The sequence below is a fragment of the Bifidobacterium sp. JNUCC 75 genome, assembly GCF_054819865.1.
In genome coordinates, this window is sequence record NZ_JBTHIF010000001.1 from 805,865 (window position 1) to 921,207 (window position 115,343).

A 115,343-nucleotide genomic window follows, 5' to 3' on the forward strand; every position below is an offset into this window, starting at 1 on the left:
AATGGGCGCGGCCGCGTGGATGGCATTGCTGCCCATCCAGGCCCGGGCGGAGTGGGCCGCCGTGCCGTGGGTGATCAGGTCGAAGCGCATGGTTCCATTGCAGCCGGCCTCGATGGTGCAGTCGGTTGGCTCGCCGATGATGGCGAAATCACCTTGCACCCAGTCGGGGTGGGCGGCCACCACCCGGCCCAGCCCGTTCAGGTCGGCCTGGACCTCCTCATGGTCGTAGAAGACGAAGGTCAGGTCATAGACCGGCTCCTGCAGGGTGAGCGCCAGGTGAAGAAAGACGGCATCCGAGGCCTTCATGTCGGCGGAGCCCCTGCCGTACAGCACCCGGGATCCAGGGTGGGCGGCGGCCAGGTCGGCGCGGATGTCCGGGTCGCCGGGCTCCAGCCAGCGCGGGGGGAGGTTCCCATCCACGGGTACGGTGTCCAGATGCCCGGCAAGAACGATGCGGTGGGGACGGCCCAGCTGGGTGGAGGCCACGACCGTATCTCCCAACCGTTGGACCAAGAGGTCGGCTCGTGAGGACAGGGCCCTCTGGACGGCATCAGCCAGGGCGCCCTCCTGGCCGCTGACCGAAGGCAGGGCGGTCATGGACTCCAGTATCCTTGCCAAGGCCTGGGCAGGTTCAACCCCCCGGGTGCCGGCGAGAAGATCAATATCCGTCTGTGTGTTCTTGGCCATAGTGCCATGCTAGCGGGCCGGGAATCGCAGATGGACCTGCAGCCGCAAGCATGAGGTCCTAGTGGCACAATAGGGGCGACGGAAGCGGTGGCACTCCGCCTGGGAGGCCGCCGTTCACCATGCGAGACGAGGAGGATGCCGGAGTGCCTGGACTGCTCAGTGCCATGGAGGGGTTCTTCATCATCGGCGTGGTCATCGCCGTGGGCTATGTGGCCGCCCGCTTCCATGTAGGCGGTCCTACAGCACAGCTGGTACTGAACAAGTACTCATTTTTTGTGTCAACTCCCTGCCTGATGTTCGCCATCCTCTCCAAGCAGAAGCTGTCGGTAATCTTCCACCCCAGCATCATCGTGGCCTTCCTGTCGGCGGCGGCCGTGGGTCTGCTTTTCGTGGCTCTGAATGCGACCAGCTTCCACCTGCCGGCCGCCGAAGCCACCATCGGCGCTCTCGACTCCCTGTATTTGAACTCCAATAACATCGGGTTGCCTGTAGCCACCTATATTCTGGGCAATCCCACACTGGTGGCCCCTATCCTGGTCATGCAACAGGCCCTCTTCACCCCAATCGGGCTGACCGTTCTGGACGCGACCACCTCTGGCAAGCTTTCGGTCAAGACCATCCTCAAACAGCCCCTGAAGCAGCCGATCCTCATCGGCTCCATAGGCGGCATAGTGATATCGGCCATTAGCGCCCAGGCCGGCCATTTCGTCATCCCTGACTTCGTCTACAAGCCCATCGACATGATTGGGCAGTCGGCCGTGCCCATGATCCTCATGGCCTTTGGCATGTCCCTGCGGGGTTCGCGACCCATGGGCCGGGGCACTGACCGTCGTGCCACCCTTTGTGCTGTGATCCTGAAGAATCTGGTCATGCCCATGATCGCCTACCTGCTGGCCCGGTTCATGATGGGCTTCAGCGGGTCGGAGCTGTACGGGTGCGTGGTTCTGGCGGCCCTGCCCACCGGCCAGAACGTCTACAACTACGCCGCCCGGTACGAGGTGGGAACCACCTTCGCCAGGAACGGCATCCTGTTGAGCACGATCACCTCGCCCGTGATCATCGCTCTGGTTGCTCTGCTCCTGAGCTGATGCGCCCAGGCAGGCTGCCTACTCAGCCTTCGGCTGCCAGAACCTCCAAGCGTTGCCTGAAGTGCGGCCAGTCCTGTCCGAAGGCCTTCAGAAGGGGCAGGTCCGCGACCTTGTCCAGGTCCACCCATTCCAGGGCAATGCTCTCATCGTCATTCATGCGGGGATCGACTTGGTGGCCGGAACGCTCGAAGGCCAGTATGGTCGTGTAACCCCAGGGGCCGTGGTCCTCCAGGTAGGAGCCCACCACCTGAATGTCCTCCGGGCGGATGTTGGCTTCCTCATAGCTCTCGCGCAGGCCGCCCTCCAAGGGATTTTCCCCGTCGGAGATGGCGCCGCCCGGCACACCCCAGGTGCCGCCCTCGGCGCTCCAGCGTGCCCGGTGCTGCAAAAGCACACTGACCGGCGCGCCCGTGCGGGCATCACGCCGGGCCAGCAAAACGCCGGCAGCCCCGTTGAGCCCCCAGTGTCGCTTGCCGCAGGCGCAGTCCACCCACCCGTCGCCGGGCTGATGGACGTTCTCCACGGGAGCGACCAGTCCCTCAGGGCCATGCATCGATCCATCAGTCTGCTGCCGCTCGGGCATGACTCGTTCGGCCCACAGGTCAGGCCAGGAGACGCCCAGCTCCTGGGCCAGGGCGCGTAGGGTGGGCATACTCAATCCCATCACTCCACTGGGATCACCCTCGATGCCCTGGATGAAGGCGCTGCCCAATCCCTCCAAGGTGAAGGATCCAGCCACCTCAAGGGGTTCGCCTGTGGCTACATAGGCCTGCATGGATGCCCGGTCATAGTCTCCGAAGGTCACTTGAGCACTGCTGACCGCCCGGACCTTTCGTCCGGTGGCCAGATCGATCAGACAATGACCGGTGACCAGGGTACCTGTTTGGCCGCGCATGGCCATCAACCGCTCCATAGCATGTTCTGGCTTGTGAGGCTTGCCCATGACAGCCCCGTCCATGCTGAACAGCGAGTCACACCCCAACAGGAGGGGCCCGCGCCCGGCGCCGATCATCCCGCCCCAGGCCCCAATGACCCGGCTCATGGGATCCCGGGAGGATGCACCTGAATCACCCTGGCTCAGAGGCCTGAACGTAACCAGATCGCCCCGGGATCGTCTTTCGGCATCCTTGACGGCATCCAAGGTCGCTTGGACAGCCGAAGCCTTGGCCTCAGCCAAGACACTGACCCGTTCGCACACATCCAGGTCATCCAGGCGACAACCCAGTTTACGGGCCCGTTCCGCAAGCACAGCCGGCTCATCGACCTTTGAGGGTCGAATGATGGGGTCAATGCCGGCCTGGACCAGAAGCCGCCGCCTGGATGGAGAGGATGATGCCAGGATCAGCGGGATATGCCTGTCTTCAGTGTTCACGATTGCCTTCCTGGTCCCGTTCCACCTGGACCCCCTGGCAGTCCACGTCCAAGGACAGGATCCGCCAGCGACCGGAATCCAGATAGTCCCTGGCAAGGGTCCGCAGCTCATTTTCGGCATCCCCGTAGTGCAGGACGATAATGCAGGGTCCAGCCCCTGAGACGGCCGCCGCATAGCCCTGACGACGCAGGAGCTGCAGGAGCTTGGTGGAGGACGGCATGAGCCCGGCCCGGTATGGCTGATGGAGTCGATCCTGGGTAGCTACAAAGAGCAAGGAGTTAGCTTCGGCAGCCTGCCCGATCGTCTCGGTCCCCAGGTCATCCAGTGACCCTGGGTTCAGCGCGCCGGGAATCAGGGCCGCCCGAGAAAGGTTGTGGACAGCATCCGCATAAGGCACCCTGTTGGGCAGGGCCTGTCGGGCCTTCTGTGTGGACAGATGGGCGCCGGGAACGAAAACCGTGGCCTTGATGGCCGGGTCCACCTTGTAGCGCAGGGTGTGGTAGCCGCCTTCCAAGGGCGCGCCCCCGGCTATGGGCAGGGAACCCACCCCCTCGCCAGTGGCCAAATCATAGGAGACGGTCAGTCCCCCGTAAACGGCAGGCGCCACGTTGTCGGGATGCCCCTCGATCTGGGCGGCCAGTGCAAATACGGCATCACGGCGCAGGGGACCGGCGTGGGCGAAGGCAGCAGCAGCCGCAATCCCGGCCACGATGGCCTCAGCGCTGGATCCCAACCCCCTGGCCTGGGGGATACGATTGACGGCTCTCATGATGAAGCCGAACCGTGGCAGTCCAAAGACCTGGCAGGCCCGCCGGAATGCGGAAACAACCAGGTGGGTCTCGTCTCGGGGCAGGGTCCGCTCTCCCTCGCCTTTGATGACGACATAGGCGGTGGTGTCGCCCGGGTCAACGGAACGGGTGAAGACGATCTCGTCATGGTAGTTCAGCGCCAGACCGACTGCATCGAAACCCGAACCCAGGTTGGCGCTGGTGGCTGGCACACGCACCCGGACAGTGGATGGGCCCTCTGTGACTGCGGTCATCACTGGGCCTGCCGATCGAATACGCGCAGGATGGAGGCCTGACCGGTGACCGAGTCGAAGGTGGAGATCCGCTTGACCACCTGCCGCAGGGTCACCTCGTCGCATAGATGGGTGACCACGCGCAACTGCTGGATCTCGCCGCTGTAGCCCGGGTCATGCAGGGTGGGCTTGATGTCCTGGTTGACTCCGTTGATGGAAATGCCCGCCTCGGAGAAGACCTGGGCAATGGCCGCCAGCACGCCAGGCTTGTCGTGGATCAGAAAGCGGACAGCAAAGGCGGCCCGGGATGCATCCAGCGGAGCCATGGGGATGTTGGCGTACATGGGGATTCCCGGACCCATGCCATGCTGGACGATGTGGCGTGCCTCGGTGACCACGTCCCCCACAACGGCTGATGCTGTGGGCGCTCCGCCGGCACCCCGACCGTAGAACATGAGATCGTCGGCGGCCTTGGCGGTGACGAAGACCGCGTTGAAGCTGCCATGGACCGAGGCCAGAGGGTGGCTGTCGGGGATCAGCGCCGGGTAAACCCGGGCGGAGATGCCCTGCTCCCCGCGTTCAGCCACAGCCAGAAGCTTGATGACCCTGTGCTCGGTCTGTGCGGCCGCAATATCATCGGCGGTGATGGCGCGGATGCCCTCCACAGGGACATCATCCAGGCGCACATCGGTGTGGAAGGCCAGCGTAGCCATAATGGCGGCCTTGGCGGCCGCATCCAGCCCGTCCACATCGGCAGTGGGGTCCGCCTCAGCGAAGCCCTTGGCCTGGGCATCGCGCAGGGCCTGGTCGAATTGAAGACCCTTGGTGGTCATCTCATCCAGAATGTAATTGGTGGTCCCGTTGACGATGCCTACCAGACTGGTGATGCCGTCGCCCACCAAGGACTCGCGCAGGGGCCGCACGATGGGGATGGCTCCGCCCACAGCCGCTTCGAAGTAGATGTCGACGCCCCGTTCTTCGGCGGCCCGGTAGAGCTCAGGGCCGTGCTGGGCCAGCAAGGCCTTGTTGGCGGTGACCACACTGGCGCCGGACTCGATGGCCTTGAGCAGCAGGGTGCGGGCCGGCTCGATCCCGCCGATCAGTTCGATGACGATGTCCGCCTTAGTGACTAAGTCGGCTGAGTCTGTGGTCAGCAGGGACGGATCAATCCAATCAGCCTTGACCTTGTCAGGATGGAGGACGGCGATACCTACCAGCTGCAGGGGACGGCCCACTCGACTGGCCAGATCCTGGCTCTGCTCCACCAGGAGGCGGGCAGTCTGTGAGCCCACGGTCCCAGCCCCCAGAAGTGCTACGCGGATGGGCCTGACGGCCTCCTGCTGCTGCATGCGTTCAGGCATATGGTCCTCCATCCGCCCCAACGGGGCCTGTCTCCGGGTGTTGCTCCATCTTAGAAAGCCAATCCGACACCCCTACCCCAGCGGCTGGTTCCATCCGAGGGCGAGTCTCATCCCTGGTCCAAGGCCAGCAGATCATCCATGGTCTGCCGCCGTAGCATCAGCTGGGCACCAGACTGGTCCAGGCCCACCACAGGGGGAATCAAAGCCTGGTTGTAGTTACTGGCCATGGTCCGTCCGTAGGCGCCGGTCACCGGTACCAAAATCAGGTCACCACGGCGAATATCCGCGGGCAGAGGCACATCCTGCACCAGGATATCCCCCGATTCACAGTGCTTGCCCACCACACGGGCCTGGATCCGGTCCACGCTGCCATGTCGGTTGGCAAGGACAGCGGTGTACTCGGCTCCATACAGGGCCGGACGAATGTTGTCACTCATGCCGCCGTCAACCGAAACGTAGGTGCGCACGCTTCCGTCAGACAGGGGAACGGGCTTGACGGTGCCCACCCGGTACAGGCTCATGCCACATGGGGCCACGATCCAGCGGCCGGGCTCGAAGGCGATGACCGGCATGGGCATGCCCAAGCGGCGGTTGATGGCGGCCATGTCAGCCCCCAGGCTGGTCAGGGTCTCGTCCAGGTCCATCCGATCCTCATCTGGAGTGTAGGGCACGGAGAAGCCGCCCCCCAGATCAACCTCAGGCATCAGGTATCCGTCGGTGGCCCAGAAGGTATGCCGCAGGAGCATCATGCGCCGGGCGGCCTCGATGAAGGCCGAAGAGTCATGGATCTGAGAGCCGATATGGGTATGGATGCCCACCAGCTCCAGTTCCCGCTCATAGGAACGAATCTCCTTGAGCAGGGCGATAGCCGGTCCGTCGGCTAGAGCGGACATGGCTTTGATCCGGGCAGGATCGGCAGGTTCAGCAGGCTCGTTGGCAACCGAATACAGTGCCGAAGACGACGGGGAGACCACAGAATCACCAGGAGCCGAAGAGCTGTCATTCTTCGTGGCCGCCGGAGTCGCTGCCCCAGCCTGCCCTGAGGACCCAGGCTCAGCGCCCAGGTCCAGCAGACTCACGTCGGTGCCCTGGGGCAGCAGGGGGATGCCAAACTTCTGATCCTCGTGTGCGGTGGAAATGTACTCGTGACCGCCGGCGTGCACCCCCACGGTCACCCGGAGCATGACCTTGGCGCGACGGCCCTGTGCCCTTGCAGCAGCGGCGATTCGGGCAGGCTCGTCGGGCGCATCGATAACGATGGCCCTATAGCCCTCCCTCACAGCCAGGTCGATCTCCTGGTCGGACTTGTTGTTGCCGTGCAGGACCAGACGGCGGCCAGGGGCGCCGGCAGCCTGAGCAATCAGCATCTCGCCCAGGGAGCAGGTATCAATATCCAACCCCTGGCGCAGCATGATCCGCACGGTCTCCTTGCTAAGGAAGGCCTTGCCCGCGTAACTGACCCTGGTGGTCGCACCGCCCAGGTCTCGCAGAGCCGCCTGGCGGAAGGCCGAGGCCCGTTCCGCCATCATCGCGGTGTCCATCAGATACATGGGGGTGCCGTAACGCTTGGCCAGATCTTCCATAGAGCACCCGTGCATGCTCAGCATGCCCTCATGGTCCTGCTGCAGAGCCTCGGGCCAGAACCCATCGGACCCCAACCCGCACATCCCTGTCTCCATCAACGACCTCCCGGTGACCTTCAGGCTTACATACGGTCCGGGGCCTGGACGCCCAGCAGCTCCAGACCATTGGCGATGACCTGCTGCACAGCGTCATTGAGCCGCAGACGTGCCGACGCACGGGCTGGCTGTGGATTCCTGTCCTCGTCCTGGTCCAGATCTTTACGGCCGGTGGGTTCCATGGGCACCACGCGCTCCAGGTTGTACCAGCGGTGATAGACCCCAGCCAGCTGCTCCAGGTAGTGGGCCACCCGATGGGGAGCCTTCTGGTCGCCTGCAGTCTGAACCACATTGGGATAGAGGGCCAGGACGCCCAGAACATCGTTGTCGGCAGCGGTGTCCAACAGGGACAGGTCGGCGCCGGACCGGTCGATGCCCGCCTGGGCTGCGTTTCGATCCACATTCCTGGAGCGGGCGTGCGCGTACTGCACGTAGTAGACAGGGTTGTCGTTGGTGTGCGAAGCCAGCAGGTCCAGGTCGATGTCCACGCTCTGGTTGTAGTCAGTGCGGGCCAGGGAATACCGGGCGGCATCCACACCCACGGCATCCACCAGATCGTCAATGGTGACCACGTTGCCTGCCCGTTTGCTCATGCGCACGGCCTGACCGTCCTTGATGACGTTGACCATCTGGCCGATCAGGATCTGCATGTTCACACCTGGGGTGTCCCCGAAGGCTGCGCAGATGGCCATCATCCGGCCGATGTAGCCGTGATGGTCGGCGCCCAGCATGTAGATGGCCTCGTCGCAGGGATCCTTGGGCCTGCGTCGCTTGTTCAGATAGTAGGCGATGTCGGCCGCCACATAGGCTGCGTGGCCGTCGGACTTGATGATCACCCGGTCCTTGTCGTCGCCGTAGGTGGTGGAGCGGAACCAAGTAGCCCCGTCCTTCTCGAAGATGTCGCCCTTGGCCCGCAGCTCATCAATGGCCCGGTCCACCTGGCCGGACTCATACAGGCTGTTCTCATGGAACCAGACATCGAAGTTGACCCGGAAGTCACGCATGGACTGCTGGATCTCGGCGAACATCATGGGCACGGCCCGGGTGCGGAAGGCCTCGCGCTGGGGGCTGTCACCTTCGGCGCCGTCCTCGTCCTGCACCCTGGGCATAGCCAGGATGTCCTGCCCCTGGTCGGCGGCTTCCTTGACTACCCGCGAGGCAATCTCGTCAATATACGAACCCTTGTAGCCGTCAGCAGGCACGGGCTCGCCGTGGGCCGCCGCCACCAGCGAGCGGGAGAAGCGGTCGATCTGCGTGCCGTGATCATTGAAGTAGTACTCCCTGACCACCTTGGCGCCGTTGGCCTCCAGGACCCGGGCCATGGAGTCGCCCACAGCCGCCCAGCGTGTGCCGCCGATATGGATGGGGCCCGTAGGGTTTGCCGAGACGAATTCCAAATTGAGCGTGCGTCCGCTCAGATGATCGTTGCTTCCGAAGGCGGATCCCGCATCCAGGACCGCATCAACCACAGCAGCCGCCGAGGCCGAATCCAAGGTTATGTTGATGAAGCCGGGCCCGGCCACATCCACCTGGGCGATCCCATCGGCCTCTCGTAGGGCCTCAGCCAAGGCCTGCCCCAATTCGGCAGGCCTCATGCCAGCCTTCTTGGCCAGCTGCATGGCGATGTTGGTGGACCAGTCCCCGTGGGAGCGGTCCTTGGGACGCATAACCGCCAGATGGTCGGCATCAGGAACCATGTCGGGCTCCAGGTTTCCCAGGCGGCCCGACTGGGCCATCTGGACGGCGGTCGAAGAGATGATACGGGCAAGTGCTTCAGGACTCATGCCCTCAAGTCTAGCGACGGCGGGGACCAGCAACCGACCTGTCTCAGGCCAGGGCCACGACCTCGATCTCGACCAGGGCCCCCTTGGGGATGTCCGCGCCACCGAACGCCACGCGGGCCGGCCGCACCGAGCCGATGAAAACCTGGGAGTAGGCCTGATCCACCTCGGTGAAATCCTCCACACGCCGCATAAGGATGGTGGCTTTGACCACCTTTTCCATGCCGGTGCCGGCTGCATCCAAGATGTTCTTGACGTTCTTCAGAGCCTGGGTAGCCTGGTCAGCAGCAGTACCCTCCACCAGCTCGCCGGTGTCCGGGTCGATGCCCAGCTGTCCGGAGACAAAGACAAAGCCCCCGGCCTTCACAGCCTGACTGTAAGCCCCCAAAGCCTGAGGCGCATATGGCGTGCCGATCTCTTCCGGTCCATCTTCCATGAGTCCGTCCTTTCTTCAGGTCCGCCGCACCCATGTCGGGCCGAAGCCCCGGGCGGACACCGTCCACTATAGGAGTGCCCGCCCGGCAGAAGCGGTACCAGTCTCAGCCCTTGCGAGCCTCCTGACCCATCCAGTAGGCCAGGGAGCGCAGGTCGCCGGCCTCGTAGGTCTTGACGAATTTCTCGACCTGGTCCGGATCCGAGCAGGTCTCCGGGAACCGCATGTAGCGGGTGTCCAGAGGGCTGGCTCCTGTCAGCTTGATGTCGATGACCGAAGACCTGTCAGCCTTGCGGGCCTCGGAGAAGGCGTGGCGCGCATCGGCCACCGTGCGCACAGTGAAGCCCAAGGCACCCATGCCCTCGCCGACCTTGGCCCAGTCGGTATCGGGCAGGTCCACTCCGCTCAGAGGCTGATGGCTGTCATCGCGCTGCTCGGCCTCGATGTAGCCCAAGGATTGGTTGGAGAAGACCACGTTGATGACCGGGGCATGGTACTTGAGCTGGGCCAGCACCTCCTCGCCGAGCATGGCGAATCCGCCGTCGCCGCTCAGGGAGTAGACGGTCGATTCCGGATGCTCCAGCTTGGCAGCCAAGGCGGCCGGCACGGCATAGCCCATGGTGGCGTGCTTGCCGGAGACAGTCCAGCGGTTGGTGGGCTTCAGGTGCAGCAGACGCAGGAAGTCGATGTCCACATTACCCACGTCGGGGATGACAATGTCATTGTCCTCAAGCTGCTCATCGATGATGTGGTAGACGGGCTCGGGCCTCAGGGGCGTGCGGGTGTCTTCGTTAAAGGAGGCCAGCCACTTGTCCCAGTTCTCTTTGCTGCGCAGGCAGGCCCTGTAGAAGACGGATTCCTTCTGGTCCTGGCCGGCGGCGGTTATCGCCTTGAGGGCCTCGCGGGCATCGGCCTGGATGGCCAGGACCACGTTGGCCTGGAAGCGCTTGCCCAGCTTGACAGGGTTCAGGTCGATCTGGATGACCTTGGTGTTGGGAGTGACGAACATGGACCCGAAGGGGTTGTCCGAACCCACCCAGACCGTCAGATCCGAAGTGTAGATGGCCTCCGTGGCGGTCTTGGTGGCCACACGGCCGGCCGACTGCAGGTAGGCAGGATAGGTGTCCTCTACGATCCCCTTGGCCGGGAATGTGGAAACCATGGGCATCTTGAAACGCTCGGACATGGCGACCAGTTCATCGCGGGCCCCGGCAGCGCCTTGGCCGAAGTAGAGCAGCGGGGCCTTGGCGGACTGAATGATTTCAACTGCCTTGCTGACCTGGTCGGCCGCGGGCTTCAGCGGCTCCGGCTTGCGGAAATTAGGCGCAGATGCCACCGGGCGGTCGTTAATCTCGGCCCAAGCCAGATCCTTGGGAATGATGACCACGGAGACCCCGTGGCTGGCATAGGCGCGGCGGATGGCCTCATCCACCAGGGCCGGCAACCCCTGAGCGTTGGTGGCGGCCCGGGCGAATACGGCCACATCGGTAAAGATAGGCACCTCGTCCATGGCCTGGAAGAAGTCCATGTTCATAAAAGCCTGGGGCACCTCACCCACCAGGGCCAGCACCGGCACGCCGTCCTCACGGGCATCGTAGAGGCCGTTGAGCAGGTGGACCGCACCAGGGCCAGACGAGCCGAAGCAGACACCAATCCGGCCAGTCAGCTTGGCCTCGCCGGCGGCAGCCAGGGCTCCGGCCTCCTCATGACGGACCTGGATGAAGTCGATGCGCTCGCGTTCGTTGTGGATGGCGTTCATCATAGAGTCGAAGGAACCGCCGGGCAGGCCATAGATGCGCGGCACCCCCCACTGCTCCAGGACGTGAAGGACAGCATCCCCTGCATTGATTCGATTGGCCATGTGAACTCCTTTGCTTCACCGGGGAAAGGATGCTCCGCCACAACGCGGAAACGTCAGTCCTCCCCGACGTTCGGTCTTACCCTTTCACTATGGCACCTGAGAAGGAAGACACGAGCGGGCCAAGGGCCATGTTCCTCAAAAGCTTAGTGATTCACCACACATATCGTGACGCATAGCGTGCGCTTGTTTCATCCAGCGAGTGCCATAATCATGATCCTGTGCACGATGACAGACGGGAATCGTATAAAGAAACCCCCCGCGATCTTCCTTGCCGCAGGGATTTCATCCTGGTGGGCTCGAAGGGATTCGAACCCTCGACCTTCTGTTCCGGAGACAGACGCTCTATCCGCTGAGCTACGAACCCGACAGCCACCTTCCAGTGGACAACAGAGACCATACTAGGACACTTTGCGCATTTTCGCACCCATGCGCGTCCTGACGTGTCGGTCCGGCTCCAGCCACTCTCGGCGTGTTGCCGCAAGATTCCGGGCGTTTCATAGGTATCGTGATGGCAAGGCCTCGTGCCACCGCCCCGGTTGCGCCATTGCATCCTCATGCGGTGGCGCGAAGCCGCCAACATTCCCGGATGATCTTCTCTCGGGATAATTTACACTGTAGTTCCTTCACCCGGCCATCACAAGCGGCCTTCACATACCTGGACCATGAAACGGGCTGTGGACAGCAAATGGTGGCAGCAACCGGCCTACCGTACCATGGGAAGCATGGCCATGGATGAGGACGAGGACGATTTCGAGTTCGAACGCAGATTCTTCTGCCGGAACCTTCCTCGGGAGCTGCTCAGGGAGAGCCGACCGACCCTGATCGTGCAGAGCTACTACGTGCATGAGGACAACTTTGCCCTTCGTGTGCGTCTGCAGGGCCAGGTGGATCCAGTGGTACCCATGACGGCCCGGACCGATGCCCTCCACACTCTGCTTGAGGAAGGCGACCACTTCGACGCTGCCTCAATGACAGCCAAGGGGCCCTCCGTCGGCGGCACCCGCTACGAGGCCGAAAGGGCCATCGATCCGGGAATCGCCCTGGAACTGATTCTGCGCGGCGGCATTCCCATCGTCAAGAACCGGTATGGGGTCTGGCTGGACGAGGACTGGTGGAACCTGGATGTCTTCGGAGACGGCAACGCTCCCCTGGTGGTGGCCGAAGTGGAGCGGACCGGCCCGGTGACCGACCTGACCATCCCCGACTTCTGCGCCACGGAGATCACCGACGACCCGCGGTTCTCCAATGACGGTCTGGCTGACCACCCATTTGGCGACTGGGCGACCGACTTCGACCGAGAGTTGAAGGCCAGCGGACCGCGCTTCCTGACCAACTTCGACGGGAACCGCGAGTCCTGACCCAGGACCGGTTCAGGCCGGTACGCGGCAACCTAAATCAGTACATCAGCGTGGACAAACGGCGACGGGCCTTGGCCAGCCGAGGATCGGTCGGTTCAGGAATAACGAAGTACTCCAGCAGACGGCGACGGATGGGATCGGTCTGATCCCGGTGCCCGGCCAGAAAGTCCAGCAGGCGATCAAAGGCATCCTGGATCTGGCCGCCGATCATGTCCACATCGGCCACATCCAACTGGGCCTGCAGGTCGTCAGGGGCATCTGCAGCCGCCTGACGGACCTTACGGACATCGGCCTGGGCCGACCGGGCCATCAGCAGGCACTTGGCCTGTTCACGCTTGGCCAGGTCGTCGGTCGAGTCGGCCTGAACCAGCTTGTCATAAGCCTCGGCTGCAGCTGCATAGTCGCCCTCTTGGGCCAGTCGGTGGGCCTCCTGATGGGCAGGAGGGATGGCATCAGCCGCTGCTTGTCCAACCTGCTCGTCCTGCCCCTGGTCGTTGGTCTCCTGGTAGGGGGCGCTGCCAGTGATACCGGTCTTCTGCGCCATCTGGACCACCTGTGGGATGAGCTGATCGGTGATCTGGTTCATCTCCTCATCGGTGGGCAATCCTTGCAGGATGGGCATGGGCCTGCCGGCCAACAGGGCAAAGAGGGCCGGGGCATCCTGCACCTGGAAGGTCTGGGCGATCTGCGGATTGGTCGCGATGTCGATACGGGAGAGCTGAATGCGCCCCTCCAGGGCGTTGACGGCCTGGGCCAGGCGTGTGGCCAGGGGGAAGAGGCGGTCATCGGTGGGCACCCAGAGCAGAATCAGAATGGGGAAGGTGGCAGAGGTCTGAACCATGGCCTGGAAACTGGCCTCGGTTGTATCGATAACGTAGCCGCCGGCAGCGGGCGCCCCTCCCTGCTGGCCTGGCTCGGCATCAACCTGGTGCTTGAGCGCGCCCAGGTCGACTGCTCCTGCCAGCGAGACGCCCGGCTGCCCCTGCCCGTTTTTGTTCGCCATGTCAGTCCTCCTTAACCTGGCGGCCGCCGACTGCAGCTTCGGTCCGCCCTCGAATGCAAACTCCTGGAAGCCAATCTAGTCTAAAGTCCGGGCTTTCACCTAGCGCAATCCCGCCGTTCAGACCGCTTCCACCTTGATGGGCTCGCGCTCGGCGCCCACGGCCCTGATGGGCTCGTGCGAATCCGCCGAGGGCACGTAGAGGGCGATCACGTTGACATAGGTGACCTTCATAGTGCTGGTGGGCTTGCCCTGTCCAAAGAGGGCCTTCTCGGCATCCGAGGCGGGCGAGGACTCGCGGCCCTCACCCGCCTGCCTGGTCCAGACCGAATCAATCCGGGCCACGACCAGGTCGCCCCCATCGGAAGAGTGCATGACCCGCAGCTGCCCCTGTGCCGGGGTGAAGGTCTGCGACTGGCTGCCCTTGTTGGCTTCGATTCCCTGCTGAACCACCTGAGTCAGCGTACCCAGAGAGTTGCGGAAGTCATCCTGGGCGAACTCCTTGGCATACTTGCTGCCCTGGGGGTTCTGCAGGAGGTCGGCATAGCGGCGCACCGCCTCCACCGGCGTAGCCTTGAGACCCTGATCGTCGCCCTGACCCATCCTGGCGCCGATGGTGGCTACCGGGAACTTGGGCAGCTGGGCTCCTTGGAAGAGCCGTGCCACACCCCAGAGCTTATAGTTCTCATGGGCGGACTCCTGGTCCAGAACCAAGAGGCGCTTGGACTGCTGATCCTGCGTGGTGGTGGTAATCGAGAAGACTGAGCGCGGCCAGCCCGGATCGCCGGGAATGACCGTCTGGGCGATGGTGGTAGGGATGGCCGTCTTGGGATCCAGCTGCCCGGTGGCCTTGGCTATGGTCAGCTCGCTGGTGCGGATCTCCAGCTGGGGACCGCTGACTCGCTGGTCCAGCCCGGCCGGATCCTTGGCCTCATTGGCCCGGTCCAGAACAGCCCCGATGCTCTTGCGGATGCGGGCCTCCTGGGCCGGGGTCAGGTTGGGCGCAGGAGCAGTGGTTGCAGTGCTCTGAGGCTCGGTTCGGCTGGCCTGGGGAACCTGCCCCTCGCAGGCGGACAGCCCCGGCAGAAGGCCCAGGGACAAGGCCAGCGCCGCTGCAACCCCTACCCTGTTCATCGGTTTGTTCATACTCATTGGCGCTCCTCCTCCCCCTCGTGGGCAAGCCTGGCCAGGTAGGAGGCCATCTCCTGGCTGCTGATGACCCTGGTGGCCGACATATCATCGGCTCCTCGGTCGCCGCTGACGGTAGGGCCGTCGCCATCCTCCTGTTGGTCAGCGACCAGGTTCCGATTGCGCGGATCAATCACCACGGGTGGCCTGGGCGGGGGTCCTGGATCCCCCTGCCGCGCCTGTCCGCGAGCGTGACGCAGGCGTCGGCCTGAAACCGAGCTATGCCGATTTCCGAGACCAGGCAGAATGGCGCTGCCCAGGGCCTGAGCCACACTGACCTCGGGAGTCTCTTCAGCCTCTTGTTCAGGTTCGGTCTGCTTGCGGCGCTTGACCGGATCCATGGCGAAGACTGTTGCTGAAAGAACGGCCAGCAGGGCCAGCAGCCCGCCGGCAAAATAGAAGGGCATGGCGAAGTTGGGCAGCCTGTCCCGCTGCCAGAGCATTTCCAGACCCAGGGAATGGGAACCCTGAGGAACCGCCACCAGCAGGACGGCCTGCGGATCGTCGGTCTTCAGGGACATGGACACGTCGTTGTCGGAGCAGGTGACCTGTTTCCACATGTCCGAATCCTGAAAAGCCACGCCCTGATTACTTTTGACGGCCTTGCCGGGGCTGGTGTCCCTGCCGACGGACAGGGTGTGCCAATCATCCAAACCTCTCACACGTGCCACATCTTGCCCGGCCGTCCAACCAGCTGCATCCTTGGCCGTGGTCAGGGCCATACAGACGGTAGGCTTCTGTGAATTCGAATCTGCGGACGCGGCAGTTCCATTCGATGTTACATCCACTCGCATGGTCACTTTGCTGTCCACCAGGGGAAGCACGCCTGGATCGGTCACCACATAGGCTGCCTTCGTACGCGCATGCGCATCCACATGAGCCGAAGGCTTCCAGACCGTGGCGTTGAAAATACCCAGCACAATGGCCGTTACAGCCAGCAGTCCGAAGATGGGGGTGACGATGCCGCGCATGATCGTGCTATGACGCGATGGCTTTTCAGGCCGCGTCATCTCATCTTTTTCCTCGGATACTCGCTCCATATTATCGACATTCTACCGTCGGCTCCCTATGATCTGGTTCCAAGCACAGGGAAATCACCCATAAGCCCTAAACTGTTCTTCTATGACCATCATCGCAAGGAAATCAGGCAGCAAGCGTCTGCTGGGCGCCATGACGGCTCTGGCCCTATGTCTTGGGCTGTCAGCCTGCAGCGGGAAATCTGACGGGGACGCGCACGCGGGCGACACCATGCAGGGCGTATCAGCCAATGGCAAACTTGGCAGCAAGCCCGACATCAGTTTCAAGACCCCCTTCAAGGTCGAGAACCAGGCTCATCAGGTCATCCAGGAGGGCAACGGCGAGGTCATCCGCGACGGGGATCGTGTATGCACAAGGAGCCTGGCCCTGGATGCCAAGACCGGCAAGGTGCTCAACTCCACCTGGGACAAGAGCAGTCCGGAGTGCTCGATCGTCATCAGCAAGAAATCCATCCCGGCATACTACGACACCTTCAAGGGCCTCAAGGTCAACTCCACCGTGGCCGTGGGCATCGATGAGTCAGGCTCCGGCAGCAGCCAGGCGACCGACTCCTATATCATGGCCCTGACCTTCGTCTCCCGGTCCAAGAACCTGACCCGCGCCCAGGGACAGAAGGTGACCGATCTGCCCAGCGACCTGCCCAAGATCAGCCTGGACGACAAGGGCAAGCCCTCCCTGGATCTCAACGGATACAAGCCCGAGGCAGGATTGGTCGTCCAGCCCCTGATCAAGGGCAAGGGGGCCAAGGTCGGCCAGCATCAGAGCGTCAGCGCCAACTACACCGGCTGGCTGGCCTCCAACGGCAAGCAGTTCGACTCCTCCTGGGACCGGGGACAGCCCAGCGATTTCAGCCTGGACCAAGTGGTCAAGGGCTGGCAGCAGGGTCTGGCAGGCCAGACCGTGGGCTCTCAGGTTCTTCTGGTCATTCCGCCCGACCTGGGCTACGGCAGCCAGAAACAGCAAAGCATCCCGGCCAATTCAACCCTGATCTTTGTGGTTGACATCCTTGCCGCCTACTGATTCGGCAATCCATCGAGTCAGATGACAGGGCCCGCACCCATCCAGTCGCATTAGGATGGGTGCGGGCCCTGTCATAAGCCAAACGGCCAGGTCAGTCCTTGCCGCCCTCGACCACAATCTCGTCGGGGTTGGCCTCACTTCCATAGACCGGCTCCAGAGTCTTGCGGTAGTCCTCATGGAAGAACCGCTCCTGGCCCAGTTTGACCAGCTCTTTGTTGATGTAGTCCAGCAAAGGCTTGTTCCCCTTGCGCACGGCCGGGGCGATGACAGCCTCATCCCCAAGCTTGGTGATGCCCACCGAGAAGCCCTTGTTGGCCTTGGCCCAGGCCAGCACCTCGGTGTTGTCCGTACTCATGGCGTCGCCACGGTGGTCCAGCAGAGCGTTGTAGGCATCGGCGTACTGGTCGTACTTCTGCAGCTTGACTTCCGGGTAGTGCTGCTCGAAGTAGGGCTCAGCCGTGGTCCCCTTGGCGATGATCAGAGTCTTGCCGTTCAACTCCTTGACATCTTTAATCGGCGCCGAATCCGGGGAGACCACGCCCAGGAAGACCTTCATATAAGGCTTGGCGAAGTCCACCTTGCGAGCGCGATCATCGGTGACGGTGAAGTTGGCCAGAACCACGTCCACCTTGTTGCTGGACAGCACATCCACACGGGCGGCCGGGTCCACCGAGGTGTATTCGGGTTTGACGCCCAGATCCTTGGCCAGGCGCTCGGCCAGGACCACATCGTAGCCCTGGTTCTTGCCGTCCTTATCCACGTAGCCGAAGGGGGCCTTGTCAGTGAAGACCGCCACCTTGAGTTTTCCGGACTTGGTGATCTGCTCCGGGGTGCGTGCAGACCCGGATGCTGCCGAGGAGCCGGAGCTGCTTGCTGAGCCGCTTCCAGCGTCACTGGGGGCGGCCGCCGAAGGGCCGCAGGCCGCCATGGAAGCCATCATCGCGATCGTCGCCCCCGTGGCCAGCGTCGCCCGTATCAATCGGTTCACTACCCTTGCGGTCATGATCCCTCTTTTCCTCTTATCTTTCCAATGGCCGCCCCTGGAGGCGGTTCCGGCGAATACCACCGGACGAATATGCGAAGTCCTCATCAAGACTCCTGATCCTGGTCCTGATCCCGCCTGCGCTCATAGGTGAAGGTAGACAGGAAGCGTTGCGCCCGGTCACTGGCCGGGTGAGTGAAGAAGGCCTCCGGATCGTCGGACTGTTCAACCAGTGAGCCTCCATCCAGGAGGACGATGTGGTCGGCGATACCCCTGGCGAAAGCCATCTCGTGGGTGACGATCATCATGGTCAGCCCCTGGTCGGCCAGTTCCAGAATGACCTGGAGGACCTCGCGTACCATCTCCGGATCCAGAGCAGCCGTCACCTCATCGAAGAGCATGATCTCGGGATGGAGAATCAGCGCCCGGCAGATGGCCACCCTCTGCCGCTGGCCGCCCGAAAGCTGGCTGGGCCAGGCATCCCGGCGGTCGGCCAGACCTACCCGGTCCAGCAATTCCAGAGCCTCCTGACGTGCCTGGTCCCGCTTGCGCTTCTGGACCAAGACGGGCGCCAAGGTCACGTTATCCAGAACGGTCCTATTGGGAAAAAGATCGTAGCTCTGGAAGACCATGCCGATCCTGGTACGCAAGTCGGAGCTGCGACTGCCCGACATAAGGCCGCCAGGACCTCCGCTGCGCTTGCCCAGGGGGTGGCCGGTCTCCACCACCTGATCGTCCAGAATGATGCGGCCGCCCTGTATGGGCTCCAGTCCGGCTATGGTGCGCAACAGGGTGGACTTGCCTGAGCCTGAGGGGCCCAGGACAACAAAGACCTTCCCCTTGAGCACCTGGAATGAGATGTCATTGAGCACAGGGCTCTGCGCCTGCGGATACTGCTTGACCAGATGCTCCACGGTCAGCACCGCCCGTTCCTCCTGGTCATCCTGTGGCTGGTTCGCCGTCGTTTGCCCCTCAGTCATGGGCCCACCTCTTTTCCAGATGCCGGGCTGCCAGAGACAGGGGCCAGCAGATAAAGAAATACATGAAGAAGATCACCCCGTAAATCCACAAGGTCGCTTGAGGATAAGCGAATCGGTTGGCATCGATGATCTGCTGGCCGACCTTGATGACCTCAATGACGCCCAGCAGGGCAGCCAGAGAGGTGGTCTTGACGATCCTGGTGGCCAGGTTGACACTTGCCGGCAACAGTCGGCGCAGGGCCTGCGGAAGGATGATCCTAGAGAAGGTCTGCCAGGACCCCAGTCCCAGCACGTAGGCCGACTCCACCTGGGTACGGGGAATGGACTCCAGGGCCCCGCGGACCAGATCGCCCAGCTCGGCCCCGCCCCAAAGCACAAAGACCAGCAGGCAGGCACCGGTGGCGTCAAGATTCAGGTTCCATGCCCTGGACAGCCCATAGAAGGCGATGAAGAGCAGGGCCAGCTGGGGCATGATGCGGATGAAGTCCAGATAGACCCTCATCAGGAAGCGAATCAGGGGGTTGCGCAGGGTCATCAGCCATCCGACCACCAACCCCAAGGGCAGGGAGAGTAGAACCGAGACGCCGGCTATCCAAACGGTCACCCAGAGCCCCTGGAAGAGCCTGGGCATGACCCCTGGCTGGAAGAGCACCTCAACGCCGTGCATAGTCGAACCTCCGCTCAAGAATTGTTCCGATGACGGAGATAGGCAGCAGTATGACCAGATAGGTGACGATAAGCAGGGTCAACGACTCGTAGGTGTCGTATGAGGTACCCATCAGATCCTTGGTGACATACATGACATCGGCCAAAGCGATGGCCGAGACCACCGATGATTCCTTGATCAGGAAGATGATGTTGGCCACCACTCCCGGTATGGCGCTGCTCAAGGCCTGAGGCAGCACGATCCTGGACAGGGTCTGGCCTCGGGTGAATCCCAGAACGCGGGCTGACTCGATCTGCACTCGAGGCACCGCCTCCAGTCCCCCACGCATGGCTTCGGCCATATAGGAGCCGCCCAGGAAGGCCAGCCCGACTATGGCGCAGGTCTGGGCGCTCCAATTGACCCCGAGCTTGGGCAACCCGAAGTAGAGGAAGTAGAGCTGAACCAGGAGCGGGGTGTTTCTCGACAGTTCGATGTATATCCTGGCCACCTGCGAGAGCAGAGGGACCCTGAAGACCTCCAGCCCGGCGCAGACCAGCCCGATCAGCATGGAAAACACCACGCCAAAGAAGGAGATGAAGACCGTGACATAGGCTGCATTGACGAAGAAGTGCAGATTCTGCGCCATAAAAGTCCAATTCATGCCCTCACCTCCCTACTCGCTTGAGTCCTGTTCATCGTCTCCTCTTCACTGCTTTCCGCTCGCTTCCCGCCGACTGCGGCATATAGTCGCCAATCCTAGAGAAGACGAACCGTTTTCCTTTGCTTTTCGATATACGAATACCGGATACCGCGTTATCATCCGCTCTCACAGCAACCTGAACCGTGATTCGTATCCATGCCGCAGCCGAACGGCAGGAATGAGATGGCCTTAGCCCGCAAAGGCTGATCGACCGGTACACTCCACAGACGACAGATGATCGCTCTGCCATTGCAATACCTATCAACCGAACAGTGCCAAATCAAACAAGGCCAACTCATTAAGCACTTGCAGAACAATAATCAGCCAATTACTCGCCTACCCAACACCTACTAACCAAGTAGGCATACAAGGTGATTTTCACTGCCCCGACTGCTCGCCAAACTATCAAAAAAGCCCGGTCCACATATTCGTGAACCGGGCTCCGAGTGCTTTGATCAGGCAAAGACCTTGGCGCTCTGTGCTATCTTCCTGATCAGATCGGGGCGATACCCGCTCCACGTCTCCTGGTCAGTGACTACGATAGGGGTCTGCTTGAATCCCTGGGCGATGAACTGGTCAATCAAGGTCTGATCCTCGGTCAAATCCACCTGCTCGAACTCCAGCCCCTGCTTGGTCAGCTGACGCTTGGTGGCATCACACTGGGGACAGTGCGCCTTGGTGTAGACCGTGATGGACATAATCGCATCTCCCTTAAATGTAGCCGCGATATTCCGAGCTATATAGCCCTCTGCTCGGAACCTGTTGATTGCACTCTACACAATCCAAGGCGCGAGCACAATACCACCTGTAGTAGCGTGTCAGTCCGCAAACCCCAATATCTAGTAGCTTTTCTGCCCTTGCAGAGCCAGGCGGAATCTATGTGAGCTGCATGACATATTGACTATATGAAACGCAAAAACTGCCTCAGAAGAGGGTCAGTTCGTCGCTATCGGCGCCCTTCATGGCCTCGTAGTCCAGAATCAGGCATTCGAATCCCCTGTCCTCAGCAAGGACCCTGGCCTGGGGGGTAATGGTCTGGGCCGCGAAGATCCCGCGGACAGGGGCCAGCAGAGGGTCGCGGTTGAGCAGGCGGCAGTAGCGGGTCAGCTGCTCAACCCCGTCAATGCCGCCGTGCCGCTTGATCTCAATGGCCACATGCCGCCCCTGGCCGTCGACGGCCATGATGTCCACCGGGCCGATGGGCGTGGGATACTCCCGGCGCACCAGAGTGGCTCCTGGGCCGATGCGGTCGATCTGTTCGGCCAGATACCGCTGCAGATGCGCTTCCACGCCATCCTTGACCAATCCCGGATCCTCTCCCAGGTCGTAGCTGTCGTCGGCATATACCTGGTAGAGCCTGATGGTGAGCACATCGCTGGATTTGACAGCCGAAACGCGCAAAACCTTGCGTACATGCCGAGACTGGTCCTGATCCTGCTCCTGGGCAATCAGCGCATCGGGCGCGGCGGCTTCAGCTACCTCATCCGGACCGGTTCCAGCCACGGAACCAGACTTGACGCTCACGCCGTCCTGGCTTGCCTCTTCGGGTTCGATTTCCCTGATGGTACAGGGGGCGCACATCCAGTTCAGTGGCTTGTAGGAGCCCAGTTCCGAAAAGATCAGACAGCTCATGTCGGCCTTGATCAACAGGACGCGTCTGGCCGGCGGCAGGCTGGCATTGAGACGCCCGGAATATTCGGCGGAGCAGTCGGCAACAATGATTCGCACAGATGCCAATATATCAGTCGCTGCTCCGGGCGGAAAAGAAAAGCCCGGCCGATGCAAGTGCACCAGCCAGGCGGAAGAGAGAGAGAAAGTCAGGACTTTTGGCCCTGATCAGCGTCCTCCAGGTAATGGTCCACGGCCACAGTCAGCTTGTTGCTGTCGAAGGAGGCGAATCCGCTGTCCACATGGAAGGACAGACGACCGCCATCGGTGGCCTGAACCCGGATGTTGCCCTCCTGCAGCAGGGCCAGCACCGGCTCGTGGTCAGGCATGATGCCCATGGACCCCTGGGTGCCGGGCACGGTGACCGACCGCGCCTGGCCCGACCAGATGGGCCTGTCCGCCGAGACGATGTTGACCTGCATGGAGGCCTTGCCCGTGTCCGCCATGACTACCGGTATTCCTTCTGCATATCGTGCCACTTGTGTTCGAGGTCGTCGATGCCGCCGATGCCGGAGAATGCCTGCTCGGGCACGTCGTCGTAGGCGCCGTCACAGATCCGGGTGAAGGCCTCGATGGTCTCGTCCGCAGGCACGTAGGAACCCTTGCGGCCGGTGAACTTTTCGGCCACATAGAAGTTCTGGCCCAGGAACTGCTCGATCTTGCGGGCGCGGTTGACGGTGGTCTTGTCTTCCTCGCCCAGCTCGTCGATGCCGATCAGAGCGATGATGTCCTGAAGCTCCTTGTTCCTCTGCAGAATGGCCTTGACCCGGTTGGCGCAGTCGTAGTGGGCCTGTCCCACATAGCGCGGGTCCAGAATCCTGGAGGTGGATGCCAGCGGGTCCACAGCCGGGTAGATGCCCTGGGAGGCGATGTCACGGCTGAGCTCGGTGGTGGCGTCCAAGTGGGCGAAAGTGGTGGCCGGGGCCGGGTCGGTGTAATCATCGGCCGGCACGTAGATGGCCTGCAGGGAGGTGATCGAATGACCACGAGTGGAGGTAATCCTCTCCTGCAGGGCACCCATCTCGTCGGCCAGATTGGGCTGGTAGCCCACGGCCGAAGGCATGCGGCCCAGCAGGGTGGAGACCTCGGAGCCGGCCTGGGTGAACCGGAAGATGTTGTCGATGAAGAGCAGCACATCCTGATTCTCCACGTCGCGGAAGTACTCCGACATGGTCAGGGCGGTCAGAGGCACGCGCAGACGGGTCCCCGGAGGCTCATCCATCTGTCCGAAGACCAGTGCGGTCTTCTCCAGCACGCCGGCATCGTCCATTTCGCCGATCAGATCGTTGCCCTCACGGGTACGCTCGCCGACGCCTGCGAAGACGGAGACACCGCCGTGGTTCTGCGCCACTCGCTGAATCATCTCCTGGATGAGCACGGTCTTGCCCACGCCTGCGCCGCCGAACAGGCCGATCTTGCCACCCTCCACGTAGGGAGTCAGCAGGTCGATGACCTTGATGCCGGTTTCGAACATCTGGGTCTTGGACTCCAGCTGATCGAAGGCAGGTGGATTGCGATGGATTGGCCACCGCTCGGTGACCTTGATCTGCTCACCCTCCTTCTTGTTGAGGATATTGCCCGCCACATCGAAGACGTGCCCTTTGGTCACGTCACCCACGGGCACCGTGATGGGCCCGCCCGTGTCGGTGACGGTGGCGCCGCGGACCAGGCCGTCGGTGGGCTTCAAGGCCACGGTGCGAACCGTGGAATCGCCCAAGTGCTGCTCCACCTCCAGCATGATGGTGGTCAGTGACTCGCCCTCGGTGTCCGAAGACTTGCTCAGATTCACGGTCAGGGCATTGTAGATGTCCGGCAGATGACCTGCCGGGAACTCCACATCGATGACCGAACCCTGGACTCGGGTGACGCGCCCCTTGGAGGCCGAATCCGGCTTGTGGCTCGCTGTGGTCGGCTGTTCTTGCTGTGCAACCATTGGCGTTCCTACTCTTCCTCTTTGTTGAGCGCATCGGCGCTGCCGACGATCTCGGTAAGTTCCTGCGTGATGGCCGCCTGACGGGTGGCATTGAGCTTGCGGGTCAGGTCGTCGATCAGCCCCTTGGCATTATCAGTGGCGGTGTGCATGGCGTTCTGTCTGCTGGCGGTCTCCGAGGCGGCCGAGGTGAGCAGGCATTCATGGATGCGCGACTGAATGTACTTGGGCAGAACGGCATCCAGGACCTCCTGGGCGCTGGGCTCGAAGTCGTAGAGGGCCGCATAGCGGTCGCCCTGATGCCCATGCTCGTCGTCCGGCACCGGGGCATCAATGGCCTCCTCAGGCTGCTCCTGGTCAGGCCTGATCAGCTCCAAGGGCAACATGCGCAGCACCCGAACCTCCTGCACCACCATGTTGATGAATTCAGTGAAGACGATGTAGAGCTCGGAGACGCCGCCCTTGGCCGCTGGAGTCATATAGGTTTCCAGCAGTGCCTGGGAGATCTCCCTGGCCACATCCACACCGGGCCGATCGCTGTTGCCCTCCCAGGTCTTGGCGATGCTGCGGTTGCGGTAGCGGTAGTAAGAGACGCCGCGACGACCATAGACGAAGAGCTGGGGCTGTCGACCCTGCTGGTCCAGTCGAGCCAGCAGAGATTCCGTCTCTCGGATGACCGAGGAGGTATAGGCCCCGGCCATGCCGCGATCGGCCGTCAGAGCCAGCACAGCCACGCGCGGGTTCTTCTCGTCCTTCCTGACAATGGGATGGCGGATGTCGTCCGTGTGGGCCACCAGGGCCTGGACTGCATCGAAGATCGCATCGGAGTAAGGCTTCGCTTCCATGGCCACGGTCCTGGCCTTGGCGATATGCGAGGAGGCTATCATCTCCTGGGCATTGAAGATCTTCTCCAATGCCGAAGTGGAGGCGATCCTTGACTTGAATGCGAGTTGTGAGGCCATGGTCTACCGCTTCCCGGCCTTGCTGCCGCTCTTGCCGTCGGCCACCAGCTTCTCCTGCTGGACGGCCACCGGCTGCTCCTGATCCTGATCGGCCTTGTGGCCGTCCAGGGTCTGGCCCTTGTGGGTCACGAAGGTCTTGGCGAACTCGTCCACGGCCTTGTCCAGGGCCTTTTCGGTATCGTCGGTGAAGTCCTCCGTATCGCGGATGGTCTTGAGGATGTCGGTGTTGTGGTCCAGGTAGTCCAGGAGCCCGGACTCGAAGGGCAACACGTCCTCCAGGTCCAAATCATCCAGCTTGCCATGGGTCCCCACCCAGACCGAGACGACCTGCTTCTCCATGGAGTAGGGCGTGAACTGAGGCTGCTTGAGCAGCTCGGTCAGCCTGGCGCCGCGGGTCAGCTGGGCCTTGGAGGCCGCGTCCAGATCCGAGGCGAACATGGCGAAGGACTGCAGAGAGCGGTACTGGGCCAGGGAGATCTTCAGTGTCGAGGAGACCTTCTTCAGAGCCTTGGTCTGTGCGGCACCGCCCACGCGGGAGACCGAGATGCCCACGTCCACGGCGGGACGCTGGTTGGCGTTGAACAGATCGGACTGCAGGAAGATCTGGCCGTCGGTGATGGAGATCACGTTGGTCGGAATGTAGGCCGAAACATCGTTGGCCTTGGTCTCGATGATGGGCAGACCGGTCATGGATCCGCCGCCCAGGTCATCGGAGAGCTTGGCGCAGCGCTCCAGCAGACGCGAATGCAGGTAGAAGACATCACCAGGGTAAGCCTCACGCCCCGGCGGACGACGCAGCAGCAGGGAGATGGACCGATAGGCCTCGGCCTGCTTGCTCAGATCGTCAAAGACGATCAGGACGTGCTTACCGTTGTACATCCAGTGCTGGCCGATGGCCGAACCGGTGTAGGGGGCTATGTACTTGAAGCCTGCAGAGTCGGAAGCCGGGGAGGCCACGATGGTGGTGTACTCCATGGCGCCGGCCTCTTCCAGAGAGGAACGGACCGCTGCAATGGTGGTGCCCTTCTGGCCGATGGCCACATAGATGCACCGCACCTGCTTCTTGGGGTCTCCGGACTCCCAGTTGCGCTTCTGGTTGATGATGGTGTCGATGGCGATGGCCGTCTTGCCGGTCTGCCGGTCGCCGATAATCAGCTGACGCTGACCGCGGCCGATTGGAGTCATGGCGTCGATGGCCTTGATACCGGTGGCCAGAGGCTCGTCGACGGGATGCCGGTGCATGACGTCGGGGGCTTGAGCCTCCAGGATTCTGCGGCCCTCGCTTTTGATTTCGCCCAGGCCGTCGATGGGCTCGCCCAGAGGGTTGACCGTACGCCCCAGATAGCCGTCACCGACGGGTACTGAAAGCACCTCACCGGTCCTGTGGACTTCCTGACCCTCTTCGACACCTGCGAAGTCGCCCAGGATGACCACGCCGATCTCTCGGGCGTCCAGGTTGAAGGCCAGACCCAGCGTGCCGTCCTCGAAGGTCAGCAGCTCGTTGGCCATGCAACCAGGCAGTCCCTCCACGTGCGCAATGCCGTCACCGGCCGTACGGACGTAGCCCACCTCCTGGGTGGGGGTGTCCGTCGGCTTGTAGGACTCGACGAACTGGTCGAGCGCCTTGCGCACCACGGCGGGATCAATGGTCATTTCTGCCATGATCACTCCTTATTTCTGTTCTTGTTCAAGTCTGTCGGTTCCCCGCTCATCCTGCCACGGCCATCCGCCGCCGCAGGTGCTTCAGCTGGGTGGCCACCGTGCCGTCGGTGGAGACCGAGCCGTACTGGACCTTCATGCCGCCTAGGACCGAGGGATCGACCACCGAGTTGATGTGGACCGGCTTGCCCAGCTTGCGCCCGTAGACCTTTTGCAGGCGACTGACCTGTTCGTCCTTCATGGAAACCGCCGTGGTGACGGTGACCATGACCTGGTCCATGTGCTCGGAGAAGCGATCCACCAACCAAACGATGGTGTCAGGGAAGCGTCGTCCGCGCAGATCAACGGTGGCGTTCAGGGCCATTTGCTCGGTGACCGGATGCATATGCTGCCCAGCCAGGAGCGCCCTGAGCAGGTCGGCTCGAGCTCTGGAATCGCTGTACTCATCCGAGAGCCGGAAGAGCACAAGAGGCATACCCAGCAGGGCCGAATGAATCTCAGCCAGCTCGCCGGCCACTTGGTTGGTGATGCCCAAGGCATCGGCGTAATAAGCGGTGGCATCCACTGACATGTCCTCGGCCGCGTTGGCGATGTGCACCACACGGCTCCACTGATGATCAGTCAGATCATGGAGGATATCCACGGTCAGCGGATCGGCCTTGTCAGCCAGGATGGTGTCGATCACCTGCCACTTGTCCTCAGCTGGACGGGAGGGGTCGGTCAGCGCACGCTCCAGGGGCCTGTTGGCATCAAGCAGGGCCACGAAGGTATAGAGCTCCATGGCCACGCGGAGGTCATCCTTTCCCTTGCTCTTCAGCAAAGGGGCGTACTTGGCCCTGGTCTCCTTGTCGGAGCTCAGCGAAGTCTCTCCTCGCATGTCACCTCCCCTTTCGCGGAATCGACGTACCCATCGTCCGCCAATCAGTCATCATGCCTGCCGCTTGTCCGAGGACTGGCCGCCCTGGTCCGCAATGATCGAGTCGATCATGGAGGACTGCACGGCATCATCCTGAAGCTGCGAGCCCAGAATTTTACCGGCAAGAGCCGTAGCCAGTGTGCCCACCTCGCCCTTGAGCGAGACCAGCGCCTGCTGCTGCTGGGACTTGAGTGATCGCTGGGCGTTCTCGGTGATCTGGTTGGCCTCGGTCTCTGCCCGGGTCCTGGCATCCGCCACGATCCTGGAGGCCTCAGCTCGGGCGTCATCCCGGATCTGGGAAGCTTCCACACGAGCCTTGCTCAGCTGATCCTGATACTGCTTGCGGGCCTGATCCGCCTCTTCACGAGCCTTGGCGGCCTTCTGGATGTTGCCCTCGATCTTGGACGAGCGCTCATCGAAGATGGCCTGGAACTTGGGCATGAAGAACTTGTAGAAGAAGACGGCCAGGATGACCAAGATGACCAGCGACCACACAATGTCATAAACCTGGGGGATGAATAACTGGATCCCCTTGCCTGCCGCTAAAGCGTACATTGGCTCCTCCTTTCCCTTATCGAAGCCGGATCATGCAGGAATCGCACAGTTCACGCGATGAAGAGCGCCACGAAGCCCAGCAGGGCCAGCACCTCGATCAGAGCCAGACCGATGAACATGGTGGTACGCAGCTGCCCGCTGATCTCAGGCTGTCGAGCCATGCTCTCGACGGTCTTGCCGACGGCGATGCCCAGACCCAGTGCGGGGCCGAGAGCTGCAATGCCGTATCCCAGGATGCTCAGATTGCCGGAGACCTCAGCAAGTGTGATGATGTCCATTTATTTTCCTTTCCTCCACCGTTGCCGGTTCTTGGATTGTGGTTCGGCCCCGACCCCGTCTACTGGTCGGAACCGATAAATATGTGGGCTGCGACCGCCTGAAGCGCCGACCGCGGCTTTTCTTTTCGCTCAACCTTCCTCAGGGTAACTCATGGAGATGTAGACCGTGGTCAGGATGGCGAAGATATAGGCCTGAAGGGCCGCTACAAAGATTTCAAAGGCCGTCAGGGCGAAGCCAAGAACGAACCAGCCCACGCCAGCCAGGGCCAAGAGCTTGTTGCTGGCCTCTATGATGTAGAACTGGGTGAAGGCCAGGCTGACCGCCACCAGCAGATGGCCGGCGATCATGTTGGCAAAGAGTCGAATGGTCAGGGAGGCCGGCTTGACGATGACCATCTCCAGCAGCTGGATGGGCGTCAGAATGATATAGAGAGGCCAGGGCACTCCAGCCGGGAAGAGTTCCGACTTGAAATAGCCCCAGACGCCCTGCTCCCGGAATCCCGTCACCATGTACTGGCAGAAAGTCCAGATGGCGAATACCAAAGGCATGGTGATGGTCGCTGTTGCCGCGATGTTCATGCCTGGCACGATGCCGCAGAGGTTGAAGACCAGGATAGTCAGGAAGATGGTCGTAATCATGGGCACGTAGCGCTTGCCCCGAATCTCGCCCAGGGTGTCGTAGACGACCGAGTCGCGGATGAATTCAATGACCCATTCAATAGCCCCCTGCCAGCGGGAGGGGATCAGCTTGGCCCTGGCGGCAGTGATTCCCAGCACCAGAAGGATAATGACCATGGCCACGAACCTGATCAGGATGATCCTGTTCATGGCGAAGGGCGTTCCCTGGAAGAGAATCTCAGGAGGCAGGAAATCTTCGATGGTGGGTAGCTCGCTCGGCTTGGCCATGGCCAGACTGAAAGCTTCACTTCCCATTGCCTCTAGCATCTATCGCCTCCTGAACGACACAGTGAACACTATAGCGCGTATGTGACTCATAGCTGCACCGTATGGGTAGTGTAGCCCACACCAAGAGCCACGGTAACCATGGATTCATCCAGTGTGTCACAGATAGTGGCCACAGGTTGAATGCGCCCCGCGGTGTGGACAGTTTGATGACTAATTTAATTTAAACGTCATCAACTATTAACAACGCCAGGAATAAGCCCGTACCCGTCACCGGTCAAGGGACGATATCCGTCGGCGCGTGGGCTTCCAGGAGCGTGTCTGATGGATCGGTCGGTGCCTAGTTGGCCCGCTGCTCGCAGAGTCGGCACCTGGTTCAGGTCATAAGGGGTGGTCTCGTAGACCCAGTTCAGCCAATTGCGCCAGAGCAGGTTGGCATGGGCCCGCCAGGAGAAGACCGGCTCCAGTGCGGGATCGTCATGTGGGTAGTAGTTGACCGGGAAAGGCACCTGGTCCAGGCCCTTGGCCATGTCACGCTGGTACTCGTGAGCGAGAGTGTCACGGTCATACTCCCAGTGGCCCAGCACGAAGATTTCTGAGAAATCCTGGGTGCTGATAAGCCCTGGACCTGACTGAGGACCCCAGGTCAGCACCTGCAGATCCGGGCAGGCCCGCACCTGGTCCTCGTCCACCCCGGCCCAGCGGGAGTGGGGCTGCAGGGCAATCTCGTCGAAGCCATTGGTGATGAAGCAGTACTCGTCTTGCAAATACTGTGGGAAGACCCCGAAGACCTTGCGGTCCAGGTTGCGCTTGGCGATGCCATGACGGTAGTAGAGCCCGGCCATGGCCCCCCAGCACAAGTACATGGTTGAGAAAACATGGGTAGACGACCAGTCCAGAATGCGGGTCAGCTCCTCCCAGTAGTCGACCTGCTCGAAATCCATCTGCTCCACCGGGGCGCCCGTCACGACAAGACCGTCATAGCAGTTGTCTTTGAAGGAATCCAGATTCTCGTAGAACTTGACCAGGTGATCCATGCTGGTGTGCACGGCCTGATGGGTGGAGGTCTTCATGAAGTCAATCTCCACCTGAAGCGGCGACTTGGAAATCAGCCGCAGCAGCTGGGTTTCGGTCTCCACCTTGGTAGGCATCAGATTGAGGATGACCAGCCTGAGCGGACGCATCTCCTGGCGCTCCGCCTCGTGGCTCTCCAGGGCGAAGATACGCTCCGAATCGAGGATGGATCTGGCCGGCAATCCGGTGGGGATGGTGATAGGCATGACTCCATTATGGCCCAGCGTAGGCCTTCCCACACACGGACTTGACAAGCGCGCTGGAATCCGTAACATAGATAACTGCTGTGTTGAACAGCCGACGCGGGGTGGAGCAGTTCGGTAGCTCGCTGGGCTCATAACCCAGAGGTCTCAGGTTCAAATCCTGACCCCGCTACCAATAAGGCTCGGAACCGTTTGGATTCCGAGCCTTTATTTCTCTATATCGTTTTTCTGTCTCAGCGTATTTGCGGCCGTTCGGAACACTGGCCAGTATGGTGCAGTCAAATATGGACGGATATGGACGGGCGATGGACGGCCCAACCACAAACCAGAGATAGCCGTTTAGGCCCATCACCTCACATGACTGCACTGTTCATAGTCTCAGGCTTCTATCGCCTTCGACTTATTTAGTTCGTCGAATTTGGCTTTCATCGTCTCATTGTTTCTGGTCAGTCTTCGTATGGTCACATCCTGTGCCTTATTGTTGGCCAGACGAAGCTGGTTCTCAGAGCCCAGTAGGGCATCCTTTATCTTGTTCAGGTGGTTGATGGATTTGTCGATCTCCTCTACTGCATTCTTAAACTTTTTTGAGGCGATATCGTAGTTGCGTCCAAAAGCACTCTTGAAGGAGTCCAGCTCTTCCTCGAAATGCGTTATATCGATGTTCTGTGCCTTCACCTCTTCAAGTTCATTCTTGTATTGCAGAGAGTTCTTGGCGGCATCACGAAGCAGGGTGATTATAGGAATGAAGAACTGCGGACGGACGACATACATTTTCGGGTAGCGATAGGAGACATCCACAATGCCCGTGTTGTACAGGTCGCTGTCAGGCTCCAGCAGGGAGACCATAATGGCGTATTCGCAATGCTTCTCCTGCCTGTCCTTGTCGAGCTCCTTGAAAAAGTCCTCGTTCTTGTGCTTGGTGGAGGTAGTGTCCGTCTCATTCTTCATCTCGAACATGATGGACACGATCTCCGTGCCGAAATCGTCCTTGTCACGGAAGATGAAGTCGCCCTTGCTGCCCGTCCTGGCATCATTGTCCTTCTCGAAATAGGCATTGGGGAAGGCCGTGGAGCGCAGCTTGTTGAACTCGATCTGGCAATGCTGCTCAAGCGTCTCCCCCACCATCTTGGTGGACAGCTTCGCCTTCAGATCACGTAGCCGCTCAATCTGATCGTCACGATCCTGAATCTGAACCTCATAGCGCTCCTTGAGGGACTTGGCCTCGATCTTGCTCTGCAGCTCTGCCTTGTCCAGACTGCTCTTCAGCTCCGCTATCTCGGAATCCTTGTCTGAGACAACCGCCTGCAGCTGCGACTTCAGCTGCTCCTTGGAGAGCTTCTCCTCCGATTCCTTCTGAAGCTGCAGCCTCTCAAGCCTGCCCTTGAAATCATCACACTCCTTCTCCACCGGACTCAGCGCTTGGGCAAGCTCCTGCCTCTTCTGCAACTCAAAAGCATCCAGTTGATTCTGCAATTTGACGATCTCGGCATCTTTGTCTGCAGCCGCCTTCTGCAGCTCGCTCTTGGAATTGGCCTCGGCCAGATCGAGCGCCTGCTGCTTCTCAGACTCGGCCTTGTCCAGCTTGGCGCTCAGATCGTCTTTCTCTTTCTCGACCTTCCTCAAGGCTTCTGAAACAGCCAATTCCTTTGCAGCCTGCTCGGATTCCAGCTTTGCCTGCAGCTCCTGTATCTGGGCGTCCTTGGCACTTTTGGTCTTCTGCAGCGTCTGCTCGGCCTGTGCCTGGTCCAGTTCGCGGATCTTGCTATACTCGCGTTCAGCCTGCTCAAGCCGTTCATGAAGCTGCCTGTCAAAATCCTTGTCACGAACCTGCTTCAGGATATCGGCATATCCGGCCTCGTCAATAGTGAATGCGGTTCCGCATTTGGGACAAACAATCTCAGGCATATGCAACTTTCTCTTTCCAAACCTGTGTTAAAAACTACCTTTGCTCTAAGCAGTCTGCATTGAAAACTGAATACTTATGGCACTTAATAAAAAAGTATATTTGATCTACGTCGATATCATTACAAGGATTCGATAATCATGGACCAGGTAATAATCTTGCGGATCGCGCCACAAGCCCTGCGATAGTCTCCCGCCTGCCTTGCAGCCTCGAAAGCTGCTGCTACAACCGGCTCTTCAATGCCAACCGCCTCGGCAATCCACAACAACGACGCAGCGTTCTCCAATTTGTTGAAGCAACTTTTGGCGCTGTTATTCGGCTTCTGCCGGGAATAGGCGCCTGATCCATGGGTCGCATTGTCTGCAAACCAGTGCACCATATGCTGTTTTTCTGTTCTTGCATACGTATCCGGCGAATTGTTTACCTCGCTAAGGTACCTATCGGAATAAGGATAATGCGAGCGTTTGAAACGCAACAAATGCGAAAAAGCAACGCAGCTCATATCAGTTCTTCTTGCCACGTGAGCCCTCTTCGTTAAAGGTTAGCTTCAACTGTTACATCAATTATATCAACGGAGAATAATGACATATCCAGTTGGCGACTAGCCTGCCCGCATTGCTCGGATCACACCTATTCCAAAGAACAAAGTACGTATATGACCCACGTGCATAAATAAACATCAATCACGACCTGTCGAGACGGTTATATTCGCTATTCAATTTCACCGTTAACAAGACTCGAGACTGAAAGGTTGAGGACTTGCTGACCCCAAAACCACCCTCAGAAAATAAAGCAACCTGTATCGACGCATTCTGGGGCACTGAACAGAGCAAAAGGACGGAAGCGCAGAGGATCCCAAGGCAGTGTCCACTCGACTTCGCTCGCCCAAAAGGTCATTACACACATTCAACTGGGCAAGTATCAAGCCCAAAGCCCAACCCTTGCCATCAATAATGACTGCATTCACTCACATTCAAGCTCTTTACCTTCTTATACTGCTTGTTACGGTTCATAACAGGTCATCGATAAAAGGCTCAGACGACCTTTTCTCTGTCTTTGCTCACTGCCCAAACCAAAGAAGTAGACTTCCACCGACTCGAACTTGCTAGCATGATTGCATCTGCACCAAGGAAGGACAAGGGGCTTAAATGCAGTACACACAACTAGGCGAAACGGGCATCAACATATCGAAGATCTGCGTGGGGTGTATGAGCTTCGGCAAACCAGGCACCATGCACGACTGGACACTGAACGAGGAGGGGACTGACGCGGTCGTTGCGCACGCACTCGATCTGGGCATCACCTTCTTCGATACGGCCAACGGCTACTCCGCTGGAACCAGTGAGGAATACTTGGGAAAGGCGCTTAGAAAGCATACAAGCCGCGAGCGGGTGGTCATTGCATCCAAGGTCTATTTCAATGAGGGGCGCCTTTCGTCCAAGGCCATCCATCGGGAGATCGAGGGGACGCTCAAGCGGCTGGGCACCGACTACCTGGACCTCTATATCATCCACAGGTTCGACTATGAAACACCCATCGAGGAGACCATGGAAGCACTGAACGATCTGGTTCAGGCCGGCAAGGTGCGGGCGCTGGGCGCCTCAGCCATGTATGCCAGCCAATTTCAGGACATGCAGAAAGTCGCCCAAGACAACGGTTGGACCCCGTTCAGCGCCATGGAGAACCATTACAACCTGCTCTACCGGGAGGACGAGAAGGACCTGATACCCTTCTGCAAAAAGACGGGTGTCTCGCTCATGCCCTACAGCCCTCTGGCCGCCGGCCATCTGACACGTCCCACCTGGACAGCCGACACTCTGCGCAGCGCCACCGACAAGGTCTCGCGTGGCAAGTACGACCGGGCCGAAGACAACGACCTTACCATTATTGGCCGCGTGCAAAGGGTGGCAGAGCGACACAACGTTCCTATGGCCCGGGTAGCCATTGCCTGGCAGTGGGCCAAAGGCGTCGCTTCACCAATCATCGGCGCCACGAAGGCCCGGCATCTTGACGACGCTGCGGCTGCGCTGGATTTGGAGCTCACGCCTGAAGAAATCGCCTCCATGGAGGAGCCCTACCTGCCGCACGAGACCGTGGGAGCCATCGACAGCAATCCGCCCCAGGGAGTGGTGCTGCTGGACGCTGAGGAGAATTGACACCGTCACCCTTCGCGTCAGAACTTCTGCGGCATATGCTTGGAAGCCGATATCCCCAGCTATACGAAGATTCAGCCGTAACGCAGAACTGGCGGCAGTGGGGCCAAACATAAGGCGGGCGGTCCACTAAAGGATCGCCCGCCTCGACCGTTGGACGCTTTTCAGGCAAGTACGAACAGCCCAATCATTCACTTGCCCAGATGTTTACTTTGCGTAGTACTCGTCATAGGCCTTCTGCTCCAGCTTGATGTTCTGGTCCAGATTGGCCTTCTTGAGGGTGTCCAGGTACTGATCCCATTCGGCATCCACTCCCCCCTTGGTGGTCCATTGCGCAAACTTGGTCATGGCCGTATTGAGTATGGTCGTGTTGTTGTTCTGCAAGGTGCTGTTGTCAGCCGAAGAGAATTTGAGTCCGCCGGGTAGGATGTCACGCTTGGGATCGACATGGCTGAGGATGGGTTCCAAGGTCTTGACCTGGCTATGGGCCTCCTGCACATCCGCCGGCAGCTCGATCTTCAGGTCCGGGCGAATCCAGTATGGCGAACCATCGGCCAGGGTCTGCGACCACTTCCATGTCGAGGGATCCTTGGTGGAGTCTGCAGGCGGCAGAATCTTATAGGACTTCTCACCGGTCTTCTGGATATCCTTGCCCATGTCGCCCCAGAACTGCTGAAGAGACACTTCCTGGCCGTAGAGGGCGTTGACCACCTTGAGCACAGCATCCTTGTTCGAAGGCTTGGCTGACATGGCCAAGGCTGATTCATTGTAATCGTACTTGTCTCCTACGTGGTCGTAGACCAGCTCGTCAGGATTCTGATCAGGCTTGGCCTTGAGCGTCGACATGGTCACGTACTGCTTGGCCAGCTGAGCGCCGAACCGATCAGTAGCAGTCCAGCCCCAGGTGAACCCTACCTTGGCGTTGTCGCCCTGGCCGCGGGCGGTGGATTGCGCCGTGGAGTAATCGTGGGTGAAGGCATCCTTGGCGATGACCCCGTCCTGCCAGAGCCTGTTCATAAACTGCACGACCTGCTTGTACCTGGGATCAGTGAAGAAGGACTTGACCTGACCCTTGTCCACGTAATACCCTTGGGCGCTTCCCAATGATGTTACGATTCCCAGGCTATTAAGGAAGAGTACGGGCTCGTTCTTGCCGAATCCGGCCGGGGAGGGCGAGTAGAAGTCGAAAGGCACCTCGTCAGCCTCGCCATTTCCGTTGGGATCCTGGGTCTTGAAGGCCTTGAGCACATTCTCCAGCTCGTCCCAGGTGGTCGGCACCTGCAATCCCAGCTTGTCCAGCCACTGCTTGTTGATGAATGTGTGGCTGGCATCGGCCGGCATGATCCCCTTGGCCACTGAGGGCAGGATGTATATGGATCCGTCCTTCATGGTGACCGATCGCTTGGCGGCATGATCAGTGGTGAACATCTTCTTGACGTTGGGCATCTTGTCCAAGTCCTTGCTCAGATCCTCGAACAGGGTGCTGTAAGTGGCCAAATCGGCCAGAGTAACACCCTTGAGGATCAGATCCGGCACGTCCCCGGCTGCGAACATGGCCTGTTTCTTCTGATCCCAGTCGGAGCTCGCCTCCTGCCACTGGATCTCGCAGCCGCACTCCTTCTCAACCTGCTTGGGCCAGGCCATCTTGGACATCTTCTGCGTCAAGGGGTGCTTAGCCACGGCTATGGTGACGACGGGCTTGCCAGCAGCATTGGTTTTGGGCTTGCTGGATGAGCCGCCACACCCCGCCAGCAGCATGGACAGGGCGACTATACCCGTGCCCACGGCAGCCAAATGGGTGCGAATGCCCCTTGGTTCATGGTTTTTCATCATGTTTCCTTTCTCTCGACTGATGATTGGTTTGATCACGGCTATGCATTGCTGCAACGATGAAGCAGGGACCGGTCAGCCCTTGATGGCCCCGATCATGACACCTTTGTTGAAGTACTTCTGGATAAAGGGATAAATGACCAGCAGGGGCAGGGTAGAGACGATGATGACCCCATACTTGATCTGGTCGGCGTATTCCTGGCCGTATCCAGCCCCGGAGGTGGCCCCCGATCCGCCCTGGAAAGCCTGATTCGACAGGAGGATGTCCCTGAGCACTATCTGCAGGGGCTGCTTGTCATAGGTGCGGATGTAGACCAAGCCGGTGAAGAAGTCGTTCCAGTGGCCCACCATGTAATAGAGGCCGATGACCGCAACGATGGCACTGGATAGGGGCAGCACCACGCGGGTGAGATAACGGAACCAGCCCGCGCCGTCGATCTGGGCCGCGTCATGCAGATCCTCGGGAATGCTGGTCTCGAAGAAGGACCGGGCGATGATCAGATTGTAGACGCTGACGGCTCCGGGGATGACGAAGACGGCCCAGGAATCCAGCAGGCCCATCTGCTTGTAGAGCAGGTAGGTGGGAATCAGCCCGCCGTTGATGAACATGGTCACGGTGAAGAAGAGCATGATCAGACGGCGACCTCGCAGCTCGCGGCGCGAAAGGGCAAAGGCCGCAGGCATGGTGACCACCAGATTCAGGGCAGTGCCGACAACCGTGTACAACAGGGTGTTCCTGTATCCATTCCAAATGCGTCCGTCGCCGAGGATCTGCCGGAATCCATACAGGGAGAAACCCTTGGGCAGCCAGCTGACCTGCCCGGTATTGACCATGGTCTGGTCGGAGACCGAGGCGATGATGATGAACCATATGGGGTAGATGATGCTGGCGACCACCGCCAGGAGGAGAATGACGATGACCAGATCGGCAAATCGGTCCTTCCAGCTCTGAGGATGGGTGAGCCGCCGGATACCGCTGCTCTTGATGCCATGGTTGATGCTCATGTCGGCTTCCTTCCGGATTCAGAAGATGCTGGTGTCGGAGATACGCTTCGAGATTTGATTGGCGGTGACCAGGAAGATCAGATTGATCACCGTATTGAACAGGCCTATAGCCGTCGAGTAGGAGAACTGATTCTGCAAAATGCCGATTTTGTAGGTGTATGTACTGATGACCTCGGAGGCCGGCAGATTCAGGGTGTTCTGCATGAGGAAGACCTTCTCGAAGCCCACGTTGAGCACACCTCCCATGTTGAGGATGAGCAGAATGCCAGCAGTAGGCAGGATGGCGGGAATGTCGATGTAGCGGATCAGCTGGAAGCGGCCGGCGCCATCCATTCTGGCCGCCTCATAGAGGGCCGTATCCACAGAGCTCAGAGCCGCCAGATAGATGATTGAATTCCACCCCATATGCTGCCAGACTTCGCTGATCCAGTAGATGGGGGTGAAGGCTGCGGGATCTCCCATGAAGTTTGGATTCACCACATGCAGAAAAGCCAAAAAGCGGGTCAGCAGCCCTGAGGAGGGGGTAAGGAAGAGATTGATCATTGCCACAATGACCACGGTGGAGATGAAGTGGGGCATATAGGTGATGGTCTGCACAAATCCCTTGACCTTGCCGGAATGGATCTGGTTGATGAGCAGGGCCAGAATGATGGGTGCGATGAAACCCATGACCAGGGTCCACAGACTGATGCGGACCGTGTTGATCATCAGTGGCTTGAACATGGGTGAGGCGAAGAACTGGCGGAAGTAGTAGAAGCCCACCCATTTGCCACCGGTCAGGCCCTTGGTGAAGTCGAAATCGCGGAAGGCCAGCTGGATGCCGTACATGGGGCCGTAATGGAATATGGCCACAAAAACGATGGCAGGAAGCACCATCACCCACAGGGGCCAGCAACGATGCGCATATTCAGCGAAGCTCTCCCGACGGCGCCCACGCCTGTCCGAGGTCTGTTTCCGCCGGAAGCGGGATGATCCGCGCTCTGAGTTCAATGCATCCTTGTGCGAGGTCATGACATGTCCCTTCTTCATCGAGTGGGATGCGCAGGAGCCGAAAGGATCAACCTCGATCGCACTTGAAACCGGACCAGACGACCTGCGGCTCTAATGCCTATCGGCAACTCCGACATGGTCATGATAAGAAGGAAAGAAAAATTTGTCAAATGAAAAAGTTTCTTAAGATTAAAGGGCGAAAGACTCGCTTATGGCGGTGAAATTGCGATTGCAGTGATATCCGAAATTGAGCGACGGACTGCTTTAGAGCGGCATTCTGGTAGAGGCGCGCTGGACCAGCGTGCCCTTGACGCATTCGATACCTTGGTGACCTCGGCCGTCCAGCATGTCAGCAAGGCAGCTGGCCGCCCTGGTGCCGATGGCCTTCAGATTCAGGTCGACGCTGGTCAGCGGAGGACGCGAGTTGCCGACAATGACCGTACGATTGTCAACCCCAACCACCGATACCCTATCCGGCACGGCAATATGCCGATCATGCAGGATATCTAGGCACCCCCGGGCTATCTCGTCGTTGCCACAAGCCACGCCGTCGAAGTCGATGCCCTCATCCAGCAAGCCAATCATGGTGCGACGTCCGGTCTCTTCGTTCCAGCCCCCATACCGAACTGTACGCACAGCAGCCAAACCACGGCTATCCAGTTCGGCCATCTCACCCTTGAGTCTCCTGACCGAGGACTGGAAGGCTGGATCGCCAGCAATCAGCACGATTTTTTTGGATCCACCCTCGACCAGATGCCGTACCATCAGCCGCCCGATATCCTCGTTGTCAGTGATAACCGAGCAGTCATGGGGATCCAGAGACGCCTGATTGGCATAGACAACCGGCACCGGGCAGCTGGTCAGCGCTGGCCGCGGATCGGTACGCCATCCGACCATCAGCAGCCCTTTGACGCCATAGGCCAGCAGATTATCTATATGGTGCTGTTCAAGAGCCGGATCCCTGCCTGCGTTGCAGAGAAAAACCGGAATGGACTCGACTCCGAAGTAACTTTCCGCGCCGATCAGGATGGGCATGGAAAACTGACCGTCCAGGTCCGAAGTGACCAGCCCCACCGACTTTGGCAGGCTGGGAGGTTGGGACTGTTTCTGACGCTCATTGAGCGAAAAGGAGAGCTCCGCCGCGGCCTTGAACACCTTGGCCCTTGTCGGACCGCTGACCTGTGCGCTGTTGCGTAGCGCCTTGGAGGCTGTGGACACCGCAACCCCCGCCTTGGCAGCCACGTCGGCCAGCGTCACTTTCTTGCTCATCGGATCGCCTCCCGGCTCTGCTGGACTGTGAGCGTCTCCAACTATGGTAATGGAGAGAGGCGGCCATCGAGCACTGCCAGCCGCGTTCATCTTTTTGCTTATTGAAAATTTTCCTAATCAGGTGTTAGCCTATGGGTGTCCGAACACAGGCGGCGGAGCATCCGCCTGATCAGCAGACAGTGGGAGCGCCACCATGGTCACCTTGTTTCATCCCCAGCCCGGAACCATCCCAGTGAATGCCGGGTCGGGCGCAGTTCTGGCCGATTCAGGGGTCCAGCCTAATTGGCTGCTTGATCATGGTGAGGATTCGGCCGTGCAAATTGCGGCAAGCAACCTGATGAGGGATTTTGCGACCGTCACGGGCCGGACCCAGAGACCGACCAATCTGATCGACGAGAGCAGCCCGACCATCTGCCTGGGCACCCTGGGCCATTCCAGTTGGATCGACTCGGCTGTCTGCTCCGACCAGCTCGATCTGACCCCGCTCAAGGACCCCCAAGGAGAATATCGATGGGAAGGTTTCACCTTGCAGGTCATCGACGGCACCCTCTATATCGCCGGGACTGATCGGCGCGGAACCGTCTACGGGATCTACGCTCTCAGCCGGGCCATCGGCATCTCACCCTTGCACTGGTGGGGGAACGTGCCGGCACGTCACCATGAACGGATATGCCTGCCCGACGATCTGCGCGTCTTCGACTGGCCCTCGGTCAAATACCGGGGCTTCTTCATCAACGACGAAGAGGAGCTGGACGACTGGGCTCGCCTGCACACTCCCGACGGAACCATCGGGCCGACGACCTACGAAAAAGTCTTTGACCTGATTCTGCGGCTGGGCGGCAACTATCTGTGGCCGGCCATGCACGTCAACGCCTTCAATGCTGATCCGCGTAACGGCAGGCTTGCCCAGAGCATGGGGATTGTCATCGGAAGCAGCCACTGCGACATGCTCCTGCGGAGCAACCAGCATGAGTGGGACCCCTGGGTGGCCTCGCAGGGCACGCATGTGGACTATGACTATTCGTTGCCCGGACACAACCGGGATATGATTCGGCGCTACTGGTCGCAGAGCGTGGACATGAACCGGAACTACGAGGTCACCTGGACCCTGGGCATGCGCGGCATACACGACACAGGCCTGACCACGCGCGCCATCGACGAGGATCCGAACCTGGACCAGGAGGGTCGCCTGCGAGCGCGGGTCGATCTGCTCGGTCGGATCATTCGCGACCAGAGGGACATCCTGCGTCAGCACCTGGGTCGACCTCCACAGGAGGTACCCCAGCTCTTCATTCCCTACAAGGAGGTGCTGCCCCTCTACGACGCGGGCCTGGACCTGCCCGAAGACGTGACCATCATGTGGGTCAATGACAACTACGGGTATATGCGTCGCTTCCCCAATCAGGCCGAACGGACACGCAGCGGAGGCAATGGGGTCTACTACCACAGCTCCTACTGGGCGCCACCGAGGACCAGTTACCGCTGCACCTCATCCACTCCCCTGGCTCTGATGAACGACCAGCTGGGCAAGTGCTGGGATCGGGGCATCCGCCGGGTATGGATAGATAATCTGGGAGCCATCAAGCGCCTGGAGCTGGAGGGATCCTACTTCCTCCACCTGGCCTGGAATGCAGACGAGGATCACCACAGTCTGTCGGCCCGGGACTTCGTGGCCGCCTGGTTCGACCAGACCTTCGCCGACGATCGCGGCTCTGAGGTGGCCGACCTGTGCATGAGCTACTACCGGATCAACAATCAGACCAAAATCGAGCACCTGCACGAGGACTCCTTCACCCAGACAGGTTACGACGACGAGGCCGGCGGCCGCCTTGCAGCCTTACGGGAACTCGCTGAGCGCTCGCACAATCTTGGCAGGAGCATGAAGCCAGAGTTTCGCGAAGCCTATCGATCGCTGGTGGACCTGAAGATCGCCATGGCCTACTACGTGAACGCCCAGTTCTACCATGCGGACCGCAGCCGCCTTGAGGCCGCCAGAAGCGCCTTGCCAGCCGCCGACAGGCAGATGAAGATCTCCCATCTCTTCCAGGGGATGATCCGGGCTCTGCTCCATTGGTACAACAAGGAGCTGGCACAAGGCGGTTGGGACGGCATCCTCACTCCCAACAGGTTCCCTCCTCCCACGCTGCCTCAGTACCCGGCTTGCAGGCCGGTGAGGGTTCAACCAAACCAGGGACTGATCCTGACGCCACAGGGAGCACAGGAGGGCGTCATAGTCCCGGGCGATGGCAATCACGCCAAGCTGGTCTTCGATCCCTATGGCATCACCGACCGTTGGATTGACCTGGACCTTATGGGAAGCCCTGCACAGGAAGTGTGCATCAGCGCCGATCAGGACTGGATCCGTCTGCCAGTGGAACGACGAATTGTCAGGGATGAATGGCGAATCCATGTCCAGGTCGAAAACGCCTCAACACATGCGGGTCGCCAGGGTACTCTAACCATCATCACCCGTCCCAGCAAGCCGGAGACAACTGAAAAAGCCTGGTCTACCCCGATCAGGGTCGATGTTCTAGTAGGCGAGAATCCTGGCCTCAGACAAGGATTCACCGGCTACGTCGAGGCGGATGGCCACATCAGCATGGATCCCTCACGCGGACGCGTCAACCCCGACCTCACTCAGGCCACCGCTTGGCTAGCGACGCAAGACCTGGGACGTTTTGGCCCAAGCCTGATGCAGACCAAGGGCTGGAGCGACCCGGAAGCAGGAAGCGGGGCCTGTCTGAGTCTGGACTTCTGGCTGAAGACTCCCGGCCGCCATCGTCTGGAGGTTCACCGGCTGCCCACTCTAAACTCACGTGGGCGAATTCGCCTGCGTGTCAGCCTGGATGGCGACCAGGGCGAAATCCTGGAATCTTCCACCACTGACGAGTTCCGTGGCAACTGGCAGGAGACCATCGTATACAACGCCGAACAGCTGGCCATGATCCTGCCCTATTTGAAGGCCGGACCCCACCGGCTGCAGCTGATCGCCGTGGACGACTCCTTCGGCATCGACAAAGTCGTGATCAACACCGGCCGGGAACGGCCCAGCCGACTGGGACCGGCCTTCAGTACCTGGGTGACAGGTAGACAGCCCTCCAAACAGACCGACAACCGGAGCTCTCACACATTTCATAAAGACAAGGCTCAGACCGGCAATCAGATTACGGACCATCAGCCAACGCCCACGGCCGAGGTCTTGGACCGCCCCTTACGGAACCTGGCCATCAGTGATTACGGAATCGATCCGGACCACACCCCGGAAGAACCTGTACCCTACTTCGATCAGGACTACTGGCTTCACGGCGGTTTGTATACACGGCCGAAGCTGGTCTGGCCTGCCGGGCATCAGCATGAGCAGAAGCTCAGCCAGGACAATGACGCCAACAAGACCCCAGAGCATATCTACCTTGAGCCCGCCGACTGCCTAAGACAGGACGAAAACGCCTGGCTGTCACAGAATGGTCCACAGAATGGCAGGCGTCGGAAGGGCTGCTGGGTCCCTACCAACGCCCCCATTCACAGGGGCCGGGGCCTGGCCATGCGGACCGAGCCAAGGCAACAGCTCTGGCCCAAACCCGGCCGAGCTCCCGGCATAAACCTGGCCTTCCAGGTTGACAGGCCAGGCAACTACCGGATCTGGCTCCTAGCCCAGTTCGCCTCCGACCTGGAGGACTCCTGCCATGTGATCTTGGACGGCGACCCGCTGGCCCCGGACGACATCTTCCCCCGAGGGGGAAGACTGATGACCTTCGCCACGGAGCATGTCTGGGGATGGTCGGAGATGGCCGCCGTCCACCTGACCGGCGGTCGGCACGTGCTGACCTTGGAGCCGGAACGGGCCGGCATGCGCATCGCACGTGTCTACCTGTCCTGCGATGGATCACGGCCTCCCTTGGATGAGCAGTGGCCCAGCGAGAAAGACGACAGACCAGGGGACACGCATGGGCTGGACGTGTGAAATCAGCGGTCACTGCCGCCCCTACGGCCCTTGGACGCCCGCCTGACCAGGCCGAAGAGGAGCGAGCCAGTCATGACTGCCGCTGCAACGATGGCCAGAGGAAGAGCTACAGCTGCCCCTGTTCCGGGCAATGCTTCCCCAAGGGCGTTCCAATCGTCGCTATTGGAACGGACAGCCCGATCCGAACACAGCAGACGGCCGTCGACCATCACGCCCCGGGAATCAGGCCGTACAGAAGCCTTGCCGGCATCTTCCCGCTCAGGAAGGGTCGCATCCTCTTCTACCGGACAGGGCACCAGGGGACTGCCGATCACCCTGGCCCTGTCGGTGTGCCGACCTGATATGCCCGTCACCGTGGCATGCACGGCTACAGACTGGCCAGGTCGTAGCATCAGGGTCGACCAGTTGTCGGGATAGCGAATCCCAGTCACCCGCCCCTGACCAACGACTGTCTGATCCTCCAAACGCAGTTGCCGGGCGGGGAAGATGGCTCCGGTCCCATCGCCGGGATCGCGAGGAGAATCATTGGTGATCCGGAAGACAATGGGGACATCATCATGAGTTCGAAGGGCCTGTTCCGGCTGATCCCGATCACCCTTGGGCAAACCGCCGGCCTGATCAAACTTCTCGATATGCAGTGCCGGGGTCATATCGGGCGTTCTGGTCCAGACCGTGTTGGAGACCATGGTCTTGTCCTGATAGAACTCAGTAAATCGGTTCTCATGACGTTCAACTTTCTTCAGCCGTCTACATTGCAGGTAGGCCCTCCAGCCGACCGGGCGGTCGCCTGAAGCGCTGACCAATGCCAGATATCGCGGTGTAGCCTCCACTTTGACCAGACCTGCCGGGTCTGCGGTCATCGTGAACAAGGGACCGCCATGAATATCTGCGGACATATCCGAACCAGCCATAATCCGTCCATGATGAATCAGGATGCGCCCATTCTCGTAGAGATCCTGGTTGGCGTAGACGGCCCAATGGCCGGTGAACCGGTCCACAGAGGGGTCCAGCCGATCCTCGATCCGCCAGGTTTTCACCTGCGGATAGGCCCGTCCGGCCGGCAGCAGACTTGAGTCCAGACGATAGAGGAAGAGCCGGCCACGGTAGAGACTGCTGCTGTGAGCGCTGTCCCCGCCCACGTCCACTACCACATCCTTGGCGGGATTGAGCGGTTTGACCGGATTAGCGACCACATTGGTGGCTTTGCGCATGTCGTTGACTATCTGAGTCGCCTGGTTGCGCACCACGTGACCAGGCTCTGCACGGATGACCGTGTAAGGCAGGACCAGATCGTAGGTGCGCCCCAGCAAGCCTTGGTCAATGGCCGGCTCCCTGAGGGGACTATGGCCTCGGGCAGCGGCATAGGCAGCCAGATCGGGAGGCTGAGGATCTCCTTTGAGGGTCGCACCTGTGGCCGGAACATAGGTGTCCACAGTTTTGGCGAAGACCAGAACCATACCGTTTCTTACCTGGATATTGAAAGCCTTGGTGTAATCGCGGCCGTCGGAGCCCAGGACCTCAATGCTCTTGGGATCGATATCCAGATGCCGAGCGTCGTAGGCATCCGTCATGCCCAGCCGCCAGACCGGGTAGGCGGTGTCTTTACGGCGGGCGTCCAGACTAATTCGATAAACTCCCCGGTCACCCACAAAGAGCACCTTGCCGTCGATGCTGATGCCCGGATCATGCGCGCTGACATCGCTCTTTGAGGGATGGAAGTCAGCTGGTGGATTGCTCACTTGGTTGGAGGGGGTCAGTGAATTGTTCAGCGTCAGCAACCACTGATTGCCCACCCGATGATCCCTTGGAGCCTTGGGATCAACCCTGCCCTCAAAGCGCAGGCGGATTCTGGGTTTGCCCCCGGCCCGCCACTTGCTGATACGGGCGGGGTTGGTAATGGCCACCCGCAAACTGTGGTCCTTGTCCTTCCACTTTGTGGCGTATCCGGTCTTGGCGATGATATCGCCGCTCTGCAGGTCAGTAACCTCAAGGGTCTGCTTGTCGGGCACAAACCAGCGGTCATACACATCCGTCAGGATGATTGATTTGACAGGATAGGCCAGATTGTCGGGCAGGCTGGGCTGGGTATCCAACTGATATTCCAGTCGCTGACCGGGGAAGACCCCCTTGCCGTCAACGCTGGCCTGCTCCCCGCCCTGACCAGCCTCGGAGATTACATCCTTGCGTACCGGAGGCAGGTATCCGCAAATGCCTGGCTTGTTGGTCTCCACACTCTGCGTGTTGACTGTCTGGGAACCCGAGTTGGTCAGAGGCTCGCCTTGGCTGCCATGGCCATCAGGAGCCCGGCAAAAGGTCAGCTCCTGGTCAGGTGCTCCACCCATATCCTTGCGGACCTTGGCTGCGCCGCCGCCGTTGGCAAAGCGGACCGTGAAGGGAACCAGCATGGTGACCTGCATAGGGTCCTCCATCCCCTTTAAGCCGTTCAGCCATCCGCTTTTGGCTTGTGCCCGCGCTCGTGTGCCGGTCACGCTGATCTCGAAACGGTCGGTCACATCCCTGCCCTTGGCAGCAATGTCCTCGATGCTGCTGCGGCGGTAGTGCCCGTCTGCATCCGCCTTGGCCTTGGCAACGAAAATGCGAATGGCCCGAGCCCCGTCCTGATCGACCAGATAGTCAGCAGCGATCCAGTCGTCAGTCAGGGCGAAAACCTTGGGTGCCTCAATCAGATGGGCTTCGACAGTGGCGTTGACCACCGACCCCACTCGATCCCCATCCAGAAAGGCATGCCCGTCGGCCCCAGTTCCGTTACTCCACTGCGGGTCTATGACGCTCTTCCACACCCCCGTAGTCGTATCTCGCAGGATCCAGGATTTGTCGGGCCTGGGCTTCCATGTGGGTGTACGACGTTCCGGAGTCGACTGGTCAATCTGCCGGGCGGCGCCCTTCCAGTGGACTCCTCCCTGGTCCAGAATCACCCCGGTCTCTGGCCGCTCGACAGTCACATCCAGCTGCCACACCCAGCGGTGTTTCTGCGGCAGAGCACCGCCCTTCCAGGTTGCTGTGGCCCGGCCACCAGGCGGCCTAGCTCCTTCGGCGGTGTTGAAAATGAATTTGTCAGTCAAATCTTCACCGCTGGTCTGGTCCCTGACATGCTGGCCGCTTATACGGTACTGCTTGCCCTGAGGATTAAAGACATCGCTAAAAGTCAGTTCTCGCCCGCCGTGACCGGTTTCAGTGACGATACGGGTGCGATTGGTCATCCCATCCGCGCTTGTTCCACGATCTACTTCCTTGTCAGGGGGATCCGGCGGCAGATCTGCCGGCTTGGGCTCGTAGTCGTTGAGCATGATCACCACCAGGGAAATGTCATTCTCGTTGCCTGCATACTCGTCAGCAAATTTGTCCAGACTGTCCTCGGGCTGATCCCAGAATGGGTCGCCGGTTCGGTAGGTCACCCCGCGGTTGCTAAAGGTGCTGTTGGCCACCTGGCTTCGCCAGTTATCCATCCAAAGCTTGTGAATAGCCACACAGATCCCGTCAAAGATACGTTGGGATCCCCGATAGCCAGCAACCACTCCCACGCCGGTTACCCGGCAGTGGCCCTGTCCGGATTGGTCTGCATGGGCCTGGTTAAAGCGCGCCTGACAGTTGCCGTTAGCCTCATCCAGAGCCTGACGCTTGACCCGGGCCGTAGTGGCATTGCCCCCATCCACCACACCCATCTGGGACAACGCCCTGTCTATGCTGCCTATCTCATAACCGCCAAAAGCGCCCTGGTCGTCATCCTTGTAGGCCCAACCCTGCCAAATCCGGACATTTTCGCCGCCGGGGGGCACAGGTCCGCCACCGGCATGACCCGATCCTCCGCCAGCCACGGCAGGAGCCGCCGGACCGGCAAGGGTCGCCAAGGCAACCAGAGCCGCCAAGAGGCTGACCCGTCTATGCTTGTTCATACTCGTCCTCACTCTTCGCCCGCTCCATGCCTTGAGTATGAGCGACTGCCGGGCGTACAGGTGCGTGAGCGGGAGATTGTGGTCGAATGTGCCGCGGGACGGTTATGCTGTGTATAACACATACCTATGCTGTCCAGACCGAGAAGGAGACAGGACAATGGCAGAGACATTCGACGTGTTGGTCGAGATCCCCCGGGGCTCCCGCAACAAGTATGAGATGGACCACGATAGCGGCCATATCAGGCTGGACCGCACCCTCTTCACCTCTATGGGCTACCCCGACGACTACGGCTACATCGACGGCACCCTGGGCGAGGACGGCGATCCCTTGGATGCTCTGGTCATGATCCCCGATTCGGTCTTCCCGGGCTGCATCGTCGAATGCCGCGCCGTGGGTCTCTACCACATGGTCGACGAGGCCGGCGGGGATGACAAGGTCCTCTGCGTGCCTGCTGATGCCCGCTACGATGCCATCAAGGACATCGACGACGTCTCCGACTTCCACAAGCAGGAAATCAAGCACTTCTTCGAGCAGTACAAGGCTCTGGAACCAGGCAAGGAGGTCATGCCTGGCGACTACTGGACCAACGCCGAGGCTGCTGAGACCCAGATCAAGGCTGCACGCGAGCGCCTGGCCGCCCAGCACTGACCTCTCAAGGCCGACCAGTCGACACAATCACCCCGGCAAGGGCCCAATCGAGCGCCCGAACCGGGGTTTTGCATGCCCAAATCCTCCCAAAACGCGTCTGGCCGTCTACGATTGCCAATTGCGGGTGCGCGCGCAAGGGCAGGAGCGGCTATGACTTTCTACACGTACCAATACCTCAAGGGCGGTCAGACCAACTGGACCATGATCAGGATCATCGTGGTCGTCGTTCTGGCCCTGGCCTTTCTCTTCTTCCTGTTCATGTACTCCCGCCACCGTTGGAACCACAAGTACAAGGATCTGTCCATCATCCTGGCAACCCTGCTCCTGTTGGCGGCGGCCATCCAGTACAGCGACTACACCAATCTGCGCACAGCCAGCCTGCAGAGCGGACAGCTGACCACGGTCATCGACAAATCCGCCGCCAAGCTCAAGGTCGATCCTGAGCAGATCAGCATCAACGACACCTCGCGCAACAACGACATGATCATCAAGACCCCCAAGGGCTACTACACCCTGGTATTCAACAGTTCAGGCTCCGAATTCCTGTTGCAGCGCGCCGACCTGTACCACCCAGACATCACCGTGATCGGAGAGTGACCCATGGATATCAATTTCTACGTCAACGTGGCCCTGAAGCTGATTGTCGGGCTGCTCTTCATCACCCTGCTCATCAATGTGACCGGCAAGGGGAACCTGGCGCCCACCTCGCCCATGGACCAATTGCAGAACTACGTCCTGGGCGGCATCATCGGCGGGGTCATCTACAGCGACAGCATCTCCATGGCCCAGTACATTGTCATCCTGCTGATATGGGCGGCACTGATCCTCATCACTAGGTATGCCAAGACCCACATCCACGCGGTAGGCAAGTACATCGACGGCGAACCGGTCACCATCATCAAGAACGGCAAACTGCTGGTCCAAAACTGTCTCAAGGTCAACCTGACGGCCAAGGAGGTGGACTTCAAGCTACGCACCAAGGGCATCAACGACATACGCGACGTCAAGCGGGGCATCGTCGAACAGAACGGCGGCCTGACCATCATCTCCGAGGGCGACAAGGACGTGCGCTATCCGGTGGTCATGGACGGACGGGTCAATCCCGACGTTCTTGACACCATGGGACGGGACGAGGACTGGCTCGACGAGCAGCTGGCCAAGCAGGGCATACACAAGGTCAGCGATGTGTACATGGCACGCTTCCAGAACGGCGAGTTCTACGCCGTCACCTACCAGGACCAGTAAGACCAGCAATACTCGAAAACCGGCAACGGAATCCGTTAGTCACCCGACATCTAGATGTCATGAGCAATTGCTCTAATGTCTACTGTAGTGTACTCTTTTCTTGTGGGGAATGGGACGCATCTTCTCGAAAATAAGGGAGGGGAAGCGGTACCATGCCCCTGTCCATCATTGAAGTACTGGAGACTGAGGAATTCAGCCGGTGGATTGATGAAATGAAAGACACCCAGTCGGCAGTACGTATCCTGCACTGATGGGAACAAGTAAAGCTATCCGGGCACCTGTTAGGGAACTGGAAGGCTTTGGGAGAAGACGTATTCGAAATGCGTTTTCACTATGGTCCTGGTTACCGCACCTACTTTGGCCTGAAGAACAGACAGGTCGTGCTACTGCTTTGCGGCAGCAGCAAGGCTCGTCAGAAGAGGGACATAGACCAGGCAAAACATCTGTGGAAGTCATATCTGGAAAGCTGATGTCAGCCAACGGTCAAGGAAACGGACCACATAAGGACAGGGTTGTGATGATGTTGAAGATCAGGAAATTTCGTGCAGGCGACCATATACATAGTGAGCAGGCGGCCGTCACCTACCTGCAGGTTGCCATGGAAGAGGCCGACAAGGCCGAAAACCCTCGGCAAGGAGCTGCCATCATCGCAAATGCACTCGGCGAGGTAGCGCGAGCACAGAGGCATATGAGCGCCATCGCCTCGGATGCCGACCGATCCCGTTCGGGCATCTACAAGGCCCTGAGCAATCAGGGGGATCCGGCGCTGAGTACGGTCATCAGCGCCATCCACGCAGCGGGAGGCAGCCTGACAGTTACTATGGCTCGCTAATGGGCCTGTCCGATAGCCTGTCATGCTTGATTCTCCAGCGCTGACAGGTAAAATCTATGTCCATATTGTTATGGCGTAGCATGTGAACGGCATTCAACGAATTCAAAGCCGACTCCAGTCGGCAGTTCCGCGCTCGACGCTCCCGAGGCGTAGGCGGGTTTGAGGAGACCTGGTCGAGGCCCATCCCACCGGGGATGAACCCTTTCAAGGAATGCCGTGTTCTTAAGACTGTTGTTTATCGCTTTAGGTGTATCTTCTGACGCTTTTGCCGTCTCCATCAGCAAGGGACTGTCCGTGGACCGACTGCGGGCCCGCCATCATTGGCTGGTCGGACTTTGGTTCGGCGGATTCCAGACTCTGCTGCCCCTGCTTGGCTACTTCGCAGCCTCCATGCTGCAGGACTCCCTGGCCGCTGTGGATCACTGGATTATCTTCGGCATTCTGTCGGCCATCGGGGTCAACATGATCCGCGAGGGCGTCTACGGCAAGGAAGAAGGAGCGGACGGAGAAGAGAGCTTCTCCTGGCGGCAAATGCTTCCTGCAGCCATAGCCACCAGCATCGACTCATTCGGCGTGGGCGCGGGCCTGGCCCTGCTGGGCATCAACATCTGGCTGTCCGCACTGGTCATCGGATTGGTGACGGCTGCGGTCTCCATAGCGGGATTGCGCATTGGATATGTTGTCGGTTCCCGCTGGCGCAAGCCTGCCAGAATCGCCGGTGGCATCATTCTAATAGTCATGGGCATTCAGATCCTTCTGGATCACCTGATGAATGCCTAGCTCAGATCGTCGTCTGAAGGACGAGGGCCGCCAGTACCACGATGGCTCCGGACAGAAGTACCGACATCAGCGCCAGACCAATGGCTCCGGACTGATCAGCTGCTTCTTCGGCCCAGCGATAGCCTGCGATGATGAGCCCGATCAGCAGCAGCAAGGCCACAAGCACTACCAGGATTGGCATTAGGTCAGGTCCGAAGCCCCTGACCAGCTCTGGCAGGAAGACCCATCCCGAGGCGGCGACAGCAGTGACCCCGCCCATGGCGGTTGCAGAAATGCCCCGGATGACCATCCGCCTGTCCCTACGCAGCATCTGCCGAACAAACATGAACACGGCCAGGAGGGCAAGCAGGAATGCCGCAGTTGACAGCCAGACCCTGAAGGCGTCAGACCCCTGCACGACCAAGGCCGGAACCAGGCAGACCAAGGTCAGCAAACCGAACATGGCTCGGTCTGGGCCGGAGCGAATACCCCGACCCACCAAGGGCCAAGAGGCCAACAGGGCCAATGCCAGCACCAGAACCAGGAAGGCCTGCACCCATCGGGCGACCCGAGGCTCGGCCAACAAGCCCGCCGCCACGCCTGGCAGGATCAGCGCCGCCAGGGCCAGCAGCTGCGTCAGGGCGGGCGCGCGCCCATCCTGGGTTTCTTTTACGGTCTGCGCCATGGGTCCTCCTGCCTGTCCCCATCGGGGAGCCATACGTCACATCCTAGGGCAAGGCCATCCTGTGAACTCGAAGCCCTGTGACGGGCCGATTGTACAATGATGACGACTGTTCAACGAATCCACCCCTCTATGGACGAACGGACAGGGAAGAAGGTACCCCCGTGACGGATCTGACCTTGATGACCTGCGCCGAGGACCCGGCATCGGTTCTGCCAGCCTTGGCACTGCTCTCCCATCGAGTGCGTGTTCTGCCCCTGGACGCCGCCTCCCTGGTAAGAATGCCCGAGGATACGGTGCTGCTGATCGATGCCAGCGACGATCTGGCCGAGGCCAAGACCCTCTGCAACCTGACCCGAGCCTCGGGTCTGTCCACGCCCATCATCCTGATTCTGAGCGAGGGCGGCTTCACTGTGGTCAATGCCAGCTGGGGCGTGGCCGACGTCATCATCCAGTCCGCATCCCCTGCCGAGGTCGAGGCCCGGCTGCGTCTGGTCTGCCAACGCGAGACCCCGACACGCAAGCCGGATGCTCAGCCCGAAGAGGCTGAGGACCAGGTGCCCACTGGTCAGGTCCGCTCGGGCGATCTGGTCGTGGACACCGAAAGCTACACGGCCCGAATCCACGGTCGTCCCATCAATCTGGCCTACAAGGAGTTCGAGCTGCTCAAATACCTGGTTCAGCATCCAGGCAGGGTCTTCACCAGGGCACAGCTCCTCCAGGAGGTCTGGGGCTATGACTACTACGGCGGCACCAGGACGGTTGATGTGCATGTGCGACGCCTCAGGGCCAAGCTGGGCAGCGAGTACGAGCACCTGATCGGCACGGTCCGCAATGTGGGCTACCGGTTCGACCCGCCCTCGTCAGCACGGACGGCCTCAGCCCCCAAGCCTGAGCCGGATGCCGGGACCGACCCAGACCCAGCCAAGCAAGAGTACAGCCAGTCAAAACAATCACAGGACTCCAAGAAGAAGAAAACCGATCATAGTGACTGATGCATCATCAAATCGAAAGCGTCCCCAAGGCAGGGAAAGCAAGGCCCGGCGCCTGGCCCGCATGCACGAGGAGTACCGCATCCTCTGCCAGGTCTTTCCCGAGGCGGTCTGCGCCCTGCACTTTCGCAACCCCTTCGAACTGCTGGTGGCCACAGTTCTGAGCGCCCAAACCACCGATAAGCGGGTAAACTCAGTGACCCCTGAACTCTTCGAACGCTACCCCGATCCCGCAGCCATGGCCCAGGCCCAGCCGAACGAGTTGGAGGCAATCATCCACCCGGTAGGCTTCTACCACGCCAAGGCCCGCCACCTGCTGGGGCTCTCTCAGATGCTGACCGAAGACTACGGCGGCAAGGTCCCCCAGACCATGGAGGAACTGACCAGTCTGCCCGGCGTGGGACGCAAGACCGCCAATGTAGTCCTCGGCAATGCCTTCAACATCCCCGGATTCCCGGTGGACACCCACGTCACCCGGGTCACCGGCCGCCTGCGCTGGCGGACCGACTGGCGCAGCACCCACCCCGATCCAGTGAAGATCGAGCATGAGATCTGCGACTGTTTCCCGCCCGAGGACTGGACCAATCTGTCGCACAGGCTGATCCTCCACGGCCGAGCCACCTGCCACGCCCGCAAGCCCGACTGCCTCCACTGCCCCCTGGCCGAAACATGTCCCAGCGCCGAACTTCTGGCCGGACCGGCCTCTCGATAGAATCAAAACCATGGCACGGGGCAGACACACACAAATCAGATCCGGAATCATCTTTCTTCTGGTACTGGCGATCCTGACAGCGGGCATCTACATAGCCTGGCCGCTGGTGACTGGTCAGGGAAGCTGGCAGCTCCCCTGGGCCCAGGGGAGCACGGGCCAGATCGTGCGCATTCGAGCCCGCCAGGCCCCCGTCTCCCTTGACATCCGCACCGAACCCGGATTCGCCACCGACCAGGCCCTGATGGGCAATGTCTACCAGACTCTGACCAGGCCCGACGCCAAAGGCCGGCCGACGCCCGGCCTGGCTCAAAACTGGGAGGTCTCCTCAAACGGGCTGCTCTACACCTTTCATCTGCGCAATGACGCCCACTTCGCCGACGGACGCCGCCTGACCTCGGAGGATGCCCTCTGGTCCCTGCAGCAGATCATCGACCACCAGTACCAGGGCCATCGGGACCTGGACGGACTGGCCAGGGTCACCAACCCCGATGATGCCACACTGGTAATCGGCCTGAAGAGCCCGAACGCCAGGCTGCTGACCGCACTGAGCGGTCGGGCGGGTATAGTCTACGACCGCCGGGCCCGGGTCAACTATTCCACTCGATCAGCTGGTTCAGGCCCCTACCAGGTGGATGACTGGCAGCCGGGTACCAGCCTGACCCTGACCGCCAGCAAGTCCTACCAAGGCCCGGACAAGGCCGCCATCCACAAGGTGATCTTCAGCTATACCGGCAGCCCGCAAGATACCATCAAGAATCTGGACCAGGGACGCCTGGACGCTGTAGTGGACATGGATCCCGCCACCGCCAAACAGGCCGGCAAGGCACCGACTGCCACGCCCAGCACAAACAATGTGGTCCTGGCCTTCAACAACGCGGCATCCAGCCTGCTATCCGACCAACATGTGCGCGAGGCCGTCCGCTATGCCGTGGACCGCCAGGCGCTGGCCGATTTGGAAGGCGGCGGAGCCAGCGCGTTGGGCGGGCCGCTCAACGCGCTGAGCCCTGGCTATGATCCCGGTTTGCAGGCTTTCCCCTTCGACCGCATCCAAGCGGCACGTCGGAACTCCTACTATGCCCCGTCCTACTATCACGGCGGTCTGCGCCTGATCTACCCCCAGGAATTCGGCAACCAGGTGGGTGATCTAATCAGCACGCAGCTGAAGGCGGTGGGCATCCCCAGCCAAGTCTCCATGGTGGACCAGGCTGCATTCCGCGACCAGGTGCTCAACCGCCACGACTATGACATGACCCTGCTGGTCATGGACAATGATGAAATCGACCGCTTCGCTGACCCCGAATCCACCATGCACTTCGACAACATCGATATTCAGAACTCCTGGAAGCAGGTGACGGACTGCACCGACCAGAACACCTATGCCGAGCGACTGAAGGACTTTGCCCGACAGGTCAGCGACCTCTCCCCCAGCGACTGGCTGTATCAACGTACGCCCCTGGTCATCACCGCCCCCCGCCTGAAGGGCATGCCCAGCTCTCTGGTGGACCGCTACCTGCCCCTGTGGAACCTGCGCGTCCAAGGGTGAAAAGGCCGGTGCCCCTTGTCACTGTTCGTCCATAAAATGCTGGTATGTCTGCTGAAAACCAAGGAATCGTCAATGCCCATCTGACCCCCCTGCCCGACAGGGTGGGCGTGGATGGCCTGGAGGAAAAGTGGTGCCGTGACTGGGATGAGTCCGGCGTCTACCGCTTCCGCAACACCCGCGAGCGCTCCGGCGTCTACTCCATCGACACCCCGCCGCCCACGGTCTCGGGGCATTTGCATGTGGGGCACGTCTTCTCGTACACCCATACCGACGTGATCGCCCGGTTCAAGCGGATGCAGGGCTACGACGTCTTCTACCCCATGGGCTGGGACGACAACGGTCTGCCCACCGAGCGGCGGGTCCAGAACTATTACGGGGTCCGCGTGGACACCTCGCTCAAGTACGATCCGGACTTCAAGCCCCCCTTCCACGGGACCAAGGGTAAGAAGATCAGCGCCAAGGACCAGGTGCCCGTCTCCCGTCAGAACTTCATCGAACTATGCGAGGAACTGACCGCCGAGGACGAGAAGCTCTTCGAGCAGCTCTGGCGGTCGCTGGGCTTGTCGGTGGACTGGTCGCAGACCTACCACACCATCGGCGAGCATCCCCGCCGGGTGGCGCAGAAGGCTTTCCTGCGGAACTTGGCCCGAGGCGAGGCTTACCAGAAGGAGGCCCCGGGGCTCTGGGACGTGACCTTCCAGACCGCTGTGGCACAGGCCGAGCTGGAGTCGCGCGAATATGACGGCTTCTATCACCGTGTGGCCTTCCGGTTTGCGGACGGCACGCCAATTTACATCGAGACCACCAGGCCTGAGCTGTTGGCGGCCTGCGGCGCCCTGATCGCCCATCCGGACGACAAGCGCTACCAGAAGTACTTCGGGCAGAAGGTCTACTCTCCCCTGTTCAAGGTGGAGGTGCCCATCCTGGCCCACCCCGCCGCAGAGATGGACAAGGGCGCCGGCATTGCCATGTGCTGCACCTTCGGCGACGTGACCGACGTGCAGTGGTGGCGGGATCTGAACCTGCCCACCAGGTCCATCATCCAGCGCAACGGACGAATCGTCATGGATGTGCCGGACTGGATCACCGATGAAGGCGGACGGCGAATCTTCGAGCAGACCGAGGGCAAGACCACCTTCTCAGCCCGCAAGATCATCGTGGATGCCCTGCGCGAGTCCGGCGACCTGGACGGCGAACCCAAGCCCACCAAGCGCATGACCAACTTCTACGAGAAGGGCGACAAGCCCCTGGAGATCGTCACCTCCCGCCAGTGGTACCTGCGCAATGGCGGCACCGACCAAAAACTCAACCAGGAGCTGCTGGAACGTGGCAAGGAGCTCAACTTCCATCCGGACTTCATGCGGGTACGCTACAACAACTGGGTCGAGGGACTTAACGGCGACTGGCTGATCTCCCGCCAGCGCTTCTTCGGAGTCCCCTTCCCCCTCTGGTACCCGGTCAGGGAAAACGGCGAGACCGACTACGCCCATCCCATCACCCCGGCCGAGGACAGGCTCCCCATCGACCCCAGCAGCGATGTGCCCGAGGGCTTCGAGGAGTCCCAGCGCGACCAGCCTGGCGGCTTCACGGCCGAGAAAGACATCATGGATACCTGGGCCACCAGTTCCCTGACACCCCAGATCGTGACACACTGGGCCGAGCCGGGCGAACAGGACCAGGCCCTCTTCAAGGCGACCTTCCCCATGGACCTGCGCCCGCAGGGCCAGGACATCATCCGCACCTGGCTCTTCAGCTCCATGGACCGCGCCCATCTGGAGAACGGCTGCCTGCCCTGGAGCGACACCACCCTGTCGGGGTGGATTCTGGACCCGGACCACAAGAAGATGAGCAAGTCCAAGGGCAATGTGGTGGTGCCCGACGAACCCATCAAGAAGTATGGCGCTGACGCTGTGCGCTACTGGGCATCCTGCGCCCGGCTGGGCCTGGATGCCACCTACGATGAAGGACAGATGAAGATCGGCCGCCGCCTGGCCGTCAAACTCCTCAACGCCGTCAAGTTCGCGCTGGCCATCGGACGTGAGGGTGAAAACCATAAAGTCACTCAGGCAGCGGAGGCCACTTGGGACCCGGCTGATGTGACGGTCCCGCTGGATCGCGCGGTCCTGGCCGGCCTTGCCCAGGTGATCGACCAGGCCACCAAGGCCCTGGAATCCTACGAGCACTCCAAGGCATTGGAAGTGACCGAATCCTTCTTCTGGGACTTCTGCGACAACTACATCGAGCTGGCCAAGAACCGGGCCTACGGAACCGCGGATGCCACCGGCAGGACCCCTGACGAAGCACAGGTGCTGAGCGCCCGTACAACCCTGGGACTGGTCCTGGACGCTCTGGATCGTCTCCTGGCTCCCTTCCTGCCCTTCGCCACCGAGGAGGCTTGGCAGTGGATGCATCAGGGGGACGGATCGGTTCACCGGGCCTCCTGGCCACGTTCAGAATCCTACCGTGCAGCTGCCCAGGGCCAGGATCCGGATCTTTTGGCCTGGGCAGGCACGGCTTTGGCCTCACTGCGGCGAATCAAGTCCGAGGCCAAGGTCTCCATGAAGACCCCCATCCTCTCCGCCTCCTTGAGTGTGGCGCCGGAGGGCCTGGAAGCCGTGAAGGCCGCCTTGGATGACATAGCCGAAGCGGGTAGGGTCACCGGAGATCTGAATCTGGTCGAGGAGACCAATCAGCCCGATGCCAAGAGTGCCGGCGAGGATGAAACCGGCATCCGGGTGACCGCCAGCCAGCTGGGCGAGCCCCCGGCCAAGAAGCCTCGTAAGTAGGTTTCATTCCCGATGGCAACCGGGGTGGTTCGGCCATAGGCACCGCCCCGGTTGCCATCGGTTTGCACTCGTAACAAGGCCGTTATCAGTGCAACTAGCCTTACAGCCTGCAAGGCCGGACGAACAATCGTCACCCATGCAATAGCAGTACCAATCAGCATTCACGCAGTTTTGCAATCGAAAGCATGCCTGTTACGAGCTGCTCAGACCGAATTTGCCTGCGGAACAGCCTGATCACAACACTCTGTGGCTCGCGAAGATTGTAATGCTAAAGTAGAGTTAGTAGCGGGATTTTACATGGTGTGCGTCGACGCAGTTATGGGGACTATGACCTGGGAAGTCAGCACGCTTGGGGAGGAAGATTAAATGGGGAATGCTCATAGCACCCGTAGACTGTTGACCTTAACGGCTATGATTGGACTGGCGCTGCTCGTAGCTTCAACCGGAGCATACGCAAACACCGACGACATGGCGCCTACACCTACAGCAGGAAGCAGCAGCGCGAACTCATTGCTCAAAACAGGTGAGCAGGTAGGGGCTATGATGCCGACCGCATCACCATCGCCGCTGGCCAACAATAATCCCTCGCCGTTCAAGTCCATCCAACCATTCAATAAACAAAAGACCGACAAGTCGCCCCAGACCAGGGATTCATCCTCATATACCCTCACTTTCGACGCTGACGGGGGCTCGCCGGCATCCGGTTCGTCGGCCCTGAGCCAGACGATAGCCTCAGGTCATCTGGCATCCCCTCCCACCGTCACCAAGACAGGCTACCTGTTTGACGGATGGTTCGTCAAAGCAGCCGACGACAGCTCCAATGTGGCCTACGATTTCGGCAAGCCGGTCACCAGCACCAGCGCGAAGTCGCTGATAGCCCATTGGTCATCAGTCAAAGACTCCCAGTGGACGACAGCCAACGCCAGCGGCAACGACACAGGGGGCTCTTCAATCACTCTGACTCCCCCCAAGCCCAGAGGGGTCAGATTCGCACAGGTCAGCGCCGGCCACGACCACACCCTCGCCGTAGGCTCGGATGGTCATGTCTACGCCTGGGGCGACAACAGCAAGGGCGAGCTTGGCGATGGCACCAAAATCAACAAAAACGCACCGGTGCGGATCACCGAAAATGACGCTATAAAAGGAAAGACCTTTATAGCTGTCAGCGCGGGAACCACATTCTCCGTAGCACTGGCTTCTGACGGCAGCGTCTACACCTGGGGCGACAACTCACGCGGCGAACTCGGCAACGGTTCCACCACGGATCCCGATTCCTCAGTACCGGTAAAGGCGAATCTCAACGTCACCATCACCGCCATCAGCGCCGGATACTGGCATGCCATGGCCCTGTCCTCGGACGGGACGATCTACACATGGGGAGACAATCAATACGGCCAGCTCGGCAACGGGCACACGGGGGTCAACGTCAACCCTTCACCCGCGGCAGTGGCCTCTCCATCCGGCGTCACCTTCACCACCATCAGTGCCGGATACGATTTCCAGACGGCGCTGGACAGCAACGGCTATGCCTACGCCTGGGGACGCAACCAGGGCGGCCAGCTTAGCATCGGCACCATCGACGACACCAGCAGCGGTTCCAATGTCTACAAACCAACGCGCATTTACGGCGACTCGACCGGCAACCCAGACAGCACTGTCTACACCGACATCGATGCAGGGTACCTGCACGTCCTGGCACTGAGCAATTCAGGCAAGGTATATTACTGGGGTTATCTCCTGACCAAGACTGACACCAATCCCGGCGTTCACTCCCTCTACCCCAGTCTGTTAAGCCTGCCCCCGGAAGCGGCGACGCCTGTTTCAGTCAGCGCCGGGGACTACTCCTCTGCGGTGGTCGACTCTGCGGGCAGCCTGTACATGTTCGGCAGCAATTCCAGCGGTCAGCTGGGCGACGGAACCACAACTGCTAATTCAAAGATGACCGAGGTGAGCCTGACAGGCGTCACAGTCGCCGCATTCGATGTCTGCCGGCACAGTCTGGCCATCGGCTCGGACGGGCTCCCCTACAGCTGGGGGGAAGCGAAAAGCGGCAAGCTGGGACAGGGCAGCAGCGGACCTCAAAGCGGCTCACAGACCAAGCCTGCAGCGGTCAGCCCACCCCAGATAGATCTGGCCAAGGTGACCTTTGGCAAGACTGATGTTGCCAAGACCGACAGCGGCAGCCCAATCAACCGAACTTCAGCAGGTGACGACACTTGGAGTACGAATACCCCATGGACGGTCACTACCCCGCACCACACCTACGGAACCACCAAGATCAAAATCAATGAATGGGCCATTGGCGGTGCAGCGCAACAAGGCCAGGCCATCGCCGACTATACATTCACACCCACTGCTCAAAAGGTCACCTTTGATTCGGACGGGGGTTCATCGGTCTCGGACCAGTCCGTCACATCAGGCAAGCAGGCTTCACCTCCCAGCGTTACCAAGGCAGGTTTCCTGTTCGACGGCTGGTTCGTCAAAGCGGCCGACGGCAGCTCCAATGTGGCTTACGACTTCAGCAACCCGGTCACCGGACCGCTGAATCTGAAAGCCCATTGGTCGTCGCCAGACACCAAATGGAAAACGTCGAACGCCCTCCATGGCGATGACACCGGTGGCTCCACGATTACTCTGACTCCTCCCAAACCCAGGGCAGTGAGGTTCGCGCAGGCCAGCGCCGGGCGCTACCACACCCTGGCTGTAGGTTCGGACGGACACGTATACGCTTGGGGAAATCAGGCCAGCGGGAGTCTGGGGAACGACAAAACCTCAGGCACGGCGACTACACCAGTACGGATCACCGAAAATGACGCCATAAAAGGAAAGATCTTCATAGCCGTCAGCGCCGGCGACGCTTACTCCATGGCCCTGGCATCGGACGGCACCGTCTACACCTGGGGCAGCAACAGCAAGGGACAGCTCGGCAACGGCACCACAGGAGCCTACTCCGCCGAACCAGTAAAGGCACAGACAGGCAATGCCAAAATCACCGCCATCAGCGCAGGACGGTCATACGCCATGGCCCTGGCCTCGGACGGCACGGTCTACACCTGGGGCAACAACGATGTCGGCCAGCTCGGCAACGGCAGCTCAGACAAGAACAGCCATGCCTCCCCTGCCAAGGTCACGGCGCTGTCCGGCATCACCGCCATCAGCGCAGGGTTCACTACAGGTACTGCCCTGGACAGCCAAGGCCACGCCTGGGCCTGGGGCAAGAACGAAAAGGGACAGCTCGGCAACGGCACCATCGATAACAATCCGACGCCAAAACGTGTCCAAGACCTGGGCACCGGACAGCCTGATACCCGGTTCTATATCGCCATCAGCGCGGGCTATCAGCATGTGCTGGCGCTGGATACGGACCATAACGTCTATGGGTGGGGCTCCGGCACCGCCATCGGCTCCTCGACTGATACCAATGTCAGCACGAAAGGATCCACTAAGATCAGCTTCGGAGACGACGTTGTCAACATCACCGCCATCAGTGCAGGCGACGATGGATCCGAAGCCATAGACACCAACGGAAGAATCTACACCTGGGGCAATCAGAGTTACGGCCAGCTAGGCAACGGCAATAACGATGCATGGCAGACCAATCCGAAAGCCATCACTCTGGCCCAATCGGTGAAGGCCTGCGCGGTAGCCACCTCCGGCCATCACCAGACAGCCATCGGATCTGACGGATTGCTCTACACCTGGGGATACAACTACTACAACCAGCTGGGGCAGAACATATCGGCATCAACGCCCGGCACCACACAGCCACCACAAATCACCCTGACCAAGGTGACCTTCGGCACCATGGCCAGCAGCACCAAGCCAGCCACGAACCTGACCCAGACAAGCAAAGACACCTGGGATAAAAACCGGGATTGGACCTTCGTGACGCCAGCGTACCCGTACGGCCCGTCCAGTTTCACCATCACATGGAACATTGCCGGCGATGCCGGGGACTCAACGCAAACACAGCAGTTCGACTACACCTTCGATCCGACCAACAAGCGCATAGATCTCGACCCCGATGGAGGCATCGGGGCTGCATGGACAAGCAAGGACATCAAGGAAGGCGAATTGGTGCCCCGACAGACTGTCACCAAAGCAGGCTTCCTGTTCGATGGCTGGTTTATCAAAGCATCCGACGGCAGCTCCGATGTGGCCTATGACTTCGGCAAGCCGGTCACTGGCCCGCTGACCCTGGTCGCACACTGGACGCGTTCATCTTCAATGACTGTCAACCCAACCATCAGTCCATCCACCGGCGGATACCAGGTCACCATCACGCCGCCCTCGCAGCGCGGCATCCGTTTCGCCCAGGTCAGCACGGGCAAAAACCATTCCCTGGCTGTCGGCAGCGACGGCAACGCCTACGCCTGGGGAGGCAACGGCAATGGGCAGCTCGGCAACGGCAGCACCGATAGCAGCAAGACACCCGTTCAAGTGAAGAAGCCCGACAGTGTTGCCGACAAGGACAACTTCTCCTACATCCAGGTAAGCGCTGGTTATGGATTCTCGCTGGCCCTCGGCAGTGACGGCAACGCCTACGCCTGGGGAGGCAACGGCAATGGGCAGCTCGGCAACGGCAGCACCGATAGCAGCAAGACACCCGTCCGAGTGAAGAAGCCCGACAGTGTTGCCGACAAGGACAACTTCTCCTACATCCAGGTAAGCGCAGGAGGCTATCATTCCCTGGCCATCGGCAAGGATCATCAGGTCTACGCCTGGGGAGACAGGAGCAGAGGCGGACAGGTGGGCGACGGTAGCACGACTGGGAACGTCCCTACTCCAGTAGCTGTCAACGCAAGCGCCACTAGCCCTGGATTCCAAGTCAGACAGGTCAGTGCAGGATATCAGCACTCGCTGATCATCGGCATAAGCGGGCAAACCTACGCTTGGGGATTTGGCTACAACGGCAGACTGGGCAACAATTCCACAGCCTCACAAGCCAGCCCCGTATCGGTGTCGTCACCCAAGAAATACGAAGACGGATCGACAGGATTCTTCGCCACTCAGGTCAGTGCGGGAGGCTCACACTCCTTGGCCATCAGCAGAGACGGCAAGGCCTACGCCTGGGGTACGAACACCGACGGACGCCTGGGCACCGGAGACACCAACGATGCCGCAATACCGACTCTGGTGGCCGATCCTGATGGAGGCAGCGATGGATTCAAACCCACCGAGGTCAGCGCTGGAGGATACTTATGCACTGGAATCGACGATAAAGGGAAGGTATACACCTGGGGAAGCAACGATAAAAACGCCCTGGGCAATGTCTCCGTCACCGGATCCATCAGTGAATCCCCCGTTCTGGTAAGCAAAGACGGCAGCACCATACAGATCACTGCAGGCGAGCGCCAAGTCCTGGTCATCGACTCCGACGGCAAGGCCTATGGCTGGGGCGACAATAGCGGCATGCAACTAGGCACCAATTCCGACAACAGTTCCGTCAAGGCGGCCACCTTGGTCTGCCCGCCGCAATTGACCATCAGCTCGGTCACGGTCGGCACGGACCCGGATACCGTTGCAGTTCTCCAACTGACGCGGAACGGCACGGCAGACACCTGGGGATCCTGGAATACCTGGACTTTCTATACCCCAGCGTTCAAGGCAGGCTCGACTACGGTCAACATCACCTGGAACATTGGCCAAGGCAGCTCTCAGACCGACAACCTGGACTTTTCCTACAGGGATGTTCTGCCCCTGACAGGCAGCCAGGGCCTGCTCGCCATACTGCTTGTCGGGCTGTTCGTTACGGTGACGGTCCTGGCATCAAGGCAGCACTACCAGGAAACGGCTCATCAGACTAAAGCCAGCACTCGCTGACCAGGCGATCCCGTCATCGCTGATATCTAGTGGTCGATGGCATAGTAGTTCATCTACGCCATCGACCACTAGCGTGCTATGGATTCCCTCAGCGTGAACCCAGCTGGCTGGCCAACTGTTCGTGGCCCTGTTTAGCAGCGTCAGCCACCAGATGCAGATAAGCCTCAGCCAGATTCGGATCGAGGCCATAATTTTCAGCCTTGTTTCGCAAGGCCGCTATCTGTGAAGCCTCCCGACGTAGGTCAGCTGAGGCGAATCCCGCCTGGGCCTTGAGCAGACCGATGCGGTGGGTCACCCTGAACCGTTCGGCCAGCATGGCGACAATGGCGGCATCGATGGTGTCCACATCGGCACGCAGTTCCTCCACCTGGCGGGCGGCCTCGGCCTGGGGTCCCCCGCTCTGCGCCTGGTCATCGATCACTGTTTCCATCTTCTCAGAGCTCATGGCAACAGTGTAATCCTGCCACCAAAGTTCCGACGGCCTGGTCTAAGGACAGAGCGCTGTTAATGCAAATTTTGGACATTCCCGAAATCCGCAGGTTATAGATAGTTCCGCTGCAAATCGCGGATTCTCTCGTATTCCTGATGGGCCTTTATCGAGGATTCGATATGCGCCACCTCAGGAGTGGCCACCTCCCAGTAAGCGTCGGCTGCATCGTCACGTTCCACCGGTGCCACCTTTGCATAGATGGCGGTGATTTGATCACTGGCGAGCGCTTTTCGCAAAGCCTGACGCAGTTGGTCCGCATCCTCGACGGTATAGGTCTCGACCCCGTACCCTTCAAGAATCTTGGGAAAATCGACCTGCAGCGGTTCCTTAAGATTCTGCCGGCCGTTATTTCCCCGGTAGTAATACTTGGTCTCAAATCCTTGAGAGCCGACCTGCATGGACAGTGAATGAATCGATCCATAGCCGCCGTTATCCAAGAGCAGCAATATGATTTTCTCCCGCTCCTGAATCGCCGTCAGTACATCCTGGTGGTACATGATGAAGGAGGCATCGCCGATGAAGGAGAAGATCTCCCTGCTCGGATCAGCCATTCGCATACCCAGGGCTGCAGGGATCTCATAGCCCATGCAGGAATAGCCGTATTCGACCGAGTAGCCAAGCGGACTACCCGCCTTCCAGAGCTTCTGAAGATCGCTGGGCATGGACCCGGCGGCGTTCACGACCACATCCTGGGGACGGGCGAATTCGTTGACGATGCCGATGACCTCCTTCTGCCCCAGCCCCTCAGTGCCCGGGATATGCTGGACCATGCGGTCTACAGCCTGCCGTTGCTCGTCAGCCTTGGCCACGGCCTCACGGCGATAATCCTCGTCCACCTGCCAATCGCCCAAAACCTCCTGCAGCTCGCTCAGCGTCTCACGGGCATCGCCAATGACCGGAATAGCTGCCTCCTTGTGCGCATCGAATGAGAGGACGTTGATATTGACGAAGTGCACCTGGGGATTCTGGAACATCGTGTTGGATGCCGAGGTGAAATCCGTATAGCGTGTGCCGACACCGATGATCAGGTCTGCAGTGTGGGCCAGGCGGTTGGCAAAGCGCAGTCCCAGAGCACCCATGGGGCCCGAGTTCATCGGATGGTCATAGGGCAGGGCGCCCTTGCCTGCCTGGGTGCTTCCGACCGGAATCCCGGTCCTTTCGGCGAATTCCGCCAAAACCTTGCTGGCTGACGAATACACGACACCTCCGCCAGCAATGATCAGCGGGCGCTTCGAACTCTTGATGGCCTCAGCAGCCTGGGCCAGGGAATCCTTGTCTGGTCTGGTCCTGGGGATTCGCCAAATCCGCTCACGGAAGAGGTCAAGGTCGAAATCATAGGCTTCGGCCTGCACATCCTGGGGCAGACAAAGCGTCACAGCGCCGGTGGTAGCCGGGTTGGTCAAAGTCTCCATGGCTCTCATCAGGGAAGCCGACAGCTGCTCGGGCCGGTCGATCCGGTCCCAGTACCGACTGACGGCCTTAAAGGAGTCATTGGCGGAAATATCGTTGGACTGTTCATTCTCGACCTGCTGCAGAACCGAGCCTGTCCGTCGGGTCGAGAAATAGTCGCTGGGAAGCAAAAGGACCGGCAGACGGTTGACCGTCGCAGTGCCAGCCGCAGTGATCATATTCGCTGCACCAGGCCCTATCGAAGTAGTGACGGCCATGGCTCCCATTCTGTTCATCTGGCGGGCATAGCCGACGGCTATATGTGCCATGCCCTGCTCGTTCTTCCCCTGGATGAAACGGAATCGGTCGATCTCCTCCAAGAGCGCCTGCCCGACCCCGGCTACATTGCCATGGCCCAGAATGCCCAGAGCCCCGCCGAAGAAGGTGGATACCTGCCCATCCCTTTCCACTTTCTGGACCTCCAGAAAGCGAACGACGGCCTGTCCAACAGTCAGCCTGACTGTATTATCAGTCTTGCTCGTCCCTATCATTTCCTCGCACCTTTCCTATTAGCCGCCGTGACCCTCTCAAACTGGGGTAATGCAAACCCCGCGCTGTCCGCCATGGACTAGGCCTGCGGGGAACCGTCACCGCTTGCCCTAGTTCGCTAGGGTTAACGGTCCATAGGTCAATCATGGCCGTCGACGGCCGCGCTCTTGGCAACCAAGGTATAAGAGCAAGTGATTTCATAACTATCCTGCATTTTTTGTATATCGCCCCGGTACCCCGCAATGCCATGCCCTTCTTCCTGCCCTACGACAGCCCAAGGCAGAGGTTGAACCGGAATGAAGCCGTCTTAGAAAATGGCTAGGAATCTTATAAATACTTGCAGACCTGTCAGGATCACCCCTGGAGGATGCAAGGTCGTGGCCTAGAACTGGAGAACAACCAATGTCTGGAGACAGAGTCGTGCCAGACAGTATCAGCTGAAAGGAATGGCCATGTCGTCATTTGAAACGCTGGCTAAAGCCGAGAGCCCCGCTGAGCTATCCAAACGCCGCACCCATTACACCCGGCTGATGATATGCCTGGGACTGTGCGCAGGGGGGCTGTATGGATACACGCTGACAGCCCTATCCGGCGCACTGATAACCATGAACATAGGATCAGGCCAGCTGGGCCGTCCCACCGACTTCGAACAAGGGCTCATCACCTCGGCAATGCTGCTGAGCGCAGCGATAGGCGCCTTTGTGGGCGGCAACCTGAACAACCGCCTTGGGCCGAAAAAGATGATCCTGACCGGAGCAGTACTGGCAATCCCCGGGGCAGTAATCTGCGCTGTAACGCCCAGCATTCTTATCCTTTGCCTGGGCAGGGTCATTCTCGGCCTGGCAATCGGCTTCACATCGACCATCGTCCCTATTTATCTGGGGGAGATGACCGGAGCCGCCAATAGGGGACGCATCGTCTCGGTCAATTCAGTCATGATCGTGGTCGGACAGCTCCTGGCTGTGTCAGTCAACGCCATCCTGACACAGATTGGCATCGGCTGGAGGGCCATGCTGTGGGCGGCCGTCGTCCCAGGTATCCTGCTCCTGCTGATAGCCTTTGTCATCAAGGACAGCCCCGATTACCTGATTCGGCACGGTCTGCAGGATCAGGCCATCCAGCTTCTGACTGAAACCCGGGACCTGCCCGAGGCCGAACAGACCTTCAAATCGCTTTCCCAGGCCCGTGAGAACAGCAGTCAAACCGCCGCCCAGAACAACTCCGACAGCAGTTTTGCGACACCATGGCTGCGCAGGGTGCTGATAATTGGCATCGGGCTGGCTTTGATTAATCAGCTCAGTGGGCAGAATATGGTCAATTACTACGCCCCCACTATTTTCACCAAGACCTTGGGCTTTGCACCATCCATGTCCATACTGGCCACCGTACCTGTCATCCTGGTCTCCGCCATCGCCGCCACAATAGGCGGCCTGGGTTTCATCGACAAAATCAATCGACGGACCATTCTGACTGTCGGCCTGGTCGGCACGATTATTTTCCTGGTCGCTATCGGCATCAGCTACCGCTTTATCGATCCCTCCAGCAGTTCCCGTACTGCCTCCTGGGTCATGATCGCCATGATGATGATCTATCTGGTGTTCGTACAGGGCATGGTAGCGCCGGTCACATGGCTCTTGATGGCCGAAGTCTTCCCCACCAGCGTCCGTGGCAAGGGCATGGGATACGCCAACATAGCGCTCAATTTGGCCAACTTCCTCTTGTCGCTGATCTTCCCGCTCCTGCTCAACGGTCTGGGAGGCTCGGGAACCTACCTGCTGTTCGCCCTTATCAACATTGGGTGCCTGGTGTTTGCAATCACCATGATTCCTGAGACAAGAGGGAAGAGCCTGGAGGAGATTGAGGCCGAAGAACGCGCCTTGGGACAGCGAAAGTCAAAGAATTGAATAAAGGAGACAGGATGACTCATCGGGGGGACGGGTCGCCGTCGCATCAGCGCCCGCCAGCACCCACTACCCAGACCAGCTGGTCAAGGCGGAAGACAATGAAACCGTCCTCAGGGGCAATGGGCCCACCTCCAGGCAGGCCCGAAACTTCGGCATGATGAACAACACCGAAGCTGAACGACTACTGGTATGCGAGGTCATCACCCCCAGCGGCAGCTGGTCCTCCTACCCCGTCCACAAACATGACCGGAACAATGACCATGAGACCGCTCTCGAGGAAATTTACTACTTCCAGATGAGGGCGCTGCCGGGTGCCCCTGACCAGGCCCGGCCCCTGGCCTACCAAGGTGCCAGCACAGCCGACGAACGGCCTCTGAATATTATGACCGAAGTGCATCCCGGCGATACGGTGCTCATCCCCTACGGCTGGCATGGCCCCTCCATCGCCGCCCCCGGATACGACCTTTACTATCTGAATGTGATGGGCGGCGGCGGACAGCGCGACTGGAAGGTGACCATCCGCGACGATCAGACCTGGATCAATCAAGCCCTGCAGAGCCAGCCCCGCAATGACCGGCTGCCCATGATCGACTAAAAGGGGCTCGGATCGCAGATTTCTATTGCAACAGAACAACTCTAACCACCAACAAGGAGAGCACTATATGGACATCACCGGCGCTGTGCTGAGGACGATGGGTGCGCCAGGCCCTTATGCGCGGACCAGACCGCTGTCTATCGAACACCTTGAACTGGATCCGCCCCAGCAGGACGAGATATTGGTCAAGGTCACCGCTTCCGGCATCTGCCATTCGGACCTGTCGGTCGTCAACGGCAGCAGACCGAGGCCCATGCCGATGCTGCTGGGCCATGAGACCACGGGCATCGTGCAGGCCTTAGGGCCTGGGGTCGAGGACTTGAAGGTCGGGCAGCATGTCACCCTGGCCTTTCTGCCTCGCTGCGGCAAGTGCGCCAACTGCCTGACCGGAGGCCGGCTGCCCTGCACTCCTGGCTCCCAGGCCAATCAGGCCGGCACCCTGATGAACGGTGGCATTCGCATCCACAAGGGACCGGAGCGGATATATCACCACGTAGGTGTCTCCGGCTTCGCCACCTACGCCGTCGTCGATCGGCGCTCAGCTGTGCCTGTCCCTGAGGAACTTCCCTCTTCCATAGCAGCCGTCCTGGGTTGCGCCGTCCTCACCGGCGGAGGCGCCGTGCTCAACGCCGCCGATCCCCAGGACGGGCAGGATGTCATGGTGGTCGGACTGGGCGGAGTCGGCATGAGCGCCCTGTTGACGGCTGCAGCACTGGGCAGAGGCCGGGTCATAGGGGTGGACCGCAACAAGGATAAGTTCAACGATGCCTTGGGCATGGGCGCCACCGATGTCTACACGGTTGACGAAGCCCTAAGCAAGGGCATCAAAGCGCCTATCGTCATCGAGGCAGCCGGCGCTCCAGGAGTCCTGGACCAGGCCTTCGAACTGACAGACATCGGTGGCAAAACCATCACGGTAGGGTTCCCGGATCCCTCGGTCAGAGCGTCACTGCCATCCAGCATCATCACCGGTGAGGCACGAACCGTCATCGGCAGCTACCTGGGATCGGCGGTCCCCGCTCAAGACATACCCAGATATGCCCGACTATGGCTGGACGGCAAGCTGCCGGTGGAAAAGCTCATCAGCAATCACATCAGGCTTGATGACATCAACGAAGCCATGGACGATCTCGACAGGGGCCAGGCCTTGCGGCAAATCATCGAATTCGACTCATGAGCCAAGACCCGAACCGAACTAGCACCGCTTACGCCTTGATGAGAAAGGACACACAGTGAAGTGGACAAAGAAAATCGACACAGTGCTGCCAGAGGCATCGAACACCCTGTTTATTAACGGGCAATGGAGGAAATCCCGGACAGGAAGAACATTCGCCGTCGACAACCCATCAACTGGCGAGCGCCTGTTCGAACTGGCCGATGCCGGAGCTGAGGATGCCATTGATGCCCTGGATGCCGCAAGTTCCAGCGCCGAAGGCTGGGCAGCCTCTACGCCCGTCGAGCGCCGAAATCTGCTGGACAGCAGCTACGAGGCGGTCATGGACAACAAGAAGCTCTTTGCCGAGCTCATGACCAAGGAAATGGGCAAGACATACCAGGAAGCCCTGGGCGAGGTCGATTATGGAGCCGGCTTCCTCAAGTGGTTTGCCGAAGAGGCCATGCGCTCATACGGACGGACCTTCCACCTGCCCGACGGCCGCAAGGGCCTGGTGACCCACGATCCCGTGGGCCCCTGCTATCTGGTGACGCCCTGGAACTTCCCCTTGGCTATGGCTACCCGGAAAATCGGACCTGCGCTGGCAGCCGGTGACACCATGATTATCAAACCCGCCGGTTTGACGCCGCTGACAACTTTGGCCATGGTCGAGGTCCTCCGCCAGGCCGGCGTACCCGACGGAGTAGTCAACGTCATTACTTCAGAGCACTCCCCCGAAATATCCGATGCGCTCTTCGCCGACGGCCGACTGCGGAAGATCAGTTTCACAGGCTCCACCACGGTTGGCAAGACCCTGATGAAGCAGGCCGCCGACCAGGTTCTGCGCACATCCATGGAGCTCGGCGGCAACGCCCCCTTCCTGGTCTTCGACGATGCGGACATCGACCAGACAGTCCAGGGAGTCATGATGGCCAAGTTCCGAAACAACGGCCAGGCCTGCACCTCCGCCAACAGAATTCTCGTCCAGGACGGCATAGCCGATGAATTCGTCGACAAGCTGCAGCGGGCGGTCAGCGCTCTGAAAGTCGGGGACGGCATGGACCCCTCCACCGATATCGGACCGCTTATCAACAAGAAGGCAGTGGACCGCATGGAGCGCATCGTCAAAGATGCCGTGGATGCCGGGGCCGACCTGCTGGCAGGCGGCCATCGCTCCGATCTGGGCGAATGTTTCTTCCAGCCCACCCTCCTGGACCATGTGCCGCGGGAGTGCGAAGTCTTCCGTGAGGAGATTTTCGGCCCCGTGCTGCCTATCTGCCGATTCAGCAGCGACGAAGAAGGAATGAAGGCAGCCAATGACACCATCTATGGTCTGGCCGCCTATGCCTACACCAGATCGATCAAGCGCAGCGAGTGGGTCCAAGGCCATGCTCAAGCCGGCGTGCTCGCCATCAACTCCGGTGTCCTCTCCGATGCTTCAGTGCCTTTCGGAGGTGTCAAGCAGTCCGGCATGGGCCGTGAGGGCGGCAGCGAAGGCATCTACGAGTACCTGACCACCAAGTACACGCTCCTTATTCCCTGATCGCCTGCAAGACCGACCAACCTCCTTCTACAAGAAGCGAGCGCCGACCATCAATATCCTGGTTGGTGTTCGCTTCTTGTTGTTTCGGAAACGCGCACATCTGATATCAGTATTTATAGAAAACGCCTCTCCCCCTCATTGGGACGCTCAATTTTCCTTAGGCTTATAACAGTCAGATCCACCGCCGATAACGATGTCGGAGCATTGGATACGGCATCATGCCAACTTGGAGGAACACCCATGTCCACCACCTATAGGGAGATCAGCCGCAACCTCGACATAGAGAAGCTGGCCGCCAACCGACGGCGATACTCCAGACTCATGATCGCTCTGGGCATTTTCGGAGGCGGTCTGTATGGCTACACAACCGTGGTCCTATCGGGGGCCCTGGTCACCATGAACTTCCACGGACAGGGACTCAACGCCTTCCAACAGGGAGTCCTGACAGCAGGGCTCCTCCTGGGCGCTGCCGTGGGATCCTTCCTGGGAGGCTCGTTAGCCGACCGATACGGCCGGAAGAAAATGATCATCACCGGTTCCTGCATCTCACTGCTGGCTTGCGCGGCCTGTGCACTGGCGACCGACTTCTCCCTTTTCCTCATTGCCAGAATCTCAGTCGGACTGGGTGTTGGATTCACCTCCTGCGTGGTGCCTATGGCCATCGGAGAGCTGGCTTCGGCGGACAAACGCGGCCGCTTGGTGTCTGTCAACTCGGTAATGATCAATATTGCGCAGCTCCTGGCTACCTGCGTCAACGCCATATTGGCCAAGGTCGCCGACTGGCATGCCATGCTCTGGGCCAGCGTAGTGCCCGCGCTTTGCCTGGTCATCATCGCTTTTCTTATTCATGACACACCCAACTACTTCATTCGCCATGGCATGGACGATCAGGCTGTGCGCATCCTGCTCTCCACACGCGATGAGCAGGAAGCCAAGCAGACCTATGAGTCCATGCAGACCAGTCTGGCCTCCTCCAGCCGAGACTCACAGCACGCCAAGAAGGAGAGCTTCTCCACGCCCTGGCTCCGGCGGGTGCTCATCGTTGGCATAGGCCTGGCCGTCATGCAGCAGTTCTCCGGAGTCAACGCCATCAACTTCTTTGCCCCCACCATCTTCTCGACCACGCTGGGATTCGGATCAACTGATTCAGTCATCGCCATGGTGCCGGTCATGCTGGTCTCGGCCATAGCCGCCGTGGTATTTGGCCTGATTCTGATCGACAAGATCGATCGCAGAACCGACCTGCTGATAGGCACGGCCGGCGTGACCGTATTCCTGACTGCCATCGGCATCTGCTACCTCTTCATTCAGGGAGGCAACACCAGCAAGGCTATGTCCTGGACCTTGATCGCCATCATGATGATTTACCTGCTCTTCGCCCAAGGAAGCATGGCACCCGTCACCTGGCTGATGATCGCCGAAATCTTCCCCACCGCAGTCAGGGGCCAGGGGATGGCATACGCCAATATCGCCGTCAACACCTCCAGTTTCATACTGACATTGATTTTTCCGGTCATGCTCGAAAAACTGGGCGGTGCAGGCTCCTTCTTCGTTTTCGCACTGATCAACGCGGGCGCCTTCCTTTTCACCAAGGCCCTGGTTCCGGAGACACGCGGCAAAACCTTGGCCCAGATAGAAGCGGAGGCCCGGCAACGCGTTAAGTGATGCCACACAAAACAACAACGCATACAAGCATCAGGAGGAGTGACATGGCTCTCATCAGCATGAATCAGACCGTGACCATGTACGGCAACGTACGGACCGATATACGTCTGGCCAAGGAGGCCGGCTACGACGGCATTGACCTGCAGACACCCAAACTCTACCGTTACCTGGACAAGGGATTCACTGCAAAGAGCCTGCTGCCTCTGCTTGACGGGCTCGCGGTCAGCGACATCGGGTCCATTCAGGACATCGAGCGGGAGGGATCCGCTGCCAGGGATCTGATGGACGAGGTGCGATGCATGTGCCAGGTGGCCTCTGAACTGGGGGCCCAGTACATCCAACTGTGCACAGGACCGGGACGGTGGGAGGTGGTCGAGGACTATGCTGCGGGCAGGCTCGCCGATGATGACCCCCGATACCGAGGCTTCCTGGGACGCGATGAGGCAGAGATGATCCGCGTTACCGCCCAAAACGTCCAAGAGGCTGCAGACATCGCAGCCGACTTCAACCTAGGCATCTACCTGGAGCCACTGGCATGGGCTCCGCTGAACCGCTGCAGGCAGATACTGGAGGTCATCGATCAGGCTTCCAGACCCAACATCGGTTTGGCCGTGGACACCTGGCAGTTCTATTCGGCCGGGGATACTCCTGACGACGTGCGGGCGCTGCCGGGAGATCTGATCAAGGCCGTTCACGTATCTGACGGGCTGGCTCTGACCCCCGGCAAGGATGTTGCCAACATGGACATCTACCGCAACACCATGATCGGAGGCGGCGTCATCCCCCTGCAAGAATGGCTGGATGCCGTGAAATCCACTGGCTTCGACGGCTGGTATTGCCCTGAGATCTTCTCCGACAGAGCCAGCGAAGAGGATATGGCGACCATGGCCGCCCTCACCCGGCAGACCATAGCCAGCCTGCTCTACTGAAACTTGCAGCCAAGCAGCCCGGCCCCTGGTACCGGACCGGGCTTTCCCTATGAGATCATCCGTTGATACAACAATGCCAGCAGGCGAGAATCAGACCAGCTGCCTACTGATGATGTCCTGAACGCCCTCCTCGGTAAGATCGCACATCTTGGGGAAAAGCGTCTTGAAATGTTGGCTCTGGCAGTGCGCTTCGTGGCTGTCGGGCGTGGGCCAGAACTCGATGAAAGCAAATTCGTTGTGATTATCCGCTCGCTGAACAAAATGGTAGCCGCCGCATTGTGGCTCAGCGGCTGACTTGCGAGCAAGCTCAGTCATCACTTTCAAAAATTCGTCCATGTTCTCGTCCTTGACGTGGACCGTGGCGTAAATGACTTCCATGACTTGTAATCCCTTTCAGACAAATACATACGCACGCCAGGTATTGGCGGTTTACGACATGCGACGACCGTCAAAAAATGGGCCGGGGTGAGGGCTATCGGCTCAACCAGAACATCTGACTGCGAGGGCCATACTTGTTGCTGCCCCGCTCCACCCCTGGGCCTGTTGAAAAAAGAAAACCGGCATCCGACAGTATTTGCATACACATCGCCAGACACCGGCTCCGTTGACATATTGAGGATCAGAGAGTACCCAGACCGCAGGAAGCGAGATACTCGCGGGTCTTGATCGCATTAGGCAGAGGGAAGGAGGGATCAGCAGGATAGAGATCCTGCTCGCAGATCACATACATCTCCTTGTCCAAGGCCGCCAAGGCGTCGACCAGCTCCTGCATATCAGGCTCGCCGGCCGGGGGTGTCACCGATGCGCCACGGGCCACCGCTTCGCCGAAAGGCCAGTCCTTCTCATGGGCTTCCTTGACCAAAGCCGGGTCGAAAGCCTTGATATGAACGTAGGTGATCCTTTCAGGATACTTCTTGACCATCTCGATAGGGTCACCGCCGCCGTACACGATATGGCCGGTATCCAGGCACAGATTCACATATTCAGGATCCGTGTTCTCGAAGATCCTGGCGATCTCCTCAGGGGTTTCGATATGGGAATCGCCATGAGGATGCAGGACCATCTTCAGCCCATAGTCCTCTTTCATGATCTTGCCCAGCTTGTTGGCATTGGTAATGTAGGTGTTCCAAGCCTCGGGGGACAGGACGCGGTCATCGGTCCACTCCCAGGTCTTGTCATCACGGTAGAGCGGCGGCAGATGCACGATGTACTCTGCGCCGACAGCGGCATGGGTCTCGGCGATCTCGCGGAAGTGCCGCTCGGTCTCCGGCCATTGTTCCGGCTTGTGCAGGACTCCCCAGCTGGTTCCGGCCACCACCTTCATGCCGTATTCATCGGTCCAAGCCTTGAGCTCCTTGGGATCCTTGGGGAAGTAACCCCAGGGGCCTGTTTCAAGAATCTCGAATCCGGCCTCAGCCATCTCCTTCATTGTCTGACGGGGAGGAATCTGCTTGTCGTCATTGTCGAACCAGACACCCCACTGGTCCGGGCATACACCGATGGACAGCTTGGAGTATTTGGGATCCTTCAGATTGCGAGCCTTGCCCTTGTTGTTTGTCATGCTCGCGCCTTACTGCTCTTGGAAGAAGGACGGGGTCTCGGGCAGCTCGATCTTCTTGCGGACGCCGCCCTCGTCGCGCGAAGCGAAGAGCGCATCGCAGGTCACGCAGGCAATGAGGCCATCCCAGGAGGTGGGACCGGTCAGCTGGTCGGCGTTGATACCGTCAACGAAGGCCTGCATCTCGCGGTCATAAGCCTCCTTGAAACGCACGGTGAAGTCATTGGGAATGGACTCGCGCTCGGACTCGGCCACCTTGACGATGGTGTTCTGCGGAGCATGCAAGGCGATCTCGCCCTCCTCGCAAACTACACGGCAGTTGATGTCGTAGCCCATGTGGTTGCAGACGAAGACCTCCAGGTCGATGTGGACGCCGGACTTGGTGTCCATCTCGATGATCTGCGGATCATGCAGCCCCTTGTGGGTGTGGCGGGTCTGCTTCTTGGGCAGGAAGCAGAAGACCGAGTCATAGTCCTCGCCCAGCAGCCAGTGCAGCACGTCCACCTCATGGATGGCGGTCTCCACAATAGCCATATCGGAGTTGTAGTTGAGGGGGGTGTCCTCATTGCGGTGGGCGCAATGAATCAGCAGGGGCTCACCGTAGGTCTTGTTCTGAATGGCCTGCTTGATCTCCTGGTAGCCCTGATCGAAGCGGCGCATGAAGCCCACCTGGACCAGACGCTTGCCTCCGGCGATCTCGGCATCGACCACGCGACGGCAGCCGGCAGCGGAAGTGGTCAGCGGCTTCTCACTGAGCACGTACTTCTTCTGCTTGATGGCTTCGAGAACAAACTGCTCATGGGTCTCATGGGGCAGGGTCGCCACCACGACAGCGTCGATGTCCGGGGAGTCAATCAGGTCCTTGCCTGTTGCATAGACCTTGGCCCCGTACAGATCAGCCATCTTCTGAGCCCGTTCCGGTATCAGATCGCAGACGCCGGCGAGAGTGGCACCGTTGATTCTGGTCGAAAGACGCTTGGCATGGTCGGAACCCATGGTTCCAACACCGATGATTCCAATACGTAGTGTCATCTTCGTTCACTTTCCCTTGGCGATGTAATTGCTATCGCTGTAATTACTGTGTTATTGAGGGAGCTGCACTGCGTCCCTCTCATTGCATCGTAGGGTGCCACGCACTTCCCGACTGCTGCCAATCGACCGGGAAAACACCTTTTCTTATCTTCCCTGCAGAAATCTGAATATTGGGTATCGCATTTTCAGAAAACCTGCAGACTATGAAAACTTCCGCCGAAACTCGGAAGGCGAGACTCCCACAAGCTTCTTGAAGGAGGACGAGAAGTGCGAGCTCACCGTGAATCCGCACTCCTTGGTGATCTGAGCGATGGGGATCTTGCTGGTCGTCAGCAGGTACTTGGCATGCGAGATCCGGCATTCCAGGACGAATTGATGCACACCCATGTCCAAATGCCGCTTAAAAGCATGGGAGAGCTGCGACTCGCTCGTATTCAGAATCTTGCTGAGCGCATGGATGGATACATCCGAGTCGAAGTGCCTATTGATGTATCGTATGGCCGCTGACAGATCCGGGGGTACATTGTCGTCATAGTGCACCTCCAGGCTCTCATCGACTCGGCGAGTGAGCAGCACCAGCACATGCTCCAAACGGCGGTGGAGCAATTCGTCCAATTGTCTTCGCGACAGTGACACATCCCCGGAGCGCATCTGGTCCAGTATGGAGGTGAGTTCATCCCCGGCATCTTGAGAATCCGTGAACAAAGGACCGTTGACATCCTGCAGATAGTCAGCGTATGCCTGTACGCCGTTGCCCTGAAAATGCAGGTAGGAGAATCGCGTCAGCCCGCTTGACCGGTAATCATTATGGTTTTTGCAGTCCAGCAAAACAACATCTCCTGCATGAGCAGTAAATGAAGCACCCTCATAGACATAATCAAGACTGCCTGACTCAATGAAGAACAGGAGGAAGGAGTTCATATACTCACGTTTGCAGGAATAGTCCGAATTGACCCGGTACGTCCCGCCCCACAGCGGATGGAGGAAGACTGCGCGCGCCAGCCTTCCTGCGTCATTTATCTGTATGGCTTTCTTCCCGAGAATGCCGGATTCATCCGCCGGTATCCATTTTTTATAATCCTTAGGTGTCATATCCCACGATCCCCTTTACTCGCGTCCTTGCCAGTTCAGGTCCATGAATTGTGCTTTTATTGCTTTATTCTATTAGATTGCGTTGTTGAAATGTTGTCTGCTCTGTGCCCCCTCCCCCGGGCAACACCCAAGGACCGATACACACGGGGCAGCAGAAGGCACGGATATTCAGCATACTGCCTGTCGAATGATCCGCTGTATTTTCATGTTATGCAGCTATTGGACAGTCCTCTACCCACTTTGATAAGTAAATCAAGGGAATGGCGAATTTTCGACACGATTATGCGAATATTGATATGAAAATCCCGTATATCGGTCTTTTTGGTGGTTTTCTGATTGCCATACCGCCAGGCAATCATTAACATGAAAGTCATGAATACCCAAACATCAAAGAAGACATTGGACATCGCGGTCATTCCCGGTGACGGAATCGGCCGTGAAATCGTGCCAGTCGCGCAAGCTGTACTCAAGGAAGCCGTTGACGACAGCGTCTCCTTTAACTACACCGACTACGATCTGGGCGCAGATCGATACCTGCGTGACGGTACCCTCATCACAGATGACCAACTCAAGGATATGGACCAAAAGGATGCCATCCTCCTGGGGGCTGTCGGCGATCCTCGAGTCAAGTCAGGGATTCTGGAGCGCGGCCTGTTGCTCAAGCTTCGCTTCGCGTTCGACCAGGCCATCAACATGCGGCCCTCGAAACTCTATCCAGGCGTCAAATCCCCCCTGGCCGACCCCGGCGACATCGACTTCGTCGTCATCAGAGAAGGCACCGAAGGCCTCTATTCCGGCATGGGCGGTCTGCTGCGCATGGGCACTGAACACGCCATAGCCACCGAAACCTCGATGAACACTGAATTCGGCGTCGAGAGGGCAGTGAGGTTTGCCTTTGAGCTGGCTCGCAAGCGCGGAGGCAAGAAGCACGTAACCATGGTCAACAAGACCAACGTACTCTACTATGCCGGTCAACTCTGGCTGTGGGTCATGGACAAGGTCGGCAAGGAGTACCCCGACGTGACCTATGACTACCTGCATGCCGATGCCTGCACCATCTTCCTGGTCACCGATCCCTCCCGGTTCGACGTGATTGTGACCGACAACCTCTTCGGAGACATCATCACTGACGAGGCCGGCGCAGTTGTGGGCGGAATCGGCTATTCGGCATCAGCCAACATCAACGTGACCGATGAGCATCCCTCCATGTTCGAGCCCATCCACGGCTCCGCCCCCGACATTGCGGGCAAGGGTATAGCCAACCCTTCGGCCACAGTCCTGTCTGCCGCCATGCTCCTGCAGCACTTCGGGTACGACGAAGCAGCCGCCCGCATCGATCGCGCCGTGGAAGCGGATGCTGAGGAGAACTCCTCACGCAAACGCAGCACGGATCAAATCGGCCAGGACATCATCGCAAGACTGTAAACAAGCAGCAACATACCTGTAAGCGCTCCGGAGGACTGAAACTCTGAACTCCGGGCGCCTACCTACCCTGTCCGCAGCAAGGATGCCGACGAACAGGACGAACCAGGGGCATCCATAAGTTCCAACAACGAGGTTAGACAATATGAAAATCGCATTGGATCCCACACCATTCCATCCCGACCTGCCATTCCTGGATTTGCCCAAGGCGGTAGCGGACGCCGGCTATAAGTACATGCAGCTGGCTCCGCACGATGCCTTCCTGCCGTTTTATGTGCATCCCAAGGCGGACGACGAACTGGTCAAGGACTTCGCGGCCGCTCTGAAGAAGGCGAACGTTGAGCTGTGCTCGCTGCTGCCGGTCTACAGGACCTCCTGGCCCGACGAGCGAGAGCGGCAGACAGCAGTGCGCAATTGGAAGCGGGCCATCGAAATCGCGGCTCTGCTGGACGTGCACGTCATCAACAGCGAATTCAGCGGCATACCGGAGCGCTATGAGGAGTCCGAGGCTGCCTTCTACGCGACCATGGAGGAAATACTGCCTCTGCTTGAGCGGGAAGGCATCCGCATCAACTTCGACCCGCATCCCTACGATTTCGTCGAGAACGGCATTGATGCGCTAAGGATCACACGAGGCCTCAACAGCCCGCTGGTCGGTGCGGTGTACGTGGCTCCTCACACCTTCCACTACGGCAACAATGTGGACGGGATCACCGCCCTGGCCGGCAAACGACTCAGGTCGGTCTATATCTCAGACAGCTATGACCATCATCGTTCGCATGATCTGCGTTATATAGCCAATCCCCCAGGGACCAACGCCCGCGTTCACCAGCACCTGAAAGTGGGCGACGGCGATGTGGACTTCAAGGCCCTGTTCTCCGCCCTGAAGAAGAACGGGTTCCTGGACCGGGAGGATTCCATCATCGTCTCCAACGTATTCGCCGAGGACGAGACCGCCCACGAAACGTCCGTCTACCAGCGTGAAACCATAGAACGCCTGGTGGCGGAAGCCTGAACGCAACTGCCTGTTTCCTCAGGAGTTGCCATGTCGGCCGACACTGATGTGACGCAGTGTCGGCCGACGCATCTTCTTATAAAGAGCGTGCGCCAACAAAGGAAGTGACCTAACATGAACCTCTGGCTGATCATCGGTTTGGCGGCGGCTGCTGTCCTGATCGGCCTGGACAAGTCGTTGATACCAGGCTCAGCCATCCTGGCGGTGGCCGCTCTGGCGTCACTGATGCCCGCCAAAGAAGCCACCGAGCTGACGCTGATCATGGCTGTCGTCGCTGACTGGACCGCCATCTGGGCCTACCGGCATGACATTGTGCTGGCTTCCCTGCTTAGACTGTTGCCGACTGTGACCATAGGCATCCTTGCCGGCGTCTGGTTCTTGTATCACGCTGACAATGACGCGACCAAAAAGATTATAGGGGTCATACTTGCCTGCTTCATTGCGCCTTACTTCCTCTCGCGCATAAGGTCCGCGCTGAAAACGCGGCAGAGGGGCAAGAGTCAAGCCCCCCAAGTCGAAACCAGAAGCAAGAACAGGCAGAAGCAGTGGATAAGCGTGGCATTCCACATGCTCTGCGGCGTTCTGGCGGGTTTTACCACCATGGTGGCCAATGCCGGAGGACCGGTCACAGCCGTCTATTTCAGCAGCGAGCAGTTGCCGGTCAAGCAATTCCTAGGCACCACGGCAGCTTTCTACTTAGTGGTGAATATGGTGAAGCTGCCTTTCGCAGTCGGACTGAACACAACCAACAGAGAAACCGCGCTTGCCCTCCTATGCGTTCTCCCGCTCACATTGCTCGCCGTCTTCTGCGGCAGGCTGATCGCCGGTCACGTCAACCAGAAAGCCTTTACTGCGGCAATCTACATTTTCGCAGTCATCGCCGTCATCAACCTTCTGGTCTGAAAGGCACCATTATGGCAACAGTACCGATTCCTGCACAAAAATTGGCAGAACGCTCCCAATCTCAGCAAAAGACCAAGTCAGACTTGAATCTGGCTGAAGGCTTACTACCTTAGCCAATGCCGAGAACAGACACAGCGCGTGTTGTCTATTCAACGCCTTCGATCCAATGAGGGAAATGCTATGCGCAACGCTACAGAACAATTCGTGTACAAGCTGTCTGAAGGCGATGCCTCCATGCGTGATCTGCTGGGAGGCAAGGGAGCCGGTGTGGCTGAGATGACCAAACTCGGCATGCCTGTGCCCGAAGGTTTCACTATCACCACGCAGGCCTGCAAAAGCTACCTATCCGGATCCAACGACATCAGCCAGGAAATCCGCGGGCAGGTGCTGAGCAGTCTGTCTGATCTGGAGGAAGCCACTGGCAAGCGACTCGGGGACGGCGTTAATCCCCTGCTGGTATCGGTCAGATCAGGAGCTCAGGTCTCCATGCCCGGCATGATGGACACCATCCTCAATCTGGGGCTGAACCAGGAGGTAGTGCAGGCTGTGATCAGCAAGACCGGCAACTTACGCTGGGCCTGGGACTCCTACCGTCGGTTCATTCAGATGTACAGCAATGTGGTGATGGGCGTGCCCGAGGATGTCTTCGAACAACGCCTCTCCGAGCGCAAGGCCGAGCGACAGGTCAGCGGTGACAACGACCTGGATGCCGAGGACATGGAATGGCTGGCCCACCGTTTTCTGGACGACTACAAGCAGCAGAAAGGCCGCGAGTTCCCGACCGATCCCACCATCCAACTCTTCGAATCCATCAAGGAGGTCAGGGCCAACGCAGACACGCCGCAAGACGCCCGACGCTCACAGGAGCTGGGTGCTGAAGGAATCGGCCTGTGCCGCACCGAGCATATGTTCTTCCAGCCCGATCGCATCGAAGCCATCAGACGGATGATAGTGGCAGCAGACGAAGAAGAACGCCAGGAAGCCCTCGATGCCCTCCTGCCTATGCAACGCGAGGACTTTACCGCCATGTATGAGGCCTTGGGCGGAAGGCCGATGACTGTCAGACTGATCGATCCGCCACTGCACGAATTCCTGCCCAAAACCGCTCAGGCTGTGGAAGCTCTGGCAAAGGCGACCGGGCATACAGCCGAGGAGATCAAAGACACTGCTGACGAACTGACCGAAGTCAATCCCATGCTGGGGCACCGCGGCTCACGCCTGGCAGTCACCTACCCCGCCATCGCCCGCATGCAGACCCGGGCCGTGGTGGAAGCCGCCATCCAAGTCAAGCGCCGACACCCCGACTGGTCCCTTGCTCCAGAGATCATGGTGCCTCTGGTCAGCGAACCGGCGGAATTCAAATATGTCAAGCAGATTGTGGAGGAGACGGCAAACCGTGTCATCAAGGAGTCCGGGCTTCCCATGTACTGCTCGGTCGGAACCATGATCGAAACCCCCAGAGCGGCACTGCTGGCCGGTGATATAGCAGCCGGCGCTGAATTCTTCTCTTTCGGCACCAATGATCTTACCCAGATGACCTTCGGGCTCAGCCGGGACGATGCCGGATCCTTCCTTCAGGACTATTACGACAAGGGGCTTCTGCAGGAGGATCCCTTCTCTATCGAATTCTGCGAGCGCGTTGGCCTGGACTATGTATCCTGCTCAACCTACCGGGTGCCGGTGGCGAGACTGGCCGCAGCCCAGCCAGTCAGGGCAGGCATGCGCCCGAACGCAGGTAGGACAGCAATCAGGAAAACCAAACACCGCCGCAATAAGAACCGATCTACAAGAATAGTAAGGAAATCAACATGAACGAAAGCACCGATGCAGACAAGGTCAGAGAACTCAAACAGTTCGCTGGTCGAATCAGACAGGAGACGATCAAGGAGATCTCAGCCTTTGGGACCGGCCACGTAGGGGGATCCCTGTCGATAGCCGACCTTTTGGCCGTCCTGTACGGACAGGAGATGAACATCAAGCCCGAGGATCCACAGTGGGCCGACCGGGACTGGTTCGTCCTGTCCAAGGGCCACTGCGCCCCGGCCCTATACGCCACACTCGCCTTGCGCGGATACTTCCCCATGGATTGGTTGAATACCCTCAACCGCAACGGGACCAACCTTCCCAGCCATGCCGACAGACTCAAGGTTCCCGGAGTGGACGTAACCGCCGGGTCCCTGGGTCAGGGGGCCTCAGTAGCCTCCGGCGTTGCCCTGGGACTGAAAATGGATGGTCGGGACAACAAGGTCTATCTGGTCATAGGAGACGGCGAGAGCCAGGAGGGGCAGATTTGGGAGATGGCCCTTTTCGCCGCCCAGCATCGCCTGGGCAATCTGATTGCTTTCATGGACTATAACGGCCTGCAGCTGGACGGATACTGCAAGGACATCTGCTCCTTGGGAGATGCCGCAGCCAAGTTCGAGGCTTTTGGGTGGCAGGTCGTTGACGTTCCCGATGGCAATGACGTCCCCTCCATTCTTCAAGCTTTGGAGACAGTCCACAGCAAGACACAAAAGACCGACGACCGACCTTCAATGATCGTGCTTCATACGGTCAAGGGCCTGGGATGGTCCGAGATTGCCGGAACTCCGAAGAGTCATTCAACATCAATCAACGAACAGCAGCGCGACCAGGCTTTGGCTGAAATCCAAACAATGATGGATGCAGCCTGAGCATGAGAGCCATGTGCGCGAGCCTAATTGCACACGGACAGGTGAAAAGGGAAGAGGAATGATAGAACATATTTTGGAAAACGAGAAACAGGAAATGCGACAGGCCTTCTGCCAGTGCCTCCTCGATCTGGCGGCCGACGAGGAGCGCCTGGTTCTGCTGGATGCTGATTTGATGAGTGCCATGGGCACCAAGCCCTTCCAGGAAGCCTACCCCGAACGGACAGTGGACTGCGGCATCCAAGAAGCCAATATGATCGGCACTGCGGTAGGGCTCTCCCTTACCGGCAAAATACCGTTCGCACACACCTTCGCCTCCTTCATGAGCCGAAGAGCCATGGACCAGATCTTCATTTCCGGCGCCTACAGCAAGGCCAATGTCAAACTCATTGGCTCCGACCCGGGAATCACCGCCAAGACCAATGGCGGCACCCACATGTCCTTTGAGGATATGGGGATCATGAGGGGCATCCCCACAATGACCGTCCTGGAAGCCACCGACATCACCATGCTGAAATGGATAATGGGTTGGATGGCCCGAACCTACGGCATGCAATACATGCGGTTGGTGCGCAAGCAGTGCGTCAAAATCTACCGGGATGGAACTGATTTTCAAATAGGAAAAGCCGTGCAGGTCATGAATCAGTTCGATGCACAGGCAACCATCATCGCCAGCGGCGTCTGCGTGGCTGAATCCATCAAAGCCGCCCGCACCCTGAGCGATGAAGGCATAGGGGTCCGCATCCTCGACATGTTCACCTGGAAGCCATTGGACAATCAGGCCGTAATCGATGCGGCCAAACAGACCGGGGCTATCGTGACCGCCGAGAACCACAATGTCAACACAGGCCTGGGTGCTGCCGTCAGTGAAGCAGTGGCAAGCAGCTGTCCGGTTCCTATCGAATTCATTGGAGTGCACGACCGATTCGGCCAGGTCGGCGACCAGGACTATCTGGCTCAGCAGTATGGAATGACCGCAAAAGACATTGTAGAAGCCGTCAGAAAAGTCGTCGATAGAAAACGCCTGTATCTTCACCGCTGACATCTGATACGTCACCGGAGCACAGAAGAGGGGCAGGGTGTCGGATTGCCGGCACCCTGCCCCTTATTGACCTGTGGCTTAACGCGCGAACTCTAGCCTGCAGCCCTGGACCGGGTTGCAGGCACGCTTACCGGATCAGGCCTACTTCTGAGCCAGCATGGACTGATTGATGGCCGCCAGGAAGTCCCGGTTGGTGGCGGTCTTCTTCAGCCTGGGCACCAAGGTCTGGTAGGCCTGCTCGGTCTCCATGCCGCCCAGGAGGCGACGCAGCCGGTAGACCACAGCCAGCTCCTCGGGTGCGGTAATCAGCTCCTCGCGCCGGGTGCCGGAGGCGTTGATGTCGATGGCGGGGAACATGCGCTTGTCGGCCAAATCCCTGGTCAGCCTCAGCTCCATGTTGCCGGTGCCCTTGAACTCCTCGAAGATGACCTCATCCATTTTGGACCCGGTCTCCACCAGGGCCGATGAGATGATGGTCAGCGAGCCGCCGTTCTCGATGTTACGGGCGGCGCCGAAGAAGCGCTTGGGCGGATAGAGGGCCTGTGCATCCACGCCGCCGGAGAGGATGCGTCCGGAGGCGGGAGCCGAGATGTTGTAGGCGCGGGCCAGACGGGTCATGGAATCCAGAAGGACCACCACATCTTGTCCCAGCTCCACCAGGCGCTTAGCCCGTTCGATGGCCAGCTCGGCCACGGTGGTGTGATCGCTGGCGGGACGGTCGAAGGTGGAGGAGATGACCTCGCCCTGAACCGTGCGCTCCATGTCAGTGACCTCCTCGGGCCGCTCATCCACCAGGACCACCATCAGGTGCACCTCGGGGTTGTTGGCGGTGATGGAGTTGGCTATGGACTGCAGGGTCAGGGTCTTGCCGGCCTTGGGCGGCGAAACGATCAAACCGCGCTGACCCTTGCCAATGGGAGCGACGATGTCGATCAGACGACCGGTGATGTTCTTGGGCTGGGTCTCCATCCGCATACGCTCCTGCGGGTAGAGGGGAGTCAGCTTGTTGAAGTGAGGGCGCCCTGCAGCGTCCTCCACACTCATGCCGTTGATAGTGTCAATGGCCTGAAGAGGAACGAATTTCTGCCGCTGATTGCGATGCTCGCCCTCGCGGGGAGGACGGATGGAGCCATGCACGGCATCGCCCTTGCGCAGGCCATACTTCTTGACCTGGCCCATGGAGATGTAGACATCGTTAGGGCCGGGCAGGTAGCCGGAGGTGCGCACGAAAGCATAGGAGTCCAGCACATCCACAATGCCTGCCACGGGGACCAGATCCTCGGGCTTGAAGTTCTCCCTGGGCTCATAGTCACGATCCCGGCCGCTGCTGCGATGGTTGTTGCGGTTGCGTCGGTCGTTGCGATCGTTGCGGTCATTGCGGTCGCTTCGGTTTCGGCGATCATAGCCGTTGTGACGGTAGTCGCGCCCCTCTTCGCCGCGATCCTCATAGCTGCGCCGACGGGGCCGGTCATTCCGTGAAGGCAATGCTGCCAGAATGTCGTCCAAATTGCGCACTGAACCTGAGCCGGAACCTTCGCGCTCTTCACCATGCTCACGCTCGCTCCGGCCGCGGTTGACGTGGGAGCCTCGGGATGAATCCGTGCTGCGGTGACGGCGACGGGATATGACCACATTCTCCTCGTCGGCCACGGTATGGGGGAAGCGGTTCCGGTGCTCAGTATGACCGCTCTTATGATCGTCAATGCCTAAAACATCGAAGAGGTCTCCGACAGGACTATCACCCTTGGATTCCTGGGTTTCCGTGGACTCCTGTCCGCTTTCCGCGGAGGACTTCGCCTCCTGCTTTGTCGGCTGCTGCTGATCGGCAACCTGGCCTCCCTTGGCCACGGCGGCCGCAGCCTTGGGCTTGCCAACGGTTACTCCCTCAGGGGCCTTGCCGCCCGAGCGTGCCGCCTCGATCGTCTCGATCAGGACCGGCTTGCGCATGCCGGAAATACCGCGCAACCCCAGCTGCCTGGCCAATTCCTTGAGTTCGGGCAGCTTCATGGAATGAATATCTTGGCTTGTTGCCACTGTTGTAATGCCTTTCCTTCGCTATGCCTAATTCGGCTAGGCAAATAGCTTGAGAATAGTGCGGGGGTACCGCTCATGAAAATTCGATGCCGACTCGGCTTATCGAACTTCCATAAGCCTACAACGACTGCCCGACCGGTGCAAGGAACAGCCTGCGTGTCCAAATATTCATGGGTAAACCCCTAGACTGGGCATATGAATGATCGATCATCTCTGCGTGAGCAACGGCGGAGCGAATTCGTAACCACCGCCATGCGGGTCTTCGACCGGAAAGGTGCCGCAAACACCTCCCTGCGCGACGTCATCCACGCCATGAACCACGGCAAGGGCGTGGGCATGAGCGTTTTCTATTACTACTTCAAATCCAAGGACGATCTGATAGATGCCTGCGTACGCACTTATCTGGCCTCCTACGTGGATCATGTGGTCGACATTCTGCATGATTCTGACCTGAACGTTCAAGAGGCGCTGGACGACATTTGCCCACATCTGATAAGGGCCATCTGGAAGATGGACGTGATCTTCGCGGACAAGGCCAACTGGTACAGCTACCTGAGCACCAACAGCAATGTGATGGAGGGCTTCGTCACACAGATTATCGACCCTTTGACCAAGGCGCTGGACCGCTGGCTGAATCGGGGCGACCTACCGCAGACCCAGCTGATGCAAACAGCCGGCACCCGCACTGTAGCCTGGCTGATGGCCGACGGGCTCTCGTCCATCGTCAGCAACGGCAGAGGAGCCGCCGGAAACCCGCAGATCAGAGAGGTGGTCCGCCAACGTGTCCGCGAGAGCGTGGCCTTCTTCTCGCAGTTGCTGGGCCTGCCCCTGAAGGCGCCGGCCATCGCCCTGTCGTGATGGCAAAGCCCCCGAACTTTCGATCGGAGGCTTAAAACGAAACGAAAGCCGAGGTTTGTCTACTTCTCCTCGTGATAAGACTTCTCGGTATTGACGTTCCAGACGTTGGTCTTGTCGGCACGCCCAGATTTGATGTTGGCCACGGCTTCCATGGATGTAGCCATGGAGTGGTCCTGGTTGTTGTAGTGGTGCTGCCCGTTGCGACCCACGCAGTAGAGGTTGCCGAAGGAGTCCAGCCATTTGACCAGCTCTGGCATCTGGGCGTAGGTATCGAAGTAGGCCGGGTAGGCCTTGACCACCCGCTCCCGGTGGGAATCCAGCACGTCGGCAGGGCCGTTGATGATGCCCATCCGGGTCAGCTCCTTGATGGCGAAGTCAGTCGTCTGCTGATCGCTCATGCTCCAGAAGTCATCACCCTCTTTGCAGAAGTACTCCAGGCCGATCCAGACAGTTCCGTCCACGTTCTTGACCATGTAGGGGCTCCAGTTGTTGAAGATCTGGATGCGGCCCATCTTGTAGCCGGGATCCTGCACATAAATCCAGCAGTCGGGAACAATGGGCGGATCACCCAAGGTCTTGATGGAGGTGGTGTTGCGGATGCGCAGGTGGCGGACCAGCAGGCCAACGGTCACGAAGTCACGGTAAGGCAGCCCCTGAGCCACCCTGACCATTTCCTTGTCGGTGGACGGCTCCTCGTGGGCGATGGCCTCCACCAGGTCCTTGATAGGCATGGAGGAGATGATCTGGTCGGCTTGCAGAGTCACTTCTTTACCATCAGCGTTGCGATAGATGACACCGGTCATGTGGCCGTCATGCTGAGTCAGTCCGATTACGCGGGCATCGGTGATCACGTGGACCCCGTGCTCCACATTGCGACGCTCCACGGTCTCCCAGAGCTGGCCCGGACCCAGCTTGGGGTACCAGAACTCCTCGATCAGGCTGGTTTCGACCTGATGAGCATCGCGCTTCTTGGGCAGCAGCTTCTGGAAGGCGTTCTTGAGCACGCCCATGATGCTGAGCCCCTTGACCCGCTGGGCGCCCCAGTCGGCGCTGATCTCGCGGGGATGACGGCCCCAGAGCTTTTCGGTGTAGCCCTCGAAGAACATGGAGTAGAGCTTGCGGCCGAAGCGGTTGATATAGAAGTTCTCCAGGTTGTCCTCAGGCAGCTTGTGGACGACGGACTTCAGGTAGCTGAACCCGGCCTGCATGGTCAGCTTGAAGCCCATGGCCCTGAGGGTGTTGAGCGTCAAGGAGATGGGATAGTCGAAGAAGTGGTGATTCCAGTAAATCCTAGAGACGCGGTGACGCTTGAGCATGACCCGGTCGGTCTTCTCCGGATCAGGGCCGCCGGGTTCCAGGTCGTGGTGGCGGCCAAGTTTTTTATCGTCATAGGAGGGCGCGCCCTGCAGAGGCAGGACCTCCTTCCACCAGTCCATGATCCGATCATCCTTGGAGAAGAACCGATGGCCGCCAATGTCCATCCGATTGCCGTTATGCCGGACCGTGCGGGAGATGCCGCCAAAGGCATCAGTGGCCTCCAGAACAGTGACGTCATAGCGCTCGTCGCCGCCGTCCTTGACCAGTTCCCATGCCGCTGTCAAGCCGGCGGGCCCTCCGCCGATGACGATCACGGACTGCTTGCGCTCCATGCCAACCTCCTGAAAACCGTATGAAATCACCACTACTGTACCTGGCTCGTCCCAGGCCAGAGGCTGCCGAGGGACTTCCCACACGAATTCCCGCCATTGCGTGGAACAAACGTGATGATGCTCGCCTCTGAGCGATATTTAGCCCAACGCATCGGGGATGTCGATATCTGTCTTCTGCACTTCCTCCACATTGACATCCTTAAAGGTGACGATGCGGACATTCTTGACGAACCGGCTGGACCGGTAGACATCCCAGACCCAGGCATCGGTCAGCCGGACGTCGAAGTAGACATCCTGCCCAGCGGACCGGACGTTGAAGTCCACCTTGTTGGCCAGGTAAAATCGCCGCTCGGTCTCGACCACATAGGTGAACAGCTTGATCACGTCCCGGTACTCGCGGTACAGGGCCAGTTCAGCGTTGGTCTCGTAGTTGTCGAGATCCTCAGCACTCATCGACTACCTCCATTCGCGCGATCACGGCCATGACCAAGCGTACGCCACCAAGCACGCTTGGAACGTTTGGTCTCAGCCGAGCCATAGGCCCAATCAGATGCCGTATGCTCCTCGCCGGACTGCTCGGCAACAGATTCGTCAGAATCAGGCTTATCCACGGCATCTGTGACATCCGTCTGACCAGAGTCTGCCCTCTCATCATTCCTGCTGTCAGATCCTGCATGGTCTTCAGCAGGTTTGTCTGAATGCGGGCCACCCGATGCAGACGAATCCCGAGATGCCGAGGCGGACTCCCCAGGCTCGGACCCGCTTATACCACCATTCTCATCCGCCGCGTATCCGTGTGCAACAAGAGCTTCGGCCACACCGGGGTTTTCGCGGATGACGTGCATGCCGAAAGCATTCAAAGAACGGATGGGATCATACTCGTCAACCAAAGCGTCCATGACGATCTGATCCTGATACTTGCCGTTCTCGGCATCCCAGAGCGCATCACGGGAGGTACCCGAAATCATGAATCCCAGAGACTGGTAGACAGAGATCGAGCGAGTGTTTTTCTCTGGCACAGCCACCCAGATCCGGTGCAGGCCCAGACCCGTAGGAGCAGCCGCGTACCCGTAGGTCATGATTCTGGGCATGGCATCCCGGGAGTAGCCACGCCCGCGGAAGTGCCTGCCCAGGACCACCTGGATTCTGGCCGAGCGTGACCAGCCGTCCACGTCGATCAGGAAGATCATACCAATGACCCCCTTGGTGGCATCAGCATCGGGCGAGCCGTCCTGGTCGGTGTCCGCATCAGTGACCATGGCCCAAGCCAGGGTGCGGCGGGACTCGGGATCGCCCACGCCCGAATCACGGGCAGCCAGACCCTTGGACCAGGCCACCGATCGACGTACCCAGGCATTGACCACGGCTCGTTCAGCGCTAGGCCCCTTACCGGTGATGCCGGTGGAATTGTAAAAGGCCTCCAGCTGGTCCATTGCCGTCAGATCGGCGATGACGGCCGGCCGCAGGTGCAACATCTCGCCCCGGATGTAGGGAATCTCAATCCGGTCGGGCAGCTGTCTGTCCGCCACGTCGTCAGGTCCCTCGGATTGCATTTGCGGTCGGTCATTGCCCCTGCCGCTCATAGACATCACGTCACCTCCATGATCGCCACCTTGCGATGGCAATCAATTGTAATCCCTCGCCCCTGGGAAAACCATGAGAGGCTGGGCAGGTCCGCCGGTCCGAATCCGATGGAACCAGGTCGGCGGACCGGGCGTGGTCAGGACTTAGCGATGCGCTCCATGACGATCTTGCTGACAGCCTTGGCATCGGCCTGGCCCTTGGTGGCCCTCATGACCGCTCCGATAATAGCGCCCATGGGCTTCATATTGCCGCCTTTGAGCTTGGCCACGATGTCCGGGTTGTCCTTAAGGGCCTGGTCGACGGCAGCATCCAGAGCCCCGTCGTCCGAAACCACCTGGTAGCCGTGCTTCTTGACGACCTCGCTGGGCTTGCCCTCGCCTGCCAGCACGCCGGAGACGGTCTGCTTGGCCAGCTTGTCATTGAGTTTGCCGTCGGCAATCAGCTGCTCCACATCGGCAACATCCTGAGCCGAAATGGGCAGCTCCTGCAGGCTGACCCCACGGGCGTTAGCTTCGCGGGAGATCTCGCCCAGCCACCACTTGCGGGCTCCGGCAGCCGTAGCGCCGGCCTTGACCGTATCCTCGATCAGGTCCACAGCATCGGCGTTGACCGCATCCTGCATTTGTCTGTCGGTGAAATCCCACTCCTTCTTGAGACGGGCGCGGCGTTCGCGCGGCATCTCCGGCATCTGAGCCTTGAGCTCCTCGATATGATCCTTGGTCACATGGACCATGACCAGATCAGGGTCGGGGAAGTACCGGTAATCGTTGGCATCGGTCTTGACACGGCCGCCCGCCGTGGTCTGTGTGGACTCATCCCAGTGGCGGGTCTCCTGCAGCACCTCCCCGCCGGACTCCAGCAGGGCTGCCTGACGGCGGATCTCGTAGGTCAGCGTCTTCTCGATGCCCTTGAAGGTGTTGACGTTCTTGGTTTCCGATCGGGTTCCCAGAGGGGCGTCCGGCCCGGCGTGCAGGGAGACGTTGACGTCGGCGCGCATGTTGCCCTGCTCCATCCGGGCGTGGGAGATGCCCAGGGCCCGGACGATGTCTCGGATGGCCCGGACGTAGGCCCCTGCCACCTCGGGGGTACGCGCCCCGGCGCCCTCGATAGGCTTGGTCACGATCTCGACCAGAGGGACACCAGCACGGTTGTAGTCCACCAGGGAGTGATCGGCACCCTCAATGCGGCCGTCAGCCCCGCCTACGTGGGTGTTCTTGCCGGCATCGTCCTCCACATGGGCCCGCTCGATGGGCACGCGGAAGATGCTGCCGTCGTCCAGCTCCACATCCAGATAGCCCTCGCCATTCAGGGGCTTGTCATATTGGGAGATCTGATAGTCGCGGGGCATGTCCGGATAGAAGTAGTTCTTTCTGGCGAACTGGCTCCACTCATTGACCTTGCAGTGCAGGGCCAGGCCCAGCTTGACCGCATAGTCGATGGCGGTCTTGTTGACCACAGGCAGGCTGCCGGGCAGGCCCAGGGAGACCGGAGTCAGCTGGGTGTTGGGCTCGCCGCCGAACTCGATATGGGCCGGGCAGAAGAGCTTGGTGTTGGTGCAGAGCTCGACATGGACCTCCAGGCCGAACACCGGGTCGTACTTGGCCACGGCATCGGCGTACTTCATCAGTTTTTCAGCCATTGTGATTCCGTTTCCTTCCGATGCCTACTTGTTCGATCCCTGGGCCAGGCCATCCAGCCAGGGGGTGGACAACTTCTGGGAGATGGGTCCGCCCCACTGCTCCTCCAGGGCCGCCTCAAGAGCGGCGGCAGGCCGGTACATGACCTCATCGCGCATCTGGGGGGCAAAGAACTGGAAGCCGACAGGCAGCCCGTCGTCGCTGAGCCCGGCGGGAATCGACATGGCCGGAGTGCCGGCCAGATTGGCCGGAATGGTGGCCACATCGTTCAGGTACATGGCCAGCGGATCGTCCATCTTCTCGCCGAAACGGAAGGCCGTGGTCGGCGAAGTGGGCGATACCAGGACATCGGCCTGCTCGAAGGCCTTCTCAAAGTCGCGGATGACCAGGGTGCGGACCTTCTGAGCTGAGCCGTACCAGGCATCGTAGTAGCCGGCGGAGAGGGCGTAGATACCCAGGATGATCCTGCGCTTGACCTCGTCGCCGAACCCGGCCTCACGTGTGGCGGCCATCATGTTGGCTGCCGTCTGGGGGACGCCATCGGGAGGCATGACCCGCAGGCCGTAGCGCATGCCGTCGTAACGGGCCAGGTTGGAGGAGACCTCAGAGGGCATGATGATGTAGTAAGCAGCCAGCGCGTATGGGAAGTGCGGGCAGGAGACCTGAACCACCTCGGCGCCCATGGATTCCAGCAGCGAGACAGCCTCGTTGAAACGTGCTTCGACGCCGGGCTGATAGCCCTCGCCGCCCAGCTCCTTGACCAGGCCCACCTTGAGGCCCTTCAGATCGCGCTTCTGGCCCTGACGAGCAGCCTGGCCCAGAGGGGGAACCGGCTTGGGAATCGAGGTGGAGTCTCGGCGGTCATACCCACCAATGATCTCCTGCAGCAAGGCGGCGTCCAACACTGACCTGGAGACCGGACCAATCTGATCCAGGGAGGATGCCATGGCGATGGCCCCGAACCTGGAAACACCGCCATAGGTGGGTTTGACACCCACGGTGCCGGTCAGGGATCCGGGTTGGCGAATGGACCCACCAGTGTCGGTGCCCAGGGCCAGCGGAGCCTCAAAGGCGCCGACAGCCGAAGCCGAACCGCCGCCTGAACCGCCCGGGACCCGCTCGGTATCCCAGGGGTTGTGTGTGGGCTTGAAGGCCGAGTGCTCAGTGGAAGACCCCTGGGCGAACTCATCCAGGTTGGTCTTGCCCAGAATAGGCATGCCTGCGGCCTTGAGCTTCTTGATGACGGTGGCATCGTAAGGTGGTACCCAGCCCTCGAGGATCTTGGAGGCAGCCGTAGTGGGAATGCCCTTGGTGACGATCATGTCCTTGATGGCAATGGGAACGCCGGCCAGTTCCGGCAGCCCCTCGGCGCCTTCATGGGCCATGCGCTTATCGAAAGCGTCAGCCTGCTCCAGGGCCTGATCAGCGCTGACCTGCAGAAATGCATCAATGCTGGGCTCGGCGGCTTCGATCACATCCAGATGAGCCTGAACCAGCTCGCGGCTGGAGACCTGCCCCGACCGCAGCTGTGCGGCCATGTCGGAGGCGGATTGTTTGACCAATTCTTCCTGTGCACTCATCGTCTCACTCCTCACCCAGAATGCGCGGGGCCACGAACATACCGGACTCAGTTACCGGCGCCCCCGAAAGGGCAGCCTCCTGGGTCAGCGGCTCTTCAGCCTCATCGGGACGCAGATAGGCCTCCAGGGGGATGGGATTGGCAGTGGGGGGCACATCATCGCCGGCCACCTCCTGGACCTTGGTGATGGAATCGGCGATCACGTTGAGTTCGCCCTTGAGGCGGTCGGCCTCCTGATCGGTCAAGGCAATACGGGCCAGATCGCCCAAGTGCTTGATCTCTTCACGTGTAAAAGTTGGCATACCACTTATCATATGGGTGCTCTATGACACGCAGAAGACAGGGTCAACCGATGTCTGCGCGCCGGAAGACCAGGGTTCCCAGAGCACAGCATAGGGCTGTCCAGACCATCATGATCAGGCCGGCCTGCCACCAGGTGGGCCACCATCCGCGACCTGCTTCTGCAGTCCGGCCCAGGCCCGAGAGGAAGGTGACCAGCAGGCTGGTTGGGGTCAGCCTGAAGGGAATCTGCAGCCAGTCGACATGAGGGATCAAACCCCGCAGGATGCCCAGAATCAATGGCAGGATCAAGGTCAGTCCAAGAAACAGGCCGATCCCGCCGGCCTTGGATCGGCTCAAGGCTCCCAGACCCAGACCCATCAAGGCGAAGAGGACCAGCATGAGCGGGCCGCCCAGCAAATCAATCAGGGCCAGACCAGGATTGGAGGCAGGCAAGATGCCGGATCTGACTGATAGAAGCAGGGTCGCCAGTATCCAGCTGAGCAGCAGGCCCACCTGTGCCGCCAGCCAAGTCAGCAAGGCCAGAACAAAGCCCTTGGCCATGAGGACCATGCCTCGACGAGGATTGGCCGTCAGCGTGCTCTCAATGGTGGCGCCGGAAAATTCACGCGTGAGGGCCAGAACCCCCAGAATGGCCGCCACGATCATGGCCGGAAACAGGCCAGCTGCGACGGCCGACCAGAAAACGTCACTGGAGGCAGGCATGAGGCGGGCCGGGTATTGGCTGGTCTGTCGCCCCAGGCCAGCCAATACCCGGGGCGCACAAGCCATCAGGCCAGTGGTCAACGGCTGCAAGAGCATGACGATCAGCAGCAGAACCCAGGTCGATCGCAGGGAGAACATCTTGCGCAGCTCCCCTCGGACCGCCCCGGAAAGGGTCAAGTGACCGGATGGCCGATGCAAATCCATGAAGGACAGCCCCGAGGTCCGACGCAACCTGGTAAAAGCGGAGCCATGCCGTGGAGTTGCGTAATCAAGTCCTGCGGGTACCTCTCGCCGACTCCGACGGGCCCGACGACCGTTGTCAGCACTCACAGTCTTGCCTCTGAATCACTCTGCCGCGCGCCCCTTCTCCCATGGATGATGTCCTTGTAAGCCTGTTCCAGGGAAACTTCCTCCTGCTGGAAGTCGTAGAGAACCACACCCTCCTGGGCCAGAATCGAGGCTGTGGATGCCAAGGGCGCACCCTGGATGCGGAAGCGGGCGGCATCTGGCGGACAGTTCTCGTCTGGCGGCAGACGAGTGATGCTGATTCCGGCAGCCGTTGCCAGAGCGGCCTTTAATTGGTCGGGCTGCGGCGTCACCGCATAGATGGAGTCACGGGAGTGCTCGCCAATGAACCGGGCCACGGTCGTTCTCTCCAGTATCTGCCCCTTGGCGATGATGACCAGATCGTCAGCGATTTCAGCCAACTTGTTTATCTTACGGGAGCTTAGGAGGACTGCCTTTCCCTGTGAGGCAAGGCTGTGCCAGATGCCCCTCATCCTCTCGGCTCCCTCCGGATCCAGTCCATCAAAGGAATCATCCAGAACCATGTTGCGTGGGTCGCCCAGGAGGGCTGCGGCCAGGGCCAGCCGCTGACTCATCCCCAAAGAAAAAGAACCCGTCGATCTATCGGCGACCGATTGCAGGCCAACCATCTCCAGTACCTGGTTCACCCGACGCTGATCGATGCCATTGACTGCAGCCAGGGCCAGCAGGTGGTTCCTGGCATTGCATGCAGGATGGGCATTGCGTGGATTCAGTACTGCTCCTACTGTCCGCATGGGCGATGAGAGCCGGACGAACGGCTGGCCGTCGAACAGGGCTCTGCCTGAATCAGGACGAACCAGCCCTAGAGCGATGCGCAGTGTGGTCGACTTGCCAGCGCCTTTAGGCCCCACAAACCCGGTCACCCGACCGTCTCTGGCCGTGAAGGAGACACGGTCCAGTGCTTTGCGGGAGCCGAAACGCTTGGTCAGTGAGTCGATGACAATCATGGACCAGCCACCTCCGCATGCTGGCAGATCCAGGAGTGCATGGCCACGGCAGCCGCAGCCCCCGCATTGATGGATCGCACCGATCCAAACTGGGAGATGTAGACCACATCGTCGGCCAACTCCAAGGCCTTCTCGGAGAGCCCCGGCCCCTCGGCGCCGAACATGAGCAGGCAGCGACGAGGGAAGCTATAGGTCTCCATGGGAACGGCCCCAGGGACATTGTCGATGGCGATCATACGGGGCATGGACTCCCCCTGCCCGGCTGCCTCTTCCTGCAGGGTGGTCGCCATGGTTGCTATGTCGGGGTCGTGGACCACGTGCTGGTAGAGCTCGGTCATCAGGGAGCCTTTGCGGTTCCATTTGTGAGGACCGACTATATGGACGCGGCGGGCGGCAAAGGCATTAGCGGTTCTGACCATGGAGCCGATATTGAAGTCGTGTGTCCAGTTCTCCACAGCCACCTCGAAATCATGACGGCCCCGGCGATCCAAGTCGTCCCGAATAGCCTCGACCTTCCAGTAGCGGTACTGGTCCAGAACGTTGCGGCGGTCCCCCTGATCCAGCAGTTCACGGTCATAGCGCGGGTCTATCGGAAGGGGCTGCTCAGGATGCTCTTCCTGCCAGGGGCCAACCCCCACTTGCCGGAAGACCGGCTCATCCGAGGCCATGGCCGCTCGGGTGACTGGATCAGGCTCCCTCATGATCGCTCCGGCGAACCGTCGGCAGTGCCGACGAACTGATCCTCCTGGTAGGCGCAGATGAAGGGCAGCTGCTGCCGGGATCCGTCCACCGGATCGACCACCTGAATGCTGCCGTCTGTCCGGCCGCCCACCAGCGAAGCGATAGCCAACGTCTTCGCGCCCTGGTGCTGAATGATCCCGCAGTCAAGATTCAGCTCGTTATTCTTGCCCAAGGTAACCAGGGATGAAGTTTGCACATAGGATTTCCGGCCCAGCCAGGCATCCAGCAGGATGACCCGCCTGCCTTCGATGGATGGGCCCTTGATGGAGGGGTAGACGAAGTCCATGACGAAGGCGTCCAGATCCTGCCCGCGCGAGGCTGCGGCATGAAGCATGGCATCAGCCAGTGGCACGGCAGCGGCGGTCAGGGCCCCGACCGCATCGAAATCGTCGACTGAATAGCCCGCATCCTCCAGGGTATCCAGAAGAACGTGCCCGGCAAGTTCGGCCCCGCGGTGGTGGAAGGTGACCCCGCTCAGCTCGGTGAAGGGACGCCCGCCGATCTCCTGGGCCAGGAGTTCGCGCAACTGATCGACCGGCTCAGGCAGGTCCGTGTCGGATTTGCGCCCGACCAGATCAGGCGACCCAGTGGGCCTGAAGGATGAACCCTCTTGTCTCTTCGATGCCTCGTTCATGCTTATCAGACTAGCGCCGGAGGCCCCTAAGCGGCACTCACTGCCCTTGGTCAGGCAAAACTTCCGGCGCGGTCAGCTCCCTGATATTGCCCTTGTCTGAATCGATCATGTCGACCGAATCGATGACCTTGGAAGGGTCCATCTGCTGCAATTTGCGGGCGGTAACCAGAACCCGCGATTCCAAAGAGGATGCGAACTTGTTGTAGGCAGTCACCGTGGCAGTGATGGAACGGCCTAGTTTGTTGGCACGATCACCCAGGACCACAAAGCGTTCATAGAGCTCGTGGGTCAACGTGAATAGGGTGCGAGCGTCCTCGGACAGGTTCTGCTGCTGCCAGGCATAGGCCACCGACTTGAGCACAGCCCAGAGGGTCACCGGCGAGGTCAGAGCCACCTTTTGGGCAAAGGCATCATCCATCAGGGTGGGATCGACCTCCAGAGCGGCCTGCAGAAGGGAATCGTTGGGGATGAAGGCCACCACGAAGTCCGGGGCCGTCTCGAAGGCGTTCCAGTACTCCTTATCGGCCAGGGCCTTGACGTGCTCGCGCAGAGCACGGGCATGTGCCTTGAGCAGCTCGTCCCGGCGGCGCAACTCGTCATCCGACGCAGTGTCGGGGATCTCGCAGGCCCGCTGATAGTCGGAATAGGGAGCCTTGGCATCAATAGGAATAGTCTTGCCGCCGGGCAGGTGGACCACCATATCGGGGCGCAGAACGCGACCATCCGAGGCCGTGACCACAACCTGAGTGTCGAAGTCCACATGCTCCAAGAGCCCTGCCGACTCGACGATATTCCTGAGCTGAGCCTCTCCCCAGGCGCCGCGCACCTTGTTGTTGCGCAGAGCCGAAGCCAGAGAGCTGGTCTCCTTGTCCAGCCGCCCCTGCTGCTCACCCAAACTCTTCAGCTGCTGCCCTAAGGACCCCATCTCCTGCTTGCGACCCTCCTCGATTTGGGCCACCTTATGCTGGAGGGCATCCAGATTCTTCTGCACGGGAGCCAGGGCCGAGAGCACCTTGCTCTCCTCCTCCATGCTCTGAGCCTGCCTGCGCCGCTTCTCCTCCTCCTGAGCCTGTGTACGGCGGCGCTCCTGCTCGATTCTGATTTGCTCGGCCTGCTGGGCCTGGGCCAGCTGGGACTTGACAAAGGAGAGCTCGCGGTTCAGGCCGTCCACCTTGGTCCGCGCCTCCACCAGAGCCGCCTCGGATCCGTGAAGCCTGTCCTGAGTCTGGTCCAGCTGCGAACGCAGCTCATCCACCTGGCCGTCAGACCCCGTGCCAACGGCCCTTCGACCCTGGGCCCGACCCAGCGCATATCCGGCCAATCCTCCCAGGACCATACCGATCAGCAGGAGAAGCACAACCATGACTACCGATGACGTAGAATCGAACATATGTTCTAGTAAACCTCCACGACTGGACCCGAAAGTCAGATCGGCACAGCAGGCTGTCGGCGATAATTCGAGAATTCGTTTTTTCCGCAAGGAATCGGCCTTAAGACCAGTGCCGAACCGCAATGACGGGCAGAATAGGAAATATTGAGGGGTTGGAGCAAGACCGAAGGAGATCCGTGGGTATCGATATCTTCCTGGCGATAGCCGATCTGGTCGTGGCCTGTGCGGTCACCTGGCTGATCATCTGGTACTTCCTTATGCCTTCGGCTCATGTCAGCGACCAAGATGCAGGCGCAGACTCCCCGGCCAACCGCCCCTGGCGCGATCCCGAGGATTGGAGCAAATGGGGGGCCGATCTGGACTCTCGCAGCCACCGTCTGCTCAGGCCTACCATCATTAGCGCCCTGCTGACCGCACCAGTTTTGGTTCTAGATCTGTTTGATCGCTTCGGCCCCGAACTGATTCCCTCCTGGCTGACCAGCCCCTGGGTCCAGGCCATTCTGATAACCCCAGTCATCTTCTATTGCGGCCGTGGAATACTCATGGACGGGTGGAAGTCCATGACCGAGCACCGCTGCAGCCCCGATCTTTTGGCCATGCTGGCCACAAGCCTGGCCTACCTGTACAGCCTGGCCACCTGCCTGGCCGGGTCCCTGCTGCCGGAGGGCTCCCGATCCCCATACTTCGATCTGATCGGCGTAGTCATCACCCTCCTATTGCTGGCCCGGGTCATCGGCACCAGAATGGAAGCCTCCCTGGTGGCCTCTTTGAACCATCTGACAGAAATCCGACCAGCCTCAGGCCTGGTGGCCGATTCCAAGCATCCGCAGACAGTCCCCGCCCAGATTCTTGCACGTGACCGGATTCGCCCAGGCGATTTGCTCCTGGTGCGCACAGGAGAGCGCCCAGCCGCGGACGGGGTTGTGGAGTCAGGGTCGGCCCTGGTGGACGACAGCGAGCTGACCGGCGGCGACCGACCCCGGCCTTGCGGACCCGGCGACCGGATCCTGGCCTCCAGCAAGATTCTAGAGGGTCGACTGTCCATCCGCGTGGATGCCGCCGGCGACAACACCTATGCAGCCAGACTCGTGAAGATCATCCCTCAGGCCCTGGTCGAACGCTCCCCCGCCATGCGCAGAATGGATCGGATTGTCAACACAGCCATCGCCCTGATCATGATCCTGGCTGTCTGGACCTTCATGCTCTGGCTCATGCTGGGACCGCAACCCCACTTGGCCCACGCTGTAGGCAATGCGGTCTGCGTACTGACCATCGCCTGTCCCGCTGTCGCAGCCATGACCATCCCCATGGCCTTCCGAACCAGCTTGGAGACCGGCCTGGCCCATGGTCTGCTCTTCACTTCGCCAAGAGCCATGAACCACCTGGGCCGCGTGCGCACGCTGATTCTGGACGACTCCTCTCTGCTGGATTCCGACGACTCGGAGAGCCAGGGTGTCCACGCGGAATCCCTGACCCGTACCGCCACCCATCTACGCTCCTTGCGAGTGAGTAGCCTGATCCTGGATGGAAGCCGCCAGCCGGATGACAGGATTGAGCGGGCGGCCCGTCAGGCGGGCGTGGATATGCTGATCACGCGACTGACCCCCGAACGCAAGCGCGAATGTATGGATCGTCTCATCCACGACCTGACCCGGACCAGCAGAGGCGTTCCAGCGGATCGGACTGGTCAAGGCACCGCATCCGCCGGTGAGCAGGGCCGAACCAGCCTGGTGGCCCTCGCAGCTGGTACTACAGCGGATCCCAAGCTGGCGGCCAGGGCTCAGGTGGGCATCACTTTGGGTCCAAAACTTCAGGCTGACACAGACGATACCACGGACGACATTCACCTGCCGCACCCGGATCTGATCCTGCACCAAGGCGACCTGGACGGGACAGGCAGGGCCATCGAACTGAGCCGAGCCACCACCCAGGTCATCAGGCAGAACCTGGCCTGGTCCACTGTCTACAACGTCATCGCCCTGGTCATCGCCACCGGAATCTGCCAACCCTTCTTGGGCTGGATGCTCAACCCCATGATTGCAGCAGTAACAGGGGCCCTGTCCACCATCCTTGCCATGCTCAATGTTCGTCGCCTGCATCGGCTCCGGCACCTGCGCCGTCGCTGGCTGCACCTCGCCCTGATCGACACAGACCAGCTACCGACTGTAGCGGCACGACGCCCCCAAGTCATCGTCGACAGCCAGTGGGAGTCCATGCAAGAGGGCAAGGATCCGGCGGCCGCTATGGACTGAATCCACAGAGCACAACATGTGGCACAAAAAGGGTCGGCACCCGGGATTACCCCGGGTGCCGACCCTTAATTGATCTCAGTGAGACTGGGCCTGACCCTGATCGTCGCCACGAGCGGCATGACGGCCACGACCACCGTCGCGTCCGCCATCACCGGCATCAGCATCAGCATCGGCATCGCCATCAGCCGTCACATCGTCGACTGTAACTGAGTCATCGACCAGATTTTCAGTGGGCCAAGCGGTCAGCTCCAGGTGGTCGCCGCCGGTCTGATCCACCAGGACTGTGTCGCCGTCGTGAACCTTGCCAGCCAGCAACATCCTGGCCAGCTGATCGCCCACCTCGGTCTGGACCAGCCGACGCAAAGGCCGAGCGCCGAAGGCCGGGTCATATCCCATGTTGGCCAGCCATTCCCTAGCGGAGTCGGTGACATCAAGGGTGATGCGCCGGTCGGTCAGCCGCTGGGCCACCTGCTTGACCTGGATATCCACAATGGAACCCAGCTCGTCGCGTGTCAGCGGGTGGAAGATGACCAGATCGTCCAGCCGGTTGATGAACTCAGGCTTGAAGTTGGCATGCACCGCATCCATAACGGCCTTACGCTTGCCATCCTCGTCCAGGTCGTCCCGGACCAGGAACTGCGAGCCCAGGTTGGAGGTCATGATCAGAATGGTGTTCTTGAAATCCACCGTCCTGCCCTGGCCATCGGTCAGCCGACCGTCATCCAGAACCTGCAGCAGCAGGTCGAAGACCTCAGGGTTGGCCTTCTCCACCTCGTCGAAGAGGACCACCGAGTAGGGCCGCCTACGGACGGCTTCGGTCAGCTGGCCACCCTCCTCATAGCCCACGTAGCCGGGAGCAGCGCCGATCAGCCGGGAGACCGAGGCCTTCTCCATGTACTCTGACATGTCGATGCGGACCATGGCCTTCTCGTCGTCGAAGAGGAAGTCAGCCAAAGCCTTGGCCAGCTCCGTCTTGCCCACGCCGGTGGGGCCCAGGAACATGAAGGATCCTGTAGGCCGATCGGGATCGGCGATGCCGGCACGCGAGCGCCGGACCGCGTCGGATACCGCATGGATGGCCTCCTGCTGGCCGACCACCCGCTTGCCCAGGTAGTCCTCCATATGCAGGAGCTTCTCGTTCTCGCCCTCCATGAGCCGTCCCACAGGGATACCGGTCCAGTCCGAAACGATCTCCGCTACGGAATCCGCATCAACATGGTCGGGAACCATGGGTTCCTGGGCCGGTCCCCCGGCGATGTCAGCCCCATCGGGACCAGCGTCATTGGAGGCGTTCTTGGCCTGCTCGGCCGCGTTCTCCGCCTGGGCCAGCTGCTTACGAATGCCGGGGATCTCCCCGTAGAGGATACGGGAAGCCTTCTCCAGGTCGCCCTCGCGGGTGGCCTTGTCAGCCTCGACCCGCTTGGCATCCAGCTGGGCACGCAGATCGCCGACCTTGTTGTGGCCGGCCTTCTCGTTCTCCCAACGAGCCTTGAGGCCGCCCAGCTTCTCGCGAGAGTCCGCCAGCTCGGCCTGCAGCTTGCTTAGACGGTCCTTGGAGGCTGGGTCATCGGCCTTCTTCAGCTGCATCTCCTCCATCTCCAGACGGGTGACGCGACGTTGAAGCTCGTCGATTTCCTCAGGCTGGGAATCCAGCTCCATCCTCAGGTGGGCAGCGGCCTCGTCAACCAGGTCGATGGCCTTGTCTGGCAGCTGACGACCCGAGATATACCGGTTGGACAACGTAGCTGCCGCCACCAGGGCATCATCCCCGATGGTCACCTTGTGGTGAGCCTCGTAACGCTGCTTGAGACCACGCAGGATGGCCACGGTATCCTCCACGGAGGGCTCGCCCACGAAGACCTGCTGGAAGCGGCGCTCCAGAGCCGGGTCCTTCTCGATGTTCTCACGGTACTCGTCCAGGGTGGTGGCGCCGATCAGGCGCAGTTCTCCCCTGGCCAGCATGGGCTTGAGCATGTTGCCTGCATCCATGGATCCCTCTGCGGCACCAGCACCGACAATGGTATGGATCTCATCAATGAAGGTGATGACCTGACCGTTGGCGCTCTTGATCTCGTTGAGAACAGCCTTGAGTCGTTCCTCGAATTCGCCACGGTACTTGCTGCCAGCCACCATGGAGCTCAGATCCAGGGAGATCAGCCTCTTGCCCTGCAGGGTGGTAGGCACGTCGCCGGCTACGATGCGTTCGGCCAGGCCTTCGACCACGGCTGTCTTACCCACGCCAGGCTCGCCGATAAGGACGGGGTTGTTCTTGGTCCGCCGGGACAGGATCTGCATGACACGACGAATCTCCTGATCCCTGCCGATGACCGGGTCCAGCTTGCCCTCCTTGGCCTGGGCGGTCAGGTCGGTGGAGTACTTTTCCAAAGCCTTATAGGTACCCTCGGCATCGGGGCTGGTCACCTTGGCGCCGCCACGCACCTGTGGCACGGCCTTGCGCAGGGTATCGGCCTGCAGACCGTTTCGGTTAAGAATATCGGCGGCCTGCGAGGGACCTTGAGCAATGGCGATGAGCAGGTGCTCGGTGGAGACGTATTCGTCCCCCATGGCTTGCATTTCCTTCTCTGCCTGAGCCAAGGCCATGCTGAGCTGACGGCTGGCATCGGGCTGCGATGCCGTGGATCCGCTGGCCGACGGCAGAGCCACCAGGGCCTGACGGACCTCGGCTCCGACCCGTTGGCTGTCACCACCAGCGGCTTGAATCAGCCCAGGCACCACACCGGACTGCTGGCGCAGCAGAGAGTCCAACAGATGGAGCACATCCACCTGGGGGTTGCCGGCCGCCGAGGCCGACTGGATAGCATCGCCGATGGCCTGCTGAGCCATGGTGGTGAAGTTTTCGTTCATAGAGCATCCTCCAACATTCTTCGGCGGGGCCAGCCGAATCATTCGACCAGACCCCGTCACGGGTTCATCTGCCTTCTACAACAGCGAAAGGAGGATGCCTATTCCCAAACTTGAGCCTAAACGACTCAAGTTTTTATATCGCTTATTTTCCCGCTATTCGCTACTCGTCGATGACCACATTGCGCAGGTAGCCTATTCCCTCAACCTGAACCGTGGCCTCGTCTCGGTTTTTCAAGGAACCTGTGGCGTGCGGCGTGCCGGTCATGATTACATCGCCGGGCAGCAGGGTGGCGAAGCTGGAGATGAAGGCGATCTGCTCAGGAATGGAATGGATCAGGTTAGCGGTGGTGCCGCTGGCCTCAGGCACCTCTTCCCCGTTGAGTTTGAAGGAAATCTTCGCGTCACGATAGTCCAGGTCGGTCTCGATCCAGGGCCCGAGGGGGCAGGCGGTGTCAAAACCCTTGCAACGGGTCCACATGGGATCGTTCTTCTGCAGGTCACGCAGGGTTACGTCATTGACACAGGTGTAGCCCAGCACATAGTCCATGGCCTCGTTGACGCTCACCTTCCGCGCCATCCTGCCCATGACGACGGCAACCTCGGGCTCATAGTTCATGTCCTTGCTATAAGAGGGCTTGACGATGGGGTCGTCAGGGCCGATAACCGAGGTGGAGGGCTTCATGAAGAGCATGAGATTCTCCGGAGGCTCCGGATTCGAGGACTGGCCATGTTCGGCCATGTAGGCAGCATGGGCGCGGTAGTTCTTGGCCGCCCCGTAGATCTTGGAGGGGATGACCGGGGCCAGCAGCCGCACATCCTCGTCGTCCAGAGGGTAGCGCTGACCGGTGGGTTCGACCTGCTGGCCAGTCAGGGGGTAGCCGCTCAGCTCAACCAGATAGTCCTTGCCGTCCTGCTTGTCAGTTTGGACAAAAGCGTATCGTGGGGTGTCCTTGTAGGAAAAACGCGCGATTCTCATAGGGCACAGTCTAGCCCCAGGCCGGTCCTCTTAACAGAATCGGGTTCCGAAACAGGCAGTGGCTGGTCAGATAAAAGCCCGCGGGCCGAAGATGGCTGTGCCTACACGGACCTCGGTCGACCCCTCAGCTACCGCATACTCCATGTCTCCGGTCATTCCCATGGATAGCATGGTGCAGGTGTCAGTGCCCGGCTCCCCCGAATCCCTGATGCGGTCGCGCAGACCGCGCAGGTGAGCAAATCCGCTCCTGATAATGGCCTCATCATCCACATGTGCACCGACGGTCATCAGACCCTTAAGCTGAATCCCCTCCATGGCAGCCAGTTCATAAGCCAGATCCAGGGCCTGGTCGGGGGCACATCCCGACTTGGCCTGCTCGCCGGACTCGTTGACCTCCAGGAGTATGCCCACAGTTCTGCCCGCAGCCAGTGCCCGCGTGGCCAGCTTCCGAGCCAGCGAGAGCCCGTCGACCGACTCGACCGTGTCGACATATGGCAGGATCTTATTGATCTTGTTGGATTGGAGCTGCCCAATAAGATGGAAGCCAACGCTGGCGCTTGATGAATCACTGTCTGTAGTGTCAGTGCCGAGGGACAACCCCCTGTCCCGACAAAGTTCCAACAACCCCTGGGCCTTGGCGGTGACTTCCTGAGGACGGTTCTCGCCAATCCGACGCACCCCGGTATCGATGGCTGCCATGATTTCGCCCACATCGCGGGTCTTGGTGGCCGCCAGCAGAGTCACCGAGCCTTCTTTTCGACCGGCGGAGTCCTCCGCTTTGGCGATTCTTTCAGCTACACGCTTGACCCCATCCGCGATCTGCCCAGCTCGTTCCCTGCTGATCTGCCGATTGTCCAGATCCTTGTGGTCCATATAGGCGACCATGACCCGCTACCTCCTTAAAATCCGGAAGCCTTGACTGAGGCCATGGTAGCCAGTGGCTCATACCGGAATTCGCTCCGATCCCGAGCACCAAACGGCAAAACTAATGAACCAGGATCGATGAGTCACGCTGCACGGTCACGAATATTGCTATGCAGCAGTCGCTAAACAATAATTCCCGTAAGCCTGAAAGCCGGCAGGTAAACACACGCCGTAAATGATCGGCGCGGCTGAGTACCGGAGAACTCAAAGATTCGGCTTTGCTTCGGAAACTTCCAGCTTGCTCAGATCCAGCTTCCTGTCCTTGCGGTCAGCAGCCAACATGTTCCACGTGAAACCATCCAGCAGCTCCTGCACACTCACGGGTCTGGGTCGATCCAAGAGTCCCAGGAGCCATCCACAGACCCCAAGCACCTGCCTTGCCGTCCAGCCGTCTCTTCTGAGCGATCCCAGATCCGGCGATCCGAAGCGCTTGGACATCCTTCTGCCGTCCACGCCGTCAATCAGCGGCAAATGCGCGTACTGAACACTAGGAGCCTGCGGCTGAAGATGATTCCGGATCCACATCTGAATGGCCGTGGACCTCAGCAGGTCCCGTCCTCGCACAATCTGATTGACGCCCATAGCCAGGTCATCCACCGTCACCGCCAGCTGGTAGGAAACCAAGCCATCCGAGCGTTGGACGACCACATCACCGACCTGCCTGGGCAAGTTGAAGGACTGCGGGCCAAATATCAGATCGTCGAAGCGACAGATGGCATCCGACTCGTCGGGCTGGTCAGGGACTGCAATCCGAAGGCTGTGTCTCTGCCCCCGGGCCAGCCTTTCATCGACTATCCGATGGGAAAGTCCTCGGCAGGTGCCCGGGTAGACAATGAACCCGTCGCCTTCATTCGGCGCCGATGCCGCGCGGATGTCAGCACGGGAGCAGAAGCAGGGGTAAACCAGAGGCTGCCCGCCGATCAATTGCTGCGATTCCAGCAATTTCAATGTCTGACTGTAGGCATCGGCGCGCTGGGACTGGTAGACCACCTCGCCATCCCAATCCAATCCCAACCATGCCAGGTCGTCCATGATCCAGCGACCGGCATCCTTGACCACACGCGGCGTATCTATGTCTTCAATGCGAAGCCGCAGAACCCCGCAAGACCCTTGCGACCTGACACCCAGCCAGGCCGCAAGACATGCATAGATATTGCCCAGATGCATTCGCCCAGTCGGCGAAGGTGCCAACCTTCCTACAACCTTGGCCGGGCCGACCTGATCCACTCTCGGTTCTCCCATTTGCATACCGACATGCTTGCATACCACCCGGTCATCGGGAAGCCATCAGCCGGCCAAACTATTGCACGCTTCTGAATGGCCCTGAAGCAAATGATCAGAAGCTGTCGAGCAGGCGATCGATCTCCTCGAAGTGCTTGACCTCAGGCCGCCATACCGGCTTGCCGCGGACGATTACCAGCTTGGGATTGGCCAGGGTCCGCACATTCTTGGCAGGGTCCTCGTCAAGGACGATCAGATCTGCATCCTTGCCCGTGTCGACCGAACCGGTGACACTGTCGAAGCCCAGGTTTCGTGCATTGACCTGAGTGGCGGCGTGGAAGGCCTGCGCCGGGGTGAAGTCCGCGTACCGCACCAGATAATCGAGTTCTCGCCAAGTACCGTACTGGGGCACGAAGGTCATGCCTGTGTCGGTGCCGACTCCGACGGCAATGCCGTTCTCATGAGCCTGCTTGGCACTCTTGACCATGCCGTCAACGACCAGCTCAGAATTACCGCGAACTATATCGCTGATCCCCAGCTCCTGCTGACTGATCTTGACCAGAGGCAGTCCGGCGGACAGGGTGGGGTCCAAAGCCGAGAAGCCACGAAGCGAGCGCGGATTGTCAAGGAAGAGACCGATCATCTCGTCATCCAGAGCGCTGCCATGCTCGATAGTATCCACGCCTGCCTTGAGAGCGGCCTTGACACCCTCAGGGCTCTGGGCATGCGCTGCGACCAACACACCAAACTCATGGGCCTCATCGCAGACGGCGGCCATCTCCTCCTCGGTCATCTGCGGGCTGCCGGCCTCGCCAAGCTTGGTAGCATCGGTGACACCGCCGGTCGCAGCCACCTTGATGGCATTGACCCCATGATCCAGGTTCTCCCTGGTCCGACGCCTGGCCTCTTCTGGAGAAGAGCAGGACAGGGCAATGAAGGGATCGCCATGCCCTCCGGGAATCGCCAGCAGGGGACCAGCAGCCAGCATACGAGGGCCGGTCAGCTCGTCGGCATCAATCTTGTCGCGCAGACGAACCGCCTCATAACCCACATCACCCAGGGTACGAATGGTCGTCACTCCCGAGTTCAACAGCGTGGAAACGTTGCCCTTGATCCTGGCATCCATAAGGACTCTGCCTGCGGGGCTGTGCACCACCTTCAAACCGGCATCGACCACACGCGGCGACAGGTCCGTACCGCCAGACAAGGGCTTGCCGTCGGCAAAGAGATGGGTATGAGCATTGATGAGTCCAGGTGCCACAAACTTGCCCGTAGCGTTGATTCGGTGATATCCGGAGGGCACGTAGGCCAGCGGAGTCGGGCAGACCTGCTCTATCCGGCCATCCGCGGACACCAGAACAGACATATCCTTCTGAACCGTGCCTTTTTCATCACCGGTCGCGATACTGGCATGCTCGAGCACAAACGGCTCGCGCTCTTTCCTGCCTTGAAGACGCCCCATGGTCGTACCTGCCTTCCCATCTCCGATGCACTCATTGCGAGGAATCGGGCATATATGTTCAATACTATCCACTGCAGGACGAACCATTCAAGCCTGACGCACAAGCAAATGAGGCCATTCAAAAGCAGCCCGGCAGCAGAAGCAGGGGCGAAATGGCCGAAACGCAGCAGACACATTCGAAGTCATGACCACTAACCGTTGACGACCTCTCTGAGCGCGGTGATCATCTGGAGTCCTGCATGCTGTTGATGACGAACTCTATTTCGGAATATGCAGGCGGTTGAAGAGCTATACCGAATGCCACCATCGAGCCGAATCCGTCGAAGACGGTGGAGTCCATGGCCAGCACGGGCCGGCCCCTGTCCACATGAAAGTATCCGGCGATCCGCGAATCGACATTCTCGATGCGGACCACAACCTCGTTTCTGGCGAGCCTGACGTCGTATTGTTCCTCGATGAAACTATAGAGGGAGCCATCGGAGAAATCATGCTCGAGTATTTCCGGAAACTGGACAGCCGACAGATAGGTGCAGACATATTGATGCAGATTGCCATCGACATAACGCAGTCGTTCCAGTTCAATCAGGTCTGTGTCAGCATCGATACCCAACTTGGACGCAAAATCGGCGTTCTTGACAATCCTGTTGCCAAGCACCCGGGTCTTGACTGTTTTGCCTAGGTCACGCTGCTGGCGCCAGAATCCCCTGATGTGGCCGTTGATCACCTCACGAGAGGATGAGGGCGATTTCAACTTGAAGGTACCCTTGCCCTGACTGCGAACGATCAACCCTTCACGAATCAAATCTTCTATGGCATGACGAACCGTAATCCGACTGACGTTGTAGCGTGTGCAAAGCTCGGACTCCGTGGGCAGCTGCGCCCCATCCTTCATCCGTTTGATGCTTCCGCGCAGATGGTCTCGCACGGACACATACTTGGGAATTCCATCTACCATTGCAAAACCGACCCACCTGATTTCATTGCCCTCATGAATCGAAATCCCGCGACCTGCGTTAACCGGAGGCCTGCTGCCTTCAATGATTGTAAAAGCCCCTACCTGTTTCTGCCCAATACAGGAGCCAAGCAGCAATATTCTCCGGCTACGGATGGGTCATGGAACTGATATTGAAAAGTCCGTTAGTCCCATGACCCCTCTCTACCGCTGTCCCTGCCGGCTTCAGATTGGACAGGGGATTCAATTCAGGCGACGGCCTTGGCCTTGTCAGCCGAGTCAGCTGCAGCGGCAATGGTCTTCTTGCGCTTGTTCATGAAGTAGGAGACCACATAGACCAGGATCAGCACAACAATGATTCCCACGATGATCGCAATCTGGCCGCCAGCCTTGTTGAGGTAGCCCAGGAAGATGCCGGCCACACCAAAATCGGCATCCGAGTATGTGGCGGCGCCCTTGCCTACAGATCCCAGCACCGGCAGAAGCAGGAGCGGCAGGAAGGTTATGGCCAGGCCGTTGACGAAGGAACCGAGAATGGCTCCACGCCGACCACCCGCACCGTTGCCGATCACGCCCGTAGCACCGCCGGTCATAAAGTGGGCCACGACACCGGGAATGATGACGGTGGTTCCGGCCAGGGCCATGATGGCCATGCCTACGATGCCGCCGACGAAGCTGGACAGGAACCCAATCAGAACGGCGTTAGGAGCGAAGGTGAAGGTGACGGGAACGTCCAGTGCAGGCTTGGCGTTCTTGACCAGGTGCTCACTGATGCCCTTGAAGGCAGGAACAATCTCTCCCAGGACCACACGAACACCTGCCAGGATGATGTAGACGCCGGCAGAGAAAGTGGCGGCCTGCAAGACCACATAGACGATGAAGTTCTGTCCGTCGCTGAGCTTGCTCTCGATATAGGCGGGGCCGGCGAAGAGCGCCACGATGACATAGATCACAGCCATGGACAGGGCCACGATGACTGTTGTATCGCGCAGGAAGCCCAGGTTCTTGGGGAAGTTGATATCCTCAGTTGATTTGGAGGGATGCTTCTTACTACGGGTGAGCGTAGCCACCAGACCACCTAGGGCAATGCCCGAGCCGCCGGTGTGGCCCAGGGCCACATCATCGGTGCCAGTCACCTTTTTCATGAAAGGCTGCACGACTGCGGGCGAAAGGGTCACAACCAGGCCCTGAGCGATTGAACCCCAAAGCAGGGTCTGCCAGGTGGAGAAACCGGCCGCCACGAAGATGACCGTTATCATCGTGGCCATATAGAAGGCCACGTGTCCTGATAGGTAAACATATTTGAAATATGACGTTGCAGAAAGAATGATATTGACAATCATTCCGAAGAAGAAGATGAGTGCAGCTACGGATCCGTACTTGACCAGTACCGTGCCGACTATGGCCTCGTTATTGGGAACAACGCCCTGGACATGGAAGGCATGCTGGAACATATCCCCAAAGGGGGTCAATGCGTTGGTCACCACGCCAGCGCCAGCGGCCAGGACCAGAAAGCCCACGAACGTCCGTATGGTCCCCTTCATGACATCCGTGGCAGACTTGCGTTGCAGAGTCAGGCCGAGCAGGGAGATCAGCGCGACGATGACGGAAGGTTGTCGGAAAATGTCCAAAAGGACTTTTAATACCCCGTTCATGCCGTCTGCCCCCCTTCAGGAACATCCATGCCATGGCGCTTCAGGGCCTCGGCAAGCTTTTCTTTGATCTCATTCATGTCGATCAGACTGTTCAAAACGACTACGTCTCCCAGATCCTTGGCAGCATCAGCGATGTCACGCCCGACAAAAATAATATCGGCATCGCCCTTGTTGACCGAACCCAGATCGCTATGGTTGGTCTCGACCCCAGTCACGCCAAGCTCTTTCAGCGCCTTGTCAATATTGAGCTGGGTAATGAAGCTCGACCCCAGTCCAGTGCTGCAAACCGTCAGAATCTTCATGTTGATTACCTTTCTTCCTCGAGGATCGTCCTCAATTCCTCAACGTTCGCGGCCTTGCCCAGCCGTTCCTGATTCTTCGCGTCACTCAGGAAGGTCGCCAGCGATTGCATCAGGCTTAGATGGCTGTTCGAGTCCTGCGCAGCCAGGCAGAAGAGCGTGCTGATCGGGTGGTCCTGAGAATCGGCCAACAGGAAGGGACTGCCAACCTTCAGCACCGATAGAGAGGTGGTCACAACGCCTGCCTCGGGCCTGGCATGAGCCATGGCAATGCCTTGACCCAGATCAATATAGGTGCCGCCTGGTTTGCGTATCGAAGCCTTGATGGCATCGACATAAGAGGGTTTGATCCTTCCAAGATCAACCAGCGGACCAGTGACCACGTCCACCGCTTCTTCCCAACCGGCTACGCCGTCCCTATACATGACGGTGCCTTCCGGGAAATACTCGTTCAGCAATTTGCCTCCTCGCATACGATGAAGCCCATCCGCTTCGGAGCGAATGATCGTGGGAGAATACCTCCCCGGAACTTCAACCTCGAATTCCGCAAACATTATAACAACATGACAATATGATGTCTAAACGTGCGTGTTCAAACGTCATATTGTTCAGGCACCATATTCCGAGTCTTTGACTAAGACCCGGGCCCCTGGCACAGGCAAAATCCGGCGAGGTGAGCGCGGTAACAGGTCACATACGGATTCAGACCGGGGTCGCTGGGATCGCTCGAATAAGCGATCAGCCTCCACACAATCAAGCCAGCAACTATGGAGGCGGTAGCTTAACCCCCCCCCCTACCCCTGCAGACAGCAGAGGATTCCTATTACCAGCGCAAGGCTCGCATACCCTTCTACCAGTCAGAAATGAACGGCTTCTGTTCTTGCAGGTTTTATGCTCAGCATGCACGGAACGGTGTGCCGGGGTTAAGATCATTAGCCAAGGAAAACAGCAGGCAGGCCGGCGACGCGGAAACGTACTCATCGATTAAGGGACGATCTTCGAGCCCCGCTTCGGCGGGGCTTTTTCGTGCTCCGGGAGTGTCGGAATAATCCGATGCAATTTAGTATACGTTGAGTATACATTTTGGAACTTGTAGGCCTTGGCGTAGATAAAGGAAAAGCCCCGCAGCCTTTGCGGCTGTAGGGCTTTGACTCTGTGCCCCCACGGGGGCTCGAACCCCGGACACGCTGATTAAGAGTCAGCTGCTCTAGCCAACTGAGCTATAGGGGCAGGGCACTTTCAAGAGCCAAGTAGATACTATACACGGTTTCGGCAGGCCCGCAACACGGCGCGTCACAGGCCTGCCGAATCCATATGCATGGCCTGCTCAGACGATCTTGGGCATGGGCGTGGTCAGGGAAGTGGTCAGATTCACCTGCAGGAGGCCAGCACCCGTATGGGCCTCGACCTTCTTCAGGGTGACTGTGCGCTTGTCCTGGTCGGCCCGGTCATCGTCGGTCATGGTAGCCGGAGATTTGACCGCCACTACGACCAGATCCTCGAGGGAAATGCCAGCCTTGCTGCACAGGTCAGAGGCTGCCTGCAGGCTGTCTTGGAAGCCCTCACGCTCAACGACCCGATCAGCCGGTACCCCGTAAGCGCTCTTGGCGATCCAGCGAATCCGATCCGGCACGGACATATCATGCAGGCTGGCTGTATCCGTCTGGGCTTTCACGGGTTCCTGCAGGGCCTCGATCAAATCATCCAACTGAGACTCCAGGGCCTTGCCACCGTCCCGGAAGAGGTTGCCCGCGATAGGCCTGCGGAAGCCCAGGCCGTCGGCGGTCTCCCGCAAGGAATCCACCTGGTCGTCCTCGCCCTCCCAGAGGTTGATCAGAGGAAAGGTGGGGATACCCAGTCCTTCAAGACGGTGCACGTGGAAGGGATAACGCCAGCTCAGCTTGGGATCGTCCCGCCAGGTGGTGGCACGGGTGACGACCACGGCGGCGGCCGGCCACTGGGCCCCATACTCGCGGGCGGCGATGTCCAGCCACTTCTGGGCGCCGGCATCGGCTCCGTAGCCCGCCTCGACGACGACCACATCATGCCGGGCGCAGGCCATCTCCACGGACACCAGGCTGGGAATGCCGATGGAGACGTTGGCGAATGGCCCCCCATGCACGTAGACCGGAGAACCCTCCAGGGTCTGGGTGAAAGCGGGCTTGACCGCATCAGTCAGGATGCCAGTGATCCGCCACAGGTCCACAAACTCTCCGAAGGTGACGGGACGGCCATCCAAGGTCCCCGCAACCATGGCGGCCACGCGCCGTTTGATCTCCTCCATGCTCCGGGAGAGCACTACGATCTGCATGAGCTCACAGGTGGGCGTCAACACGGTCCGTTCAGGCAGATCGCCCTTGCCGCGGTCCACGGTGATCTGGCGCAGGGACCGCGAAGGCACCTCGCTGACCCTAGGCACCAGGACGGTGTCCAACCGACCCTCGTCCACAGCCTTCTCTGCAAAGGAGACCAGCAGGTTCTGGGCGGATTCAATGGCCGCCATCTCCCCGCACAGGCCCCAGTCCACCAGCTCAGGATGGGTCAGGGAGGACTTGCCCCCACCAGAGGCGCCACCCTTGGAACCGGCAGCGGTAATGCCCATGCTGGGCTGACGCAGGACAGCTGCGGCATCCACTCCCCGGGCGCGCAGGGCGTCGATCAGCGCGATGGTGGTGGTGGTCTTGCCCTCCCCTCGCGAAGCCTTGAGCGGGGTGTCTGCGGTAACAAGCAGCACCCGGCCATGCTTGCGCGGCATATCCGGATGATCCTGCAGATCCTTCAGGTAGCCGAAGGCATCGATCTTGTCAAACAGACCGTATGGCCTGACGTAATCGTCGAAGCCCGTCATGAGGCTCTCCTCCTTTATGATCCTTGTCAATCGGATGGCTCAGTTGTCGGACAGATGGTAGCCATTGCGCATGCCCATGCTGGCCGTGTAGAGCACCTGACTCAGCAGGTCGTCGGTTTCCTTGCGCAGAAGGTCGGCCATGTCCTTGTTAGCAGCCTCCAGCACCTGGCGAACCTCGGGGTTGTCAGTGCCTTTATCGGCACCTTCCAAGCGGGCCACCTGTTCATCTGTGGCGGCAATCATGCGATGACCCTCAGCGCCAACGCCCTGTTGGTAACGTTCGACTGCCGCCAGAGTGCCGGCAAAGGCCGAGTCACACAAGGCGGCGATCAGACGGTCGGACCAGTAGAGGCTGTCGGTGGAAACCCGGCCCGTGGTGTTGGCCAGATAGTCGGGCGTACGATCCACATTGGCATAGAAGGGAACCAGGGCATTGAAGGCGTTGGACCCGTATGAAATCCACTGGATGGCCCGGCAGGATTCAGGCTGGTAGGGGCGCAGCTGGATCAGGGACAGCTGGTCGTTGCGATTGATGCCGATGGGGCGGTAGAGCCCCTTGGTGTGCTCGTCGCCGGTCCGCCCATAGGGATCGTAGGGTGTGCCCTGGTAGTGAGAGCTGAGCAAGTACTTGACATCCTCCACGGTAATCAGCCGCTCAGGCTGGCGGCACCAAGGGATGTTATCGCTGGTGGGAGTGTGATCGGCGTCCGGCCCGTCCCAGATCTCGTCATAGGGGTTGAGGAAACGCTGCATGTACCAGGCCCGAGGCGTGTTGTACACATGGTCCGAGTCGCTGTGGGATCCAAAGGCATCACGCGGATTGAAGGGCGAAGCTGACTCCACGGACAGGTCCAGGTAGTTGTCGGCGATGAACTCCCGCAGGTCGGCCGAGCAAAGGTGGTCGGTCTGGTCTCCGAAGGCATCGTCCAAATCAAACTCGTCGATGCCCAGCTGGTTGGGCATGGTCACATAGGAATCATCAGGCACGCGCTTGGCAATCCAGTGGTGGCCACCCACAGTCTCCATCCACCAGATCTCGTCCACGTCGCTGAAAGCGATGCCATTCATCTCATAGGTGCCGTAGCGCTCCAGCAGGGAGCCCAGCCGTTGGACGCCTTCCCGAGCCGAGTGGATATAAGGCAGGACGATGGTGACCAGGTCCT

At 59.8% G+C, this 115,343-nt stretch carries 92 protein-coding genes, 3 tRNA genes and 1 pseudogene (2 of these 96 running past the window's edge); 31 read left to right on the forward strand and 65 right to left on the reverse strand.

The window, feature by feature from the left end; translation table 11 throughout:
- A protein-coding gene (gene dapE / locus ACVWNW_RS03415; RefSeq protein WP_198208100.1) for a succinyl-diaminopimelate desuccinylase crosses the window boundary here: on the reverse strand, window positions 1–687 show its 5' portion. It extends 543 nt beyond the left edge of the window; the window shows 687 of its 1,230 coding nt (coding positions 1–687); the start codon lies at window positions 685–687; its stop codon lies off the left edge, out of view.
- A gap of 143 nt (window positions 688–830) precedes the next feature.
- Here dapE and ACVWNW_RS03420 point away from each other — a divergent pair, with 143 nt between their 5' ends.
- A complete protein-coding gene (locus tag ACVWNW_RS03420) occupies window positions 831–1,775 on the forward strand; it encodes an AEC family transporter (protein ID WP_454483359.1) in 945 nt (314 codons plus the stop codon).
- Between the two features lie 22 nt (window positions 1,776–1,797).
- Here the strand turns inward: ACVWNW_RS03420 and ACVWNW_RS03425 are convergent, their stop codons facing one another.
- The 8 genes from ACVWNW_RS03425 to ACVWNW_RS03460 all read right to left on the reverse strand — a co-directional run bounded on the left by ACVWNW_RS03425 (window position 1,798) and on the right by ACVWNW_RS03460 (window position 11,647).
- Window positions 1,798–3,147, reverse strand: coding sequence for a Maf family nucleotide pyrophosphatase (locus ACVWNW_RS03425; protein ID WP_454483051.1), 1,350 nt, complete (start codon window positions 3,145–3,147; stop codon window positions 1,798–1,800).
- The gene (gene thrB, locus ACVWNW_RS03430) at window positions 3,137–4,189 is read right to left on the reverse strand and encodes a homoserine kinase (RefSeq protein WP_454483053.1); all 1,053 of its coding nucleotides are present in this window, start codon (window positions 4,187–4,189) and stop codon (window positions 3,137–3,139) included. The genes ACVWNW_RS03425 and thrB overlap by 11 nt, the downstream gene beginning before the upstream one ends.
- Window positions 4,189–5,529 (reverse strand): homoserine dehydrogenase, encoded by a 1,341-nt coding sequence (locus ACVWNW_RS03435; RefSeq protein ID WP_454483055.1) that lies wholly within the window; start codon window positions 5,527–5,529, stop codon window positions 4,189–4,191. The genes thrB and ACVWNW_RS03435 overlap by 1 nt, the downstream gene beginning before the upstream one ends.
- A 107-nt stretch (window positions 5,530–5,636) precedes the next feature.
- The gene (locus ACVWNW_RS03440; protein WP_454483057.1) at window positions 5,637–7,208 is read right to left on the reverse strand and encodes a diaminopimelate decarboxylase family protein; all 1,572 of its coding nucleotides are present in this window, start codon (window positions 7,206–7,208) and stop codon (window positions 5,637–5,639) included.
- Between the two features lie 26 nt (window positions 7,209–7,234).
- Window positions 7,235–8,992, reverse strand: coding sequence for an arginine--tRNA ligase (argS, locus tag ACVWNW_RS03445; RefSeq protein WP_454483059.1), 1,758 nt, complete (start codon window positions 8,990–8,992; stop codon window positions 7,235–7,237).
- Between the two features lie 43 nt (window positions 8,993–9,035).
- Complete coding sequence (locus tag ACVWNW_RS03450; RefSeq protein WP_046323372.1) at window positions 9,036–9,425, reverse strand: Rid family detoxifying hydrolase; 390 nt, start codon at window positions 9,423–9,425, stop codon at window positions 9,036–9,038.
- A 103-nt stretch (window positions 9,426–9,528) separates the two neighbouring features.
- Window positions 9,529–11,283, reverse strand: coding sequence for a pyruvate oxidase (gene spxB, locus ACVWNW_RS03455; protein WP_454483062.1), 1,755 nt, complete (start codon window positions 11,281–11,283; stop codon window positions 9,529–9,531).
- A gap of 288 nt (window positions 11,284–11,571) precedes the next feature.
- Window positions 11,572–11,647, reverse strand: a tRNA-Arg gene (locus ACVWNW_RS03460).
- A gap of 364 nt (window positions 11,648–12,011) precedes the next feature.
- Here ACVWNW_RS03460 and ACVWNW_RS03465 point away from each other — a divergent pair.
- Complete coding sequence (locus ACVWNW_RS03465; RefSeq protein WP_046323900.1) at window positions 12,012–12,641, forward strand: CYTH domain-containing protein; 630 nt, start codon at window positions 12,012–12,014, stop codon at window positions 12,639–12,641.
- Window positions 12,642–12,678: 37 nt separating this feature from the next.
- Here ACVWNW_RS03465 and ACVWNW_RS03470 read toward each other — a convergent pair whose 3' ends face one another.
- The 3 genes from ACVWNW_RS03470 to ACVWNW_RS03480 form a co-directional block, all read right to left on the reverse strand.
- Window positions 12,679–13,644, reverse strand: a complete 966-nt coding sequence (locus ACVWNW_RS03470; protein ID WP_046323374.1) for a co-chaperone YbbN — start codon at window positions 13,642–13,644, stop codon at window positions 12,679–12,681.
- Window positions 13,645–13,761: 117 nt separating this feature from the next.
- The gene (locus ACVWNW_RS03475) at window positions 13,762–14,787 is read right to left on the reverse strand and encodes a hypothetical protein (RefSeq protein ID WP_046323375.1); all 1,026 of its coding nucleotides are present in this window, start codon (window positions 14,785–14,787) and stop codon (window positions 13,762–13,764) included.
- 2 nt (window positions 14,788–14,789) lie between these two features.
- Window positions 14,790–15,869, reverse strand: a complete 1,080-nt coding sequence (locus tag ACVWNW_RS03480) for a hypothetical protein (protein ID WP_461196316.1) — start codon at window positions 15,867–15,869, stop codon at window positions 14,790–14,792.
- 82 nt (window positions 15,870–15,951) lie between these two features.
- On the opposite strand from ACVWNW_RS03480, the gene ACVWNW_RS03485 reads away from it, so the two are divergent.
- Window positions 15,952–16,887 (forward strand): FKBP-type peptidyl-prolyl cis-trans isomerase, encoded by a 936-nt coding sequence (locus tag ACVWNW_RS03485; RefSeq protein ID WP_454483066.1) that lies wholly within the window; start codon window positions 15,952–15,954, stop codon window positions 16,885–16,887.
- Between the two features lie 91 nt (window positions 16,888–16,978).
- On the opposite strand, the gene ACVWNW_RS03490 is transcribed toward ACVWNW_RS03485, so the two are convergent.
- From ACVWNW_RS03490 to ACVWNW_RS03560, 15 genes are all read right to left on the reverse strand, one after another.
- Window positions 16,979–17,890 (reverse strand): cysteine ABC transporter substrate-binding protein, encoded by a 912-nt coding sequence (locus ACVWNW_RS03490; protein WP_046323377.1) that lies wholly within the window; start codon window positions 17,888–17,890, stop codon window positions 16,979–16,981.
- Between the two features lie 86 nt (window positions 17,891–17,976).
- Entirely contained in the window at window positions 17,977–18,849 is an 873-nt protein-coding gene (locus tag ACVWNW_RS03495; protein WP_454483068.1) for an amino acid ABC transporter ATP-binding protein, read from the reverse strand.
- Window positions 18,842–19,516: an amino acid ABC transporter permease gene (locus tag ACVWNW_RS03500; protein WP_121912962.1), complete on the reverse strand. Its 675-nt coding sequence runs from the start codon at window positions 19,514–19,516 to the stop codon at window positions 18,842–18,844. Before ACVWNW_RS03500 ends, ACVWNW_RS03495 begins: the two co-directional genes overlap by 8 nt.
- Entirely contained in the window at window positions 19,503–20,156 is a 654-nt protein-coding gene (locus tag ACVWNW_RS03505) for an amino acid ABC transporter permease (protein WP_046323380.1), read from the reverse strand. Before ACVWNW_RS03505 ends, ACVWNW_RS03500 begins: the two co-directional genes overlap by 14 nt.
- A gap of 494 nt (window positions 20,157–20,650) precedes the next feature.
- Complete coding sequence (gene nrdH, locus ACVWNW_RS03510) at window positions 20,651–20,893, reverse strand: glutaredoxin-like protein NrdH (RefSeq protein ID WP_046323381.1); 243 nt, start codon at window positions 20,891–20,893, stop codon at window positions 20,651–20,653.
- A 226-nt stretch (window positions 20,894–21,119) separates the two neighbouring features.
- The gene (nucS, locus tag ACVWNW_RS03515) at window positions 21,120–21,923 is read right to left on the reverse strand and encodes an endonuclease NucS (RefSeq protein WP_121912961.1); all 804 of its coding nucleotides are present in this window, start codon (window positions 21,921–21,923) and stop codon (window positions 21,120–21,122) included.
- Between the two features lie 89 nt (window positions 21,924–22,012).
- On the reverse strand, window positions 22,013–22,309 hold the full coding sequence (locus ACVWNW_RS03520) for a F0F1 ATP synthase subunit epsilon (RefSeq protein WP_454483071.1): 297 nt from the start codon (window positions 22,307–22,309) through the stop codon (window positions 22,013–22,015).
- Window positions 22,310–22,311: 2 nt separating this feature from the next.
- On the reverse strand, window positions 22,312–23,796 hold the full coding sequence (atpD, locus tag ACVWNW_RS03525; protein WP_110425815.1) for a F0F1 ATP synthase subunit beta: 1,485 nt from the start codon (window positions 23,794–23,796) through the stop codon (window positions 22,312–22,314).
- An 8-nt stretch (window positions 23,797–23,804) separates the two neighbouring features.
- A complete protein-coding gene (locus tag ACVWNW_RS03530; protein WP_110425816.1) occupies window positions 23,805–24,755 on the reverse strand; it encodes a F0F1 ATP synthase subunit gamma in 951 nt (316 codons plus the stop codon).
- Between the two features lie 3 nt (window positions 24,756–24,758).
- Window positions 24,759–26,417, reverse strand: a complete 1,659-nt coding sequence (atpA, locus tag ACVWNW_RS03535; RefSeq protein ID WP_198208090.1) for a F0F1 ATP synthase subunit alpha — start codon at window positions 26,415–26,417, stop codon at window positions 24,759–24,761.
- A gap of 46 nt (window positions 26,418–26,463) precedes the next feature.
- The gene (locus ACVWNW_RS03540; protein ID WP_454483073.1) at window positions 26,464–27,291 is read right to left on the reverse strand and encodes a F0F1 ATP synthase subunit delta; all 828 of its coding nucleotides are present in this window, start codon (window positions 27,289–27,291) and stop codon (window positions 26,464–26,466) included.
- 51 nt (window positions 27,292–27,342) lie between these two features.
- The gene (locus ACVWNW_RS03545) at window positions 27,343–27,885 is read right to left on the reverse strand and encodes a F0F1 ATP synthase subunit B (protein ID WP_313840819.1); all 543 of its coding nucleotides are present in this window, start codon (window positions 27,883–27,885) and stop codon (window positions 27,343–27,345) included.
- A gap of 50 nt (window positions 27,886–27,935) precedes the next feature.
- Window positions 27,936–28,163, reverse strand: a complete 228-nt coding sequence (atpE, locus tag ACVWNW_RS03550) for an ATP synthase F0 subunit C (RefSeq protein WP_015022486.1) — start codon at window positions 28,161–28,163, stop codon at window positions 27,936–27,938.
- 129 nt (window positions 28,164–28,292) lie between these two features.
- Window positions 28,293–29,108, reverse strand: a complete 816-nt coding sequence (gene atpB, locus ACVWNW_RS03555; RefSeq protein WP_015022487.1) for a F0F1 ATP synthase subunit A — start codon at window positions 29,106–29,108, stop codon at window positions 28,293–28,295.
- Window positions 29,109–29,299: 191 nt separating this feature from the next.
- Window positions 29,300–30,346, reverse strand: a complete 1,047-nt coding sequence (locus tag ACVWNW_RS03560) for a homoserine O-succinyltransferase (protein WP_110425820.1) — start codon at window positions 30,344–30,346, stop codon at window positions 29,300–29,302.
- 95 nt (window positions 30,347–30,441) lie between these two features.
- Between ACVWNW_RS03560 and ACVWNW_RS03565 the strand changes: the two genes are divergently transcribed.
- Window positions 30,442–30,518, forward strand: a tRNA-Met gene (locus tag ACVWNW_RS03565).
- Between the two features lie 203 nt (window positions 30,519–30,721).
- On the opposite strand, the gene ACVWNW_RS03570 is transcribed toward ACVWNW_RS03565, so the two are convergent.
- Both ACVWNW_RS03570 and ACVWNW_RS03575 read right to left on the reverse strand, forming a co-directional pair.
- Window positions 30,722–32,248 carry a DUF2130 domain-containing protein gene (locus ACVWNW_RS03570; RefSeq protein WP_454483076.1) on the reverse strand — a complete coding sequence of 509 codons (1,527 nt, stop codon included), beginning with the start codon at window positions 32,246–32,248 and terminating at the stop codon, window positions 30,722–30,724.
- A 119-nt stretch (window positions 32,249–32,367) separates the two neighbouring features.
- A complete protein-coding gene (locus ACVWNW_RS03575; protein WP_461196317.1) occupies window positions 32,368–32,766 on the reverse strand; it encodes a hypothetical protein in 399 nt (132 codons plus the stop codon).
- Window positions 32,767–33,394: 628 nt separating this feature from the next.
- Here ACVWNW_RS03575 and ACVWNW_RS03580 point away from each other — a divergent pair.
- Window positions 33,395–34,402 (forward strand): aldo/keto reductase, encoded by a 1,008-nt coding sequence (locus tag ACVWNW_RS03580; protein ID WP_454483080.1) that lies wholly within the window; start codon window positions 33,395–33,397, stop codon window positions 34,400–34,402.
- Window positions 34,403–34,606: 204 nt separating this feature from the next.
- Here the strand turns inward: ACVWNW_RS03580 and ACVWNW_RS03585 are convergent, their stop codons facing one another.
- The 4 genes from ACVWNW_RS03585 to ACVWNW_RS03600 all read right to left on the reverse strand — a co-directional run bounded on the left by ACVWNW_RS03585 (window position 34,607) and on the right by ACVWNW_RS03600 (window position 39,493).
- Window positions 34,607–36,232: a type 2 periplasmic-binding domain-containing protein gene (locus tag ACVWNW_RS03585; protein WP_082097803.1), complete on the reverse strand. Its 1,626-nt coding sequence runs from the start codon at window positions 36,230–36,232 to the stop codon at window positions 34,607–34,609.
- 72 nt (window positions 36,233–36,304) lie between these two features.
- On the reverse strand, window positions 36,305–37,234 hold the full coding sequence (locus ACVWNW_RS03590; RefSeq protein ID WP_052733382.1) for a carbohydrate ABC transporter permease: 930 nt from the start codon (window positions 37,232–37,234) through the stop codon (window positions 36,305–36,307).
- An 18-nt stretch (window positions 37,235–37,252) separates the two neighbouring features.
- Window positions 37,253–38,245: an ABC transporter permease gene (locus ACVWNW_RS03595; RefSeq protein WP_046323394.1), complete on the reverse strand. Its 993-nt coding sequence runs from the start codon at window positions 38,243–38,245 to the stop codon at window positions 37,253–37,255.
- A 243-nt stretch (window positions 38,246–38,488) separates the two neighbouring features.
- Window positions 38,489–39,493, reverse strand: coding sequence for a LacI family DNA-binding transcriptional regulator (locus ACVWNW_RS03600; RefSeq protein WP_454483083.1), 1,005 nt, complete (start codon window positions 39,491–39,493; stop codon window positions 38,489–38,491).
- A 193-nt stretch (window positions 39,494–39,686) separates the two neighbouring features.
- On the opposite strand from ACVWNW_RS03600, the gene ACVWNW_RS03605 reads away from it, so the two are divergent.
- Complete coding sequence (locus ACVWNW_RS03605) at window positions 39,687–43,454, forward strand: glycosyl hydrolase 115 family protein (RefSeq protein WP_198191309.1); 3,768 nt, start codon at window positions 39,687–39,689, stop codon at window positions 43,452–43,454.
- Between the two features lie 2 nt (window positions 43,455–43,456).
- On the opposite strand, the gene ACVWNW_RS03610 is transcribed toward ACVWNW_RS03605, so the two are convergent.
- Window positions 43,457–47,368 (reverse strand): LPXTG cell wall anchor domain-containing protein, encoded by a 3,912-nt coding sequence (locus ACVWNW_RS03610; protein ID WP_454483085.1) that lies wholly within the window; start codon window positions 47,366–47,368, stop codon window positions 43,457–43,459.
- 157 nt (window positions 47,369–47,525) lie between these two features.
- Between ACVWNW_RS03610 and ACVWNW_RS03615 the strand changes: the two genes are divergently transcribed.
- The 6 genes from ACVWNW_RS03615 (at window position 47,526) to ACVWNW_RS03640 (ending at window position 50,874) form a co-directional block, all read left to right on the forward strand.
- Complete coding sequence (locus tag ACVWNW_RS03615; RefSeq protein WP_144178316.1) at window positions 47,526–48,017, forward strand: inorganic diphosphatase; 492 nt, start codon at window positions 47,526–47,528, stop codon at window positions 48,015–48,017.
- Window positions 48,018–48,167: 150 nt separating this feature from the next.
- Window positions 48,168–48,614, forward strand: coding sequence for a DUF3290 family protein (locus ACVWNW_RS03620; protein ID WP_045924896.1), 447 nt, complete (start codon window positions 48,168–48,170; stop codon window positions 48,612–48,614).
- Between the two features lie 3 nt (window positions 48,615–48,617).
- Entirely contained in the window at window positions 48,618–49,262 is a 645-nt protein-coding gene (locus ACVWNW_RS03625) for a DUF421 domain-containing protein (protein ID WP_198177229.1), read from the forward strand.
- Between the two features lie 278 nt (window positions 49,263–49,540).
- The gene (locus ACVWNW_RS03630) at window positions 49,541–49,732 is read left to right on the forward strand and encodes a type II toxin-antitoxin system RelE/ParE family toxin (protein ID WP_461196361.1); all 192 of its coding nucleotides are present in this window, start codon (window positions 49,541–49,543) and stop codon (window positions 49,730–49,732) included.
- A 50-nt stretch (window positions 49,733–49,782) separates the two neighbouring features.
- Window positions 49,783–50,094, forward strand: coding sequence for an addiction module antidote protein (locus ACVWNW_RS03635; protein ID WP_218054084.1), 312 nt, complete (start codon window positions 49,783–49,785; stop codon window positions 50,092–50,094).
- A 216-nt stretch (window positions 50,095–50,310) separates the two neighbouring features.
- Window positions 50,311–50,874, forward strand: coding sequence for a manganese efflux pump MntP (locus ACVWNW_RS03640; RefSeq protein ID WP_454483088.1), 564 nt, complete (start codon window positions 50,311–50,313; stop codon window positions 50,872–50,874).
- A gap of 1 nt (window position 50,875) precedes the next feature.
- Here the strand turns inward: ACVWNW_RS03640 and ACVWNW_RS03645 are convergent, their stop codons facing one another.
- Entirely contained in the window at window positions 50,876–51,538 is a 663-nt protein-coding gene (locus ACVWNW_RS03645) for a hypothetical protein (protein WP_144178311.1), read from the reverse strand.
- A 161-nt stretch (window positions 51,539–51,699) separates the two neighbouring features.
- Between ACVWNW_RS03645 and ACVWNW_RS03650 the strand changes: the two genes are divergently transcribed.
- From ACVWNW_RS03650 to ACVWNW_RS03670, 5 genes are all read left to right on the forward strand, one after another.
- Entirely contained in the window at window positions 51,700–52,530 is an 831-nt protein-coding gene (locus tag ACVWNW_RS03650) for a winged helix-turn-helix transcriptional regulator (protein ID WP_454483089.1), read from the forward strand.
- Window positions 52,531–52,591: 61 nt separating this feature from the next.
- On the forward strand, window positions 52,592–53,239 hold the full coding sequence (gene nth, locus ACVWNW_RS03655; protein ID WP_261253898.1) for an endonuclease III: 648 nt from the start codon (window positions 52,592–52,594) through the stop codon (window positions 53,237–53,239).
- 10 nt (window positions 53,240–53,249) lie between these two features.
- A complete protein-coding gene (locus tag ACVWNW_RS03660; RefSeq protein ID WP_454483091.1) occupies window positions 53,250–54,782 on the forward strand; it encodes an ABC transporter substrate-binding protein in 1,533 nt (510 codons plus the stop codon).
- Window positions 54,783–54,826: 44 nt separating this feature from the next.
- Window positions 54,827–57,568 carry a valine--tRNA ligase gene (gene valS / locus ACVWNW_RS03665; RefSeq protein ID WP_454483093.1) on the forward strand — a complete coding sequence of 914 codons (2,742 nt, stop codon included), beginning with the start codon at window positions 54,827–54,829 and terminating at the stop codon, window positions 57,566–57,568.
- 543 nt (window positions 57,569–58,111) lie between these two features.
- Window positions 58,112–63,391 carry an RCC1 domain-containing protein gene (locus ACVWNW_RS03670; RefSeq protein WP_461196318.1) on the forward strand — a complete coding sequence of 1,760 codons (5,280 nt, stop codon included), beginning with the start codon at window positions 58,112–58,114 and terminating at the stop codon, window positions 63,389–63,391.
- A gap of 88 nt (window positions 63,392–63,479) precedes the next feature.
- Here ACVWNW_RS03670 and ACVWNW_RS03675 read toward each other — a convergent pair whose 3' ends face one another.
- Window positions 63,480–63,836: a chorismate mutase gene (locus ACVWNW_RS03675; RefSeq protein WP_454483097.1), complete on the reverse strand. Its 357-nt coding sequence runs from the start codon at window positions 63,834–63,836 to the stop codon at window positions 63,480–63,482.
- 95 nt (window positions 63,837–63,931) lie between these two features.
- The gene (gene iolD, locus ACVWNW_RS03680; RefSeq protein ID WP_454483099.1) at window positions 63,932–65,821 is read right to left on the reverse strand and encodes a 3D-(3,5/4)-trihydroxycyclohexane-1,2-dione acylhydrolase (decyclizing); all 1,890 of its coding nucleotides are present in this window, start codon (window positions 65,819–65,821) and stop codon (window positions 63,932–63,934) included.
- Window positions 65,822–66,271: 450 nt separating this feature from the next.
- Here iolD and ACVWNW_RS03685 point away from each other — a divergent pair, with 450 nt between their 5' ends.
- From ACVWNW_RS03685 to ACVWNW_RS03710, 6 genes and pseudogenes are all read left to right on the forward strand, one after another.
- Complete coding sequence (locus ACVWNW_RS03685; protein WP_454483101.1) at window positions 66,272–67,723, forward strand: sugar porter family MFS transporter; 1,452 nt, start codon at window positions 66,272–66,274, stop codon at window positions 67,721–67,723.
- Window positions 67,724–67,754: 31 nt separating this feature from the next.
- Window positions 67,755–68,318 (forward strand): annotated as a pseudogene (locus tag ACVWNW_RS03690) (5-deoxy-glucuronate isomerase); the annotation flags it as partial.
- Window positions 68,319–68,385: 67 nt separating this feature from the next.
- Window positions 68,386–69,495, forward strand: coding sequence for an alcohol dehydrogenase catalytic domain-containing protein (locus ACVWNW_RS03695; RefSeq protein WP_313840849.1), 1,110 nt, complete (start codon window positions 68,386–68,388; stop codon window positions 69,493–69,495).
- 55 nt (window positions 69,496–69,550) lie between these two features.
- A complete protein-coding gene (locus ACVWNW_RS03700) occupies window positions 69,551–71,014 on the forward strand; it encodes an NAD-dependent succinate-semialdehyde dehydrogenase (protein WP_454483103.1) in 1,464 nt (487 codons plus the stop codon).
- 240 nt (window positions 71,015–71,254) lie between these two features.
- Window positions 71,255–72,679: a sugar porter family MFS transporter gene (locus ACVWNW_RS03705; protein ID WP_198191294.1), complete on the forward strand. Its 1,425-nt coding sequence runs from the start codon at window positions 71,255–71,257 to the stop codon at window positions 72,677–72,679.
- 44 nt (window positions 72,680–72,723) lie between these two features.
- Complete coding sequence (locus ACVWNW_RS03710) at window positions 72,724–73,608, forward strand: sugar phosphate isomerase/epimerase family protein (RefSeq protein ID WP_454483106.1); 885 nt, start codon at window positions 72,724–72,726, stop codon at window positions 73,606–73,608.
- Window positions 73,609–73,698: 90 nt separating this feature from the next.
- On the opposite strand, the gene ACVWNW_RS03715 is transcribed toward ACVWNW_RS03710, so the two are convergent.
- The 4 genes from ACVWNW_RS03715 to ACVWNW_RS03730 all read right to left on the reverse strand — a co-directional run bounded on the left by ACVWNW_RS03715 (window position 73,699) and on the right by ACVWNW_RS03730 (window position 77,290).
- Window positions 73,699–73,986: a putative quinol monooxygenase gene (locus tag ACVWNW_RS03715; protein WP_046323414.1), complete on the reverse strand. Its 288-nt coding sequence runs from the start codon at window positions 73,984–73,986 to the stop codon at window positions 73,699–73,701.
- Between the two features lie 241 nt (window positions 73,987–74,227).
- Complete coding sequence (locus ACVWNW_RS03720; protein WP_046323415.1) at window positions 74,228–75,169, reverse strand: TIM barrel protein; 942 nt, start codon at window positions 75,167–75,169, stop codon at window positions 74,228–74,230.
- 9 nt (window positions 75,170–75,178) lie between these two features.
- Window positions 75,179–76,198: a Gfo/Idh/MocA family protein gene (locus ACVWNW_RS03725; protein WP_261253554.1), complete on the reverse strand. Its 1,020-nt coding sequence runs from the start codon at window positions 76,196–76,198 to the stop codon at window positions 75,179–75,181.
- Window positions 76,199–76,399: 201 nt separating this feature from the next.
- Window positions 76,400–77,290 (reverse strand): AraC family transcriptional regulator, encoded by an 891-nt coding sequence (locus tag ACVWNW_RS03730; RefSeq protein ID WP_110425848.1) that lies wholly within the window; start codon window positions 77,288–77,290, stop codon window positions 76,400–76,402.
- A gap of 372 nt (window positions 77,291–77,662) precedes the next feature.
- Here ACVWNW_RS03730 and ACVWNW_RS03735 point away from each other — a divergent pair, with 372 nt between their 5' ends.
- The 6 genes from ACVWNW_RS03735 (at window position 77,663) to ACVWNW_RS03760 (ending at window position 84,341) form a co-directional block, all read left to right on the forward strand.
- Complete coding sequence (locus ACVWNW_RS03735; RefSeq protein ID WP_454483365.1) at window positions 77,663–78,715, forward strand: 3-isopropylmalate dehydrogenase; 1,053 nt, start codon at window positions 77,663–77,665, stop codon at window positions 78,713–78,715.
- A gap of 142 nt (window positions 78,716–78,857) precedes the next feature.
- Entirely contained in the window at window positions 78,858–79,727 is an 870-nt protein-coding gene (locus tag ACVWNW_RS03740) for a sugar phosphate isomerase/epimerase family protein (RefSeq protein ID WP_313840852.1), read from the forward strand.
- A gap of 114 nt (window positions 79,728–79,841) precedes the next feature.
- A complete protein-coding gene (locus ACVWNW_RS03745) occupies window positions 79,842–80,630 on the forward strand; it encodes a sulfite exporter TauE/SafE family protein (protein WP_313840853.1) in 789 nt (262 codons plus the stop codon).
- Between the two features lie 180 nt (window positions 80,631–80,810).
- Entirely contained in the window at window positions 80,811–82,442 is a 1,632-nt protein-coding gene (locus ACVWNW_RS03750) for a putative PEP-binding protein (protein WP_454483110.1), read from the forward strand.
- A complete protein-coding gene (locus ACVWNW_RS03755; RefSeq protein ID WP_313840855.1) occupies window positions 82,439–83,302 on the forward strand; it encodes a transketolase in 864 nt (287 codons plus the stop codon). Before ACVWNW_RS03750 ends, ACVWNW_RS03755 begins: the two co-directional genes overlap by 4 nt.
- Before the next feature lie 58 nt (window positions 83,303–83,360).
- Window positions 83,361–84,341, forward strand: coding sequence for a transketolase family protein (locus ACVWNW_RS03760; protein ID WP_454483112.1), 981 nt, complete (start codon window positions 83,361–83,363; stop codon window positions 84,339–84,341).
- A gap of 141 nt (window positions 84,342–84,482) precedes the next feature.
- On the opposite strand, the gene rho is transcribed toward ACVWNW_RS03760, so the two are convergent.
- Window positions 84,483–86,375, reverse strand: coding sequence for a transcription termination factor Rho (gene rho, locus ACVWNW_RS03765; RefSeq protein ID WP_198208045.1), 1,893 nt, complete (start codon window positions 86,373–86,375; stop codon window positions 84,483–84,485).
- A 195-nt stretch (window positions 86,376–86,570) separates the two neighbouring features.
- Between rho and ACVWNW_RS03770 the strand changes: the two genes are divergently transcribed.
- On the forward strand, window positions 86,571–87,233 hold the full coding sequence (locus ACVWNW_RS03770; protein WP_454483114.1) for a TetR/AcrR family transcriptional regulator: 663 nt from the start codon (window positions 86,571–86,573) through the stop codon (window positions 87,231–87,233).
- A 59-nt stretch (window positions 87,234–87,292) separates the two neighbouring features.
- On the opposite strand, the gene ACVWNW_RS03775 is transcribed toward ACVWNW_RS03770, so the two are convergent.
- The 11 genes from ACVWNW_RS03775 to ACVWNW_RS03825 all read right to left on the reverse strand — a co-directional run bounded on the left by ACVWNW_RS03775 (window position 87,293) and on the right by ACVWNW_RS03825 (window position 98,726).
- Window positions 87,293–88,882 (reverse strand): NAD(P)/FAD-dependent oxidoreductase, encoded by a 1,590-nt coding sequence (locus tag ACVWNW_RS03775; RefSeq protein WP_110425855.1) that lies wholly within the window; start codon window positions 88,880–88,882, stop codon window positions 87,293–87,295.
- A 138-nt stretch (window positions 88,883–89,020) separates the two neighbouring features.
- Entirely contained in the window at window positions 89,021–89,335 is a 315-nt protein-coding gene (locus ACVWNW_RS03780) for a DUF2469 domain-containing protein (protein ID WP_029678206.1), read from the reverse strand.
- A complete protein-coding gene (locus tag ACVWNW_RS03785) occupies window positions 89,332–90,435 on the reverse strand; it encodes a GNAT family N-acetyltransferase (RefSeq protein WP_248004122.1) in 1,104 nt (367 codons plus the stop codon). The genes ACVWNW_RS03780 and ACVWNW_RS03785 overlap by 4 nt, the downstream gene beginning before the upstream one ends.
- Window positions 90,436–90,602: 167 nt before the next feature.
- The gene (gatB, locus tag ACVWNW_RS03790) at window positions 90,603–92,105 is read right to left on the reverse strand and encodes an Asp-tRNA(Asn)/Glu-tRNA(Gln) amidotransferase subunit GatB (protein ID WP_046323426.1); all 1,503 of its coding nucleotides are present in this window, start codon (window positions 92,103–92,105) and stop codon (window positions 90,603–90,605) included.
- Between the two features lie 24 nt (window positions 92,106–92,129).
- Window positions 92,130–93,683: an Asp-tRNA(Asn)/Glu-tRNA(Gln) amidotransferase subunit GatA gene (gene gatA, locus ACVWNW_RS03795; RefSeq protein ID WP_454483117.1), complete on the reverse strand. Its 1,554-nt coding sequence runs from the start codon at window positions 93,681–93,683 to the stop codon at window positions 92,130–92,132.
- Window positions 93,684–93,687: 4 nt separating this feature from the next.
- Complete coding sequence (gatC, locus tag ACVWNW_RS03800) at window positions 93,688–93,984, reverse strand: Asp-tRNA(Asn)/Glu-tRNA(Gln) amidotransferase subunit GatC (RefSeq protein WP_015022515.1); 297 nt, start codon at window positions 93,982–93,984, stop codon at window positions 93,688–93,690.
- A 43-nt stretch (window positions 93,985–94,027) separates the two neighbouring features.
- Window positions 94,028–95,017 carry an ABC transporter permease subunit gene (locus ACVWNW_RS03805; RefSeq protein ID WP_461196319.1) on the reverse strand — a complete coding sequence of 330 codons (990 nt, stop codon included), beginning with the start codon at window positions 95,015–95,017 and terminating at the stop codon, window positions 94,028–94,030.
- Window positions 95,014–95,961, reverse strand: a complete 948-nt coding sequence (locus tag ACVWNW_RS03810; protein ID WP_454483121.1) for an ATP-binding cassette domain-containing protein — start codon at window positions 95,959–95,961, stop codon at window positions 95,014–95,016. Before ACVWNW_RS03810 ends, ACVWNW_RS03805 begins: the two co-directional genes overlap by 4 nt.
- Window positions 95,958–96,662 carry a TrmH family RNA methyltransferase gene (locus ACVWNW_RS03815; protein WP_261253526.1) on the reverse strand — a complete coding sequence of 235 codons (705 nt, stop codon included), beginning with the start codon at window positions 96,660–96,662 and terminating at the stop codon, window positions 95,958–95,960. The genes ACVWNW_RS03810 and ACVWNW_RS03815 overlap by 4 nt, the downstream gene beginning before the upstream one ends.
- Entirely contained in the window at window positions 96,659–97,336 is a 678-nt protein-coding gene (locus tag ACVWNW_RS03820; protein ID WP_454483123.1) for a type I phosphoribosyltransferase, read from the reverse strand. The genes ACVWNW_RS03815 and ACVWNW_RS03820 overlap by 4 nt, the downstream gene beginning before the upstream one ends.
- Window positions 97,337–97,373: 37 nt before the next feature.
- Window positions 97,374–98,726: a DNA recombination protein RmuC gene (locus ACVWNW_RS03825; protein ID WP_211119950.1), complete on the reverse strand. Its 1,353-nt coding sequence runs from the start codon at window positions 98,724–98,726 to the stop codon at window positions 97,374–97,376.
- Window positions 98,727–98,902: 176 nt separating this feature from the next.
- Here ACVWNW_RS03825 and ACVWNW_RS03830 point away from each other — a divergent pair, with 176 nt between their 5' ends.
- Window positions 98,903–100,978: a P-type ATPase gene (locus ACVWNW_RS03830; RefSeq protein WP_454483125.1), complete on the forward strand. Its 2,076-nt coding sequence runs from the start codon at window positions 98,903–98,905 to the stop codon at window positions 100,976–100,978.
- A 75-nt stretch (window positions 100,979–101,053) separates the two neighbouring features.
- Here ACVWNW_RS03830 and clpB read toward each other — a convergent pair whose 3' ends face one another.
- From clpB to ACVWNW_RS03890, 12 genes are all read right to left on the reverse strand, one after another.
- Window positions 101,054–103,843, reverse strand: coding sequence for an ATP-dependent chaperone ClpB (gene clpB / locus ACVWNW_RS03835; RefSeq protein ID WP_454483127.1), 2,790 nt, complete (start codon window positions 103,841–103,843; stop codon window positions 101,054–101,056).
- 160 nt (window positions 103,844–104,003) lie between these two features.
- On the reverse strand, window positions 104,004–104,819 hold the full coding sequence (locus ACVWNW_RS03840) for a fumarylacetoacetate hydrolase family protein (RefSeq protein ID WP_121912918.1): 816 nt from the start codon (window positions 104,817–104,819) through the stop codon (window positions 104,004–104,006).
- Window positions 104,820–104,885: 66 nt separating this feature from the next.
- Entirely contained in the window at window positions 104,886–105,704 is an 819-nt protein-coding gene (locus tag ACVWNW_RS03845) for a YggS family pyridoxal phosphate-dependent enzyme (protein WP_454483130.1), read from the reverse strand.
- 243 nt (window positions 105,705–105,947) lie between these two features.
- Window positions 105,948–106,985: a tRNA glutamyl-Q(34) synthetase GluQRS gene (gene gluQRS / locus ACVWNW_RS03850; protein WP_454483132.1), complete on the reverse strand. Its 1,038-nt coding sequence runs from the start codon at window positions 106,983–106,985 to the stop codon at window positions 105,948–105,950.
- A 94-nt stretch (window positions 106,986–107,079) separates the two neighbouring features.
- The gene (locus tag ACVWNW_RS03855; RefSeq protein ID WP_454483134.1) at window positions 107,080–108,426 is read right to left on the reverse strand and encodes a metal-dependent hydrolase family protein; all 1,347 of its coding nucleotides are present in this window, start codon (window positions 108,424–108,426) and stop codon (window positions 107,080–107,082) included.
- A 223-nt stretch (window positions 108,427–108,649) separates the two neighbouring features.
- The gene (locus ACVWNW_RS03860) at window positions 108,650–109,381 is read right to left on the reverse strand and encodes a GntR family transcriptional regulator (RefSeq protein ID WP_454483136.1); all 732 of its coding nucleotides are present in this window, start codon (window positions 109,379–109,381) and stop codon (window positions 108,650–108,652) included.
- 245 nt (window positions 109,382–109,626) lie between these two features.
- Window positions 109,627–111,033, reverse strand: a complete 1,407-nt coding sequence (locus ACVWNW_RS03865; RefSeq protein ID WP_198208018.1) for a PTS ascorbate transporter subunit IIC — start codon at window positions 111,031–111,033, stop codon at window positions 109,627–109,629.
- Window positions 111,030–111,335 carry a PTS sugar transporter subunit IIB gene (locus ACVWNW_RS03870; protein WP_454483138.1) on the reverse strand — a complete coding sequence of 102 codons (306 nt, stop codon included), beginning with the start codon at window positions 111,333–111,335 and terminating at the stop codon, window positions 111,030–111,032. The genes ACVWNW_RS03865 and ACVWNW_RS03870 overlap by 4 nt, the downstream gene beginning before the upstream one ends.
- Window positions 111,336–111,340: 5 nt before the next feature.
- Entirely contained in the window at window positions 111,341–111,886 is a 546-nt protein-coding gene (locus ACVWNW_RS03875; protein WP_255297779.1) for a PTS sugar transporter subunit IIA, read from the reverse strand.
- Between the two features lie 602 nt (window positions 111,887–112,488).
- A tRNA-Lys gene (locus ACVWNW_RS03880) sits at window positions 112,489–112,562 on the reverse strand.
- A gap of 97 nt (window positions 112,563–112,659) precedes the next feature.
- Complete coding sequence (locus ACVWNW_RS03885) at window positions 112,660–114,180, reverse strand: formate--tetrahydrofolate ligase (protein WP_454483141.1); 1,521 nt, start codon at window positions 114,178–114,180, stop codon at window positions 112,660–112,662.
- 39 nt (window positions 114,181–114,219) lie between these two features.
- Window positions 114,220–115,343, reverse strand: the 3' portion of a protein-coding gene (locus tag ACVWNW_RS03890) for a C69 family dipeptidase (RefSeq protein WP_198191268.1). 403 nt of this gene lie beyond the right edge of the window; only the last 1,124 of its 1,527 coding nucleotides appear in the window; its start codon lies beyond the right edge, outside the window; it ends in the stop codon at window positions 114,220–114,222.

What these genes read in the sequence shown, in the direction of transcription:
- thrB (WP_454483053.1), bottom strand. Translation starts at nt 4,189, where the DNA reads ATGACCGCAGTCACAGAGGGCCCATCCACTGTCCGGGTGCGTGTGCCA.
- ACVWNW_RS03435 (WP_454483055.1), bottom strand. Translation starts at nt 5,529, where the DNA reads ATGCCTGAACGCATGCAGCAGCAGGAGGCCGTCAGGCCCATCCGCGTA.
- ACVWNW_RS03440 (WP_454483057.1), bottom strand. Translation starts at nt 7,208, where the DNA reads ATGGAGACAGGGATGTGCGGGTTGGGGTCCGATGGGTTCTGGCCCGAG.
- argS (WP_454483059.1), bottom strand. Translation starts at nt 8,992, where the DNA reads ATGAGTCCTGAAGCACTTGCCCGTATCATCTCTTCGACCGCCGTCCAG.
- ACVWNW_RS03450 (WP_046323372.1), bottom strand. Translation starts at nt 9,425, where the DNA reads ATGGAAGATGGACCGGAAGAGATCGGCACGCCATATGCGCCTCAGGCT.
- spxB (WP_454483062.1), bottom strand. Translation starts at nt 11,283, where the DNA reads ATGGCCAATCGAATCAATGCAGGGGATGCTGTCCTTCACGTCCTGGAG.
- ACVWNW_RS03465 (WP_046323900.1), top strand. Translation starts at nt 12,012, where the DNA reads ATGGATGAGGACGAGGACGATTTCGAGTTCGAACGCAGATTCTTCTGC.
- ACVWNW_RS03470 (WP_046323374.1), bottom strand. Translation starts at nt 13,644, where the DNA reads ATGGCGAACAAAAACGGGCAGGGGCAGCCGGGCGTCTCGCTGGCAGGA.
- ACVWNW_RS03475 (WP_046323375.1), bottom strand. Translation starts at nt 14,787, where the DNA reads ATGAACAAACCGATGAACAGGGTAGGGGTTGCAGCGGCGCTGGCCTTG.
- ACVWNW_RS03480 (WP_461196316.1), bottom strand. Translation starts at nt 15,869, where the DNA reads ATGGAGCGAGTATCCGAGGAAAAAGATGAGATGACGCGGCCTGAAAAG.
- ACVWNW_RS03485 (WP_454483066.1), top strand. Translation starts at nt 15,952, where the DNA reads ATGACCATCATCGCAAGGAAATCAGGCAGCAAGCGTCTGCTGGGCGCC.
- ACVWNW_RS03490 (WP_046323377.1), bottom strand. Translation starts at nt 17,890, where the DNA reads ATGACCGCAAGGGTAGTGAACCGATTGATACGGGCGACGCTGGCCACG.
- ACVWNW_RS03495 (WP_454483068.1), bottom strand. Translation starts at nt 18,849, where the DNA reads ATGACTGAGGGGCAAACGACGGCGAACCAGCCACAGGATGACCAGGAG.
- ACVWNW_RS03500 (WP_121912962.1), bottom strand. Translation starts at nt 19,516, where the DNA reads ATGCACGGCGTTGAGGTGCTCTTCCAGCCAGGGGTCATGCCCAGGCTC.
- ACVWNW_RS03505 (WP_046323380.1), bottom strand. Translation starts at nt 20,156, where the DNA reads ATGAATTGGACTTTTATGGCGCAGAATCTGCACTTCTTCGTCAATGCA.
- nrdH (WP_046323381.1), bottom strand. Translation starts at nt 20,893, where the DNA reads ATGTCCATCACGGTCTACACCAAGGCGCACTGTCCCCAGTGTGATGCC.
- ACVWNW_RS03520 (WP_454483071.1), bottom strand. Translation starts at nt 22,309, where the DNA reads ATGGCGGACACGGGCAAGGCCTCCATGCAGGTCAACATCGTCTCGGCG.
- atpD (WP_110425815.1), bottom strand. Translation starts at nt 23,796, where the DNA reads ATGGTTGCACAGCAAGAACAGCCGACCACAGCGAGCCACAAGCCGGAT.
- ACVWNW_RS03530 (WP_110425816.1), bottom strand. Translation starts at nt 24,755, where the DNA reads ATGGCCTCACAACTCGCATTCAAGTCAAGGATCGCCTCCACTTCGGCA.
- atpA (WP_198208090.1), bottom strand. Translation starts at nt 26,417, where the DNA reads ATGGCAGAAATGACCATTGATCCCGCCGTGGTGCGCAAGGCGCTCGAC.
- ACVWNW_RS03540 (WP_454483073.1), bottom strand. Translation starts at nt 27,291, where the DNA reads ATGCGAGGAGAGACTTCGCTGAGCTCCGACAAGGAGACCAGGGCCAAG.
- ACVWNW_RS03545 (WP_313840819.1), bottom strand. Translation starts at nt 27,885, where the DNA reads ATGTACGCTTTAGCGGCAGGCAAGGGGATCCAGTTATTCATCCCCCAG.
- atpE (WP_015022486.1), bottom strand. Translation starts at nt 28,163, where the DNA reads ATGGACATCATCACACTTGCTGAGGTCTCCGGCAATCTGAGCATCCTG.
- atpB (WP_015022487.1), bottom strand. Translation starts at nt 29,108, where the DNA reads ATGCTAGAGGCAATGGGAAGTGAAGCTTTCAGTCTGGCCATGGCCAAG.
- ACVWNW_RS03560 (WP_110425820.1), bottom strand. Translation starts at nt 30,346, where the DNA reads ATGCCTATCACCATCCCCACCGGATTGCCGGCCAGATCCATCCTCGAT.
- ACVWNW_RS03570 (WP_454483076.1), bottom strand. Translation starts at nt 32,248, where the DNA reads ATGCCTGAGATTGTTTGTCCCAAATGCGGAACCGCATTCACTATTGAC.
- ACVWNW_RS03580 (WP_454483080.1), top strand. Translation starts at nt 33,395, where the DNA reads ATGCAGTACACACAACTAGGCGAAACGGGCATCAACATATCGAAGATC.
- ACVWNW_RS03585 (WP_082097803.1), bottom strand. Translation starts at nt 36,232, where the DNA reads ATGATGAAAAACCATGAACCAAGGGGCATTCGCACCCATTTGGCTGCC.
- ACVWNW_RS03590 (WP_052733382.1), bottom strand. Translation starts at nt 37,234, where the DNA reads ATGAGCATCAACCATGGCATCAAGAGCAGCGGTATCCGGCGGCTCACC.
- ACVWNW_RS03595 (WP_046323394.1), bottom strand. Translation starts at nt 38,245, where the DNA reads ATGACCTCGCACAAGGATGCATTGAACTCAGAGCGCGGATCATCCCGC.
- ACVWNW_RS03600 (WP_454483083.1), bottom strand. Translation starts at nt 39,493, where the DNA reads ATGAGCAAGAAAGTGACGCTGGCCGACGTGGCTGCCAAGGCGGGGGTT.
- ACVWNW_RS03605 (WP_198191309.1), top strand. Translation starts at nt 39,687, where the DNA reads ATGGTCACCTTGTTTCATCCCCAGCCCGGAACCATCCCAGTGAATGCC.
- ACVWNW_RS03610 (WP_454483085.1), bottom strand. Translation starts at nt 47,368, where the DNA reads ATGAACAAGCATAGACGGGTCAGCCTCTTGGCGGCTCTGGTTGCCTTG.
- ACVWNW_RS03615 (WP_144178316.1), top strand. Translation starts at nt 47,526, where the DNA reads ATGGCAGAGACATTCGACGTGTTGGTCGAGATCCCCCGGGGCTCCCGC.
- ACVWNW_RS03620 (WP_045924896.1), top strand. Translation starts at nt 48,168, where the DNA reads ATGACTTTCTACACGTACCAATACCTCAAGGGCGGTCAGACCAACTGG.
- ACVWNW_RS03625 (WP_198177229.1), top strand. Translation starts at nt 48,618, where the DNA reads ATGGATATCAATTTCTACGTCAACGTGGCCCTGAAGCTGATTGTCGGG.
- ACVWNW_RS03635 (WP_218054084.1), top strand. Translation starts at nt 49,783, where the DNA reads ATGTTGAAGATCAGGAAATTTCGTGCAGGCGACCATATACATAGTGAG.
- ACVWNW_RS03645 (WP_144178311.1), bottom strand. Translation starts at nt 51,538, where the DNA reads ATGGCGCAGACCGTAAAAGAAACCCAGGATGGGCGCGCGCCCGCCCTG.
- nth (WP_261253898.1), top strand. Translation starts at nt 52,592, where the DNA reads ATGCACGAGGAGTACCGCATCCTCTGCCAGGTCTTTCCCGAGGCGGTC.
- ACVWNW_RS03660 (WP_454483091.1), top strand. Translation starts at nt 53,250, where the DNA reads ATGGCACGGGGCAGACACACACAAATCAGATCCGGAATCATCTTTCTT.
- valS (WP_454483093.1), top strand. Translation starts at nt 54,827, where the DNA reads ATGTCTGCTGAAAACCAAGGAATCGTCAATGCCCATCTGACCCCCCTG.
- ACVWNW_RS03670 (WP_461196318.1), top strand. Translation starts at nt 58,112, where the DNA reads ATGCCGACCGCATCACCATCGCCGCTGGCCAACAATAATCCCTCGCCG.
- ACVWNW_RS03675 (WP_454483097.1), bottom strand. Translation starts at nt 63,836, where the DNA reads ATGAGCTCTGAGAAGATGGAAACAGTGATCGATGACCAGGCGCAGAGC.
- iolD (WP_454483099.1), bottom strand. Translation starts at nt 65,821, where the DNA reads ATGATAGGGACGAGCAAGACTGATAATACAGTCAGGCTGACTGTTGGA.
- ACVWNW_RS03685 (WP_454483101.1), top strand. Translation starts at nt 66,272, where the DNA reads ATGTCGTCATTTGAAACGCTGGCTAAAGCCGAGAGCCCCGCTGAGCTA.
- ACVWNW_RS03695 (WP_313840849.1), top strand. Translation starts at nt 68,386, where the DNA reads ATGGACATCACCGGCGCTGTGCTGAGGACGATGGGTGCGCCAGGCCCT.
- ACVWNW_RS03705 (WP_198191294.1), top strand. Translation starts at nt 71,255, where the DNA reads ATGTCCACCACCTATAGGGAGATCAGCCGCAACCTCGACATAGAGAAG.
- ACVWNW_RS03710 (WP_454483106.1), top strand. Translation starts at nt 72,724, where the DNA reads ATGGCTCTCATCAGCATGAATCAGACCGTGACCATGTACGGCAACGTA.
- ACVWNW_RS03715 (WP_046323414.1), bottom strand. Translation starts at nt 73,986, where the DNA reads ATGGAAGTCATTTACGCCACGGTCCACGTCAAGGACGAGAACATGGAC.
- ACVWNW_RS03720 (WP_046323415.1), bottom strand. Translation starts at nt 75,169, where the DNA reads ATGACAAACAACAAGGGCAAGGCTCGCAATCTGAAGGATCCCAAATAC.
- ACVWNW_RS03725 (WP_261253554.1), bottom strand. Translation starts at nt 76,198, where the DNA reads ATGACACTACGTATTGGAATCATCGGTGTTGGAACCATGGGTTCCGAC.
- ACVWNW_RS03730 (WP_110425848.1), bottom strand. Translation starts at nt 77,290, where the DNA reads ATGACACCTAAGGATTATAAAAAATGGATACCGGCGGATGAATCCGGC.
- ACVWNW_RS03735 (WP_454483365.1), top strand. Translation starts at nt 77,663, where the DNA reads ATGAATACCCAAACATCAAAGAAGACATTGGACATCGCGGTCATTCCC.
- ACVWNW_RS03740 (WP_313840852.1), top strand. Translation starts at nt 78,858, where the DNA reads ATGAAAATCGCATTGGATCCCACACCATTCCATCCCGACCTGCCATTC.
- ACVWNW_RS03745 (WP_313840853.1), top strand. Translation starts at nt 79,842, where the DNA reads ATGAACCTCTGGCTGATCATCGGTTTGGCGGCGGCTGCTGTCCTGATC.
- ACVWNW_RS03750 (WP_454483110.1), top strand. Translation starts at nt 80,811, where the DNA reads ATGCGCAACGCTACAGAACAATTCGTGTACAAGCTGTCTGAAGGCGAT.
- ACVWNW_RS03755 (WP_313840855.1), top strand. Translation starts at nt 82,439, where the DNA reads ATGAACGAAAGCACCGATGCAGACAAGGTCAGAGAACTCAAACAGTTC.
- ACVWNW_RS03760 (WP_454483112.1), top strand. Translation starts at nt 83,361, where the DNA reads ATGATAGAACATATTTTGGAAAACGAGAAACAGGAAATGCGACAGGCC.
- ACVWNW_RS03770 (WP_454483114.1), top strand. Translation starts at nt 86,571, where the DNA reads ATGAATGATCGATCATCTCTGCGTGAGCAACGGCGGAGCGAATTCGTA.
- ACVWNW_RS03775 (WP_110425855.1), bottom strand. Translation starts at nt 88,882, where the DNA reads ATGGAGCGCAAGCAGTCCGTGATCGTCATCGGCGGAGGGCCCGCCGGC.
- ACVWNW_RS03780 (WP_029678206.1), bottom strand. Translation starts at nt 89,335, where the DNA reads ATGAGTGCTGAGGATCTCGACAACTACGAGACCAACGCTGAACTGGCC.
- ACVWNW_RS03785 (WP_248004122.1), bottom strand. Translation starts at nt 90,435, where the DNA reads ATGCAATCCGAGGGACCTGACGACGTGGCGGACAGACAGCTGCCCGAC.
- gatB (WP_046323426.1), bottom strand. Translation starts at nt 92,105, where the DNA reads ATGGCTGAAAAACTGATGAAGTACGCCGATGCCGTGGCCAAGTACGAC.
- gatA (WP_454483117.1), bottom strand. Translation starts at nt 93,683, where the DNA reads ATGAGTGCACAGGAAGAATTGGTCAAACAATCCGCCTCCGACATGGCC.
- gatC (WP_015022515.1), bottom strand. Translation starts at nt 93,984, where the DNA reads ATGCCAACTTTTACACGTGAAGAGATCAAGCACTTGGGCGATCTGGCC.
- ACVWNW_RS03810 (WP_454483121.1), bottom strand. Translation starts at nt 95,961, where the DNA reads ATGATTGTCATCGACTCACTGACCAAGCGTTTCGGCTCCCGCAAAGCA.
- ACVWNW_RS03815 (WP_261253526.1), bottom strand. Translation starts at nt 96,662, where the DNA reads ATGAGGGAGCCTGATCCAGTCACCCGAGCGGCCATGGCCTCGGATGAG.
- ACVWNW_RS03820 (WP_454483123.1), bottom strand. Translation starts at nt 97,336, where the DNA reads ATGAACGAGGCATCGAAGAGACAAGAGGGTTCATCCTTCAGGCCCACT.
- ACVWNW_RS03825 (WP_211119950.1), bottom strand. Translation starts at nt 98,726, where the DNA reads ATGTTCGATTCTACGTCATCGGTAGTCATGGTTGTGCTTCTCCTGCTG.
- clpB (WP_454483127.1), bottom strand. Translation starts at nt 103,843, where the DNA reads ATGAACGAAAACTTCACCACCATGGCTCAGCAGGCCATCGGCGATGCT.
- ACVWNW_RS03840 (WP_121912918.1), bottom strand. Translation starts at nt 104,819, where the DNA reads ATGAGAATCGCGCGTTTTTCCTACAAGGACACCCCACGATACGCTTTT.
- ACVWNW_RS03845 (WP_454483130.1), bottom strand. Translation starts at nt 105,704, where the DNA reads ATGGTCGCCTATATGGACCACAAGGATCTGGACAATCGGCAGATCAGC.
- gluQRS (WP_454483132.1), bottom strand. Translation starts at nt 106,985, where the DNA reads ATGGGAGAACCGAGAGTGGATCAGGTCGGCCCGGCCAAGGTTGTAGGA.
- ACVWNW_RS03855 (WP_454483134.1), bottom strand. Translation starts at nt 108,426, where the DNA reads ATGGGGCGTCTTCAAGGCAGGAAAGAGCGCGAGCCGTTTGTGCTCGAG.
- ACVWNW_RS03860 (WP_454483136.1), bottom strand. Translation starts at nt 109,381, where the DNA reads ATGGTAGATGGAATTCCCAAGTATGTGTCCGTGCGAGACCATCTGCGC.
- ACVWNW_RS03865 (WP_198208018.1), bottom strand. Translation starts at nt 111,033, where the DNA reads ATGAACGGGGTATTAAAAGTCCTTTTGGACATTTTCCGACAACCTTCC.
- ACVWNW_RS03870 (WP_454483138.1), bottom strand. Translation starts at nt 111,335, where the DNA reads ATGAAGATTCTGACGGTTTGCAGCACTGGACTGGGGTCGAGCTTCATT.
- ACVWNW_RS03875 (WP_255297779.1), bottom strand. Translation starts at nt 111,886, where the DNA reads ATGTTTGCGGAATTCGAGGTTGAAGTTCCGGGGAGGTATTCTCCCACG.
- ACVWNW_RS03885 (WP_454483141.1), bottom strand. Translation starts at nt 114,180, where the DNA reads ATGACGGGCTTCGACGATTACGTCAGGCCATACGGTCTGTTTGACAAG.